The organism is Rathayibacter sp. CAU 1779, from assembly GCF_054551755.1.
In genome coordinates, this window is record NZ_JBTOLK010000001.1 from 1,869,871 (window position 1) to 1,985,213 (window position 115,343).

Here is a 115,343-nt window from a genome sequence, read left to right on the forward strand (position 1 = left end):
TCTTCCAACACCGCGATCGGATGCGCTCGCTCGGCCGTCTCGCGCGTGTAGCCGTCCTGCATCAGGTACGGCAGCACGGTGTCGACCTTGCCGTAGCCGAGACCGAATCGCAGCTCGTCGTCGAGACCGTCGCCGTCGACATCCTTGTGCAGGTCACCGCTCCCCGCGATGGGAGGCAGCGGATCGGTCGGTCCGAGATCGCCTGACGGCATCGTGATCTCGTCGAGGACCACCCGGGCTGTTGTGCTCATGGTCGCCCATGCTGTCAGAGCCGCGCGCACGCGCCGAAGTCCGCGCACGGATCTTGCGCGAACGCGCATCGAAATGCACGGATCGAGACCTATGCGTTTCCATCGAGTAACGATCCGGTGAGCGATCCCGACCCTTACGGCGGATGTCGATTCGTCGTGTGTTAGGACATAAGAACCCCTGAATACGCATCGTGATCTGTGCGTGTTCGAAGGGATGATCCACTTTCAACGGTCAGTAGAGAGGCCTTCACCGAATGAAATCGGCATCTAATCGCCGCGCCCGCGTCCTGCTGGGCGTCTCGGCGCTCGCCGTATCCGCCCTCGCACTCACCGGATGCTCCGGCTCCGGCGGCTCGAGTGCCGGCGGTTCCATCACGATCGGCACGACCGACAAGACGACCAGCCTCGACCCGGCCGGCTCGTACGACAACGGATCGTTCGCCGTGATGAACCAGGTGTACCCGTTCCTGATGAACACGCCCTACGGCAGCCCGGACGTCAAGCCGGACATCGCGAAGTCCGCGTCGTTCACCTCGCCGACGGAGTACACGGTCAAGCTGAAGAGCGGACTGAAGTTCGCGAACGGTCACGATCTCACCTCATCCGACGTGAAGTTCACGTTCGACCGCCAGCTGAAGATCAACGACCCGAACGGTCCAGCCTCGCTGCTCGGCAACCTCGCCAGCGTGTCGACGCCGGACAAGCTGACCGCGGTGTTCCACCTGAAGGTCGCGAACGACCAGACGTTCCCGCAGGTGCTCTCGAGCCCGGCAGGTCCGATCGTCGACGAGCAGGTCTTCTCGGCCACCAAGGTCACCCCGGACACCACGATCGTCAAGGGCGACGCGTTCGCGGGTCAGTACTACATCAAGTCGTTCAAGGTGAACAGCCTGATCCAGTTCAAGGCGTTCGACGGCTACGACGGCCTGCTCGGCAAGCCGAAGACCGACACGGTCAACATGAAGTACTACACGAGCGCGCCGAACATGAAGCTCGACATCCAACAGGGCGGCATCGACGTCGCCTACCGCCAGCTTTCGGCGACCGACATCGCGAGCCTGCGCTCCGACAAGAAGGTCAAGATCGTCGACGGCCCCGGCGGCGAGATCCGCTACATCGTGTTCAACTTCAACTCGATGCCGTACGGTGCCAAGACCGCGGAGGCCGACCCGGCCAAGGCGCTCGCCGTTCGCCAGGCTGCCGCGGACCTCATCGACCGCAAGGCCATCGCGAGCCAGGTGTTCAAGGACACCTACACCCCGCTGTACTCCTACGTTCCGCAGGGCCTCACCGGCGCCACCGAGTCGCTCAAGTCGCTCTACGGCGACGGCAGCGGCGGCATCTCGCTCGACAAGGCGAAGAAGACGCTGCAGGATGCCGGCGTCAGCACGCCCATTGCGCTCAGCCTGCAGTACACGCCTGAGCACTACGGCCCGTCGTCCTCTGACGAGTACGCCCTGATCAAGGACCAGCTCGAGACCGGCGGCCTGTTCAAGGTCAACCTGCAGTCCACCGAGTACGTGCAGTACTCGAAGGATCGCGTCGCCGACGTCTACCCGGCCTACCAGCTCGGCTGGTTCCCGGATTACTCGGACGCGGACAACTACCTCACCCCGTTCTTCTCGAAGGACAACTTCCTGGCCAACCACTACGACAACCCCGACGTGCAGAAGCTGATCACGCAGCAGGTCGGCACGACGGACAAGGCGGAGCGCACGAAGCTCATCGAGCAGATCCAGGACAAGGTGGCGCAGGATCTCTCCACGCTGCCGATGCTCCAGGGCTCCCAGGTGGCGGTCGTCGGCTCGGACGTCGAGGGGCTCACGCTCGACGCGTCGTTCAAGCTGCGTATCGCGTCGATCTACAAGAAGTAAGTAAGGTTCGAGAGCGGGCGGCAGTCACGTGACGCCGCCCGCTCTCGAAGCGTTCCATCCTCGCCGGTGCCGGTGCGCGACGAAGTCGCGGTCCGGATCGGTGGGCCCGTCGTCACGACGGGCTTCAAACCGAAGAAGCCTATGACAGCCCTTCTCGACGAGCCGGATCCGGTTCTGCCGGCCGCGCCGCAAACATCCGCTCGAACGGGTCGCCGTGGTGGCGGCCTGCTGCGGTACATCATCATCCGCTTCCTGCTGATCATCCCGACGGTGTTCATCCTGGTGACCGTCGTGTTCTTCCTGATGCGCTCGACCGGAGACCCGATCACCGCCGCGCAGGGAGGCCGCCTCCCGCCTGACGAGCTGGCCAGGCGCATCCACGAGGCCGGCTACGACCGGCCGCTGATCATTCAGTACTTCGAGTACCTCGGGCAGATCTTCACCGGGAACTTCGGCACGACCTTCAGCGACCATCAGCCCGTCACGACCGTGCTCGTCACGTACGGCGCCGCGACACTCGAGCTCGCGTTCTACGCGCTGATCGTCGCCTTCATCGTCGGCATCCCGCTCGGCATGCTCGCCGCGTACTTCCGCGACAAGGGCTGGGATGCGGCCCTGCGCATCTTCGCCATCCTCTGCTACGCGACGCCCGTCTTCTTCGCGGGCCTGCTGCTCAAGCTGGTCTTCTCCGTGTGGCTCGGATGGCTGCCCGTCTCCGGACGCGCCACCACCGGCGACGAACTCACACTGCAGTCGCTCGACCATCCCACCGGCATCTACCTGATCGACGCGTTCCAGACCGGGGATCCGGCCATCATCGGTGATGTTCTCGCGCACGCGGTGCTGCCGGGCATCGCGCTTGGATTCCTCACCGCAGGCGTCTTCCTGCGGCTCGTGCGCACCAACGTGATCAGCACGCTGTCGACGGACTACGTGGCATCCGGTCGTTCGCGCGGCGTCAGCGAGTTCCGGCTCGTGCGCAAGCACGCGTACCGGCCGGCGCTCATCCCGATCATCACCGTGATGGGGCTGCAGATCGCGCTGCTGCTCGGCGGAGCTGTGCTCACCGAGACCACCTTCGAATGGAAGGGACTCGGATTCCAGCTCGCGCAATATCTGCAGGCGCGCGATTACGTGGCTGTGCAGGGCATCGTCGCCATGCTCGCCGTCATCGTCGCCATCACGAACTTCGTGGTCGACGTGATCGCCGCGCTCATCGACCCGAGAGTGAGGTACTGACATGGCGAACACAGCCACCGTGCCCACCGTTCGAGCGCCGAAGCGCAGCATCTGGTCGCGCCTGCCCGTCGTGCACCAGCTGCGGCAGTCGGTCGGCGTGCAGCGGGGGATGCTCGTCACGGGCCTTGTCATCACCGCGGTGTTCATCCTGGTGGCGCTGTTCGCGCCACTGATCGCGCCCTACGGATTCGCTCAGTTGCATGGCTCCAACGGCGAGGACTTCGGGTCACAGCAGGCGCCGAGCGCCGCTCACATCTGGGGCACCACCGTCGGCGGTTACGACGTGTTCTCCCGCGTGCTCTGGGGTGCGCAGACGGCAGCCCTCGTGATCATCGTCGCCGTCGTGCTGTCGATCTTCATCGGCGTGCTGCTCGGACTGGTCTCCGGATACCTGGGCGGATGGATCGACCGCGTGCTGGTCGTCGTCTGCGATGCCATCTACGCGTTCCCGACCCTGCTGCTCGCCATCGTGATGTCGATCGTCATCTCCGGCGGCCAGTCCGGTCTGTGGTCGGGCATCTTCGCCGCGGCCATCTCCATCACCGTCGTCTACATTCCGCAGTACTTCCGTGTCATCCGATCCGAAGTGGTGCGCATCAAGTCCGAGGCGTACGTCGAGTCGGCGAAGGTGATCGGCGCCTCGACCGGACGCATCATGTTCAAGCACGTGTTCCGCAACTCGACGCGCACCCTGCCGTTGATCTTCACGCTGAACGCCTCGGAGGCCATCCTCACGCTCGCCGGACTCGGATTCCTCGGATTCGGCATCGAGCCGACGTCCGCGAGCGAGTGGGGCTACGACCTCAACAAGGCCATCGCCGACGTGACGAGCGGCATCTGGTGGACGGCGCTGTATCCGGGCCTCGCGATCGTGCTGGTCGTGCTCGGCATCACGCTCGTCGGCGAGAGTCTCAACGACCTCGCGGATCCGCGGTTGCGCGGCAGGCGAGCGGTCGCCGCGGCATCCGGTGAGACGGCGGACATCAGCGTCGTACCAGGCGGACCGAACATGGCGCCAGGCGGCCTGGAAGGGCTCGAACCGGGAGCAGGCATCGAGGAACAGGGAATCGAGGTGCGCGAGTGAACGCGACGAACGCGCAGAGCCCGGCACAGGCATCCGGTGCCGCAGCGGACGAGGCCCGGGACGCCGTGCGCATCGACGACCTCACCGTGTCGTTCTCGACCGACGCCGGCGCGGTGAAGGCCGTCGACGGCGTGAGCCTGCACGTCGCCCCTGGCGAGGTGCTCGCCATCGTCGGCGAATCCGGCAGCGGCAAGACCGTGACCGCTCGCACGATCCTGGGGCTCCTGCCTGAGACCGCGACCTCGTCCGGCGCAGTGCTGCTCAGCACGGCGCGCGGCCAGGTGGACGTCGTCACGATGACGAACAAGCAGCTGAGGGCCGTGCGCGGTCCGGCCGTGTCGATGGTGTTCCAGGAACCGTCCACGGCGCTGAATCCCGTCTTCAAGGTGGGCTGGCAGATCGCGGAGGGGCTTCGTGCCCACGGCAGGATCTCCAAGAAGGATGCGCGCGCGCAGGCGATCGACATCCTCCGCAAGGTGGGCATCCCCGATCCGGAACAGCGCGTCGACTACTACCCGCACCAGTTCTCGGGCGGGCAGAAGCAGCGCATCGTCATCGCGATGGCGCTCGTGCTCGGACCGCGCCTGATCGTGGCGGACGAGCCGACAACGGCGCTCGATGTCACGGTGCAGGCCGAGATCCTCGACCTGCTGCGCCGCTGCCGCGTCGAGTTCGGCTCGGCCATCGTGCTCATCACCCACAACATGGGCGTCGTGGCCGACCTCGCCGACCGCGTGGCGGTGATGTACAACGGCAAGCTCGTGGAGGAGGCGGATGTCTCGACCCTCTTCGCCGCGCCGCGTGAGGACTACACGAAGCGGCTGCTGGCCGCGGTCCCGCGCATCGGGGAAGGCACGGTCACCGCCAGGGAGCGCGCGGAGGCTCGTTCCGAGGGCTGGGCGGACGCCGAGCCGGTCGTCAAGGCATCCGGACTGCGGATCCAATACCCAGGGCGCATCGGGCAGCGCGGATTCGTCGCCGTGGACGGCGTCGACTTCGCCATCCGTCCCGGCGAGGTGCTGGGACTCGTTGGCGAGTCCGGATCCGGCAAGACCACCATCGGACGCGCCATCGCCGGCCTCACGAGGGTGACGGGCGGATCGCTCTCCGTGCTCGGACACGAGATGAACGGTGTGCACGAGCGCGCGTTCCGTCCCGTCAGGGACCGGATCGGATTCGTGTTCCAGGATCCCGCGTCGAGCTTCAACCCGTTGCTGACCATCGCCCAGTGCGTCGCCGAGCCCTTCATCGTGCACGGCAAGGCGGAGAAGGCCGCGGATGTCAGGCAACACGTGGACGAGCTCCTCGAGGCCGTGCAGCTGCCCCGGTCCTATGGCGACAGGTATCCGCACGAGCTGTCGGGCGGACAGCGTCAACGCGCCAGCCTGGCCAGGGCCATCGCGCTCAAGCCGCCGCTGCTCATCGCCGACGAGCCGACGAGCGCGCTCGACGTCTCCGTGCAGCAGCGCGTGCTCGAGGTGTTCGCCGACCTCCAGAGGAACTTCGGCTTCGCGTGCCTGTTCATCAGCCACGACCTCGCGGTCGTCGACCTCGTGGCCGACCGGATCGCCGTCATGCACCACGGCCGGCTGGTCGAGGAGGGCACAGGCGAACAGGTGCTGGGAGCGCCGCAGGATCCCTACACGCGCCGGCTGCTGGCATCCCTCCCGGTGCCCGACCCGGCGGAGCAGGCGAAGCGGCGCGCGGCGCTGCAGGAGCTCGTGACCGGGGTCTAGGACCTCGCGCGCACCGCCGGTTGAGCCTGTCGTAACCACACCAGCGGCCGCCGGCTTCGACAAGCTCAACCGGCGGTTCCGGTTCAATCCGCGGTGACGGCGGCTCAACCGGCGATGGCGACCCGACAGCAGCGGCTGTTGCTCAGTACTCGCCCTTGATGACGAAGAAGGAGCCGCGGATGGTGCCCGCCAACCGCGACTTCTGACGTGCGAACTTGAAGGATGACAGCTCGTCGGGCACTGGCATGCCCTCGGAGAGCTTGAATCCGACGGCGCGTTTGCCGGCATCCGCGATCGTGTACATCACGTTGATGGACAGGCCGGATTCGTAGAACACGTACGCCATCCGAATGCCGCCCGCCTCGAAGGATGTGGCCTCCAACGCAGGCGAGGAGATCACGATGCCCCGCTCGTCGTGCAGGATGCGACTGACCCAGTCGATCGCGGATGCGGCGTCGGCAGCGTGGTCGACGCTGAACACGTGGTCGAACTTGTTACGCACGAAGCGCGCCTCGTTCGCGCGCAGCCCCGCGAGGGCCTCCGCGACGGGCGATGATTCGAGTCCCGCCGTAGACACGTTCTCGAAATCGACGATCTGTGACATTGCTTACCCCCGGTGCGGTCTCGGGGCCAACGGTAGCAGTCGCCTCCGTGCAGTCCGGACGAAACGGACGCACCGGCGCCTCCTGCCGTGCCGTTCGGACTCGATCGGCCGAGGAGTCGGGCCGCCGCGGCGCGACGTCGCGGGATGACAACACGTGACGAACCGTCACGGCGAGTGTCGTCTCGTGACGCGGGAGGCTGTGGACGCTCGGATGCGCGCCTATCGTCGTGACAGCATCCGTTGGCCCCGCCATCGAGGATGCGGCGGTCGCAACATCGGCCGTCCCGTCACCGAGAGGACAGACCGTCATGACCGAGAAGCTCCGCGTCGTCGCCGTCTCCGGCAGCCTGCACGATCCGTCGAAGACCGGCGTGCTGATCGACGAGATCCTGCATCGGCTCGGCGACGTGCTCGACGTCGAATCGCACGTCATCCGCATCACCGATGTCGGCCCGCAGTTCGCCGGCGTGCTGAACCGCTCGGAGCTGCCGCGCTCCGTCGAGGACGAGCTGCGCCGCGTCGAGACCGCTGACCTGCTCGTTGTGGCGTCACCGGTGTACCGTGCCTCGTTCACCGGACTCTTCAAGCACTTCTTCGACTTCGTCGACCAGTACGCGCTCGTGGACACCCCGGTCCTGCTCGCGGCGACCGGTGGCAGCGAGCGTCACTCGCTGATCGTCGAGCACCAGTTGCGTCCGTTGTTCGGCTTCTTCCAGGCGCTGACGCTCCCGGTCGGCGTGTACGCCCACGAGTCCGACTTCGACGGATACACCATCGACTCACCGCTGCTGGTCGAGCGGATCAAGACGTCCATCGGGCGCGGCCTGCCGCTCATCACCTCCAGTGTGCGGGAGAAGGCACGCATCAGGCAGACGCTCGACGAGGGCGAGCAGCTGGACACGACCGTGGCCCCGCGGGATCCGCAGAAGCCGGTGCGGCTGTTCAGCTGACCCGGTAGACGGTGAAGAGCCCCCGCCCCGGGCCACGACGAATTCCTGGCTCTTGTTGTCAGTTGGGTGATCCGAAGCGACAACACGTGCCAGGCATTCAACGTTGTCGTCGCGATTTTCCGCGACGACAACGAAATCTTCGCGAAATGTACACAACGTAGCCTTTCCGCGAGGCGCTCGAGACTGGATCGTCACTGCCCCGGCTCCAGGAGTACGTAGACTTTCGTCTCAGTCAGTCGTCTCCTATGGCGATCCCGTCGACGTGGACACAGCAGCACGTCGCGCCTCAATGACGAGGAAAGGTATACCCACATGCGAATTCGATATGCGCTCCCGGTGGTCGCCGTTGCGGCGGCACTCCTGCTCACCGGATGCGTGGACAACTCGGGCGGATCCGGATCCGGTGCCACGAGCGGTGCGTCCAATCCGTACGGCGTGAAAAAGGATGACACGCTCGCCAAGACGCTTCCGTCCTCGGTCTCGAAGGCCGGCCAGCTCACCGTCGGCGTGGACGCGACATACGCGCCGAACGAGTACAAGGACTCCAACGGCAAGCCGATCGGGTGGGACATCGATCTGGCCAACGCCATCGGCGCCAAGCTCGGCGTGAAGATGAACTACACGATCGCCAAGTTCGACAACATCATCCCGTCGATCACCGGCGGTCGCTACGACCTCGGCGTCTCGTCGTTCACCGACACCACAGAGCGCGAGAAGCAGGTCGACTTCGTCAACTACTACAACGCGGGCATCCTGTGGGCGTCCGCGGTGGGCAAGACCGTCGACCCGGACAACGCCTGCGGCCTCAAGGTCGCGGTCGAGGCCGGCACCTACGAGGACACCGACGAGGTGCCCGCCAAGTCGAAGGCGTGCACGGACGCCGGCAAGGCCGCCATCCAGGTGCTCAAGTTCGACGGCCAGGATCAGGCGACGAACGCCCTTGTGCTCGGACAGGTCGACGCGATGAGTGCCGATTCGCCCATCACCGAGTACGCGATCAGCAAGCAGAAGGACAAGATCCAGGCAGCAGGCAAGACCTTCGACGTCGCGCCGTACGGCATCGCCGTCGACAAGGGCTCCAAGCTCACCGACGTGGTCAAGAACGCCCTGCAGTCCCTCATCGACGACGGCACATACACGAAGATCCTCACCAAGTGGGGTGTCGAGGACGGCGCCGTCGAGACGGCCGGCGTGAACCTGGCGTCCAAGCAGTAGCGATGAGCGATCCAGAACGACCAGACGGGGCTGACACGCGTTCGTCAGCCCCGTCGGGCGCCGCGCCCGCCATTCCCGTCGAGCGGGCCGAAGCGATCAAGGCGGTCAAGCTGCGGCATCCGTGGCGCATCGTCATCGCCGTGGTGCTCGCCGTGCTGCTCGTGCTGTTCGTGCTCGATGCCGCTCAGCGCAAGGCCTTCGGATGGGCGGATGTCGGCAAGTACCTCTTCGACGTCCGCATCAGCCAGGCGGCGCTCATCACCCTCGAGCTGACCGTGTACTCGATGGTCATCGGCATCATCCTCGGGCTGGTGCTGGCCGTCATGCGGCTGTCGCCAAATCCGGTGCTCAAAGCCGTCGCGTGGCTGTACCTCTGGATCTTCCGCGGAACCCCGGTCTACGTGCAGTTGGTGTTCTGGGGTCTGATCACGCTCATCTACAACACGATCGTGATCGGCATCCCCTTCGTGCACACGTGGGCGACCATCCCGATCACCTGGGTGCCTCCGCTGTTCTTCATCTCCGTCGTCGGGCTCTCGCTCAACGAGGCGGCATACATGGCGGAGATCGTGCGCGCCGGCCTTCTCTCGGTCGACCCCGGTCAGGAGGAGGCGGCGAAGGCCCTCGGCATGTCCTGGTGGCAGACGATGCTGCGCATCGTCATTCCGCAGTCCATGCGCGTGATCATCCCGCCGACTGGCAACGAGGTCATCTCCATGCTGAAGACCACGACCCTTGTTGCGGCGGTGCCGTTCACGCTCGATCTCTTCGGCCGGGCGCGCGACATCTCCGCCGAGACGTTCACGCCCATCCCGCTGCTCATCGTGGCGTCGCTCTGGTACCTGTTCTTCACGTCGATCCTGATGGTCGGGCAGTACTTCCTGGAGAAGCGGTTCTCTCGCGGAACCGACCGCGGGCGGCCCGCCGTCGACGTCGCTGCGGCACCCGGTGTGATGGGTGCGACGGGAGGAGTGCGATGAGCGGGCTCGACTCGACGACCGGTGCGCGAGCATCCGTGCCGATGGTGGACGCCGTCGCCGTGTCGAAGAGCTTCGGCAGCAACGAGGTGCTGAAGTCGATCTCGCTGCAGGTTCAGCGCGGCGAGGTGATGTGCGTCATCGGACCCAGCGGATCGGGCAAGTCCACGTTCCTGCGGTGCATCAACCACCTGGAGAACATCGACGCCGGACGCCTCTACGTCGACGGCAAGCTGGTGGGCTACCAGCAGAAGGGCGACAAGCTCTTCGAGCTGAAGCCGAGCGAGGCCGCCAGACAGCGTCGTGACATCGGAATGGTGTTCCAGCACTTCAACCTGTTCCCGCACATGACGGCACTCGAGAACGTGATCGAGGCGCCGATCCGGGTGAACGGCATGTCGAAGGCGGATGCCGTGGCCCGCGGCAAAGAACTCCTCACGCGGGTGGGCCTCGCCGGCCACATCGGCCACTATCCGTCCCAGCTGTCCGGCGGTCAGCAGCAGCGCGTCGCGATCGCCAGGGCGCTCGCCATGGATCCGAAGCTGATGCTGTTCGACGAGCCGACCAGCGCGCTGGATCCGGAGCTTGTCGGCGAGGTGCTCGACGTCATGCGCGAGCTCGCGAAGAGCGGGATGACGATGGTGGTGGTCACGCACGAGATGGGCTTCGCCCGCGAGGTCGGCGACTCCCTCGTCTTCATGGACGGCGGTGTCATCGTCGAGGCAGGGGATCCCCGGGAAGTGCTGTCGGATCCGCAGCACGAGCGCACGAAAGCCTTCCTGTCCAAGGTCTTGTAGTAGCCCGTGCTCCCGAGGCGACGACCCACCCCCTTAATGTCGAGCCCACCCCGTATTCACGTGAATCGGGGGGTGGCTCGACACTAAGAGGGTGGGTCGAAGCGGCGGTAGAGGCGGCGCCTACGCCTTCGTCACCTCGACCTCGACGACTGCCCAGGACAGCGCGGGGAGCGTCACATGGAGTGCGCCGGCCTCCGCCGTCACGTCGTTCAGCGGGGTGAGGCCGACGCGGTTCTGGTGCCGCTCGTTGTTGGTGGTGAAGCGGTCGGCGCCCTCCGGGATCTGCAGCACCTCGGCGCGCGTCACGCGTCCCGTGTTGAATCCGCGCAGGGCGACGGTGACGTCCGCGGCCTCCTCGAGGCCTCGGTTGGCGAGGAACAGCGCGACGCGTCCGGTCTCCTCATCCCACGTGGCACTCGCGTCGACCACGTCGGCGTCGCCGTACTTGGCGGTGTCGAAGCGGTCGCTGGTGGTGGCCAGCCGGAGAATCTGGCCCCGCGCGAGCTCGGACATCCGCGCGAACGGCCAGAAGATGGACTGCCGCCACGCCGAACCGTTCTCCTCGCTGCGGATCGGCGCGATCACGTTCACCAGCTGGGCCTGGTTGGCGATCGAGACGCGGTCGCCGTGACGCAGCAGGGAGTTGAGCAGGGTGCCGACGACGACGGCATCCGTCACGTTGTACTCGTCCTCGATGATGCGCGGATGCACGTGCCACTCGCCCCTGGCCTCGATGTTCTCAGGCAGGTCGTCGCCCTCGCGTGCGGTCGCATACCAGACGTTCCACTCGTCGAACGAGAGGTTCAGGTACTTGGAGTGCTTGCCGCTCGCCCGAACCGCGTCGGCCGTCGCGATGACGCCGTCGATGAAGAGATCCATGTCGACGCCGGATGCCAGGAAGCTGGCGACGTCGCCGTCCTTCTCCTCGTAGTAGGCGTGCAGCGACACGTAGTCGACCACGTCGTACGTGTGGCGGAGCACGGTCTGCTCCCAGGTGCCGAACGTCGGCATGCCGCGGTTGGAGCTGCCGCTGGCCACCAGCTCGATCGACGGATCGACGAGCCGCATCGCCTTGCCGGCCTCCTGGGCGAGACGGCCGTACTCGTCGGCCGTCTTGTGGCCGATCTGCCACGGGCCGTCCATCTCGTTGCCGAGGCACCAGAGCTTGATGTCGAACGGATCGGCGGCGCCGTTCTTCTTGCGAAGATCGCTGAGGTAGGTGCCGCCAGGGTGGTTCGCGTACTCGACGAGCTGGCGCGCGGCGTCAACACCGCGAGTGCCGAGGTTCACGGCCTCCATGATCTCGACGTTCGCCTTCTTCGCCCAGCCGGCGAACTCGTGCAGGCCGAACGCGTTCGTCTCCACCGTGTGCCAGGCGCCGTCGAGGCGGCGCGGGCGGGATTCGACGGGCCCGACGCCGTCTTCCCAGTTGTAGCCAGACACGAAGTTGCCGCCGGGGTATCGCACGACACTGACGCCGAGCTCCTTCACGAGGTCGAGCACGTCACGGCGGTATCCGTTCTCATCGGCCTCCGGATGCCCGGGTTCGTAGATGCCGGTGTACACGCAGCGACCCATGTGCTCGACGAAGTTGCCGAAGATGCGCCTCGGGACTTCTCCGACGGTGAAGTCGCGGTCGATCGTGATGCTGGCGCGTGACATGGGTCTCCTTCGTCGTGTCGTTGCCCCCGTCGGACTGGCGCGAGAACGCTGCCTTCGATCCGACCCCGACAGTATTACATCGTTGGATCCGAAGCGAAAGCGGAGTGAAAGCGGAGTGAAAGCCGGGCGATGGGCCGAGCGAGGCACCCGTTTCGAGCGGGACGAAACGGTGGCGGGCGCGACCCGAAGAAGCGGTTCCGACCTTCGCGATCAGTTCTCGATTGCCCCTTGACCCGTCCGCGGCGGATGGTTACCTTTACCACGTTGGAATGAGCGGCCGCCCTCGGCTGTTCTCGGCCCGGTACGCCCTCGACGTGGAGATCGCACATGCCTGACGAAGACTGCCGGAACCACGGATGCCACCACCTCAGGCGTCCGCACGGCGCGTGCTGCAGACACGGCGACGAACCTCGCCGACGTCCGAAGGACCGCTGACGCCGCACCCCACCGCCGCCGACGGCGGCACCACGACAAGGAGGTCGTCATCGACATGGCACGAAGCAGCACGGGCCTGAGCCGCCGCGCATTCCTCGCGGCCGGGCTGGGCGCCGCGACGGTCCCGCTCCTCGCCGGATGCTCGAGCAACATCGGCCAGACGGTGGCCGCCGGCCTGTTCGGCACGAGGCTGCCCACCTCGACGCTCGTCTACTGGAACCTGTTCGGCGGCGGCGACGGCACTCGCATGCAGGCCATGGAATCCGGCTACATGAAGAAGTACGGCCAGGACTCCCTGCAGTCCACCACGTTCGCGTGGGGCAATCCGTACTACACGAAGGTGACGCTCGCGACGGTCGGCAACAAGCCGCCGGACGTGGCGGTGTCGCACCTCACCAGGGCGAAGCCGCTCTGGGACGGCGGGCTCCTCGAGCCGATCACGGATGACGACCTGGCATCCGTCGGATTGAGCGCCGCGGACTTCAGCAAGCGGCCGTGGGATGCCCAGCGCACGGACGGCCACAACATCGCGGTGCCACTGGACACGCATCCGCTCGTCATGTTCTACAACCAGGACGTCATCAAGAAGGCGGGCCTGCTGGACTCGGACGGCGTGATGAAGAAGCTGAACGACATGGACTCGTTCGAGTCGGCGCTGGCGGCGATCAGCAAGGTCACCAAGGGCGCTGCGATGACGATCCCCAACGTGGCGGGCGAGACGGCGACCCCGTGGCGCGTGTTCTGGACGTTCTACAACCAGCACTCCGCGGCCACGCCGTTCCTGTCCGACAACGGGTCGAAGCTGACCGTGAACGAAGACGTGTACAACGACGTGACGAGCCGACTCCAGTCGTGGGTGAAGAAGGGCTGGGTGAACCAGGCCCTCGACTACGCCACGGCCGAGTCGTACATGTTCACCGGCAAGTCGGGGCTGTACCTCGAGGGCGAATGGGAGATCACCACCGCGCAGTCGGTGAAGGGCCTCAAGTTCGGCATCGTGCCCGTGCCGACACTGTGGGACCGGGCGGCAACGCAGGCCGACTCGCACACGTTCGTGCTGCCCCGCAAGGACCGCACGCCTGAGCAGCGCAAGCAGGCGATGCTGTTCATCCGTTCGATGCTCGATCAGAGCCTCACGTGGGCGAAGGGCGGGCACATTCCGGCGTTCCAGAGGGTGGCGCAGAGTTCGGCCTACCGGGCGCTCACCCCGCAGTCGGACTACGCCTCTGTCGCCTCCAGCGCCGTGTACGACGATCCGGCGTGGTACGGAGGATCCGGATCCACGTTCGAGGGCATCGTCGGTGCCCAGCTCGGACTCGTGCAGCAGCTCTCGCTGACTCCCCAGCAGGCCATGCAGGCCATGAAGGACCAGCTCCGGGTGTTCCTCAACACTCCCAGCCCGCTTTGAAACGCACTCTTCACTCGGAGGTACCAACGCCGTGACCACCGCAACAGCCGCCCGACCTCGGCCAAGGGCCGCGAGCACGGGCCTGACCCACTCGCCGATGCAGCGTAAGGACGGCCGCAAAGCCTGGCTCTTCCTCGCACCGTTCGGCATCTTCTACCTGGCGTTCCTGCTCGGTCCCACCATCTACATGATCGTGATGAGCTTCTTCAACACGTCGATGGTGCGCACCGGGCTCGGCTCGTTCGCCGGGCTCGCCAACTACGCGGAGATGCTGTCGCGGCCCGACTTCTGGAGCTCGCTGTGGCACACGCTGCAGTTCACGCTCTACACGACGCCGCCGCTGGTCATCCTGGCGTTCATCTTCGCCGTGCTGACCAACCGGATGAACCGTGGCCAGTGGTTCTACCGGCTCGCGTTCTTCCTGCCGTTCATCCTCCCGTCGGCGACGATCTCCCTCATCTGGGTCTTCGTCTTCACGCCGGGCACCGGACTGTGGGCCCTGGTGGAGACGTGGTTCGGCATCGATCCAGGATCCGGCGTGCTCTCCAGCCCGAGCACCGCGATGATCGGCGTGGCGATCGCCACGGTGTGGTGGACGCTCGGCTTCAACTACGTGCTGTACCTGGCCGGCCTTCAGGACATCCCGCGCGAGCTGTACGAGGCGGCTGCGGTGGACGGGGCGTCGACGTGGTCGCAGATCCGCTACATCACGATCCCGATGCTGAGCCGCACCACGACCCTGGTGATCCTGCTGCAGATCATCGCGAGCCTGAAGATCTTCGACCAGGTGTACCTGATGACGGGAGGCGGTCCAGGCATCTCGACGCAGGTCTCGCTGCAGCTCATCACGAACACCGGATTCACGGACAACCGGCTGGGTGCGGCCGCCGCAGCCAGTGTGCTGCTGTTCATCGTGATCATCGTGATCGCGATCATCCGCCAGCTCACCGATCGCTCAGCGGCCAAGAAGGAGGCCTGACATGTCGGCTACGACCGCACATCCCCGCATGAAGTCTCCGGTCTCCGCCGCGGCACCGGCGCGCACGACTCCGTCCACGCGCGTGAGCGGACGCACCTTCAACATCGTCGCGCTCATCGTGCTGATCGTCTTCGCGATCATCTGGCTGATCCCGAGCCTGTTCGCACTGAAGACCTCGCTCACCGACAACGGCACGGCGGCTCTCGGGGCGTCGGCCATCCTCGGCGACTGGAACCCGACGATCGCCTCCTATGCGTCGTACTTCCAAGCCGGCGACATCTGGAACTGGTACATCGCCAGCGCGATCACGTCGGTGTTCACTGCAGTGCTCACCGTGTTCTTCGCCTCGATGGCCGCATTCGCGCTGTCCCGGCTGCGATTCCGGTTCTCGAACGTCGTGCTGCTGCTGATCGTGCTCGGCATCATGATCCCGAGCCAGGTGCTCATCGTGCCGATCTTCCAGGAGCTCAACGCGATGAACCTGCTGAACACGTACTGGTCGGTGATCTTCCCGCAGGTTCCCGCCGTGATCGCAGTGTTCATCTTCAAGCAGTTCTTCGACGGTATCCCTCGGGAGCTCGAGGAGGCGGCGCGGATCGACGGCGCCGGCCTCTGGAAGATCTACTGGTCCGTCGTGCTGCCGCTGTCGCGTCCGGTGCTCGCGGCGGTGACCATCCTGACGTTCGTCGGGGTGTGGAACAACCTGCTGCTGCCCCTGTTCGTGCTCTCCAACCCGAACCTGATGACCATCCCGGTCGGGCTCGCCACCGTGCAGGGCAGCTTCGGGCAGCGGTACGCCGACATCCAGGCGGGGGCGATCCTCGCGGCGCTGCCGCTGATCATCCTGTACCTGATCTTCCAGCGTCAGATCGTGGAGGGCGTCACGGGCAGCGGCCTCAAGGGCTGACGTTCCGGTCCGCCGAGCGGGCCAGGTTGCAATGCCGGGGAGGGGGACCGGATGCCTGGGTGCAGGCATCCGGTCCCTTGTTCGTCTCACTCCTAGGGCCGTGCCGACCCCTGAGCGCCACCCCCGAAGCCTCTTCGTGCCGTTCCGGAAGGCCGGAGCGCCGTTCCCCGGTGCCCAATTCAGGATGAGACGACTTTTGCGTGCGAAAAACGGCCCAGAAAGCGCTTCGATCCTGAATAAGGCACAGGACGTGGGACGGCCTTGGCCTGCGTCGAGGGTCGGGATGCACTCCGCAGTCGGGCCGCGCGGTCCGTAGTCGGGACTCGGTCCGCGGTCAGGATCCCGTCAGCTGGCGGTCGTGCTCTCGCGCTCGATGATCCGGTGCGGAACAGTCGTGACGGATGCCGCACGCGCCCTGTCTGAGATGCGGTCGGCGAGACGGTCGAGCGCCACATCCGCGAAGGCCCGCTTGTCGAACGACACGGTCGTGAGCGGCGGGCTGGCGAACTCGCCGTGCGCCACGTCGTCGAATCCGGCGACGGAGACGTTCTGCGGTACGGAGATCCCGCGCCGCCACAGCTCGCTGAGTGCGCCGATGGCGAGGGAATCCGTGAAGCAGAAGAGCGCGTCGGGCAGCGGGTTGCGTTCGAGGAAGGCGGCGAGAGTCGCAGCACCTCCGCGCGGTGACCAGTCGTCGCAGCCGAGCTCCAGTGTCGGGTCGTGACGGATGCCGGCATCCGCCAGTGCATCCCGATAGCCGACGGTGCGGAGCCGGGCGGTGAACGTGGCCGACGTCACGGGCGAGCCGAGCACGGCGATGCGTCGATGCCCGGAACGGACGAGCAGCGTCGTCATGTCGTAGGCCGCTCGCACGGGATCCACGCGTACCTGGTCGAGCCCTCTCTGCTCGACCTCGCCGATCACCACGGCAGCGGGCACGCGAGACGGATCGTCCGGCAGCGCGAACTCGTCGGAGACCACGGGATTGAGCACGAGGCCGTCGACAAGGTGCGCCCTGGCGCGCGACAGGAGCTGCTCCTCACGATCGGGGCGGCCGCCCGTCTCCTCGAGCTGCACGGCCCAGCCGCGATCGTGTGCGGCCTCCACGAAGTGGTGGGCCATCTCCGCCGAATAGGCGGTGGCAAGGTCGGGGAGGGCGAGGGCGATGACGCCGGTGCGTCCGTTGCGCAGCCCGCGTGCGCTCAGATTAGGCACGTAGTCGAGCTCGGTGAGCGCCTTCTCGACCCGTTCCCTGGTCTCCGGACGCACGAAGACGATGCCGTTGATCACATTCGAGACGGTCTTCGGGGACACTCCCGCCAGGGCGGCGACATCCTTCACCGTTGCGCGCACGCAGACCTCCGCCCGAGACAGGATGTCTCTCCGAGAGCCTACCGTCGCGGAAGTCTTGAATGACCGTCGCCCGAGCCGGGGCCCGCTGGAGCTGGGAGCGGAGCCCTTTCCGGACTCCGCCGCGGCGCCCTTCATGCTGAGGAGGAGTTCGTGACAAGTCAGTGTCTCCGGGGCGCGACACGCTCCACGAGGCGGCGGCGTGTACGCCGCCGAACGCGGCCGTGCAGGGTGCCGACTGCGGCGCGGCGCGCGGGGAGTGGCGCGCAAGACAACACAGTTCAGGCCGTGTTCTGCAGGCCGGCCGCGACCCCATTGACGCTGAGCAGGAGCAGGCGACGCAGCTCGTCTTGCTGCGTCTCGTCGATGGTCGAGGCATCCGCGTCGGAGCGCAGCGCTCGCAGCGCGCGCAGCTGCAGCAGCGACAGGGCGTCCACGTACGGGCTGCGCAGGCGAACCGCGCGGCTCAGCACGGGGCGGCTGGCCACGAGTTCGGATGCACCACTCGTCTTGAGCGCCCATTCGCGCGTCAGCGCCATCTCGTCGAGCACCAGCTGGGCCAGCTCGTCGCGATCGCCGAGCGCGAGATAGCGGCGGGCGAGACGCTCGTCGGTCTTCGCGAGCGACATCTCGACGTTCTCGATCATGGTGCGGAAGAGCGGCCACCGGTCGTAGGCATCCCGCAGGAGATTCTCGTCGCCGACGGCGGCGAGCGCGGATCCGAGGCCGAACCATCCGGTGAGGTTGATGCGGGCCTGCGTCCAGGCGAAGACCCAGGGGATGGCACGGAGGTCTTCGAGGGACTCGAGGGAGAGGCCGCGGCGTGCCGGACGGGATCCGAGGGCAAGCAGGCCGATCTCCTCCTGCGGCGTGACGCGGCCGAACCAGGGTGCGAAGCCGTCGGCGCGCACCAGCTCGTAGAAGCGCTCGCGGCTCACCTTGTCGAGCTGGGCGGCGAGCGGTGCGAACTCGTGGGCGGCGTTCGCGTTCCGCTCTCCGATGGAGGGGACGGATGCCATCAGCGTGGCAGCCGCGATCTGCTCCAGGTGGCGAACGGCGATGACCGGGTCTCCGTACTGGGCGAAGATGACCTCGCCCTGCTCGGTGAGCTTGAACCGGCCGTCGACGGATCCCGGCGGCTGCGCGAGGACAGCCTCGTTGGCGGGTCCGCCTCCACGTCCGAGTGCGCCTCCGCGTCCGTGGAAGAGCGTGAGCACGATGTCGTTGCGCTGCGCCCACTGCGCGATGCGGGCCTGTGCGTCGTAGAGCGCGAGCGTCGCGGAGACGGGGCCGACATCCTTCGAGGAGTCGGAGTAGCCGAGCATCACCTCGAGGCGACGGCCGGTCTGCGCCAGCCGCTTCTGCACCTCGGGCAGGGTGATCATCAGATCGAGGATCTCGGTCGAGTTGTTCAGGTCGTCGAACGTCTCGAACAGCGGGATGACGTCGAGCACTGGAGCCGCCTCGGCGGATCCGAGCGCGTGCTCTGCCAGCCGGAACACGTTCGCGATGTCGTCGGCGGACTGCGTGAACGAGATGATGTAGCGCCGGGCGGCATCCACTCCGTATCGGCTCTGCAGGTGCGCGATGACGCGGAACACGTCGAGGACCTCGGCGCTCATCTCGTCCAGGTCGTCGTCGCCGTGAGCTCCGGCGGCGATGGCCTCGAGCGTCTGGCGGTGCACCTTCGAGTGCTGGCGCACCTCGAGCTCGGCGAGGTGGAATCCGAATGTCTCGACCTGCCAGATGAGGTGCTGCACCTCGCCGTACGCGTTGCGCAGGTCACCGGCCTCGGCGAGCGAGCGCTGCACGATCCTCAGGTCGTCGAGGAGGGCATCCGGGTTCTCGTAGGCGAGATCGGCGTTGCGACGCCGCGTGGCCTGGATACGTTCGGCGGCGACCAGCAGCACGCGTCGGTGTGGCTCGTTGGGGGAGCGGGTGGCGACGTCGGCCGTGAGATCCTCCGCGAGGGCGCGCTGACGGCGCCACAGATCCTGCAGCTCCTGGCTGGGCGGGGTGTCGCCTGCATCGAGGGTGAGGGTGCGGCCGATCCGATCCGTGGCGCGCTCCAGGCCCAGCAGCACGTGTTCGGATGCGATCGCCGCGGCCTTGCGCGTCACCTTGGCGGTCACGAAGGGGTTGCCGTCGCGGTCGGCACCGATCCAGGAGCCGAAGCGCACGAACGCGCGGGCTTCTGGGCGGCGGGGGGAGGCATCCGGTCCGGCAAGGCGCTCGTCGATGAGGCGGTAGACCTGCGGTATCACCTGGAACAGCGTCTGGTCGAAGATGTTCATCGCCGTGCGCACCTCGTCGAGCGGGGTGGGACGGGTGGAGCGCAGCGGAGCGGTGCGCCACAGCGTGTCGATCCCGGCGAGCAGCTGGCGCTCGTTCTCCGCCTGAGCGAGAGTGCCGAGGCGAGGATCGTCGTGCTCGGCGACGAGGTCGCTGATGCGGCGGATGCTGTACGCGATCGCGCGACGACGCGCCTCCGTCGGGTGCGCGGTGAGCACGGGCCGGAACTCGAGGTTCTCGACGCGATCTCTTGCCTCCTCGTCGCCCAGCTCTGCGCTGACCGCAGCGAACGCGGCGGCGAAGGACTCGGCGGGACGGTGACCATCGGTCGCCCACGGGTCGCGGGCGAGCAGCACGCGCACGCGGTGTCGCTCCTCGGCGAGGTTCACGAGGTGGAAGTAGCACGTGAACGCACGCGCCACCTGCTCCGCGCGTTGCAGGCTGAAGCTCTCGACGAGGGCTTCGGCATCCTCGATGGATGCTTCGCCCTTGCGTTCGTAGGCGTCGATCGTGAGCGCGCGCAGCTTCTCGACATCGTCGAGCAGGTCCTGCCCGCCGGATTCGATCAGCACACGGCCGAGCAGTTCGCCGAGGAAGCGCACGTCGGAGCGCAACGCTTCCGGCACGTCGCCGCTGCGCAGCGCACGCGCCTGGACGTCGTCAAGCGGGTGATTCGAGGGGGCACCGTTCGTCATCGCTGTCAAGGGTACCCAGCCTGTGGGATACCAGCGAACCGAGCGCCCAAGCGCCCCTCCCGAGGGTGCCCGTTCCTCCCCCCGAAAGTGCGCGTCTCTCTTCCCGAGGGTGCCTATTTCTCCTCGCGAAGGTGCGCGTTCCACCACTCGAGGGTGCCCGTTCCACCTCCCGGGGTGCCCGCTCTCGGAGATACCACTCCTCCGAGAAGAACGTCTCGGCGAGCGCCCCGGAGTACGTCTCGCGCCAGCTCTCCACGTGGACGCGGGCGATGGCTGCGGCATCCGCGGGCTCGGCGTCCCGAATCACCACCCGGTGGTCACCCTCCACGTGGCTCGAGCCGCCGTCGTCATGAGATCGGGGTCGTCGTCACCCATGAGCGGAGCATTCACCTTGTTCGAGGATCGAACCTCGTTGTGCATGAAGCGAGGAGAGGGTGCGGCAGCCCGCCCCGGCAGAATGGCGGGATGATCCTCGACGACGCCCTCGCGCGGCTTGGCGCGGCCCCTCCGACAGAAACCAGGGACGCCTTCGTCGACTTCGCGTCGGCGCGCGGCGACGCAGCGCTCAGCCGAGACGGAGGACCGGAGCACCTCACGGCATCCTGCTTCGTGTTCTCACCCGACCGGACCCGCACACTGCTGTGCTTCCACCGCAAGGGTGGCTTCTGGGTGCAGTTCGGCGGCCACCTCGAAGCGGATGACGCAACCATCGCATCAGCGGCGCAACGGGAAGCACGCGAGGAGTCGGGCATCGACGACCTGGTGCTCGCATCGGAACGGATCGTGGATCTCGAGCGCCACGAACTCCACGGCGGATTCGCGTGTGCCGCTCACTGGGACGTCGGCTTCGCCGCAATCGTCGACCCCGAGACCTCGATCTCGGTCAGCGACGAGAGTCTGGATGTGCGTTGGTTCGCGATCGATCAGCTGCCGGCAGACGCGGCTCCCGGGCTGGGCATCAGACTGGGGCGGGCCAGAGACGCCGTCGCGCCACGGTGACCGCGCTGTCATGCGGAGAAAGAACCGAGAGGTCTCGCGAGCGGAGTAAGGGGCACCGTCGGGAGGTGGAAGGGGCACCGTCGGGAGGTGGAACGGGCACCGTCGGGAGGTGGAAGGGGCACAGTCGGGCGGTGGAACGGGCACCTTCGGGAGGTGGAAGGGGCACCGTCGGGAGGAGGAACGGGCACCGTCGGGAGGAGGAACGGGCACGCTCGGGGGAGTGGTCAGGCGGCGAGCACCTTCTGGATGCGCTGCAGCGAGACCGTCTCCGCCGTGCCCAGGTGCTGGGCGAAGAGGCCGACGCGGAGCTCCTCGATCATCCAGCGGGCGTGTACCAGCGAGGCCTTCGCGTGCGGAGGGAGCGGGATGCTGCCGCCGGCATCCGTGAAGCGCGTCAGCGCCGTCTGCACCTCGGTCATCCACACGCGATCGCGTCCCGGGTTGTCGGGGAGCCGCTGGATGCGCCACGTCAGCGCCTGCAGATAGCGCGGAAGGTGCCGCAGCTGCACGAGACCGGTGCGGGAGACGAATCCGGGGAACACGAGCCCGGCGAGCTGCGTCTTGGCATCCGTGAGGGCGCCGAGGAGCGCCATCGACGACGTCGCCGAGATGGCTTTCTCCGCGGCGCGGTGCTCCGTGAGGATGCGCGCGACGAGGGAGACGGTGTCGAAGAGCGCATCCATCACGGTGGCCGACACACGGTCCCGGATGCCTTCGAACTGCGCCCGCGTGAACACGAGTCCGCCGGGTGCGGTATCGAACAGCGTGGCGTCGACCACGGCCGCGAGGCAATCGTCGAAGAGCGCCTTCGTCGACGGATACGGGCTCGCCGCCAGCGCCAGCTTCTCGGCGCCGGTGAGGTGCCCCTGCACGTATCCGGTGGGCGAGGGGATGTCGTTCAGCAGCAGAGCTCGCACTCCGTCGGGCAGCGACCGCTCTTGCTCCTGCTGCGTGCCGACGACCCGGATCGCGACGCCGTCCTTCTCCGCGACGAGCGTGGGGTATCCGCGGATGACGCTGCGTGGCATCCCCGTTCCGCGTCCGCCCTGCTCGGTGTCGACGAAGCGCGGCAGCTCGTCGAAGTCCCAGGTGGTGAGGCCGGTGCGCTCAATCGGATCCCGTCGCCGCACTGATGCCTTGGCCACCGACTCCCGCACCTTCGGCGCCAGCTTGCGCTGAAGCTCCGCGACGTCCTTGCCCGCCGCGACGACCTTGGAGCGCTCATCGACGACGCGGAACGTCACACGGAGGTGCGGTGGAACGCGTTCGACGTCGAAGTCGGTCGGATCAACGGGCGTCCCGGTGAGCCGGCGGATGGTGCGCGACAGGATCGCGGTGAACGGCTCAGGCTCCGCGGAAGGCTTCGCCGTGCCCGCTGTGCCGCGTGTGGTGTCGGATGCTCCGCTCGAGCCCGCGCCTGATCCGATGCCGTCCGGCAGCTCCGTCGCGATCCGTGCGGCCCAGTCGGCCGCCGGGACGACGGATCGGCGCAGCGCCTTCGGCAGCGTGCGGATCAGCGCCGTGATGAGCTCCGTGCGAAGCCCTGGCACCTGGGCGTCGAATCCGACGGGGCTGAGGCGAGGGAGCAACGCGAGCGGCACCTGCACGGTCACGCCGTCGTCGGCCTCGCCCGGCTCGAACCGGTAGCTGAGTGCGAGGCGCTGGTCTCCCTGTTGCCAGACGGGAGGGAAGGCGTCCTCGTCGACCTTCGCCTCCTCGACGTCGTCGACGAGGTCTTCGCGGCGCATGGTCAGCAGGCGAGAGTTCGTGCGGCGCTCCTGCCGCCACCACGCCTCGAACGAGCGCGTGTCCGTGACGTCTGCGGGTATCCGTCGCTCGAAGAACGACACCATCGCCTCATCGTCGAGCAGGATGTCGCGTCGTCTCGTGCGCTCCTCCACCCTCTCGAGCTCGGTGCGCAGCTTGGCGTTCGCACGCTGGAAGTCGAAGGCGTGGTCCCGGCCGCGTGCGGCGGCATCCGTCGGCCAGTCGCCCTCCACCAAGGCGTGTCGGATGAACAGCTCACGGGCGAGCGGCGCGTCGATGCGGCTGAGCTGCGCTCGCCGCCGAGGCACGATCGGCACGCCGAACAGTGTGACCTTCTCGTAGACCACGGCGGACCCCTGGCGCTTCTCCCAGTGCGGCTCGCTGTAGCTGCGCCGCACGAGGTCACCGGCAAGCGGCTCCGCCCACGCCGGGTCGATGGCCGCGTTCATGCGCGCGAACAGCCGGCTCGTCTCCACGAGCTCCGCGCTCATCACGGCCTGCGGCTGCTTCTTTGCGAGCACGGATCCCGGAAAGACCAGAAAGCGCTGGTTGCGGGCGCCGACGTAGTCCTTCTTCTGCGCGTCGCGGAGCCCGATGTGGGAGAGCAGTCCGGACAGCAGCGACCTGTGGATGGCGTCCCCGTCGACCTTCGCGTCGCCGGGAATCAGCGCGAGAGGCTTGGCCGTGCGGCGCAGCTGCCGGTACAGGTCCTGCCACTCGCGGATGCGCAGGTAGTTGAGGTACTCGGCCTTGCAGAGGCGGCGGAACGCGCTGGATCCGAGCTCCTTCTGCTTCTGCTCGAGATGGTTCCAGAGGTTGAGCAGCGTGAGGAAGTCGCTCGTGGGGTCCGTGAAGCGGGCGTGCTGCTGATCCGCCTGCGCGCGGCGCTCGAGCGGGCGCTCCCGCGGATCCTGGATGGTCAGCCCCGCGACGATGACCATCACCTCGCGCACCACGCCCTGGCGGCCGGCCTCGACGAGCATCCGTCCGAAGCGCGGATCGATGGGCAGCCTGGCCAGCGTGCGGCCGGTCTTCGTCAACCTGATGCTCGCCGTCGAGTCGCCGGCGCCGAGCGAGCTGTGCTCGCTCGGTTCGGTCCGAAGAGCGCCCAGTTCGGCCAGCAGGTCGAGGCCGTCTTTGACGCCTCGCGAGTCCGGCGGGGTGAGGAACGGAAACGCCTCGATGTCGCCGAGCCCGAGCGAGATCATCTGGAGGATGACGGCGGCCAGGTTCGTGCGGAGGATCTCCGGCTCCGTGAACTCCGGCCGCTTCTCGAAGTCGTCCTCGGAGTACAGCCGGATCGCGATGCCGTCGCTCGTGCGCCCGGAACGTCCTGAACGCTGCTTCGCGGATGCCTGCGAAATGGCCTCGATCGGCAGCCGCTGCACCTTCGCCCGCGTGGAGTACCGAGAGATGCGCGCCGTTCCCGCGTCGATCACATAGCGGATGCCCGGCACCGTCAGGCTCGTCTCCGCCACGTTCGTGGAGAGCACGATCCGACGACGGATGCCGGCGGGCACCGGCCCGAAGACTCGATGCTGATCGGCGGATGACAGGCGTCCGTACAGCGGGAGAACCTGGGTGTGCGCAGCCTCGCCACGACGCGTGAGGTGCCCGCGGATGGCGTCTTCGGCATCCCGGATCTCCGTCTCGCCGGAGAGGAACACGAGCACGTCGCCAGCCTTTTCGCGGGCGAGCTCGTCGAGAGCCTCCGTGATGCCGGTCAGATAGTCCCTATCAACCGACGGCGAGGCATCCACATCGTCGCCGCCCTCGTCTTCGGCGACGAGCGGGCGGTACCGCACCTCGACCGGGTAGGTGCGTCCGGAGACCTCGACCACCGGGGCGGGGTTGCCTGCGGCATCCGCGAAGTGCTTCGCGAAGCTCTCCGGGTCGATGGTCGCACTCGTGACGATGACCTTGAGGTCGGGGCGCCTCGGCAGCAGCCGTTTGAGGTAGCCGAGCAGGAAGTCGATGGTGAGGCTGCGCTCGTGTGCCTCGTCGATGATGATCGTGTCGTACGCGTTGAGGTCGCGGTCGCGGTGGATCTCGTTGAGCAGGATGCCATCGGTCATCACCTTGATGCGCGTCGCCTTCGACACCTCGTCGGTGAACCGCACCTTGTAGCCGACGAGGCCACCGACCTCATCGCCCAGCTCCTCGGCGACGCGCTCGGCGATGGCCCGCGCTGCGATGCGGCGAGGCTGCGTGTGTCCGATCGACTCCCGCCCGAGCTGCAGGCAGATCTTCGGCAGCTGGGTCGTCTTGCCGGATCCGGTCTCACCGGCGACGATCACGACCTGGTTCGCCTCGATGGCGCGCGCGATCTCCTCCCGACGCTCGCTGACGGGCAGCTCGGGCGGGAAGTGGATGGCGGGGATGCCTGCAACAGCAGTCGCAAACGATTCGGCAGGCGGCACGGAAGACATGAGCCCTCCATTCTATTCGTGCGCCGATCGCCGTGCCGGCCTCGCCGGTTCGACGGCTGGTGCGCCAGGTGCGCACTGCAGCGCCACCGAGGACGGCGTACGAGTGTGCACCTGGCGCGGTTGCGGCGACGGGTGGGGAACGGACAGCGGTATGGCGCTCTGCCTGCGCGGCCACCGCAGCCGTGTGCGCTGGCAGACTGTCGGCGTGAAACTCTGGCACTCTCCTGCGGCGCGCACCGGAGCATCCGTGGCCATCGCGACAGGACTGTACGGCGTCTCGTTCGGTGCTCTGGGAGTGGCATCCGGCCTCGACTTCTGGCAGACCCAGGTGCTCAGCCTGCTGCTGTTCTCCGGCGGCTCGCAGTTCGCGTTCATCGGTGTCCTGGCCGGCGGCGGGAGCGGAGGCGCCGCGCTCGGGTCGGCCGCGCTGCTCGGCATCCGCAATGCCGTCTACGGCATGCAGCTGAACGCGCTGCTGCAGCCCAAGGGGTGGCTGCGCCTCGGTGCCGCCCAGGTCACCATCGATGAATCGATGGCCACGGCCAGTGCGCAGACGGAGCCGGCAGAGCAGAAGCGAGCGTTCTGGGTCACCGGAATCGGCATATTCCTGTTGTGGAATGTGTTCACCGCCGTCGGTTCCCTCCTCGGCAATGCCATCGGCGACCCGAAGGCGTGGGGCCTCGACGGTGCAGCGGTCGCGGCCTTCCTCGGCCTGCTCTGGCCGCGGCTCAAGGCGCGCGAGCCCGTCGCCATCGCTGTCGCGTGCGCCGTGGTGACGGTGGTCGTCATCCCGTTCGTGCCGCCGGGAATCCCCGTGCTCGTTGCTGCGGTGGTCGCCGCAGTGTGGGGCTTCGTCGGCGTCGGCTCGGCCGATGAGGGGCTCGAGCCCGACTTCGTGGACCCCGCAGAGGAAGGACGGATGCCGTGACCACCTGGCTCTACATCCTCGCCGCGGGCGTGGTCGCGTTCCTCACCAAGCTCGTCGGCTACCTCGTGCCGGCGAAGTGGCTGAAGAACAAGCGGATGACGCGCATCGCCGGCACGCTGACGATCGGTCTGCTGGCATCCCTCACGGTGATCAACACGCTCGCGTCCGGACAGCAGCTGGTCTTCGACTCGAGGATCGGATCGCTCGTCGCCGCGTTGATCGCGCTGCTCTTCAAGGCGCCGTTCCTCGTCGTGGTGATCGTCGGTGCGGCGGCCGCCGCGCTGTTGCGCCTCGCCGGGCTGCCGTGAACCGAACTCCACCGGGACTGGGGGCGTGCGAACAGCGGGACAGAGTGTAGGTTTCTTGCAACCCCGCTGACCTGGGCGGGCGACCCACTTTTCCATGTCAATGACGACAAGGAGCACGCCATGACTGACGTCCTGAACGCCGAACCCGTTTCCGCTCCCGACGGACGGGGCTCCCAGCCCACCGGATTCGCGACCATCTCGGTCGCTTCGATCCTTGCCGAGGCGGCCCGTCAGAATCCCGACCGGATCGCCGTGATCTTCGGCGACCAGGAGATCACCTACGCCCAGTTGTGGTGGGAGACGCGACGCTACGCCGGCGCGCTGGGGGCCCGCGGGGTCGGCCGCGGAACCCCTGTTGCGGTGCTCATCCCGAACGTGCCGGACTTTCCGCGCGTGTACTTCGCGATCCTCGCGCTCGGCGGCGTCGTCGTCCCCGTGCACGCGCTCCTCAAGGCGGACGAGATCGCGTATGTGCTCAAGGACTCGGGTGCGACCGCGCTGATCTGCGCCGCTCCGCTGCTTGGCGAAGGGGCCAAGGGTGCGGCACAGGCCGGCGTCGACGTGCTCAGCGTGCTCGTGCCCGACGAGATGAAGGCGTCGCTGCCGTTCCCGCGGCTGGAGGACGAGGCATCCGTCGCCCAGCCCGTCGACGGCTACGAGCCGATGAATCCGTTCGACACGGCGACGATCCTGTACACGAGCGGCACCACAGGCAAGCCGAAGGGTGCGGAGGGATGCCACTTCGCCATCGTCGAGCAGACCAGTTCGCTGCTGACCGACGCCTTCGACCTCTCCGTGGACGACCGTGTGCTGGGATGTCTGCCCCTCTTCCACACCTTCGGCCAGGTGTGTGTCATGAACGTCGGATTCCGCGCCGGCGCCACGGTCGTGCTCGTGCCGAAGTTCGACGGTGCGACGGCACTGGAGCTGCTCAACAAGCACAAGTGCACGATCATGACCGGCGTTCCGACCATGTACATCGCACTGCTGGAGGCGGCGAAGGCGAATCCGGAGCGCCCGCCGCTGAAGTACGGCCTCTCGGGTGGTTCCGCGCTGCCGCTCGCCGTGATCGAGCGCTTCGAGGAGGTGTACGGGGTGAACATCCACGAGGGATACGGCCTCACCGAGACCTCGCCCGTCGCGACGTTCAACGTGGTGGGCAAGCCGACGCGTGCCGGAACCGTCGGCCAGCCGCTCTGGGGGGTCGAGGTCGAGATCGCGGATGCCGACGTCGACGACCGCATCGCCCTGCTCCCGCGGGGCGAGCTCGGCGAGATCGTGGTGCGAGGACACAACCTCATGAAGGGATACCTGCACCTGCCGGAGGCGACGGCAGAAGCGGTCGTCGACGGATGGTTCCGCACCGGCGACCTCGGCACCAAGAGCGACGACGACTACGTCACGATCGTTGACCGCAAGAAGGACATGATCGTGCGCAACGGCTACAACGTCTACCCGCGCGAGGTGGAGGAGGTGCTGGCCGCGCATCCCGCCGTCTCGATGGTGGCGGTGTTCGGTGTCTCGCACGAGACCCACGGTCAGGAGATCATGGCGGCAGTGACGCTCATGCCGGGTGCGACGGCGACGCCGGAGGAGCTCATCGAGCACGCCAAGGAGCGGGTCGCCGCCTACAAGTTCCCGCGGCGTCTGGAGATCGTGGAGACCCTCCCGCTCGGCCCGAGCGGCAAGGTGCTCAAGCGCGAACTCATCCGCGTCTACGACGTGTGACGGCCCTCACTGGTTGAGCCGGTCTTAACCCGATACGGGCTGGTTTCGAGTGGCTCAACCAGCGGTGGCGCTCAAGCAGCGGAAGGGACGATGGCGTCCGCCTCCCACGTGTCAGGACGTCCGATGCGCCGCACGGAACGCGCGGCTCCGAGGGCGACCGTGCTGGCCAGCAGCAGCCCGCCGAAGGCGCACAGTGTGAACGGCACGCCGAGCGTCGGCAACGCCCAGCCCGCGATCACCGGAGCGATCGGTGCGACGGCGAGCGAGGAGATCATGACGACCGAGCTCATCCGCGCCTGGAGCGACTGCGGCGTGATCGCCGCGGCGTAGCCGAGGAGGCCCGCGTTGACGGTGGGGATGAGGGCGGACATCACGCACGACCACACGATGAAGCCGGTGTAGCTGTCGGTCATGGCCATGCCGACCGCCCCGAGACCGGAGGGGAGCAGGCACGCCACGGTGAGCCATCCGGTGCGGAATCGCTTCACGAGCGTCGGCGCCAGCACGGATCCGACGAGCATCGTGATGCCAACGGCCACGTCGACCATCGCGATGGCGAGCGGTGCCGTGTGCGTGGCCACGAGGTGCAGGTTCACGCCGACGACGACGCCGTCGAACGCCAGGTTGATCGCCGCGAAGACTACAACGCCCAGACGGAGGAACGGCACGCCCAGCACGAAGCGGATGCCTTCGGCGATGGATCCCGCCCCGTTCTCGCGCTCAGGCGACGGCGGGTCGTTCAGGGGAGTGCGGACGGCCAGCGCCGTGACGCCCGCCACCAGGTAGCCCAGGATGCCGGCGACGAAGGGCAGCGAGCGGGAGAGGCCGTACAGCAGTCCGCCGAGCGGTGCCGCCGCGAGGGATGCTGCCGCACTGCGGCCCTGCATCGCCGCCATCGCCGATCCCAGCTGCTCGGACGGCACGACGTACCGGATCGATGCGGACTCCGCCGGTCCGTAGAACGCCGTGACGGCGGATGCCGCTCCGAGCGTGATCGCGAGCTGCCATCCGGTGAGCGCGCCTGCGGCATCCGTCATGGCGAGGGATGCCCACAGCGCGGCCCCGATGACGGCACCGATCACGATGAGGCGTTTGCGGTTCACCCGGTCGGCGAGCGCGCCGGCCGGAAGCATCGCGACCAGGAGTCCGATTTCGGCGACGGCGGTGATGAGGCCGGCGAGGAAGACGGACGACGTCACCGCGAACGCGATGAGGGGGACCGCGAACGTCGCGACGCCCGTGCCGATGAGCTGGCCGGTCTTGCCCGTCATCAACAGCAGATAGGGGACGTTGCCCCACAGCGACGTCGTGCGGCGATCGGTTGCTGCACTGGCAGGCACGGCCATCTGGAGCGTGTCGGTCGTCTCGGCGGCAGCCCGACCGGCTGCACTGGCCCCTGTGGTCGTGTCGGTTGCAGTCGGCATCCGTCGGTTTCGGTCGGGCATGGGAGCCACACTAAATGCACAAGCGATAGTGCGCAAGAGATATTGCGCAATGAGAATTGCAGGACGACTAGGCTCGGACGTGTGAGGATCGCACCGTGAGCACATCGGACGAGACCGGGTCGAAGCCCGACACGGAGGACGGCCGGGACGAGATCGGCGCGCTGCAGTCGTTCACCGTCACCGACCCCGTCATGCTGCGGGCGTTGACGCATCCGATGCGACAGCGGATCATGTGGGAGCTGGGAGCGCGCGGTCACGCACGAGCCGCCGACCTTGCGGACATCATCGGCGAACCGGCGAACTCGCTGAGCTTCCACCTTCGTGTACTGGCCAAGGCGGGACTGATCGAGGAATCGCCGGAGCACGCCAGGGACGCCCGAGACAGAGTGTGGCGCCAGACACATCCCGAGGGCCTGTACCTGCCGGGCGAAGCCGGCGGCGACGGTGCCATTGCCGCCGACCCGTTCGCGGCTGAGCGGCTCGACTGGCTGCGCGGGATGCTCGACGAGAGCATCCCGCGGGCGCCGAAAGCGACCCGCGCCCTCTATCTCGGCGCGGCGATGCTCACCAGAGACGAGTCGCGGCGCATGGCGGAGGAGGTGATCGAGGTGCTCGAGCGCTGGCGCCGGCACGGGATCGATCGGCTCTCCGCGCGTCAGGACGACCCCGATCGCGTCTTCCACTTCACGGCCGCCTTCATCGGCAGCCCGCGCCCGACGGATACCGAGCCCTCCGCCGAACACCGTGCATCGGTCGACGAGTCATCCCGCGACGAAGCGTGAACGTTCTCGGCACGCTCGGTAGCGTTGCATCCATGTCGGAGACGAACGTTCCCACCATCACCCTGAACAACGGCACCGCCATCCCGCAGCTCGGGTTCGGCGTGTTCCGCGTGGATCCCGATCACACGGCAGAGATCGCCGGCACCGCGCTCGAAGTCGGCTACCGCCACATCGACACGGCCGCAGGCTACCGAAACGAGGCCGGCGTCGGCGAGGCGGTGCGCGCATCCGGCGTCGACCGCGACGACCTCTGGATCACCACGAAGCTCGCCAACGGCGACCAGGAACACCCGGATGACGCGTTTCAGGCCAGCCTCGATGCGCTCGGCCTCGAGGCCGTGGACCTGTACCTGGTCCACTGGCCGGTGCCGGCCAAGGGCATCTATCCGAGCGTGTGGAAGTCGCTCATCGCGATCGCCGAGAGCGGCCGGGCCCGCTCCATCGGCGTATCGAACTTCCGGATCGAGCACCTCGAACGCATCATCGCCGAGACCGGCGTCACCCCGGCGGTGAATCAGGTGGAGCTGCACGTGGAGTTCCAGCAGCGCGAGCTCAAGGCGTTCCACGCCGAGCACGGCATCGCGACCGAGGCGTGGTATCCGCTCGGGGGTGGCTCGCTGAGCGAGGCTCCCGAACTGCGACGCATCGCGGATGCGCATGGCAAGACGGTCGCGCAGGTCGTGCTGCGCTGGCACATGCAGGACGGGAACATCGCCATCCCCAAGTCGAATCACCGCGAACGGATGGCCGAGAACCTCGACATCTTCGACTTCGAGCTCACGCCGGCCGACCTCGACGCCATCGCCGCACTCGACAAGGCGGAGGAAGGACGTCGCGGAGGTCATCCGCTGCAGGTCGGCTGACGAGGGGGCAGCGAGGCGAAGTGTCCGGTTGCGCGCCGAAACGCGGCGATCGGTCGAGGCAGTGCGAAGCGGACGATTCCGCCGCAACGGTCGCGGGGCCCGACGCGTGGGTCGCCGACCGGATTCGTCGTGCGCCGTAGGCTCGGCGTATGGAGCTCATCGCGCGGGGCCGCAGCGCCGACGTCTACGACCTGGAACGCGGACGGGTGCTTCGCCGTTACCGATCGGACATCGATGCCGGCCTCGAGGCGCGCGTGATGCTGTACCTCGAGGAGCACGGGTTTCCGGTCCCTCACGTGTTCGACGCGGACGGCACCGATCTCGTGATGGAGCGCGTCGACGGCGGAACGCTCTTCGAAGAGCTGCTGCACGAACCCGGCCAATACCGACGCTACGGACGCCTGCTCGGCGAGCTCCACGAGCGGCTGCATCGATTGGTCGCGCCGGCGTGGCTGCGAGACGACCCTGCAGGGCAGGCGGGGACTGTGGAGAGATCCCAGACGGATGCCGCACGCAGGGCCGACGGCGGACTCGAGGCCGAGCACAGAGACCGTCTGGTGATCGTGCATCGGGATCTGCATCCGCAGAACGTCATCCTCAGCGAACGCGGACCCGTCGTCATCGACTGGACTGACGTGGGTGCGGGAACCGCGGCAGTGGACACGGCGATCACCGTGCTCCTCACGCTTGGTGCGGAGCTGGAGGCTCCGGTCGACATCGCGGAGCGGATCGAGCCGTTCCGTGCGCTCTTCGTCGATGCCTTTCTGGAGACCTGCGGTGCGGACCCCCGCGACGGCCTCGACGAGGCGATCGCCTATCGACAGCTCATCCCGAGCAACACCGCGGCAGAGGCCGAATGGCTGCGGGGGTCGGCTCCGCGCTGCCTCGACTCCTACTTCCTCGAGCCGCGCGCGGTCTGAACTCCTACAGTCGAGACATGCCCAACCGTCTCGCCGATGCCGTCAGCCCCTACCTGTTGTCGCACGCCGACAATCCGGTGGACTGGCATCCGTGGGGCGAGGAGGCGTTCGCCGAGGCACGTGAGCGGGACGTTCCGCTCTTCATCTCGATCGGCTACGCGACGTGCCACTGGTGCCACGTCATGGCGCGCGAGACGTTCAGCGACCCGGCCCTCGCACAGCGCCTGAACGCGCAGTTCGTGCCGGTCAAGATCGACCGCGAGGAGCATCCGGACGTCGACGCCGCCTACCTCGCCTCGGCAGCCGCCTTCACGAGGGACCTCGGCTGGCCGCTCAGCGTGTTCGCGACGCCCGACGGTCAGGCGTTCTTCGCCGGCACCTACTTTCCGCCGGAGCCGCGAGCCGGCATGCCGTCGTTCGCGCAGATCCTCGATGCGGTGACGGATGCCTGGACCCACCGCCGCGCGGACGTCGCCGACACCGCATCCCGCGTCGCCTCGGCCGTCGAGGCGCTGCGTGCGGATGACGCGAGCTCCGCTGACGGGTCGGGTGCGGCATCCGTTCCGTCCGTGCGGCAGTTGGAGGCCGCAGCGACCGCGCTGGCCGCGGCGGAGGATCCCGAGTTCGGCGGGTTCGGCAACCCGCCCGACTACTCGGGGCCGAAGTTCCCTGTGGTGCCCGTGCTCGGATTCCTGCTCGGCAGCGGAGTTCCGGTCGGCGACTGGGCGGCCAGGCACACGCTGGAGCGGATGGCCGCCTCAGCCCTGCGGGATCCGATCGACGGCGGGTTCTTCCGCTACGGCACGCGCCGCGACTGGGGAGTGCCGCACTACGAGCGCATGCTGTACGACAACGCAGGCCTGCTGCGGCTGTACGCGGATGCCGCGGTCGACGACACGGAAACGGACGGCGCCACGGCGAGTGCTCCCGGCGGTGGGGATGCCGCCGCGAGCGAAGGCGGCGCAGGCGACCGGCCGGACTTCGCCGCCGTCGCAGACGGCATCGCCGGGTTCCTCCTCGGCACGATGCGTGCAAGCGGCGGATTCGCGTCGGCACAGGACTCGGAGAGCGACGTCGACGGGGTGCGGCGCGAGGGTGCGTACTACCAGCTGGATGCGGACGAACGAGCTGGCCAGCCTCTTCCCGGGCTGGACCGGAAGGTGCTGACCGGCTGGAACGGTCTCGCCATCGGCGCCCTGGCCAACGCCGGAGCGCTGCTCGGCCGTGCAGACTGGATCAGGGCCGCGGCGGAGGTCGCGGACTCGCTGCTGGCAGAACACACCTCGGACGGCGGACGGATGCTCGTGCGCGCGAGTCTGGACGGCCGTCTCTCGCCGGCGAGCGCGGCTCTCGAGGACTACGGTCTGTTCGCGCGCGGCCTGCTCGACGTGTTCCTCGCAACGGGGGAGCCGCGCTTCGCCGTTGCGGCCCGCACCCTGGTCGACGCGACCATGGACGCGTCGCACGGCTCGCAGGAGCGCGCGTTCTCCGTGCCGGGCGGCGGCGATTCCGTGCTGTCGACGCACCGAATCGTGGCGGATGCGGATCCGTCAGAGGGCGCATACCCCGGAGGGGTGTCCTCCCTCGCGGACGCTGCACGGATGCTCTACGCCTTGACGGACGATGCCCGCTACGACGCGGCGGCCCGTTCGGCGGTCGCCGCCGTCGGACGGCGTGCCGTGGCTTCGCCGATCGCGTTCGGCGGGATCCTCCGCGTCGCGACCGCGCTGGGCGACGATCTCCGGCAGCTGGTCGTGATCCTGCCGGTGGACGGTGCCGACCGATCGGCATCCGGCGAGTCCGGGCCGGAAGAGCCGGTTCCGATGGAGTCGGTGCCGTTCGCCGCGCTGCGCACGGCAACGGCACGGAGGACGCAGGCGCTCGGGGTCGATGCCGTGGGTGTCGCCGTGACGGAGGGTGCGGCATCCGTCCTCGCTGCCGAGGGGTTCGGGCTGTTCGAGTCGCGTGCCGCGCTGAACGGCGCGCCAACCGAGTACCTCTGCACGGCGTTCCGGTGCGAACTGCCCCGGGCTTTCGCGATCTGAGGAGTGCCGAACGACAGCGCGGTCAGGCCGCGTTGAGCCGGCCGAGCATGCCCCACACGGCGGGAGTGAGCTCCGGATGGTCGAGCGCGACGCGACGCAGCAGCTGATATTCGAACCGCTCGCGCTCGCTGGCCGGCGACGCCGGATGGTAGGCACGCGAGCGGGCCTCGCCGAGGTCGTGCGCCTCGATCGTCTCTTCGCGGAGGGTCAGCACGACCTGTTCGTCGACGGACGGAAGATCAGGGAGGAAATCCCACGGATCGTCGCCGAGCCGGCACCGGAACTCGATCACGGCGGCGAGCTCGTCCCTGGCCTCCTGGCGCAGCACTTCGAGACTCATCGGATGTCCGCGGTGTGCGTTCATTCCTGGGGCCTCCCCTCGCTACGGCCGGTTCGGACGCCGGGCGGGCGACCGATGTGCGACAAGGGTACGACGGGCACACGACACGTGCGAATCGCCCACGCGATGCGTGTCGCAGGGTGTCGAACGCGTGCGGGCGATGCCTGCCAAGCGTCACGGAAGCGGCGTGCCATGGGTCGCGCCGTGCGACGTGTTGCCGGTTGGACATCCGGTCAGTGTGGAATCACGCCCCGTGGAGGGTCGTGCCGGGAGGGTTGTGCTCGCGGAGAGTCTCGCCTGCATAACGATTCCCTCAGGACTTCACGGGTGGCGCCCTCGAACCGTTCAGCTGACCCTCGATCGCGGCACAATGGTGGAGCCCCCAGCATCCCGTCGAGAAAGGCCCCCATGTTCGCGGTGCTCGACTGGCTGAACCAACCGTTCGTGACACTCGGCTCGGAGGCGATCTCCCTTTCCTCGGTGCTCGGCGCACTGGCCTTCCTCGTGTGCGAGGGCGCGGCGGCGCGCGGCGCGCGCTGGGTGTGGTCCGTCGGAGCGATCGCCGCGCTCGTGCTCGCCGCCCTGGCGCTGACCGATGGACGCTGGGTGGATGCCGGCATCCGCGTCGTGGTCGCCGTGCTCTGCGCATACGGCTGGCGGCATCGTCGCGTGCAGGCGATGATCGTGCGGTTCGCGACCGGCAGGGAGATGGCGTACGGCGTCGTGCTCTTCGCCATCGCGACCGTGGTCGTCGCCTACGCGCTGACCGCACAGACGGAAGACGCCGTGTCGTGGGGCGGAGCGGTCGTCATGGCCGCCCTGTTCGTGCAGCTCGGCGCCCTCGCCCGAGGACTTGTCACCGGCTGGTGGGTCGTGCTCGCCGGTGCCGTCGTCTCGCTCGGGCTGGCCATGTCCAGCGAGTCGTGGGCGGCAGCGGTCGTCTCGGCGGCGGCCGGCGCACTCGCCGGATACGGATGGGCGCAGTGGCGACGCGAGGCGCGGGCATCCGAGGTGCTCGAATTCCCCGTTGCGGCCAACGCCGTTGACGAGGACCTCGTGGCCTGAGTCTTCGCGGGCATTCGAGGAGGATCTCGGACGTTCGACGGACTCGGCGTCGTCGCACGTGACGTTTCCGCGGCGCCGTGCGCCGTCGCCGACTTGACCCGGAGCGCGCTCCGGGGGTCACCATGGTGACATGACGACGATGACTCCCTCGCAGGCCGCCGCGAACTTCGGCGTCTCGGCCGAGACGCTCCGCTATTGGGAGCGCGCCGACATCCTGTCACCCGTCGGCAGGGATGCCAGTGGTCGCCGCGCCTATTCCGACGACGATCTCGAGTCGATCGACGTCATCAAGTGCCTGCGTCAGACAGCCATGCCGATCCGCGCCATCCGCGAATTCGTCGAGCTCGCGAGGGAGGGCGACGGAACAGCCCGTGCTCGCCTTGAGATGCTCTGCGCTCACCGTGAGCGCGTGATCGAGGACCTGCGCCGGCAGCAGGAGGCGCTGCACTACATCGAACGCAAGATCAGCTTCTACGAGGGGATCACGCGATGACCGCATTCCCCACCCGACGTTTGGGGCGCTCCGGCCTCGAGGTGAGCGCCATGGGCCTTGGCACGTGGCCGCTCGGCGGCGACATGGCCGCGGGCGACCTCAAGCTGGGCTACTCGGGCATCGACGAGCGCGAGACCGTCCAGGCGCTCGAGCGCGGACTCGACGCCGGCGTGACGCTGGTCGACACGGCGGACGCCTACGGCGCCGGACACGCCGAGCGTGCGCTCCGCCCGGTGCTCGCGGCCCATCCCGACGTGCTGATCGCCACCAAGTTCGGGAACGTCATCGACGAGTCGACGCGCCAGCTGACGGGCGTGGACGTGTCGCCTGAGCACGTGCGCTCGGCCGCAGAAGCGTCGTTGTCGCGGCTCGGTCGCGACAGGATCGACCTCTTCCAGCTGCACACCCCGGACGTCACCCCTGCACAGGCGGACGACGTGCTGGCCGTTCTCGAGACGCTCGTGCACGACGGCAGCATCGCCTGGTACGGCGTCAGCACCGACGATCCCGCACTCGCCAGGCCGTTTCTGGCAGGAGAGCACTGCACGGCCATGCAGATCGAGCTCAACGTGCTCGATGACAACCCCGCGATGGTCGAGTTGTGCGAGAGCGCCGATCTCGGCATTCTCTGCCGTTCACCTCTCGCGATGGGGCTGCTCGGCGGCCGGTACTCGGCGAACCGACCGGTCGCGGGCGCCGACGACGTGCGCACCCACCAGCCGGAATGGATGAAGTGGTTCGTGAAGGGCACCCCGAGCGCCGAGTACCTCGCGGCACTGGAATCCGTGCGCACCGAGCTCACCTCGGACGGCCGGTCACTGGTGCAGGGCGCACTCGCGTGGATCTGGGCCCGGTCGGACCGGGCCGTGCCGATCCCAGGATTCCGCAACACGAGCCAGGTGGACGACCTGGTCGGCGCTGCGGGCTTCGGCTCACTGGCACCCGACGTGTTCGACCGCATCGAGCGAACCTTGCGCGGCGTCGAAGCGGCGTGAGCGACATCCGAAATCCCGTATCAAGGAGGAACATGCAGTACCGCACACTCGGAAGCAGCGGAACCGCCGTCTCGGCGCTCACGCTGGGCGCCATGACCTTCGGCCACGAGGCCGACGAACAGGCATCGCACGCCATCATCGACGCGTTCGTCGCGGCCGGCGGCACGTTCATCGACACCGCGGATGTCTACACCCACGGCGTCTCGGAAGAAATCGTCGGCAGGTGGCTCGCCGCGCATCCCACCGAGGCCGACCAGGTCGTCATCGCGACCAAGGGCCGATTCCCGATGGGCGAGGGGCCGAACGACCTTGGACTGTCCAGGAGGCACCTGTCCCGAGCGCTCGACGCATCGCTGCAGCGGCTCGGCGTCGAGACGATCGACCTGTACCAGATGCACGCGTGGGATGCCCTCACTCCGATCGAGGAGACCGTTCGTTTCCTGAACGATGCAATCTCCGCGGGGAAGATCCTGTATTACGGCTTCTCCAACTTCACCGGATGGCAGCTCACCAAGGCCGTGCACGTCGCGCGGGCGCACGGCTGGGCCGAGCCTGTCACGCTGCAGCCGCAGTACAACCTCATCGTGCGCGGCATCGAGCACGAGATCGTGCCTGCGGCGCTGGATGCGGGCGTCGGCCTGCTGCCCTGGTCGCCGTTGGGCGGCGGCTGGCTGAGCGGCAAGTACCAGCGCGATGTCGCGCCGTCGGGCGCGACGCGTCTGGGCGAGGATCCGGAGCGCGGCATGGAGGCCTGGCGGGCGCGGAACGATGACCCGCGCACGTGGCGCATCCTCGACACGGTGCAGGAGATCGCCGGCGTGTACGACGCTTCGGCGTCGCAGGTGGCTTTGGCGTGGCTGCTCTCGCGTCCCGCGGTGACGAGCGTGATTCTCGGTGCTCGCACCGTCGACCAGTTGCGGGACAACCTCGGTGCGGTGGACCTCGAACTGACCGAGGCACAGCTTGTTGCGCTCGATGAGGCGAGTGCACCGCGTGTCGAGCCGTATCCGTACGGTGAGCCGGGCGTGCGGCAGCGGCACCGTCGGATCGACGGAGGGCGCTGAACCCGCTCGACTCCCCGGGTGCCTCCCTTCCTCCCGAGGGGAGGCACCCGCCTGTGTTCCCACAATCCAGGTCCAGCGGTCGGCACTGATCGTCTGCCACCGCCAGCCTGGTGGCATGACGATGATCTCCGCCGCCGAAGCGGCCACGATTCCCCTGTCCGATGACGCCGCGGTTCTCGAACGCGTCGGGTCGCTGGTCGGCCGCGCGCTGGGGCGCCGGCTGTGGTTCCTCTTCCTCGATGCGGCGGACCTCCAACTGCCGATGGTGATGCCGATCGACGACTATCCGACCGAGCCCGGCGACGAGGCGCCCATGGTCGCGGAGGTCGTCTCCGACGTGATGCAGGCGCGCGGCGCCTCGGGCGTCATCGTGGTCTGGGAGCGGCCGCTCGGGGAGGAGGCCAACGCGGCCGACCGGGCGTGGGCATCCGCTCTCGCCGTGGCGTTCGCCCGCGCGGACCTCGCACTCCGCGGCCAGCTCATCAGCCATCGGGCCGGCGTTCGGTGGTTCGCTCCGGACGACTACCTGTGAGCGTGAGGTCCGGGCGTCGGAGGTCGGCGCTAGCGTGAGGCCATGTTCCTGCTGTCCGACGGCACGATCGTGCTGAGCCCCAGCGACCTGACCACGGCGTCGACGTGTGAGTTCGACTTCCTGCGTCGACTCGACGGTCGACTGGGCTGGGGGCCGGAGGTGGCTCGCCCGACGGATGCCATGCTCGAGCGCACCTCCCGGCTCGGCGACGACCACGAGCTGCGTGTCCTGCAGCGTTACGTCGACCGCTTCGGCGAGGGGGTGGCCCGGTTCGAGCGGCCGGAGCATCCGGATGCCGAAGGACTCGCGGCGGCGGCTGCGGCGACCGCTGCGGCGTTCCGTGCTGGAGCGCCCGTCGTGTACCAGGGTGTGTTCTTCGATCCGGTCCACGAGCCCGAGCAGGTGCCCGGCGCCGATTCCGGGGCGGGCGGCGCCGAATCCGGACCACCCGTCGCGTTCGTCGGGTACGCCGACTTCATCGTCCGAGAACCCGACGGCCGCTACACCGTTGAGGACACGAAGCTCGCCCGCCGGGCAAAGGTGACGGCGCTGCTGCAGGTGGCCGCGTACGCGCTGCAGCTCGAACGGATCGGTATCGAACCCTCGCCGGAAGTGCGACTGCTGCTCGGGGACGGCAGCGTCAGCACGCATCGACTCGCCGACATCCTGCCGGTGTACCGCAAGCGCATCGCGCGACTGCACGCCATCGTCCGGGAACATCTCGAGGACGGCACCGCCGTGGAGTGGGGCGACGAGCGCTTCGTGGCGGATGGCCGCTGCGACACGTGCGCCGCCGAGGTGGAGGCCAACCGGGACGTGCTGCTCGTGGCCGGGTTGAGGGTGACGCAGCGTCCCCGCTTCGTCGCCGCCGGCATCCGCACCATCGAGGACGTGGCAGCGATGCCCGACGACGTCGAGGTGGACGGTGTGGCTGCGACGACGCTCACGGCGCTCCGCCAGCAGGCGAAGCTTCAGCTCGCGGCGCAGGCGGGCCAGGCACCGCCGGTCGTCGTCTACAACGCCGCAGCCCTCGCAGCGCTGCCGGATCCCGATCCAGGCGACATCTTCTTCGACTTCGAGGGGGATCCGCTCTACACAGAGGGCGACGACGGGCAATGGGGTCTCGACTACCTGTTCGGGCTCGTTCAGACCGACCTGCAGTTCATGCCGTTCTGGGCGCACACGTTCGCCGAGGAGCGACAGGCGCTGATCGACTTCCTGCGCGATGTCGAACGTCGCAGGGCCGAGCATCCCGGAATGCACATCTACCACTACGCGTCGTATGAGCGAACGCACCTGCTGACCCTCGCGGCACGGCATGGGGTGGGGGAAGACGAGGTGGACGATCTGCTGCGCGACGATGTGCTCGTCGACCTGTACCCGCTCGTCCGCAAGTCGCTGCGCGTCGGCTCGCGCTCCTACTCGATCAAGAAGCTCGAGCCTCTCTACATGGGTGATGAGCTGCGCTCCGGTGAGGTGCAGGATGCCGGCACGTCGATCGAGGAGTACGCCGTCGCACGCAGGCTGATGCTGTCCGGCGAGGTCGAGGAGGGCCGGCGGCGCCTGGATGAGATCGCCGCCTACAACCGCTACGACTGCGTGTCCACGCTGCGTCTGCGCGACTGGCTGCTGGATCGGGCTGCAGAGGCGGGTATCCCGATCGGTCTGCCGAAGCCCGAGCGTCCGACGCCGGAGCTCGCGCCGTCGACGCTGCGAGACGACCTGCTCGCACTGGCCGGGGAACAGGATGTGCCGCACGCCTCTGGCGCGGACGCGACCCGCGGACGCACCGACGACGAAACGGCCGCCGCGTTCGCGGCAGCGGCGCTCGACTATCACCGGCGGGAGCAGAAGAGCTTCTGGTGGGGTCACTTCGCGCGCCTTGGCGATCCCGTCGAGGCATGGGGGAATTCACGTGACGTCTTCCTCGTGGAGAGCGGAGTCGTGCAGCGCGACTGGCACCGGGAAGAGAACCAGCGGAAGGACCGCAGGCTCGTGCGCCTGCACGGCGTCTTCGCGCCGGGCAGCAAGGAGCTGAAGCCGGGATCCAAGGTCTTCGAGCTGTACGAGTTCCCCGGTCCCTTCCGCTCCAGCAGCGGGCCGGGAACGCGCAGTGCTCGCCTGGTCGAGGTCGTCGAGTCCGGAGACGACTGGATCGAGATCGAGGAGACGATCGACGACGACGTCCACCCGTACGGGGTGCTGCCCAGCGCAATCACGCCGGGGCCGCCGCCGAACGCAGGCCGCCAGGTCGACGCGATCACGTCCTGGTGCCAGTCCGTTGTCGACGCGCAGCCTGGGTGGCCGCACGATCCCGTCAGCGACCTGTTGCGCAGGGTGCCGCCACGTACGACAGGCATGAGTGTCGCGGAGCGGGCGGCGCGGGCCTCCGACGCCACACGCATCGACGAGGTGACACAGGCGGTCGCCGAGCTGGATGCCTCGTACCTCGCCGTCCAGGGGCCTCCTGGTACGGGCAAGACGTATCTCGGAGCGCATGTGATCGCCGCGCTCGTGCGCGACCGGCGCTACAAGATCGGTGTCGTCGGTCAATCCCACAGCGTCGTCGAGAACCTGCTCGGCTCGGTCGTCACGACTGCCGGGCTCGATGCCACGCTCGTCGGAAAGGTGCCGCAGGCCGGCACGGATCCCGACGGCGACGAGCCGTATACCGTGCTGCCGAAAGACGGCCAGCTCGACTTCGCGCTCGATCACCTGGACAGCGGATTCGTCATCGGGGGCACGGCCTGGGACTTCAGCCATCCGGCGCGTGTTCCCGCCAAGAGCCTCGACCTTCTCGTGATCGACGAGGCCGGGCAGTTCTCCCTCGCGTCGACGGCCGCGGCCGCCGTGTCGGCGCGCGGCCTGCTGCTGCTCGGAGATCCGCAGCAGCTTCCGCAGGTGAGCCAGGGACTGCATCCCGAACCGGTGGACCAGTCGGCGCTCGGCTGGATCAGCGCCGGCCACGACGTGCTGCCTGCGGAGCTGGGCTTCTTCCTGCCGGAGACCCGGCGCATGCATCCTGCCCTCGCAGAACCTGTCTCGGTGCTCTCCTACGAAGGCCGCCTCCGCTCGCACGCGGATGCTGCCGCCCGGCACCTCGACGGCGTCGCGCCCGGTCTGCATCCCGACCCTGTCACACACGATGGCGACTCGACCGAGTCGCCGGCGGAGGCGGCCCGCGTCGTGGAGCTGGTGGATCGCGCGCTCGGCTGGACCTGGTCGGAGAAGGCGACGGTTCGGCCGCTCACCGAGGCCGACGTGATCGTCGTGACGCCGTACAACGCGCAACTCACGCTCGTGCGAGCAGCGCTGGACGCGGCCGGACATCCCGGGGTTCGTGTGGGCACCGTCGACAAATTCCAGGGCAGCGAAGCGGTCATCGCGATCGTCTCCCTCGCCGCGTCGTCGGCCAGATACGCCCCGCGCGGCATGGGATTCCTCATCATGAAGAACCGGCTCAACGTGGCGGTCTCCCGTGCCAAGTGGGCCGCGTTCATCGTCTACTCACCGGAGATCACGGAGCACCTGCCGCACCGGCCGGAGGGGGTCGCCGAGCTGAGCGCGTTCATCACCCTCGTCGAGGGTCAGCGGTAGTGCTCCGGCGTCGCGGGTCGGCCGCAGGGACCGAGCGGCCAGGGCCGGTGACGGATTCCGAAGGGCGAGTGCCGGTTCCCATTGTCGCGCCGGTCCCGAGTGCGTCCCGGATGAAAGACGAGGAGCCGATCGCATTCGATTGGAGGGCGCTGCCGCCCGGCGCCGTGAAGGATGCCGTCGTGGCTCCGAGCGGAGAGCTCGCACGAGTGAGTGTCGGCCCCGTCGACGGCGTCCGCATCGTGCTCGCTCCAGGGGTCACGGGGTCGAAGGAGGACTTCAACCGCATGGCCCCTCTGCTGGCGGATGCCGGCTATCGCGTCGAGTCCTATGACCTGGCCGGGCAGTACGAGTCGCACGGTGCCGGTCCGGAGAACCTCGATCCGCCCGGCCGGCACTACACGCTCGACCTCTTCGTGGATGATCTGCTCGCGATGATCGGCACCGGTTCGACTCCCGTGCATCTGGTGGGCTACTCGTTCGCAGGCACGGTGGCGGCGATGGTGACGGCGCGCCATGCCGACCTGGTCTCGAGCCTGGCGCTGTTGTCGTCGCCACCGCTCGCGGGCCAGTCGTTCCGCGGCTTCAAGGTGATCGGGCTGTTCAGCGGACCGATGTCCGGGCACCTCGGGGCCGGCCTGATGATCTGGGGTACGCGCACCAACCTCAACCGTTCGCCCAGCGAGCGGATCTCCTTCGTGCGCGAACGCTTCGCGCTGACCAGGCGATCGAGTGTCGACGACATCATCGCGTTGATGAAGGAGGTGCCCGACCTCGACGACGAGCTGCGGGCATCCGGCGTCCCGCTGTTGGTGGCCGTCGGCACGCGAGACGTGTGGTCGGTGCGGATGCATCGTGCCTATGCCGAGCGGATCGGCGCGAGGCTCGCGGTGCTCGAGACGGGGCACACGCCGAACGAGACGGCGCCCCATCAGCTCACAGACGCGATTCTGGCGAACATTCGCCGGTGAAGCGTCTGGCCCGGTGGCGCACGGCACGGACGCGCGCACTCTGCAGCACTCGCTGCGGCCAGCTCACCTCCGACCAGTTGACCCCCACGCCGTGGAATGCCCACTCGGCCTTGCGCAGGAACGCCCTGGCTGAGAGGAACAGCCGAGCAGAGACACCGACCCTGAGGTGGCGATCGAACTCGACGCCGGCGTTGGGATCGAGCGTGAAGCTGAGGTCGAGGTCGTCGTGCGCGTGCGGATCGTTCAGGTGGAGACGGTCGCGCGCAGCGAGCCATGCGTCTCGCCGGATCGCGAAGTTCGAGCCGAAGAGCGGAGTGTGACCGACGAGCGCACCGATGAACACGAAGTATCCGCCGAGAAACACGTACTTGCCGACAGCACGCCACATCGGCCCGCACCCGTAGAAGGTGCCGGTGCCGGTCAGCGCGCTCAGCGTCGGATCGGCACCGAACCGCTCGTGGATGTGCTCGACCCAGTCCGGTGCAGGGCGCGAATCGGCGTCCAGCCGTCCGATGATCTCGCTCGCTGCCGCGTCGAACCCGGCTGCGGTGGCGTGCAGCACCCCCCGGGTCGGCTCGTGGACGACCGTCGCACCGGCGGCGGCTGCCACGGCGGACGTGTCATCCGTCGACCCGTTGTCGACGACGATGATCTCGTCGGGCCGCACGGTCTGCACAGCGAGATCCGCCAGGCATTGCCGCAGCATGCGCGCGTCGTTCAGGGACGGGATGACGACGCTGACGGTAGGCATGTACGCGTCAGCATAGCGAGCGGCGAGGGGCCGAACGCTTCCGCTTACCGCGGGTCGTCCCGCATCCCGAACCGGGCCGGCCGGGCGCAGCGAGCCGTGGGCTTCACGCGTCCTTCAGCGTCAGCCGCGCCGCGCATCGCGCGCGAAACGCGACCTCACGCCCGCCGATCCACGCCCTCGGCGGCCTTGCGCTTGGCGGCGCGGCGCTTGCCGATCCAGGCGCCGATCATGATGGCGCCGATCGCGGCGAGCACGAATCCGGATGTCTGCATCCAGCCGATCCCGGCCGTGGGGAGACCTGTCGTCACGGCCACCAGCACCTGGTGTGCGAAGCCCGCGGCGATGCCGAGCACGACGAGGACGATACCGATCGGGAGGAGCGCTTTCACGGAAGAAGCCTATGCGTCGTGCGGGAGCGCATCCTCGATCGCGGCGATCACCTCGGGGTCGTCCGGCACGGTGCGCGGACGGAAGCGGTGCACCTCGCCGTCGGGCGTGACGAGGAACTTCTCGAAGTTCCACTGCACGCGACCGGCTTTGCCCTCGGCATCCGCCGTCTTCTTCAGCTCCTGGTAGAGCGGATGCGCGGACTTGCCGTTCACCCTGATGCGCTCGAACATCGGGAACGTCACGCCCCACGTCGTTGAGCAGTACTCCTTGATGGCGTCCTCGCTGCCGAGCTCCTGCAGGAACTGATTGCTCGGGAAGCCGAGCACGGTGAAGCCGCGCTCGCCGTACGTCTCCTGCAGCTTCTCGAGCGCCTCGTACTGCGGGGAGAGCCCGCAGCGGGAGGCGACGTTGACGATGAGGAGGGCTTTGTCGTCGAAAGCATGGAGCGAGGTCTCGGCGCCGTCGATGGTGGTGAGGGGTAGGTCGCGCGCCTCGGAGGAGAGGGAGGTCATGGTGTGAGAGTAGTTCGGCGGTCCCGGACTGGCGTGCCGGAAAGCGGATGGATCTGCGGAATCGCCCAGGACTCGGTCGTCGTGCTGCGGACGGCGTTCACTCGGGTCGGGTGAAGAGGTTGACGAGATTTCCGTCGGGGTCGCGGAACAGCGTGGAGCGATTGCCCCACGGCATGGTCGTCGGGGGGAGGACGACGACTTCCGGGTCCAGACTCAGCCGTGCGAACTGGTCGTCGACGTCGTCGACGAGGAACTCGATGATGAGGCCGGAGACCTGGCCGGGAACGGGAGCGGCATCCGCGAGCATGCCGACAGTGGCGGTGTCTCCGATGGCGAGCGTGGCGCGGTCGGTGCGGATCTCGGCGAACACCGGCGCCGGCCTGCTGGCGGCACTCTGCGTCACGCGTTCGTAGAAGGCGGTGAGCCGTTCGACGTCATGGGTGATGATGCGGATGGATGCGAGTTCCATGGGTGCCTTTCGTGAAGCGGGATACACGTTCAACGTTGGCCGTCCCTCGCGACACCGTCATGTCGGTGTTTCCCGATCTCGGATGCGTCACTCGAGGCTGAGCGGGCGCAAGCGCCCGTACGGGATCTGCAGGTCCTCTGCCCGGATCGCCCGCGCCGGCGGGCGCTCGCCGGTGGGTTCGGCTGCGATGACGCGGTCGCCGCGGAAGACTCGTACACCGCCACGCAATCGGCACCAGGCGACCAGGTACCAGTCCTGACCCTTGCCGATGTAGCCGAGGGGCTCGACCTCGCGCGTCGTCTCCGCGCCGCCCGCGTCGCCGTAGCGGATGCGCAGCACCCGTCCGCTCCGCAGCGCGCTCGCAAGGTGCCGAGGCGCGCCGACGCGACGGTCGTCCTCCAGCAGGTGGACGCGATCCGTCAGCGCCGTGATGCGGCGCACATCCTCATCGCTCAGGACGGCGCGGATCTTCTGGGATGCGCTGCGCGCGGCATCCTGAAACGGACTCGTCGCCAACTGCCCCAGCCCGATCATCACCGCGAACGCCTCATCGAGGTTGAGGCCGAGCGGCGGCAGGCTGGGGCGAGCATCGATGGTGTAGCCGCCGGCGCGACCGGCGTCCGCCCAGATCGGCACGCCAGACGCCTGAAGGGAGCCGATGTCGCGCTCGATCGTGCGCACGCTCACCTCGAACCGCTTCGCGAGCCAGCTCGCGCTGCGTCGGCCCGGCGCCACCGCACGGAGCTCCTCGACGAGCGCGTACAGCCGATCGGTTCGAGTCACCGCAGAACTCTAGACGGCGAGACCTGCTCGGCCGGAACCGGGTGCGGCGAGTGTTCCCGTATCTCTCGGGCAGCACGGCTGCCTCGGCGCTGCAGTCGGCCCTTGTCTCTGTGCCGCCGAGACAGCGCGGCTTCCGTGGCGCTGGGGTCGCGAGTGGAGGTCTGCCTGTTCCTACCGAGGCAGCACAGCTGCCTCGGCGCTGGGGTCGCGGCGAAGGCCCACCGGGCCTTCGCTCCTAGCTCCAGCGCGCGCGCATGGCAACATGAGGCCATGGCATCCGAGTACCTCGACGACTTCGCTGCGTTCATCCAGGCTTCGCCTTCCTCCTATCACGCGGCAGCCGAGGTGGCTCGTCGGCTTCAGGAGTCGGGTTTCGCGAGGATCGACGAGACGGATGCCTGGCCCGCTCCGGGGACGGACCTCCCGCAGCGCGGCGTGCTGGTACGCGACGGCGCCGTCGTCGCCTGGGTCGCGCCGCCGGAAGCCGGAGCGACGACACCCTTCCGCATCGTCGGCGCGCACACGGATTCCCCCGGATTCAAGCTCAAGCCGAAGCCGACGACGGGCACCGCCGGATGGCTGCAGGCCGGCGTCGAGGTGTACGGCGGGCCGCTGCTGAACTCGTGGCTGGACCGCGAGCTGGAGCTGGCCGGACGGATCGTCACCACCGACGGGACGGAGCACCTGGTGCGCTCCGGCGCCCTGCTGCGCATCCCGCAGCTGGCGGTGCACCTCGACCGGGGCGTGAACAACGAGGGTCTGGTGCTCGACAAGCAGCGGCACACGCAGCCGATCTGGGGCGTCGGCGATGTCGAGGCCGCGGATCTGCTCGAGCGGGTGGTCGAGGGAAGCGGGGTCGAGGCATCCGCGATCGCCGGATACGACCTCGTCACCGTCGACACCCAGGAACCGCACGTGTTCGGACTCGGCGGATCCCTCTTCGCGAGCAAGCGGCTCGACAACCTCAGCTCGGTGTACGCCGGTCTGCACGCGTTGATCGCGGCGGGAGCGGGCGGAGCGGCACCGGCATCCGACCACATCAGCGTGCTCGTGGCGTTCGACCACGAGGAGCTCGGATCGGAGTCGCGGTCGGGCGCGAACGGGCCGATCCTGCACGACGTGCTGACCAGGATCGCCGGCTCGTACGGTGCGGACGACGACCAGCTGCATCGCGCGTACGCGGCGTCGTGGTGCGTCTCGGCGGATGCCGGGCACGCCGTGCACCCGAACTATCCGGAGCGGCACGATCCGGCGAACCGTCCGATCGCGGGCGGCGGCGCGCTGTTGAAGATCAACGCGAATCAGCGGTATGCGACGGATGCGCACGGCGCAGCACTCTGGTCACGACTCTGTGCGGCCGCCGGCGTGCCGTACCAGGAGTTCGTGTCGAACAACTCCGTGCCGTGCGGCACCACCATCGGACCGCTGACGGCGACGCGTCTCGGGATCCGCACGGTCGACGTCGGCGTTCCGCTGCTGTCGATGCACTCGGCGCGCGAGCTGTGCCACGTCGACGACCCGGAGTTCCTCGCCGGCGCGCTCACCGCGTTCTACGCCGGGGCGTGAGCGCGGGGCGGGACGTCAGCGGATCCGGAAGCCGCTGAGGCCCTCGACCGGCTCTTCTGACGTGTCGACGCTGGAGACCGCGGCGTAGGCCGATCCGTGGGCGCACCACGCGACGGCCGCCGCGACGGTGTCGCGGGATCCCTCGAAGACCGCTTCCACGGTGCCGTCCGGGCGGTTGCGCACCCACCCGGAGACGGCCGACCGCTCTGCCATGTCGGCGCAGGAGTAGCGGAATCCGACACCCTGCACCCGGCCGTGGACGACAGCGCGCACGCGGACGGCGGGTTCGTCGTTCATCCGTCGCCTCCTGCGCTCATCCTGGGTGCCTGGCCGCAGTGCCGATCGTGCGGTGCTGCGGTCTCATCGTGCGGTGCTGTTGTGCCCATCCTGCCGAAGTCTTCGTGCGGTGGGCATCCCGCGGTGGCGATCCTGCACATCTCATCGCGCGAGGCTCCAGACGGGGCTCGGGCAGGTGACTGAGGTACCGACTTCGGCGTCTGAGGTAGGCGGGATTCCGTGCTGCGAAAGATAAGGCATCCGCCCGATCCGACGCGCCTACCTTAGTCACGAACATCGTCTGTAGAACGAATGAGAAGAAGGAACAGACGATGTACAACGAGGCTCTGGTGAACGCACTCAACGCCGACCGTCAGCGTGACTACGACGATCTCGAGCGGCTGCGCAGGCAGCGCGAGATCACCGCACAGCGGGTTGCCGAGGCCTGCGGAACGGATGCTGCCCCCACTCGCCGTGCGCACCGTCGGCACGGTCTCGGCGCACTCGCCCACCTCGGCGCTCGGTGATCCGAGCGGCCGATCGGACACTCGACGGCAGGGCGCTTCCGCCGCTTCTCGCTCGGATGGGATCGGGGCCGTCGATGTCGGTGGCAGGTGGCAGCATTGACCGCGTGAGATCTCCTGTCAGCAGCCCGCAGATGATCGGTCGGGAGGCCGATCTGGCGGCGCTGCGCGATGAGTTCGCGCGCAGCGCCGAGGAGCCGCGTGCGGTGGCCATCGGCGGCGAGGCGGGAATCGGCAAGACCCGGCTGGTCTCGGAGTTCACGCACGAGATCGACGACCGTGCCATGGTGCTGCTCGGCAAGTGCGTCGACATCGGAACGGAGAGCGCGCCGTATGCGCCGTTCACGGCGATCGTCCGCGAGCTGGCAGCGGTCCTCGGAACGGATGCGCTGCTCGAGCTCGCGGGACCTGCCGCCTCGGCGCTGCCGTACGTTCTGCCGGAACTGGCCACGGCGCAGGAAGGCAGGCCGAAGGCCAGCTCGGACCGCTTCTACGAGTTGATCGCGGTGCTGTTCGAGAACGTCGCACGCCAGCGGCGGCTGGTGCTGGTGATCGAGGACATCCACTGGGCGGACCGATCGACGGTCGAGCTGCTGCGGTTCCTGGTGAGCATGCTGACCGGCGGTGGGATCCTCATCATCGTCACGTACCGCAGTGACGAGATCGTGCGCGGGCATCCGCTGCGTCCCGTGCTTCCCGAGCTGGAACGCTCGCGCCGTCTGGTGCGCTGGGAGCTCATCCGCCTGACGCGTGAGCAGGTCGCGGCCCAGGTGCAGTCCATTGCAGGGGTCTCCGTCGCGGAAGGTGAGGGCGCCGACGCCGCGACCGTCGACACCGCGATGATCGACGACGTCTTCGAGCGCAGCGAGGGCGTGCCGTTCTTCGTCGAGGAGCTGGCCGGGGCGGAACGGGGCGTGCGCGAGTCCGGTGTGGCCGCGCCACTTCCCGAGACCCTGCGTGAGCTGCTGCTCGCGCGCTATGAGCGCGTGGGGGAGAGCACCCAGCACCTGCTGCGACTCATCGCCGTCGGCGGCGCCTGCGTTCGGCACGACCTGCTCGACCTGGTCTATGCGGGATCATCCGCCGAGCTGGAGGCGGAGGTGAGGGTCGCCGTCGACGGCGGCCTCCTCGTCGTCGACGACGTCTGCTACGACTTCCGCCACGCTCTGGTGCGTGCCGCGGTGCTCGGCGAGGTGCTGCCTGGGGAGCGGGTCAGGTACCACACGGCCTATGCGGATGCCCTCGAGTCGCTGGCTCGCGCGGGTCGTCCGGTCGCGCACGAGGTCGCACTCCACCGCATGGAAGCCCACGACGCCGTGCGCGCGTTTCCCGCCACGATCGTGGCGATGCGCGAGGCCGGCGACAGCTACGCGTTCTCCAGAGCGGCACGGATGGGCGAACGCGCCCTCGAGCTGTGGGAACAGATCGCCGAGCCGGAGTCCGGCGCAGGGATGAGCCACATCGACCTCCTGCAGCGAACCGCAGATGCGTGGCGCGACGCGGGAGACAGCGATCGTGCGCTTTCGGTGATCGATGTGGCGCTGGCGGAGTGCGATCCGGCGGATGTCGACCAGCACGCCGGACTGCTCGTGGACAAGGCCCGATACCTCGCCTCGCTGTCGCGTCCGGGTTCGACGGCGCTGCTCGAGGAGGCGCTCGCGGAGGTGGGCCCGGACGCCTGCTCGGACACGGCATCCGCCATTCTCGGCGACCTCGCCGGCCGGCTCATGCTCGAGGCACGGTACGACGAAGGCGTGGAGGTGGCCACGAAGGCACTCGCCCAGGCGGAGAAGGCCGGGTCCCTGTCGAGGCAGTCCGTCGCCCACAACATCCGCGGCGTCTCGTACGTCGGCCTCGGGCGGGTCGACGAAGGACTCGTCGATCTCCAGCGCGCGAAAGAGCTCGCTGCGACACGCGACGGCGCCATGCTGCGGTACCACGTGAACACGTCCGACGTGATGCACCTGATCGGCAGGTTCACCGAGGCGGTCGAAATCGGCAACGCCGGCGTCGAGCGCGCTCGCGAGCTCGGTGTCGAGCGCACAAGCGGAATCATGCTGGCGTCGAACACCGTCGAGCCGTTGATCGCGCTCGGCAGATGGGACGAGGCAGACGCGCTCCTCGAACCCGCCATGGCGCTCAACCCGCCACCCGGATTCCGCGTGCACCTGCAACGCATGAAGCTGCTGTTGCTGACGTGGAAGGGCGAACTCGAGGCTGCCGACGATCTCTGGCGTTCCTGGGCGCCGATGATGCACGTGCAGGCCGACATCGAGATGCAGTCGCTGCTCGGCATCGCGCGCGTGGAGGCGGAGTTGGCGCTCGCTCTCGGCGACGTGGAGCGCGCTTGGCGTGCGGTGGGCGTGCTGCTGCGCGATCACCGCAGGATGATCGCCTACGACCTTCCCTTGCTCGTCGATGCGGCGCGAACCCTGGCTCTGCTCCGGGCGGGTGGAAGGGGAGCGGATGCCGACGGCTCGCCATCGACCGGAGGGCGCGGTCTGGATGCTTCGCACACACGAGGCTCCGACTCGGTGGAGCACATCGACCTCCGGACCGCGGAGTCGGGTCTGCGGCAGGTGCTCTCATCCGTGCGGAACTGGCCGACCGCATCCGTCTGGGTTCCGCTGTTCGAAGCCGAACTCGCCGAGAACGGAGCGGATGCCGATGTCTGGAAGCAGGCCGTCGATGCGTCGAGCGCATCCATCGCGCCGGCACATCTGCAGCCCTACGCGCGCTTCCGGCACTCCCAGGCGCTCGTCGGCGCAGGCAAGCGGACCGAGGCCCAGGAGGAGGTCGCGGAATCGCGGCGACTCGCCGGCGAACTCGGCGCGGGTCTCATCCTCGGCTGGCTGGACGACTTCGAGCGCCGCGCAGGACTCGAGGCGTCGTCGGCCCGCGACGGTGCCGAGAGTCGCGGCCGGGTGGCCGGATCAGCCGAGCTCACCGAACGCGAACGCCAGGTGCTCGAGCTCATCGCCCAGGGGCTCAGCAACAAGCAGATCGGCGAGCGGCTCTACATCAGCACGAAGACCGCGAGCGTGCACGTGTCGGCCATCCTCCGCAAGCTCGGGGCGACGAGTCGCACCGAGGCGGTCTACGTCGCCGGGCTGGATCGGGCGACGGCCTGATCTTCGTGGTCTGTACTTCGCGGGTTGATCTTCGCGGTCTGGACTTCGCGCCTGATGCTCGCGGGTTGATCTTCGCGGTCTGGACTTCGCGCCTGATGCTCGCGGGTTGATCTTCGCGGTCTGGACTTCGTGCCTGATCCTCATGGTTTGAGGTTTGCGGTCTGGACTTCGCGCCTGACCCCCACGGTCTGAGGTTTGCGGTCTGAACTCCGTGGCCTGAGCGCCACGCCCGATCTTCGTGGCACGATCTCCGTCACCCGAGGGACCGCCTCGTGGCGACTCAGCGTCAGGACGAGCGACCGTTGAGCTTGTCTGCCCGCTGCTGCTTGACGCGTGCATTCTCGGCACGGACGGCGGCCTGGGTCGCGCGTTCGCGCACGAGCCACTCGGGCGGTGCGGCGAGGAGCTGACGGATCTGCTCCGTCGTGAGCGCCTCTTTCACGTCCGCGCGGGCCAGCCCGCTCGTGGAGACCCCGAGCTTGCGGGCGACGACATCGCGCGGATGCGGTCCGTCGCGCCGCAGATCCACGAGCCACTGCGGCGGTTCCGACTGCAGTGCCGCGAACGCCTCACGCGTGATCGCGGAGGAGCGGAACTCCTCCGGTGTCGCCGGCAGGTAGACGCCCAGCTTCTTCGCGGCCGTCTCCGGCTTCATCGCGCCAGGCCCTGGCTGCACGGTTTCGCTCATGCCTCAAGCGTACGAGGTCCCGGCGCGCGTCGACGCCTCGACGCCGCCGTCGATCGTGCGGCAGCGTGCGGCGACGTCGCCTCGAGACGCCGAGCCGTCCCTGCGGCGGCAGTCCTGTCCGCACGCCCGCTGTTCTGTTCGTGCATCGACGAGCCGTTCGCGCGGCGAGCCGGTCCCTGCGGCGGCACTTCTGTCCGAAGATCCGCTGTTCTGTTCGTGCAGTACCGGGCCGCTCCGTGCATCGGCCGTTCTGCACGAACATCCGGGGTCTCGTCCGAACCTCGGCGGGCACCAGGGGCTGCCGGGTAGCGTTGACCGTCGGGACACGTCGAGGGGAGGCATTCGTGGCGGGATCGCGTCGGGCGGCACGGGGGTCATCCGGTCGTCGCTCGGGCGCACCCTCTGGCCGCACGTCGAAGTCCGTGAACCGTGGCGCGCGCCAGCCGGCGAAGCGCGACACTCGCGGGTCCCGGGACCGCGAGGCACCTCGATCGTCGAGCAGCGAACCGGCCGGGTCATCGGAGCGCACTCCGGCCACGCCGTTCCGTCTCGCGTATGTGCAGGGCGTGACGCCGGCGAAGTGGGCGCGCATCTGGGCGGAGCGGATGCGCCGCATCCCGCTCGAGCTCACGCGAATCGACCAGCCGCAACAGGCATCCGTGCTGCACGACCGCACGGCAGACGTGGCGCTCGTGCGGCTCCCGATCGACCGGGACGGGCTGCACGTCATCCCGCTGTACGAGGAGCAGCCGGTGGTCGTCGTGCCGAAGGACCACGCGATCGCTGCGGCCGACGGCGTGAGCCTCGCCGAGGTGGCGGAGCTGGGTGCGCCGCAGCATCCGTTCGGTCCCGAGATCGAGGACACCCTGGCGCTCGTCGCCGCCGGCGTGGGGAGCGTGATCGTGCCGCAATCCGTGGCGCGCCTGCACTCGCGACGCGACCTGGTGGCGCGTCCGGTGACGGATGCCGCCCCCACCGGCATTGCGCTGGCCTGGCTGAGCGATCCCCGGCCGCCTCGCACCGACGCCGAGCAGCAGCGCATCGACACGTTCATCGGCATCGTGCGCGGACGCACCGAGAACACCTCCCGCAGCTGAGCGCCCGGCCGAGTCCGCCTCGGCGCTCGGGCCGTCGTGCAACCCGCGCCTTCCCGTCGAGCCACCCTGCAACCCGCGCCTTCCCGTCGAGCCACTCCGCAACCCTCGCCTTCCCGACGAGCCACCCCTTTATCGTCGAGCCACCCTCGAGTTCGCGCGAAAAGAGGGGTGGATCGGCGACAAGGGGGTGGCTCGTCGGTAGTGGGCCGTGACGGCGGGGCCGGGCGACTGGGGGTAGGTGCCCATGTGTCGGCGCCTCGCGACCGGGACGCGCGGCGCGGCGCGGAGACGGCGTCTGTAGCCTTGACGGGTGAGCCCGGCAGACAGCATCCGAACGGACGAGCCGGCAGAGCGGAGCGAGCGCGTCAGGCTCGACAGGCGTGTGATCGGGCTCGACTCCCCGGACGACGTGTTCGACGTGTTCGCGGAGTGGGTCGATGACGGCGGCATCCGCCTGTATCCGGCTCAGGAGGAGTCGCTGATCGGCATCGTCTCCGGCGCGAACGTCATCGTCTCGACACCGACCGGCACAGGCAAGTCGCTCATCGCCGTCGGCGCCCACGCCGCGGCGCTCGCCGAGGGCAAGCGCACGTTCTACACGGCGCCGATCAAGGCGCTCGTCTCGGAGAAGTTCTTCGCCCTCGCCGACACGTTCGGTGCCGAGAACGTCGGCATGATGACCGGCGACTCACAGGTGAACGCGGACGCGCCGATCATCTGCTGCACGGCGGAGATCCTCGCGAACCTGGCGCTGCGGCTCGGTCCCGACGCGCCCGTCGACCAGGTCGTGATGGACGAGTTCCACTTCTATGCGGATCCGGATCGCGGCTGGGCCTGGCAGGTTCCGCTGCTGCTCCTGGAACGTGCGCAGTTCATCCTGATGAGCGCCACGCTCGGCGATGTGAGCGGCATCGCCGACGACCTCTCACGTCGCACGCACCGGGAGACCGTCGCCGTCACGGGGGTGGAGCGTCCGGTTCCCCTTGACTACGACTACGCGCTGACCCCGGTACACGAGACGATCGCCGAGCTGCTGGATGCCGGCAAAGCACCCGTCTACGTCGTGCACTTCTCGCAGAAGGATGCGCTGGAGCGCGCACAGGCGCTGGCCGGGGCATCCGTGGCGAGCCGTGAACAGCGGGATGCGATAGCGGATGCCATCGGTGCGTTCCGCTTCGCGACGGGCTTCGGGCAGACCCTCTCGCGTCTGCTGCGCCTGGGCATCGGCGTGCACCACGCCGGGATGCTCCCCAAGTACCGCAGGCTCGTCGAGCAGCTCGCTCAGCGCGGATTGCTGCGCGTGGTCTGCGGGACGGACACGCTCGGCGTGGGCATCAACGTGCCGATCCGCAGCGTGCTGTTGACCGCGCTGACGAAGTTCGACGGCACGAAGATGCGACAGCTGACCGCGCGTGAATTCCACCAGATCGCCGGTCGCGCCGGCCGGGCGGGCTACGACACAGCGGGAACCGTCGTCGCGCAGGCGCCGGAGCACGACATCGAGAACGCACGGGCCGTGGCGAAGGCGGGTGACGACCCGAAGAAGAAGCGCAAGATCGTGCGCAAGAGGGCGCCGGAGGGATTCGTCTCCTGGGGCGAGCCGTCGTTCAAGCGTCTGATCGACGCGGAGCCGGAAACGCTGACGCCGCACATGCAGATCACGAGCGCGATGATCGTGAATGTCATCGGCCGCGGTGGGGACGTCTTCGACAACGTCCGTACGCTCGTGTTCGACAACCATGAGCCGTGGAAACGACAGTTGGAGCTGGCACGGCGGGCACTCGGCATCTATCGCACGCTCGTCACGGCGGGCGTCGTCGAGAGGGGACCGGACGGCATCCCGCGGCTCACGGTGGATCTGCAGCCGAACTTCGCGCTGAACCAGCCACTGTCGCCGTTCGCGCTCGCTGTCTTCGAGCTGTTCTCGGCGGAGCACGACCAGCATCGATCGGTCGTCACGGGTGAGCGCAGCGCGTCCGACGGTGTCGGTTCCGGCGACTACGCGCTCGACGTCGTCTCGGTGGTCGAGGCCACGCTCGACGACCCGCGTCCCGTGCTGCTTGCACAGCAGCACCTCGCTCGCGGGGAGGCCGTCGCCGCCATGAAGGCCGAGGGCATCGAGTACGAGGAGCGCATGGAGCTGCTCGAGGAGGTGACGTGGCCGAAGCCGCTGGAGGGCATCCTGCGGCAGTCGTTCGAGACGTACAGCGCAAGCCAGCCCTGGGTGCGCGACTTCGAGCTCAGTCCCAAGTCGGTCGTGCGCGACCTGTTCGAACGTGCGATGACGTTCGCCGAGTTCGTGTCCTTCTACAACCTCGCCCGCAGCGAGGGCGTGGTGCTGCGGTATCTCTCCGACGCGTTCCGGGCACTGCGGCAGACGGTGCCCGACGAGGCCAAGAACGACGAGCTGCGCGACGTGATCGAGTGGCTCGGCGAGCTCGTGCGTCAGGTGGACTCCAGCCTGCTCGACGAGTGGGAGGAGTTAGTGCATCCGGATGCCGCCAGGCACGCCGAAGAGACGGCGATCGTGCCGCCGACGCCCCGCACGATCACCACGAACCACAGGGCCTTCCTCGTCATGGTACGCAACGAGCTGTTCCGCCGAGTGCAGTGGGCGGCACTCGATCGTGCCGACAAGCTGGGCGAGCTCGATCCGGAATTCGGAGAGGATGCCTGGGGCAGCGCCCTCGACGCGTACTACGCGGACCACGACACGATCGGCACCGACGCCGAAGCCCGCAGCGCAGCGATGCTCATCGTGGACGAGACGGATGCCGCTGGCGGCGAGAGCACGGGCCGCAGGTGGCGCGTGCGGCAGATCCTCGCGGATCCGGAGGGCGACCACGACTGGGGCATCGCCGCCGAGGTGGATCTGGCGGCGTCGGACGAGGCGGGATCCGCGGTGCTGCGGGTCACCGCCGTCGACCGGTTGTGACGGTGCACCCCCTTCGCACGGAGGCTGCGCATCCGAGTCCGCCCGAAGGGTGGCGCGCTCGAGGCACCGGGGCCACCATGGTTCGGGTGACCAAGGACCTGACGAACGGCATCCCTGCACCGGACGGCACCGACGGCGACCCGAACGAGGGCGTGCGGAACATCGACGCGGCGCTGGCGACGTTCTCCGAGCCGTGGCATCCGCACCGGCTCGTGAGCATCAACGACTACGACGTGAAGGTCGTGAAGTTCCACGGCGAGTTCATCTGGCACACGCATCCGGAGACCGACGAGCTCTTCGTCGTGCGATCGGGTGAGCTGACCATCCAGCTCCGTGCCGGTGACGTGGTGTTGCGCCCGGGTGACGTGTACGTCGTGCCGGCGGGTGTCGAGCACTGTCCGAAGGCGGACGAGGAGACGGCCGTGCTGCTCTTCGAGCCCCAGGGCACGACCAACACCGGCGACCAGGGCGGGGAGCGCACGGAGCGACTGCGCGAGTTGTGATTCGATCGTCGCCGCAGTGCCGGGCAATGCCTGTTGCTCAGTCCGCGGCGAGGACGACGAGCGGCCGCGAGGCGTCCGCCGCCCACTCGTTGAGGGACTCGTCGTAGACGCTCACGTCGTCGCGACCGAGCAGGGTGAGCGCGAGTGCATCGGCGGATGCGGCGATTCCGCCAGCACAGTACGTCACGATCGGATCGGGCGAGCCGACGGCATCCGCCAGCAGAGCGCGCAGCGCCTCATCCGTCAGGAATGCGTTCGTCTCGCGATCCACCAGGCGTGACGCCGGTGCGCTGTGGCTGCCCGGAATGTGGCCGAGGCGAGGGCGGTGGCCGGTCTCGCCCGTGAACTCCCGCGGCGGAAGGCCGCACACGAGAGTTGCCGGTTCGGCGCCGGAGAGCGCGCGATCGATGCGGTGCTTGTCCGCCCAGAAGCCATCAACTGCCGACGCTGCGAAGGCGGCGGATGCCTGCGGCTGCACGTGCCCGACCTCGAGCTGCCGCTCTTCCGCTGCCCACTTGCGAAGGCCGCCGTCCAGTACGGACACGTCGGTGTGGCCGAACGAGCGGAACAACCACCACAGCCGCGAGGCCCATTGCCCGAACGAGTCGTCGTAGACGACGACGGACGTGTCTGCGTCCACGCCGAGAGCCTGTGCCGCCGCGGCGAACTTTTCAGCGGTCGGGCGTGAGAACGGATACGGCGCCTCAGTGTCACTGAACTCGTCGAGCAGATCCGCGAACACGGCACCCGGAATATGCCCGTTGATCAGGTATTGCTCGTGCCCGGTGACGTAGGACGGATGCCCGTCGAACCCCGCCACCTGCAGCACCGTCGCGTCGAGCACGAGCGTGCGTCGCGCGCCCGAGGTGCCGTCGGCAGCCGCGAGCAGCAGCGCGAGCTCGTGCGTGCTCACGAGGTGACGGCGGGCCGTGGCGGGCGTCGCAGATGACACGGAGGGTGCAGCGGGTGCAGAGCTCTCGGCGGGGATGCTGGTCACGCCTACACGGTAGGGCGGCGGTGCTCGGGCTCCGGAAGCGTCGCGCAACAATCGGTAACGGTAGGGCCGGTCGCTCGAGGAGGCGCCGCTACAGGTCCAGCAGCATGCGCTTCGCCGCCGCGAACTCCTCGTCGGTCAGCGCACCGCGTGCGTGCAGAGCAGCGAGCTCGGTCAGGGAGACCGGATGCTGATGTCGCATCCGCTCGGCGCGAGTCGCCTCGATATCGAACCATGACCGGGGGCCAGGGCGGTGGTCGCCGGAGACCGCGAACGCGATGCAGACGGCGACGACGGTCGCCGTGCCGACGACGATGGCGGCGACGCCGATCCACTGCCAGACCGAGGCGGTGATCAGTCCGCCGTCGTCGGCATAGCCCTTCGACGACAGGATGCGGGTGAACCAGTACAGGCTCTGCTCCCTGTCGACAGCGCCCTTGGCCACGGCCCAGACCACGATTCCGGCCACAGCCAGTGTGAGTCCCAGGATGCCCAGCACTCGCCACGTCGTTCGTCTTCCGTTCACGGTGGCAGCGTACGGGCGTGGGGGCGCGCTGTCTGCGGGAAGCGGGGGAATGTAGCCGATCGATGGGCGGGGCCTCCACCGATCGGTGGAACGGTGCGGGCGGACACTCAACGGGTGGCAAGCTGGTGACGTGGTGAAGGGTCCCGAGCTCTCGACTGCGGCTCGCGACGCGATCGCGAGCGTCGCTCGGAGGGCGAAGGGCGGTGCAGTCGTTCCGGACTCCGCACGGGTCGTGCTGCATTTCCACCCCGACAACGACATCCTGGGCGGTGCGGTGCTCCGAGGCATCCTCGAGCATGGTCGTTACGTTTCGCAGTTCGTCACGCGCACGAGCAACGGCGGGCTGACCGCGCATCCATCTGGGGATCGCTGGCGATGGGAGAGCCGCATCTTCTCCGGTGCGTACGACGACGCATCCGACGAGCTGCGCCCTGTGTACGGGGCGCTTCGCGTCGATGCGGATGAGTACGGTGCGGCACCCCGGTTCGGGTCGGCGTATCTACGGCTTCGGCCCGAGACGCTGGCGCGAACCACGTTCGCCTATCCGGACAGCTTCTTCCAGCCGGCGCTCTTCGGCGTGCAGGATCGGCTCGGCCTGATCGAGTACTTCGCCGCGGCATCGGTCGACGACCCGCTCGATCACTACATCGAGGCGCACGTGCACGGTGGCGTGCGTGTGCCCGACGACGCGGAGGCCGTCGTGGTCGACCCGTCATTCGATGATGACGCGGCCCTGAGACTGGCGGAACAGTGCGGGTTGACGGTGGAGCGGCACACCGGCTACCTCGCCACGGCGGAACAGATAGGTGAGCATCCCGCGTACCGCGGTCGCGATGTCGCGGAGCTTGCCTCCGCTGTCGCCGACGGCGGCGTCCTGACGCCGGCGATGATCGGGCGGGCGCGAGTCCGCGAGGACCTCGACCAGCAGCGGCTCAAGCGGCTCTGGCACTGCCTGGCGCGCTACGGCCGCAGCTGGCCCAGCGACGTGCACTGACGTGAGGCGGGCACGTCGACCGCATAAGCAACCGTGGTTGCCTAGCTGAGTGCAACCTGAGAGGTAAGCAACTTGAGTTGACTGTCGCGGGACAGCAACCTAAGTTGCTTAATCATGAACCCCGTACGCATACCGTCACCGATCGGGGGCGCAGCCGACGAGCTGGCGGCGGTGGTCGCGCTCCGCGACCTCGCCGATCGGCTCGAGGACGCCGCGGTCGAGCACGCTCTCCGCGACGGCTGGAGCTGGGGCCTGGTTGCCGAGGCGCTCGGCGTCACCCGCCAGGCCGTGCACAAGAAGCATCTGAAGCGCCTCGCCGACGCCGACATCGAACTGAGGAGGCGTCGTGCCTGACGACCTGTCCCGGGTACGCGAAGACCGCATGCCGCAACCGATTCGCGACATCCTGATCGCCGCAGTCGAGGAGACGCAGCGGCGTGGCGACCCCGCTGTCGCCCCGGAGCATCTGATGCTGGCGATCGCTGCCGAATCGGACTCGCGTGCTTCTGCCGTGCTGGCGGATTTCGGGTTGGATCACGATGCCCTCGACCGCGCGCTTGACGTCGAGGTCGCCCGTTCGCTAGCCGTGATCGGGATCGATGAGCTCGATCCCGCGCTCTTGACGGCGACGAACCTGGCGGCGACCAGACCGAGTTGGGGGTCGACCACGCGGGAGGTGTTCCGGCGGGCGCAAGTGGCCGGCGGACGACGACGTGGGCGCAGCGCCGAGCTGGACGTGCTCTACGGCATCGTCACGGCGAACGTCGGCACGGTGCCCCGGGCGCTGGAATACGCGGGCGTCGACCGCGATGCGCTCATCGGGCGCGTCGAGCGGGAGCGGCTGGTGGCAGACGACGATCCGCAGCGCGGCGCTCAGGGACTCTCCGCACAGGAGCGTCAGGCCATGCGCCGCGATGCACAGAGACGCATGCAGGACGCCCGCCGTCAGGCCCAGCGCGACGCTCAGGCGAGACGCCGCGAAACGCAGCGCACCGCGCGAGCTCCGCAGCGGGAGTCGCCTGCGGCCGACTCGGGCCGCGGCTCCGAACCGGATGCTGACTCCGGACCCACCTCCGACTAGACCGATACATCCAGACCCCACATCGAACGGTGGTCGAGTGCGCTCGACGATCGTTGTGGTCACGTGCGCCCTCGGACGTCACGATCACCGGCTCGTGAGCACGTGCTGTCACCTGCAAACAGCGGCTGTAAGAGCCGCGACAGAGCCGCGACAGTGCGCACCGTCATCCTCGATACAGGCCACATGAGACCACGGCTCGCGAGGCAAGCCGCCGTCTCGAACGCGCAACACGCTCAACAAGGCGGCGGCCCTGACGGCGCCGTTCGCAACCACGTATCAAGCCAACAGCGGTGCGCCGGGGGGACCGGCGCACAAAACAACACAGAAAGGAACGCCATGAACGCACAGCGAAACAGCGGTGCCGACTGGGCCATCGAGGCTCACGGGCTCGTGAAGACGTTCGGCGACAACCGGGCGGTCGACGGTGTCGACCTGCTCGTGCGGCCCGGCACCGTCTACGGCGTGCTCGGCCCGAACGGCGCCGGCAAGACCACGACGATCAACATGCTCGCCACTCTGTTGAGGGCGGACGCGGGCACCGCGGCCATCTTCGGCCACGACGTCGCGAAGGAGGCGCAGATCGTGCGCCAGCTGATCGGCGTGACCGGGCAGTTCGCCTCGGTCGATGAGACCCTCTCGGCCACCGAGAACCTCGTCATCTTCTCTCGGCTGCTCGGTCTCGGACGCGCCGAGTCCAAGGCGAAGGCCGCGGACCTGCTCGAGCGCTTCGGACTCACGGATGCCGCCAAGCGGCCCCTCAAGAAGTTCTCCGGCGGCATGCGTCGCCGGCTCGACCTCGCGGCGTCGCTCATCGCGCAGCCGCCGCTCATCTTCCTCGACGAGCCGACGACGGGTCTCGACCCTCGCACTCGCGGTCAGATGTGGGACACGATCCGCGAGCTCGTCGCCAGCGGATCCACCATCCTCCTGACCACCCAGTACCTCGACGAGGCCGACCAGCTGGCCGACCGCATCGCGGTGATCGACCGTGGACGCGTGGTGGCAGAGGGCACCGCGGACGAGCTGAAGGCATCCGTCGGCACCTCGGCACTGCAGCTGCGCATCGAGGACCCAGCAGACACGGATGACGCACTGCGGGCGATCGAGCAGGTGCTCGGCGTGCGCGGAACGCTCTCGCCAGAGGCGGCGCGCATCACGGCGCCCATGGCAGACCCCGACCGTGTGACCGATCTGCTCGTCACGCTGCGCGAGGCCGGCATCCACCTCACCGAGATGAGCGTGCAGAAGCCGAGCCTCGACGAGGTCTTCCTCACCATCACCGGCCACGACGCGGCCGACCAGAACGAGACGACGCCGGGACCGGACGAGAACGGCGCCGAGAAGGAGAAGGTGAACGCATGAGCACCATCACCCAGGCACCGAGAACGTCGGCTTCGGGTCGCATCACCCCGCCGTCGGAGCGCAAGCTCAAGAACCACACCGGGTTCAACCAGACCGTGCGCAACACGTTCACGATGGCGTATCGCGGACTCGTCAAGATCCGTCGCACGCCTGAGCAGCTGGTCGACGTGACGGTGCAGCCGATCATCTTCACCCTGATGTTCGCCTACCTGTTCGGCGGCGCCATCGCGGGCAACGTGCAGAACTATCTGCCGCTGCTCATCCCCGGCATCCTGGTGCAGACGGTCATCACGACCTCGGTCGTCACGGGCGTTCAACTCCGTGAGGACATGGACAAGGGCGTGTTCGACCGGTTCAGGTCGCTTCCGATCGCACGGATCGCGCCGCTCTCCGGCGCCCTGCTCGCCGACACGGTGCGCTACGCCATCGCCACGACGATCACGTTCGTGGTCGGCTACATCATCGGATATCACCCGGCCGGAGGGTTCGGACCTGTCGTGCTCGCAGGCCTGCTGGTCATCGCCTGCTCCTGGGCGATCAGCTGGATCTTCGCCTTCTTCGGCGTGATCGCGCGCACGGCATCCAGCGTGCAGGGCATCTCGATGCTCGTGCTGTTCCCGCTGACGTTCCTCTCCAACGCCTACGTCCCGGTGAAGAGCCTGCCTCAGGTGCTGCAGTGGTTCGTCAATGTGAACCCGATCTCGCATCTCGTCACCGCCGTTCGCGACCTGGCGAACAACGGAACCGTCGGCGTCGATCTGTGGATCTCGCTGCTCGGCGCTGCGATCATCGTGATCGTCTTCGCACCCCTCACGGTGCGCGCGTACATGCGCAAGGCGTAGATCGGGATTGCGATTCGAAGCCGGTTCGCGTGTCCGCGGCCAGATGATGTGGTTGCGGACCCGCGAACAGGCCGCGTTCGTCGTTCCGAGAACTTCGAGGAAAGGACATAGGCATGACCGCTCACTCGCAACCGCCCGCCGAGACGGCGGTCGGCGCTGGGCCCCACGAGCCGGTTCCGGGCGGCGTTGTTCCGCCGTCCGGCCGAGCAAGAGGGAGCGTCGCGGCGAAGGCCAGAAGTGGCCTTCGCTCCCAGCTCCAGCGCGCAGATGCGACGGGCCGCATCGCGCTCCTCGTCCGCGAGCCGAACGGACGTCCCAGCACCAGAGCCGTCCCGTTCTGGACCTGGAACGCGATCGTCGGCTGGGTCGTCTTCGCGTGCCTCCAGCTCGTCTGGATGCTGATCGCGGATGCCTGGACCAACCCCCTGCACCTCGCCGGCCTCGCGCTCACCGTGCTGGTGGCGATCGTGCACGTGTCGATCATGCCGAGGTGGCGCTACCGCGTGCACCGCTGGGAGATCACGGATGACGCGGTCTTCGTTCGGTCCGGATGGCTGACCCAGGAGACCCGCGTCGCCCCGATCGCCCGGCTGCAGACCGTGGACTCGCGGCGCGGGTTCCTGCACCGCATCTACGGGCTCACCACGGTGACCGTGACGACGGCGTCGTCAGCGGGCGCGCTGAGCATTCATGCGCTCGACGACGCCGTTGCCCGGGAGGTCGTCGCGCGTCTCGCAGCTGTCGCCCAGCAGACCAAGGGCGACGCGACATGACTTCCCCATTCCCCGATCGCGTCGAGCTCCCCGAGCACGCGGAGCGCCGTTCGACTGGCTCAGGGTCCGTCGAAGGGTCGACCACTCAGGCCATCGTCGGCGCTGCCGCTTCCGAGGTTCCCGACGCCGCGGCCGCCGACGAGCCCTACACCGCGGCCGCCGACATCCCCGGCACCGGCGCGGACGACCCCACCCCGTGGCGCCGACTCGACCCGCGGATGCTGCTCGTGCACCCCGTGCGCGAGCTCATCAAGTACCTCCCTGTGCTGCTGATCGCGGTCGTCGCCGGATCCGTCGGCGGCGAGCCGTGGTGGACGTACGTGTTGTCCGGCATCGGTGTGCTGGCCGGTCTCGCCCGCTGGTTCACGACGAGCTATCGCATCACGCCCACCCACGTTGAGGTGCGCAGAGGACTCCTGAACCGACGGATGCTCTCGGTGCCGCGGGAGCGCATCCGCTCGGTCGACGTCGACGCCACCCTGTTGCACCGGCTGGTGCGCCTCGCCGTGGTGAAGGTCGGCACGAGCGCCTCGCACGGCCAGGACGGCCTCGACTTCGACGGCGTCTCGATCACCGAGGTGCCCGCCTTGCGCGCCGAGCTGCTCCAGGGAGTGGCAGGCCAGGACGGCCGATCGAGATCGTCGAGTGCACCGGTGGACGCCGGCCCGAGCCGCCGGCAGGGCGTGGCAGGACCAGCCGATGGGAACGCTGGTTTCGACAGGTTCAATCTGCCGGGGGCCGAGCTCGAGCACCCGGCGGCCGGCCCCGACGAGCGAGAGTCCGAGAACTTCAGCGGATGGCGCTGGTCATGGGCGCGCTTCGCGCCGTTCACGCTGACGGGTGTCGGCTCGCTGTTCGTCGCCGCCTTCTTCGCCCTGCAGCTGCAGTTCTTCGACGGCGGACTGCTGCTGAAGCTGCCGATCGTGCGCGCGTCGATCGACACCGCCGCACGTATCCCCACCGTGGAGCTGGTGTCCGGCATCATCGTCGCGCTCCTCGTGATCGCGTCCGTCGTCGCGCTCGTGCGCTATGTGCTCGCGTACAGCGGATTCACCATCTGGCGGTCGGATGCCGCCACCCTGCACGTGCGCCACGGTCTGCTCCGCACCCGTCAGGTGACGCTGGACGAGCGGCGGCTGCGTGGCGTCCAGCTCGGCGAAGCGCTGTCGCTGCGGATGGTCGGCGCATCGTCGGCGCACGCGATCATGACGGGGATCGGACGGGAACGCGGCGGCCTCATGGTCATCGAGCCCGCCGGCCCGCGTGCCGACGCGCTCCGCGTGGCGGAGGCGGTTCTGGGCGACGCGGATCCGCTGGTCTGCGAACTGACCCCGCACGGACCTCGCGCGCATCGCCGCCGCTACACGCGCGCCGCCACGGGCGTGGCGATCATCGCACTCGCCGTGCTCGTAGCGATTCTGCTCGGATACCTCAGCGCCTGGGCCTGGACGGCGTTCGCGGTCATCGTGCCCGCCGCCGCGCTCCTCGCCGAAGATCGCTGGCGCTCGCTCGGGCACGCACTCCTCGGAACGCCGGGCGATGACGGCGTGCTCGTCGCCCGATCCGGGTCGCTCGCCCGCACGCGCGTGGTGCTGCGAACGGCCGGCATCATCGGGTTCACGGTGCGGCGTTCGTTCTTCCAGCGTCGCGCGGGACTTGCCACCCTCATCGCCACCACGGCCGCGGGACGGCACCGCTACAGCATTCCGGACCTGCCGGTCGAGGAAGCGTGGCGCATCACCGAGGTCGTGCTCGTCGGCTCGCGCACGACCGCGCGCGTCTGAGAAGCGTTCACTCCGCGAGGAACAGCGGGCGCAGCGAGCGGATCACCTCGAGGATGCGGGCCGAGCGCGCGGTGAGCGGCAGCGGCTCCACGGCGGCCCATGCCGCGTCCGCATCGAGTTCCGGATGCTCACGGCGCACGACCTCCATCGCGCGGTCCCAGGCCAGCGACGGGAAGTCCTGCCTGGCGTGCACGCCGCGCCCGAGCACGATCAGTTCGAGTCCTGCCGCGCGCTGGGCGGCGTCCGATCGTTCCCGGTCGGGTGCGAGGAGCCACACGCCGAGGCCGAGGGCGGCGAGACCCGTGATGGGCAGGTCGACTCCGTCTGCGCGCACGCGGAAGTCGCGCAGAAGCCGGCTGCGCATGCGCCCCGCCGTGCGCGTCACGCGCGGCTCGTTCACGTGTCCTGCGCGCACGGATGCGACGAGGAGCCCAGCGCCCGCGCCGTAGTACCACGGCGCGAACCCGGCAGGCGGATCCCCCCACACCCGCTCGGCCAGCGCGTACTGGCGCTCGGCTTCGGCGAGGTCCCCCTGCGCGGTGGCGATCTCGGCCAGCCCGGCGAGTCCGATCGCCTTCAGGTCGCGCCAGTCGAAGCTCTGCGTGTCGCCCTCCAGCTCGGACAACCGCGTGAAGGTGGGGCGGGCCGCCTCCGGATCCCCGAGCGTGATGTCGGTGATCGCGCACATCCAGTCGAGCTGCTGCAGGTCCTCACCGGCGTTCAACAGCTCGAGGTTACGGCGCGCGCGATCCGCCCAGGGCAGCACCTCGGCGGCATCGCCGCGCTGGCTGTGCAGCGACGCAAGCGAGTGTGCGGCCATGCCGACGGTCCAGACGTCGCGAGCCTGTTCCGCCTTCTCGAACGCCCGAGTCGCGAACACGAGCGACGCATCGATCTCGCCGGCGTTCTCGGCCAGCTGGGCACTGATGAGACTGCCCATGGAGGCCATCGCCGTGTCATCGCTGGAACGCAGATCCTCCACGATCGCCATCATCCGTGGCACGTTCGGCAGGGCGAGCACCAGCCTGATCATGGCCGCCAGTTGCGGGCTGGTCGGCGCCCCCTCCTTGTACACGCGCTTGGCCCGCACCAGTGACCGGAGGCCGTTCCGCGCGTCGCCGAACATCGAGGTCGCGCCGATGAGGCTGAAGGACACGAGCGCGGCGTCGCGGTGCGTGGCATCCGGCGAGTACCTGCGCAGTGCCTCGACCAGCGGACCGGCGAAACCGAGCACCTCGGCGTGGGCGCCGCGCAGGGTCCAGTGCATGGCGAGCGCTGCGAACACGGACGACGCGGCATCCGGATCCGGCACCGCGATGGCATCGCGCAACGCGGCCACGAGGTTGTCCTGCTCGTCCTCGACGAGCCGGAACGTGTCGATCTGCTCCGGTCCGTACGTCGTCTCGAGTGCGGCGAGGGCGAACGCGTCTGCCCAGCGACGGATGCCTGCCGACACCTCCTCGCGTTCGCCCGCCTCCCCGAGCCGCTGGTCGCCGAACTCGCGAACGGTTTCCAGCATCCGGTAGCGCAGCCGTCCCGTGAGCGGACTCTCCGCGGCGGTGAGCAGGGACTGGTTCACCAGGCCTTCGAGGTCGGCCTCGACGTCGTCGCGCGGATCGCAGACGGCGAGCGCGGCATCCGCGTCGAAGCCGTCGACGAACGCGGAGAGCCGTCGCAGCGAGCGCTGCTCCGAAGCGCGCAAGAGGTTCCAGCTCCAGTCGATCACGGAGAGGAGCGTGCGATGCCGCTCGGGAGCCGAGCGGTCGCCGCCGCGCAGCAGGGCGAACCGGTTGTCGATCCGCCGCTCGATCTCCTCGACCGACATCGAGCGCACTCGGGCCGCTGCGAGCTCGATGGCCAGCGGCAGGCCGTCGAGCTTGACGCACAGACGCTCGATGACGTCCTCGGGCAGCACGACGGACGGCCTGGCCGCCCGCGCCCGATCCATGAACAGGGCGACGGCCGGTCCGTGCGCGCCGTGCTCGGTCGACGCCGCGGCCAGCGGCTGCAACTGGTACACCTGCTCGGCCGCGATCATCAGTGGCGCCCTGCTCGTGGCGAGCACGCGCACGTCGCGCGTGGAGGCCAGGATGTCGTCGATCCACTCCGCGGCCGCGTCGATGAGGTGCTCGCAGTTGTCCATGACGAGCAGCGTCGGCCGCTCGGCGAGAGTGGAGAGGATGCGACCCCGCACGTCCACGCGCGCGGCGGGGTCTGCGAGCGTGAGGCGTGTGCCGGTGTACTCGCGGATGCCGAGCGTGGACGCCAGCGCGAGCGGAACGTCGTCGCCCGAGCGCACGCTGGCGAGTTCGACGACCACGACGGCAGGCATCCTCTCGGCGGCACGTCCGGCGAGTTCCTGGGCGAGACGCGTCTTGCCGAGACCGCCTGCACCGAGGATGGTGGTCAGCCGCGACGTGCGCAGCAGCTCCTCCAGCGCGGCGACATCGTCGTCACGGCCCACGAGCGGATTCGGTGGCACGCGGATGCCGACGCGCACGGTTCGCGGCGCGGCATCCGGTTCCGGTTCGCGCAGCAGCTCCGTGTGGAAGGCCACGAGGTCGGCGGACGGCGTCGTGCCCAGCTCGTCGCGCATCCGCTCGCGGAACTCGCCGAACTCGCGGATCGCCTCGTTGCGGCGTCCGATGGCGGCGAACGCGCGCAGGCGTCTCAGCTCGATGTCCTCGTCGAGGGGTGCGGCTTCGGAGTACGGGTCGAGGTCGGCGAGGGCGCCGAGGCCGTCGCCCGTGACGATCCGCGCATCCGCTCGCAGCAGTACAAGGCTCCTTCGCACGTCGGCTGCTGCGATTGCGAGCCGTCTGGCGAGGTCCCCGTCCGGCAGGTCGGTTCCCGGTTCGCCGCGCCAGAGCGCCAGCCCAGCGGATGCCTCGGCATCCGCTGCCTGCGCGTCGCCGCGTTCGGAGGCGGCGCGTGCTGCGTCGCGGTGCGCTGTCGCGGCCCCGAGGTCGCTGTCCTGCCCGTCGACGCCAAGGGCGTATCCGCCGGGAGTCGAGACGATCAGGCCGTCGGATGCGACGGCGCGCACGCGGGACACGAGCGTCTGCAGCGCGGCCTTCTCGTTGCGCGGCGGCTCGTCTTCCCAGAGGTCCTCGCCGATGCCCCGCACCGACAGCGGATTCCTCGCCAGCAGGAGCGACACGACGAGGCTCTTCGCGGTGGCTCCGCCCGGTTCGGCGGCGGTTCCGTCCTGGCCCTCGACGAGCACCGGACCCAGCACCGCAACCCGATGCACTCGGACGCGTGCGGTCGCCTGGCTCACCGGCCACAGTCTACCCAGGGCGGCTGCCCGGGCCTCATTGCTGCCGAGCCACCCTTGTGCTGCCCAGCCACCCTTCTGCTGCCGAGCCACCCTTCTGCTGCCGAGCCACCCTTGTGCTGCCGAGCCACCCTTCGATTCGCGTGAGCAACGGGGTGGCTGGGCAGCAGAAGGGTGGCTCGGCGGGGAGAAGGGGGTCCGCCAGCCGGCACGGTAGCGTCGTGGGATGCCCGTTCCCGCAGACTGGATCGAACACCGCAGGGGCGACCGCGAGCTGCTCGGCTGGGTCCGCCCGGAGGCGGAAGGCTTCGTCGTCGTCGACCTGCTCGGTCGTGAGAGGACGGATGCCGTCGATTGGCTGACCGCGGAGGAAACCCTCGACGCGCTCGGGATCGGTTATCTCGCCGACCCGTACGAGTTGCTGCTCGATGACGGCCGATGGCTACGGGTGCGCATCACCGAGGTGTCGACCGACGTGATCCGCGTGAAACGGGACGACTGGGGTGCGATCGACATCCCCTTGATCGAGTACACGGTGCCCTTCCCGATGCCCGGCACATTGCGCACCGTGGATCCACATCAGCCGGTCGAGCCCAACTGGCTCTGACGAGACGGGGCATCGGGGGCAGGCGAGTCAGAGCACTCCGGAGCCGAAGAGGATCCCGAAGACGACGCCCAGCACCACCACGATGCCGCCGAAGATGATCCCGAGGAGCGCTCCGAGGCCGATTCCCCGCTTCCGGCGGGTCCATCCGACGGAGGCAGCGGCAGCCTCGATGCGCGAGGAGTCGGTCAGGGTGTCGTATTCGAACCGCTGCGAGCCGATGCCTCCCGCCAGATCCGTTCCTTGCAGCTTCGCGCTGATCTTCATGCTGTCCATGCGCTGCACGATCATGACCGACGACTCGCTGGCGCCGGGAAGCTGCCAGCCAACGCCGAATGTCGTCACCTTGAGCCGGTAGGTCGAGGTCGCCGGATCGGCGATCACCCGGAACCGGAAGCTGCGACGCAGGCCGGAGGTGAGCGGCGGGTTTCCGGCGAGCGCGCTCGGCTCGACCGCCACCGTGAATCCGTCGGCGGTACGTTCGAACCCGTATACGGAGCCGCGGTACACGGTCTCGATGGCGTCCTGCAGTGCTACGAGCGACGCCGAGGTCTGCCCGGTGGTGTTCGTCATCGAGGCACCGTCAGTGCACGGTCCTGCCGACCCGAGGCAGGCATCAGCGCACCGTCTTGCGGGACGAGATCACTCCCGTGTCGAAGCCGAGGAGATGCAGGCCGCCATGGAAGCGGGCGTGCTCGATCTTGATACAGCGGTCCATGACAACGGTGAGGCCCTTCTCCTCGCCGTAGTAGGCGGCATCCTGGTTCCAGATGCCCAGCTGAACCCAGATGGTGGGAGCGCCGACCGCGACGACCTCGTCGATGACCTGCGGGATATCGCTGCCGCGGCGGAACACGTCGACGATGTCCGGCACCTCAGGCAGGTCCGCGAGCGACTTGTACGCGGGCTGGCCGAGGATGGTGTCCGCGTTCGGATTCACGAAGTACACCCGGTAGTCGCTTGACTGCTGCAGGTACGTGCCCACGAAGTAGCTGGAGCGCGACGGATTCGAGGATGCCCCGACGATCGCGACCGACTTCGCGCCGCGCAGCAGCTTGAGGCGCTGCTTGGCATCCGGTCCCGCCCACGTGCGCTGCGACTTCAGCAGCTTCGCCAGCGGGGAGTCCGCCGGCAGCTCGCAGCTCAGGCCGTTCGCCAGCTGGACCAGGGTCTCGTCGTGTGCCGCCGGCGCGGTATCCGTCACACTCATCGGTCCTCCTCGGATCGTGCTGTCGCGTCTGGACGCAAGGTTGCCATCATGCCCCCGTGGCCGCGGCGAGCGCCTGGTCGAGGTCGTAGATGATGTCGTCGGCGTCTTCGATGCCGACGGAGAGGCGCACGGAACCGGGCAGCACGCCTGCGTCGATGAGCTGCTGCTCGGTGAGCTGGGCGTGCGTGGTGGACGCCGGGTGGATGATCAGCGTCTTGGCGTCGCCGATGTTCGCGAGGTGGCTGGCCAGGTTCACCGACTCGATGAGCTTCTGGCCGACGGCACGGCCGCCTGCGACTTCGAAAGTGAAGACCGAGCTCGGTCCCTTGGGCAGGTACTTCTTGGCACGCTCGAAGTGCGGATGCGACTCCAGGCCCGCCCAGTGCACCGCCTCGATGCGCGGATCCGCCTCGAGCCACTGTGCAACGGTACGAGCGTTGTCGACGTGTGCCTGCATGCGGAACGGCAGCGTCTCGACGCCCTGGGCGAGGAGGAACGCGGAGTGCGGCGCCAGCGACGGCCCGATGTCGCGCAGCTGCTCGGCGCGCAGCCGGGTGAGGAACGCGTACTCGCCGAAGTTGCCGGACCATTGCAGTCCGCCGTAGCTCGGCACCGGCTGCCCGAAGAGCGGGAAGCGGTCGGAGTGCCAGTCGAAGCGGCCCGATTCCACGACCACGCCGCCGAGCGTCGTGCCGTGTCCGCCGAGGAACTTCGTCGCGGAGTGCACGACGACGTCGGCACCCCACTCGATCGGACGGTTCAGGTAGGGCGTGGCGATCGTCGAGTCGATGATGAGCGGGATGCCCGCAGCGTGTGCGACCTCCGCCAGGCCCTCGATGTCGGCGATCTCCCCCGACGGGTTGGCGATGGTCTCCGCGAAGATCAGCTTGGTCTTGTCGGTGATCGCTGCCGCGTAATCGGCCGGATCCGAGCTCTGGATGAACGTGGTCTCCACCCCGAAGCGCCGCAACGTGACGTCGAGCTGGGTGATCGATCCGCCGTACAGGTTCGCGGATGCCACGATGTGGTCGCCGGCACCGGCGAGCGACGCGAACGTGATGTACTGCGCCGACAGACCGGATGCCGTTGCCACGGCTCCGAGGCCGCCCTCCAGGCTCGCCACGCGCTCCTCGAAGCTCGCGACGGTCGGGTTGGCCAGGCGGGAGTAGATGTTGCCGTACTTCTGCAGGGCGAACCGGGCAGCGGCATCCGCCGTGTCGTCGAACACGAAAGCGCTCGACTGATAGATCGGGAGTGCCCGGGATCCGGTCACGGGGTCGGGGATATTGCCGGCATGGATCGCACGCGTGCGAAAGCCGAATTCGCGGTCTGCCACCCGGCTACCGTAGCGGAGCGTCACACTCCGTTCCGGCCGACGGCGTAACAGTCGGACATTGCGATGCATCGGGTCCGGGCATCGCGGCGTGTCGGACCCGGACATCGCGGTGCATCGGATCGCCGCGTGGGGGCGGATCGTGGATCGGGCTTTGCAAGTTAGGTAAGCCTTAGCTAATCTCTTGCCACGTGACCTCAGAACGCAACGCGCCGGGCTCGGACCGCGGACGCCGCTCTTCCGCCCTGGACGCGCTCGGCCTGACCATCGGATACGACAAGACGGTCGTCGTGCACGACGCCGACCTCTACCTCGCGCCCGGCCAGGTCACCGCGCTGATCGGGCCGAACGGAAGCGGCAAGTCGACCCTCCTGCGCGCCATCGCGCGGTTGCACGCGGCGAGTTCGGGCTCCGTCTCGCTCGTCGAGGGCGAGCGGCGGGACGACGCGCTCGCGCTCAGCCGCACCGAGTTCGCCAGACGGATCACGCTGCTCACCCAGAGCCGTCCGACGCCGTCCGGTGTCAGCGTGCGCGATGTCGTCGGCTTCGGCCGTCATCCCTATCGCAGGCGCTTCCGGTCCTCGGATCCGGAAGGTGCGGCGGCGATCGAGCACGCGATGCGGGTCACGGGGATCGAATCCGTCGCCGAGCGCGGCGTCGAGCAGCTCTCCGGGGGTCAGCTGCAGAGGGTGTGGCTCGCCAGCTGCATCGCGCAGGACACCGGCATCCTGCTGCTCGACGAACCGACGACCTACCTCGACCTCCGCTACCAGGTGGAGATCCTCGACCTGGTGCGCGAGCTTGCCGACATCCACGGCGTGACGGTCGGCCTCGTTCTCCACGACCTGGACCAGGCCGCCGCCATCGCGGACAGAGTCGTGCTGCTCGATGGCGGTCGCGTCGTGGCACACGGCGAGCCGCGAGACGTCTACGACGCCACCCTGCTCAGCACGACATACGGCATCCGCATCGAGATCGATGAGGATGCCGCGACCGGCACCCTGCGCACCCGTGCAGTCGGTGCTCACCATCTCCGACAGCGACACAGCAATGAAAGGCTCCTCCCCACCTCATGAAGCTCTCCAGAAGCAAGGTCGCGGTGGCCGCCGCGCTCGCCGTGGCGACCAGCATCGCCCTCTCCGCCTGCGGCACGACCCGCGCTGCCGTCGACGACAGCGTTGCGGCCAAGGGGTCGCTCTCGGTCACCGACGCACGGGGCACGACGGTGAAGCTGGACGGACCGGCGAAGCGCGTCGTGGCCACGGAGTGGGACGCCGTCGAGACGCTCGTGTCCGTCGGCGTGCAGCCCGTCGGCGTTGCCGACCCCAAGGGATATGCCGAATGGGACACGTCGGAGCCGCTCGAGGCGGGCGTGAAGGACATCGGCCAGCGCGGCGAGCCGAGTGTCGACACCGTCGCGGCCCTCGATCCCGATCTGGTCGTTGCGACCAGTGATCTGAGCGATTCCGCGATCGCGCAGCTGTCGAAGGTGGCGCCGGTCATCGTCGTGCGCTCGGCCAACGCCTCTCGTCAGGTCGACCAGATGCTCGACAATGTGAAACTCATCGCCACGGCGACGGGCACCCTGGAACAGGCCACCAAGAACATCGCGGCGTTCGAGAAGACCGTTGCCGACGGCAAGAAGAAGCTCGCGGCTGCGGGCCTCGGCGGGACGAAGTTCGCGTTCGCCGACGGTTGGCAGGAGGGCGATCAGGTCTCGATCCGTCCCTACGCGTCGGGATCGCTCATCGGCGACGTATCCGAGGAGCTCGGCCTGGTGAACGCCTGGACCATGAAGGGTGACAAGGACTACGGGCTCGCCTCGACCGACGTGGAGGGCCTCACCACGCTGGGCGACGTGAGATTCGCCTACATCAGCAACACAGCGGACGGGGGAGACCCGTTCGCCGACGGCCTCAAGGGCAACGCGGTCTGGAACGGTCTGCCGATGGTGCAGGACCACCACGTCTACAAGCTGCCGGACGGCATCTGGATGTTCGGCACCACCTCGGCGATGAGCGCCTACGTCGGCGCACTCGTCGACGCGTTGACCTCGAAGTAGCGAACATGGTCGACACGCAGACGCGCGCGGCGGTGGGCGTCACGACGTCCGCGCCGCCGCGCCGTCCGCCGGCGCGTCTGGTCGCTGCGGCTGTGGTGGCGGTGCTGGTGATCGCGGTTCTCGCGGCGATCGAGATCAGCCAGGGGACGGCATCCGTCTCGGTCGCGCAACTGTGGAATGCGGTCATCGGTCAGGGAACGGATGCCGCCACCGCCGTGCTCACCTCGTCACGGTTGCCGAGACTCGTCGCCGCGCTTCTGGTGGGTGTCACGCTCGGCACCGCTGGCGCTGCGCTGCAGTCCGTGTCGCGGAACGTGCTCGCCTCGCCGGACACGCTCGCGGTCAACGCCGGTGCCTACCTCGCCGTCGTGGCCGTCGCCGCGTTCGGGGTGGCGCTTCCCGTGCTTCCCACGGGGGCCGTGGCCTTCGCCGGCGGTCTGCTCGCTGCTGCGGTGGTGCTTGGCCTGTCGCGCGGCGGCTCTGGGCCCATCCGGCTCGTCCTCGCGGGATCCGCCCTCGAGCTGGCCCTTTCGGGACTGAGCGGCATGCTGCTCCTGCTGTACGCGCAACAGACCACCGGGCTGTTCGCCTGGGGGAACGGGACGCTGCTGCTGACGGCGATGAACGGCATCCTGCAGATGCTGCCCGTCGCGGTGGTCGGCGTTGTCGGCCTTCTCGTCATGGGACGCCGGCTGGACATCCTGTCCCTCGGAGACGACAGTGCGCGGATCGTCGGCGTGGCACCGGGGACGACACGGGCATGGGCCGTCGTGTTCGCCGTGCTGCTGTCGGCCGTCGCGGTCACCGTCGCCGGTCCGATCGGATTCGTCGGGCTGTGCGCTCCGGCCCTCGCGCGGCTGATCGCCCCGCGCGTTCCCGGCCTCGCCCGGCATCGGGCGTTCATTCCGTTCTCCGCGCTCGCCGGCGTCATCATCGTGCTCACCGCCGATGTGCTGCTCCGCGCGCTGTTCGGGGGTCAGGCGGGCACCGTCGTCCCGACCGGCGTGGTCACCACCGTCTTCGGAGCGATCGTGCTCGTCATCCTGGCCTACCGGGTGCGCGATGCGGGATCGACCCGCGACGACGCGGGACTGGCACGACTCCGCTCGCGTCGGGCGTTCGTCGTCACCATCGTCGTGGTCGCCGTCGCGATCCTGGGATCCCTTGTCGCGGCGGTGCTGCTCGGCGACGCGAAGCTCCTGATGGGCGATGTGGTCAACTGGCTGACCGGACACGCGGACCGCCTCATCAGCTTCGTCCTCGACACCCGCGTTCCGCGCGTCGTCGCTGCGCTGCTCGCCGGTGCCGCACTCGCCGTGGCCGGAACCGTCGTTCAGGCCGTCTCACGCAATCCGCTCGCCGAACCGGGCATCCTCGGCGTCTCCGGTGGAGCCGGCGTCGGAGCGATAGCGCTCATCACTGCCGTCCCTTTGGCGAGCTTCTGGCTGGTTGGCGCCGCGGCACTCGCGGGTGCCGCGATCGCGGCGGCCATCGTGTTCGGCCTCGCGGCCCGTCGTGGGCTCGAGCAGAACCGTCTCGTGCTGATCGGCATCGGCGTGTCGGCCGGTGCGTCGGCGCTGGTCTCGCTCCTGATCGTGCTGACGGATCCGTACAACGCGACCAAGGCTCTGACCTGGTTGTCCGGCTCCACGTACGGGCGAACGTTCCCGCAGCTGGTCCCGGTGCTCATCGCGCTCGCCATCGCGCTGCCGGTCCTGGCGTCGATGCGACGCGAGCTCGATCTCATCGGACTCGACGCGGACACCCCTTCGCTTCTCGGCATCGACCTGGTGCGAACACGCCTGGCGCTGCTGTGCGTCGCGGTGCTGCTGACGGCGGCCTCGGTGTCCGCCGTCGGCGTGATCGGTTTCGTCGGCCTCGTGGCGCCGCACGCGGCGCGCGGTCTCGTCGGTCGCAGCCACGCCAGGGTGGTGCCGGTCGCCGCGATGCTCGGTGCGTTGCTGGTGTGTGTCGCCGACACGGTCGGGCGCACCGTCATCGCGCCGGGCCAGATCCCGGTCGGTCTCGTCACGGCGGTGATCGGCGCGCCCTACCTCGTATGGCTGCTGTGGCGCTCGCGCTCGGAGGAGTGAGCACGGTGCGCTGCGCGTTCGGATCAGGATGCGGCGGCACCGCGCAGCGCTGCGACCAGAGCGTCCCCGTCGGGCACGCCGAGTCCCGTGCAGGCGTCCCATCCTGAGCGGGCCGCGTACGCGCCGTTGTTCCCGGTCACGATGTCGCGGAATCCCGGTGCGGTCGCCGTGGCCGTGGCATCCGGGTACAGCCGCATCGGCAGCAGGCCGACGCGGGATCCGGTGGCCTCCACCAGCCGCGCGACGAGTGCAGCCCAGAGCGGTGCGACGGCGCTGGTGCCGCCGATGACGGTGTCGGTGCCGTCGACGCGCACCTTGTAGCCGGTCTGCGGATCCGCGTCGCCCGCCACATCGGGCACGCCTCGGCCGGCGAACCCTGCGCTCGTCTTCGGCACACCGACGGCACCTTGCCACGACGGCACGCCGAACGAGTCGCTGACACCGCCGCCCGTCGCGCCGCGTCCGGATCCGTTGTTCCACACCACCTCGGAGGTGACACGGCCGGTCGCGGCGTCCGCGTTGAGACTCGTGCCGCCGCAGGCCAGGATGTGCGGGCTCGAGGCCGGGAAGTCGACGTGCGCCTTGCCGTCGCTCACGCGATCCGAGCTGCCGTCGTCGCCGGCCGCTGCCGTGACCGTGACGCCGAGTCCCGCGGCATCCACGAGAGCGTCGTCGAACGCCTGCCGTGCCTGGGCCGTCCACGCGTCCTCGCTCTCGCCCCAGCTGATGCTGATGGAATCCGGAGTGGGGTCGGCATGCGCTGCGCGGGTGACGGCATCCACGAATCCGGCGTCGGTGTTGGGCGCGAAGTACACCAGGATGTTCGCGGCGGGTGCGAGCGCGCCGATCACCTCGATGTCGAGGAGCACCTCGCCATCCGCTCCGTTCGGGTCACCGCCAGGAGCGTTCGCCGCGCCGTCGACCCCCACCGCTGTGACGCTGGGCGTCGGGATGCCGAGCTCGGAGAAGTACGCGTCGAGGTCGGCCTGGCCGAATCCTCCGCCGAGCTCGATGATCGAGATCGTGCGGCCGGTTCCGTCGGTGCCCTGCGGGAACTTGTACACGGAGCCGATCTGCGGAGGCGTGTAGCTGACGGCGGCCGCGGCCGACGCGATCGAGACGAAATGGGCCGTCGCCTGCGGACGATCGTCCAGCCCGAGCACCGCGACCACCCGTCCCTGCATGCCCTCGGGGAGTGCAAGCGTGCCGGTGCGCTGCCGGAAGCGCACCGTGCCGCCGGTGCCGCCGCCGCGCGGTTCGTGCTCCGCGGTCTCCAACGTGGCCCCGAACAGTTCGCGCACCACGCTGACCTTCGCCCGGATGCGGATGCGCCGCTCGCCCGCATCGACGCTGAGCACCTCTGCGCCGGCCGACTCCGCCTCGGCGACCACGGCATCGACATCGTCGGGGTCCGCACCGAACCGTCGCACGAACTCGTCGCGCGGGATCGGATTCGCCAGCACCTCGTCTGGCACCGGCTCGCGGCGCCGCAGCACGATGGTCGCCTCGATCGTCTCGTCGTCGGGGACCCGTCCGATGGTGGTGGCGGAGCCGAGCGCTGCCCGCTCGCTGCCCGGGAGTTCGTTGGTCGGCCGCGCCGGGCTGCCTGGCTGAGTCCCGCTGGTTCCGTGACCGCTGTTTGTGTGCTGTTCCTCGTTCGTCGAGTTCTCGTCGGGCGTCATGACTCCTGAGTACCACCAGGGCACGACAACGCCGCAAGGGCTTGCCACCGCGAGAACGTGGGAATCACGACGCGGGCTAGATCCAGCCGATGGTGCCGATGCCCGTCGGGAAGTTCTGCAGCCACATGTGCATCTGCCAGTACCAGAACGGAATCTGCATGCCTGTCCAGATCGGGTAGAAGAACACCGAGACCGCCGTGATCACGATGACGAACACGACGAGCAGGTTGATCCCCGTCGTTCGCCGGTAGCTGTCATCCGTGGGTTTGCCGATGATGAGCACGAACACCGCCGCGAGTGCGAGGTAGAGATACGGAGCGAACGCGATCGAGTAGAAGGTGAAGATCGTGCGGCCGGCGTACAGCATCCAGGGCAGGTATCCCGCGGCCAGGCCCATCAGGATGAACCCGTGCCGCCAGTCGCGGAAGCGGATCAGCCGGTACACCAGGTACAGCACGGCGGCGGTGCCGAGCCACCAGATGATCGGGTTGCCGAGGTCGGTGATCGCCGCGGAGCATCCGCCCCGAGAGGTGCAGCCGTCGACGCCGTACTTCGTGCCGACGTAGTACATGCTGGTCGGACGCAGCTGCAGCAGCCACGTGAGCGGATTCGACTGGTACGGGTGCGGTGTGTGCAGGTTGATCGAGTAGCCGTACATCTCGGCCTGGTAGTGCCACAGGTTCTGCGCCCAGTTCGGCACCCACGACAGCGGACCCGTCCAGGCGGCACCCGGTGTGGCCTGCACCCAGTCCCGGTAGTAGCCGCCCCTGGTGAAGATCCAGCCGGACCAGGTGGCCACATAGGTGACGAACGCGAGCGGCACCATGAGCACGAACGCGACGACCCCGCCCTTGAGGATCCCCGCCTCCGGCCAGAACGGCAGGCCGGCACGGCGCCTGGCGAGCAGATCGGTGATCAGCACGTACACGGCGAAGAACGCCAGGAAATAGAATCCGGTCCACTTCACTCCGGCGTCGAGCCCGAGCAGCAGCCCCGCGACGAGCAGCCAGGGGCGCCACCACAACCACGGACCCCAGCCGAGCGGATGCCCGGCCTCTTCACGCGCCGCGATCCACGCCGTCAGCCGCTTCTCGTGCCAGGAACGGTCGAGCAGGAGGCATCCGAAGGCGAGAAGGGCGAGGAACATCACCGAGTTGTCGAGGATCGCGACCCTGCTCATCACGATCGCGTTGCCGTCGATCGCCATGATGAATCCGGCGAGCGATGCGATCAGCGTGGAGCGGAACATTCGCTTCGCGATGAGCATCAACACCACGACCGCGAGGATGCCGACCACGGCGGTGGAGACGCGCCAGCCGACACTGTTCTCGGCGCCGAACACCGCGAGGCCCATCGCGATCATCCACTTGCCGAAGGGCGGATGCGCCACGAACTCCGGGTCGTCCGTGTACGAGTTCACGTCGCCGTCCGCGAACGCCTGATCGATGTTCGGCGGCCAGGCAGCCTCCCACCCCTTGTGCAGCAGGGTCCAGGCGTCCTTCACGTAGAAGGTCTCGTCGAACACGAGGGCGTGCGGATCCCCGAGCGCCCACAGCCGGGTCACCGCGGCGATGAGCGTGACGAGTGCCGGCAGCCCCCAGCCGTACCAGCGCAGCTTCGCCGGGGTGTTCACGAACCGTGCGAACCAGCGATCGAGCCACGATCCGGCGGCACCCAGCGCTGTCCGATGGTGGGCGACGCCTTCGGTCCCCGAGGCCGCGTGTTCTGCGTGGTCGGGCACCGCCGATCGAGAGGGCGCGGGGGCGTCAGTCACGACGGCAATGCTATGGGCGATTGAGGTGAGAGCGGTGCGAGCTTGCTCGGATCGCCGAGCCGATCGAGCCTGTGAGCGGCGCAGCCGCGATATGACTGGACACGTGATCATCCTCGCGGCGACTCCTATCGGCAATCTGGGCGATGCCTCCCGTCGGCTGGTGGAGGCGCTCGAGACGGCCACCGTCGTGGCAGCCGAAGACACGAGGGTCGCGCAGCGCCTGATGCAGGCGCTGGGCGTCGAGAACCGTCCGCGTCTGATGGCGCTGCACGACCACAACGAACGCGAGAAGTCGGCCGACCTCGTCGAGCTCGCGCGCGACGCCGACCTGCTCGTGCTGTCGGATGCCGGCATGCCGACGGTCTCCGACCCCGGTTTCCACCTGGTGTCGGCGGCCATCGCTGCTGGCGTGACGGTCACCGCGATCCCAGGGCCGAGCGCGGTGCTCACGGCGCTCGCCGTCTCCGGCCTGCCGACGGACCGGTTCACCTTCGAGGGGTTCCTGCCGCGCAAGGCGGGGGAGCGCGCATCCGCTCTGGGATCCCTGGCCGACGAGCGCCGCACCATGGTGTTCTTCGAGTCGCCGAACCGGCTCGCGGACTCACTCCGGGCCATGGCGCACGCGTTCGGTGCGTCACGTCGCATCGTCGTCTGCCGTGAGTTGACGAAGCTGCACGAGGAGGTGCGCCACGGCACGGCCGAGGAGCTCGCATCCTGGGCGGATGAGGGTGTGCGCGGCGAGATCGTCGTCGTGGTCGCCGGCGCGGTGCCGCGCGCGGTCGACCTGGACACGGCCGTTCAACAGGTGCTGCTGCTCACTGCCACGGAGAGTCTGAAGGATGCCTCGGCCTCCGTCGCCGCAGCCACCGGCCTGTCCCGTCGCACCCTGTACGAGGCGGCGCTGCGCGCCCGCACGCGCTAGCCGCGCGCCGACCCCGCTCCCGCAGCGCGCCGACCCCGCTTCCCGCTGACCCTCTCCGGTTCTGCGCGGAAGCGTTCCGAAAACCGGAGTGATCGCGCTCTCGTTGCGAATACCGAAGGAAAGCTCCGGTACTGGACGCCGGCTCCGGTTTTCGGTACGTGGGGATCGGTGTGCAGAGCATCGGTGTGCAGAGCATCTGCGGTGCAGACGGATCGGTGACGGAGCGGGATCGGCGCAGAGAGAACGGGTCTGCGCCGTGCAGCCGACGCACCATTTACATCCCGGAAACTCAAAGGCGACAGCCGGAAACATCGCGCCAATACGGTCGACTCAACGCCGGCGCGTCACCCATACGAGGGCCAGATCCCGAGGATCAGCTCCCGACCTGCGGATGACGAGGACCGGCCGCGACTCGAACGAGAAAGGCGGAACTCCGTGACCGATGAAACGATCCAGCAACCCCTCTCCAGCACCTCGCGGCGGCGCTTCCTGCAGGCTGTCGGTGCCGGGTCAAGCGCCGGCGTGCTCTTCGCAACGATGGGAGCAATGGGCCTTGCGCCGGCACAGGCATCCCAGCCGTCCGCCGGCTCGTGGACGCCTCCGAAGGGCAGCGACTTCACGCTGACCGGCCGCGGGAGGAAGAAGGTCGTGATCGTCGGCGCAGGTCCCGCGGGTCTCACATCCGCATACGAGTTGCAGAAGGCCGGCTATTCGGTCACGGTGCTGGAGGCCAGGCACCGTCCAGGTGGTCGCACCCTCACGATGCGCGGCGGCGACTCGGAGACCGACATCAACGGGGTGACCCAGACGGCACGTTTCGGCGACGGCATCTACATGAACTGCGGTGCAGGTCGCATCGCGCAGTGGATGACCACGCTCGACTACATCCGCGAGCTCGGCGTGCCCTACGAGGTGTTCACCAACGCGAACGCGGATGCCTACATCTACAACGAGAACAGCGGAGCGACTCCGGGGCACCCGGTGCGCTATCGCACGGCCAAGGCGGATGTCTTCGGCTACACCTCCGAGATGCTGAACTACGCGACCGACCAGGGCGCGCTCGACCAGCAGCTCACCGCGGAGGACAAGGCCAACCTCAAATCGTTCCTGCGCAGCTGGGGCGCGCTCGACTCCACCGGGGCGTACACCGGCTCCGACAACCGGGGATTCTCGACGTATCCGACGGCGTGGAACGCCGAGTCGGCGCAGCTGCCGGGCTTCGACAGCGCCTCGGCAGCACTGGCTTCGAAGGTCGGCAATTACTTCTCGTTCGAGACGAGCTGGGAGCAGGCGATGCTCATGTTCCAGCCCAAAGGCGGCATGGACACCACCTGGCGGTACATGGTGAAGGCGATCGGCCAGGAGAAGGTCAAGTTCAACTCGCCGGTCACGGGTGTGCAAAACACCCCGAACGGAGTGACGGTCACCTACACGGCCGGCGGTCGCTCCCACCAGATCGACGCCGACTATGCGATCGTCGCAGCCCCGGCCCAGCTCATGCGCGGCTGGAAGAACAACTGGGGGACGGCGATCGATGCGGCCCTCGGCGAGTTCGCGATCGGCGGTGCGGTGGGGAAGATCGGCCTGGAGTACAAGTCCCGCTGGTGGGAGGACGACCACCGCATCTTCGGCGGCATCACCGAGACCGACATGGACCTCGACCACATCTGGTATCCGTCGTACGGATACGGCGAGAAGACGGGCCTGGTGATCGGCTACTACAACACGGGCAGCCACGCGAAGACCTACAGTGCACTCTCCCCGAAGGATCGGGAGACCAGAGCTGTCGCGCAGGGCGTGAAGATCCACGGCGACAAGTACCGCACCGAGCTGAAGTCGTCGTTCTCGATCTCGTGGGACAAGGTGCCGTACATCCAGGGTGCATGGGCGTATCCGAACCTCGAGTCGAACGGTTTCAAGCTCCTGCAGAAGGGCGCGGGCAACACGTTCTTCGCCGGAGACTGGATGTCCGAGGTGTCGGCCTGGCAGCACGGCGCCATCTGGTCGGCGCGCTACGCGGTGCAGGCGTTGCACGCGAAGGCGCTCGCCGTGTAGCGGTCCGCCTCCGGGACTCTGCGCATCCGAGTGGATGCCAGGGGCCACGTTCCGAAAACCGGAGTGATCGCGCTCTCGGTGCGAATACCGAAGGAAAGCTCCGGTATCGGGGGCCGGCTCCGGTTTTCGGAACGCCCGTGAGCAGCGAGCTCGCGAGCAGCATCGGCCCGTGAGCAGCGCGGCGGCCGGGCAGAATGGAGGGGTGAAACAACCCAAGGGCGCGCTGCTTGTCGGCAGTGTCAACTACGACGACGCGGAGACGACCATGCGGCAGGCAGCCGGGATCCTCGGCGACCGTCTCAAGCGGATCCCGGACGGCGAGCCCGGCAAGCGGTTCCACTGGATCATGTTCCAGCCGGATGTGCTGGGTCAGGCCGACGGGATCGAGCGGGTGGGCGAGCATCCGGTTCCGCTTCGCATGCTGGATGCCCGTCCGTTGCGCATCGCCGACGGCGTCGACCCCGCCGATCTGACGCTGCCGCCGCTCGGCTATGCCGAGGCCGCCGAGGAGTCGTACGCGATCTTCCGTCGTCTGCGCGACGAGGGCGTGATCCCTGCCGGCACCCGGTTCCAGGTGTCGTTGCCGACGCCGCTCGCCGTGGTCGGCGCCTTCTTCCCGCCCGAGCAGCGGGCGCGCTTCGAGCCGGTGTACCGCGAGGCGATGTACCGGGAGCTCGACGCGATCCTGGATGCCATCCCGCACGACGACCTCGCGATCCAGTGGGACAACGCTGTCGAGTTCGGCATCATCGAGGACATCGTGCACCGGGGCGGATACGGAGCCGAATCGTGGTGGGGCGACGACGTCTGGGCGGGGCTCACCGAGCGATCCGCCGACCAGGCGTCCCGCGTGCCCGCCGATGTCGAGGTGGGCTTCCACCTCTGTTACGGCGACGTCGCCGAGAAGCACTTCATCGAGCCGACCGACGCCGGCAATCTGGTGCGCTTCGCGAACATGCTGACGGATGCCGTCACCCGCCCGATCACGTGGATCCACCTTCCGGTGCCGATCGAGCGCGACGACGACGCCTACTTCGCCCCACTGGACGACCTCCGCCTGCACGCGGACACGGAGCTCCACCTCGGGCTCATCCACCGCGAGGACGGGGACGAGGGCGCACGGCGTCGGATCGCCGCCGCGCTGCCTCACGCGTCCGTCTTCGGTGTGGCGACGGAGTGCGGCATCGGACGCGCGCCGGAGGGCTCGACCGAGGGGATCCTGCGAACGCACGCCGACGTCTCAACGGCCTGGTAGTACCGCCTCGTAGTGCTGTCTGGTCGCGGCACGTCGTGGCCCTTTCTGCCGGACGGATGCCGCATCCGTCTCCAGGACCAGGGGACGTGCCATCGCCCCGATCGGTCCTTGGAGGGCTGTCGTCCTGAATGAGGCCGGCGTCACCGGCGATGGAACCGCACCCAGGCATCCGCCGGAACGTCGGGCCGGCCGGGGACGGCGATGTGCTCGAGGACGAAGTGCGGATCCAGCCGTGCGGCCACCCGTGGCCAGAACACGGACGCCGCCGTGTTCGCGTCCTGGAACGCGACGGCCCACGGTCCTGGATGCTGTGCCGTGATCGTCTCGACGGCAGCCGTCCCATGGCCGCCACGGCGGGCAGGGTTCACCAGGAAGAAGCTGTTGATGACGCGTTCCTCGGCGTCGAGGCCGCGGACGAGCGCGAATCCAGCTGGCGCCTCTTCGATGCGGAAGAGATATCCGATCCATCCGGATTCCGACGGGTCGAGCGCTGCGTCGAGACGCTCCTGCCGGTAGCGGCCGGAGGCGCCGGGGAACGCGCCGCTGTACGCGGACATCTCGTGACGGAACAGCTGCCACAGGCGTTCGAGCACGCCCAGATCGCCGCTGTCCGCGGTCGAGATGACGAGGGGTGCGGGGACGGACGATGTGGTCAAGCGGTCGGGAGTCTGTGAAGCGCTCATACACGAAAGCCTCCACCGGATCCGGCGGAGGCTGATGTCGTCATCATATCGGTCGGATCGCCCAGCCGTCGAGGCGGGATCGCCTGAGCTGTCATCGACGTCGCCGCGCGAGCACTTCGTCGGAGGGCGTGTTTCGCTCGGCGTGGCCCCTCGAACGCAACGCGCTACCTCTACCGATTTCCATGGCGACAGGTTACATTAACCTATTATGGCGTATCCGGAAATCCTGATCCTGCGACACCTGTCCCGGCGTCCGGCCCATGGCTACGAGCTGCGCAAGCGCATCGAGGAGACGACCGGTGTCGTCATCAACAACAACTCGCTCTATCCGGCGCTGCGACGGTTCGTCGAGGCGGGGGCCGTGAGTATGACGGTCGAGCAGCAGGAATCCCGGCCTCCTCGCCACATCTACGAGCTGACGGATGTCGGCCGCGAGCTCCTGCACGACCTCATCGCCGAACTGCCGGCCGCCCAGGCAGGGGACGACCTGGAGTTCCTCACGCGCCTCGGCCAGTTCTCCTTCCTCGACCCGGAGGAGCGGATGGCCATCCTGGATGTGCGGATCGCCGCCCTCACGACACTCGCCGGCCGCCTGGAGCGACTCTCCGGCAAGACGTCGGGGGAGTACTGGAGCTCTGCCGTCGTCGAACGCTCGCGCGAGGCGACGGATCACGAGTTGCAGTGGCTCGCCTCGTTGAGGGTGAAGGCGGCTGAGCCGTGACCACCGCTCCGGCACGCCGGCTCGGCGTCGTCAGCCAGTACGCCCTGCTCGCCGGTCCGCTCCTGTCGATGCTGGACTCGAGCATCGTCAACGTGGCGATCGCGCCCATCGCCGCCCAGTTGCACTCTGGACTCGCGACGGTGCAGCGGGTGTCCAGCGGCTATCTTCTGTCGCTCGGCACGGGACTCGCCCTCACCTCGACGCTCGCTCGTCGTTTCGGAACGCTGCGCGTCTATTCGATCGGCGTGATCGCGTTCACCCTGACCTCGCTGCTCTGCGCGCTGGCGCCGACCATCGAGATGCTGATCGCGGCTCGCGTGCTGCAGGGCCTGTCCGGCGCAACGTTGGTGCCCCTTGCCATGGGCATGCTGATGGGATCCAGCGGCATGTCTCGCCGCATCTCACCGCTCGCGGGGATGCTGCTCTTCCTGGGACCGGCACTCGGTCCGAGCCTCGGCGGCCTGCTGATCGGCGCGTTCGGCTGGCGCTCGATCTTCCTCATCAACGTGCCCATCGGCATCCTGGCCGTTCTCGCCATGCGAGTCGTGCCGAAGGAACTCGCACCGCCCGCCAGCCCTGACGAGCGCTTCGACGTGCTCGGAACGCTCTTGCTCGCCCCTGGCCTCTTCGGCGTGCTGTTCGGCCTCGACCGCGGCGCGAGCGCCGGCTGGAGTGGAGCGGATGTCTGGCTCCCGGTCATCCTCGGGGCCGCGCTTCTCGCCGCCTACGGTCTGCATCTGCGCCGCACGGATCACCCGGCACTGGATCTGCGCATCCTGAAGGATCGCGACGCCGCACTCTCCTTCGCGCTGTGCGCAGCCGCCTCCGTCGCCGCGCGGTCGATCGTGTTCCTGCTTCCCGTCTTCCTCCAGGCCGTTCAGGGACACTCCGCGGTCGCGACCGGGCTCGCGCTGCTGCCGCAGGGCATCCTCACCGGCCTGGGCACCGTCCTCGGGCAGCGCGCCGCCGAGCGTTTCGGTGTGCGGATGGTCGTCCTGAGCGGATTCGTCGTGCTCGTGGTCGCCAGTCTCGGCCTCCTCGCCGTGAACGCCACGACTCCGCTCTGGGTCACCTCGCTCGTGCTCGCTGCACGGTCCGCCGCCATCGGACTGGTCGTGACTCCGTTGCTCACACTGGTCAACCTCCGCCTTCCGCAGAACGAGCAGGCCGACGCGAACACCGCCTTCAACGTGGTGCAGCGGATCGCCGGGTCCCTCGGCATCGGCCTGATCGCGAACCTGTTCACCACGCAGAGCCTGGCCGTCGGGCCGGTCCCCGCGCTGCACCAGGTGGCGGTCATCGTCGCTGCGCTGGCCGGGGCGGCAGCCGTCGCCTCGCTCTTCCTGCCGTCGCTGCACGGTCCGGCCGGCACCGCGGCGAAAGCCGCCTGAACCTGTCGCGGGAAGGCGCCGTCGGGGGCGCTGTGTCCCGGCACGCTCCGTCGCGGGGAGCGCGCTGTCGCATGTCTCGCGATGCCTCCGCCTGGGAGGCGCGCCGAACAGCTGCCGCGCGCGTCCGTCGCGGGCTAGGCTGGCGGCGGCCACGGGTGCCGGCCCTCTCCCTCGGCGCAGCCGAGACGGTGAAACCCTGATCGACACGGAATCGTCCGCGACGCTGCAGTCGGCGATCCCGGGCAACGGAGAGACCCCGCTCACGCTTCGCCGACGGAAAGCACGACGCATGGACACCGAATCCGATCCTGGGGCCAACCGTCCGAACCTCGTCGGCCAACGGGCCGACGGTCCGAAGACCGCGGCTCACACGCGCGCCACGACGCCCGAAGCGGCGAAAGCGATGGCGCGCAGGCTCCGCGCGCGGATGGATGCCGACGGCATCCCGATCACTCATTCGCACGCCCTCGAACTGGTCGCCGCCGCCCTCGGCCACCGCGACTGGAACACCGCGGCGGCCGCGCTCGCTGATGACACCCGGACTCCGTCGACCGACTCGGACGGGGCAGGAGAAGCGGATGCCGCGCCATCCGCCTCCGACCCGGTGACGGTCCCGATCCTGCGCACGTTCCCCGGCGAGGAGGCCGAGCGCTTCTACGTCGGATACCTCGGATTCCGGGTCGACTGGGAGCATCGTTTCGGCGACGGGATGCCGCTGTACCGCCAGGTCTCACGTGAGGGCTGCGTGCTCCACCTCAGCGAGCATCACGGTGACGCGACGCCGGGATCCGCCGTGCGCATCCGCGTTGCGGACGTGCACGCGCTGCAGCGCAGGCTCGAGGCGGATCCGCTGTACCCGCTGCGCATCGGGGTGACGGTCGAGGAGTGGGGCGCCGACCTCGTGGTGCCTGATCCGTTCGGCAATCGCCTGGTCTTCCACACGCCCTGATCGTCGCCGGTCGACTCGACGTCACTCGGGCAGGATGGTCAGTGACCAGCTCCACTCGTAGACGCCGGGCCGCACGATGAACGGCTCGAGCGCATCCGGTCCGACCGAGGCGGTGCCGAGGCCGCGGTGGGCGATGTCGGCGCGCACGTAGGTCTCGTCGTGTCGCGGCAGCTCCCACACATGACCGGTGCGCTCGAGGTCGTCCACACTCTGGTGCGATGCCTGGAACAGCACGGGTGAGCCGAACCGCAGCGTCACGGTGCGGGCGCCGTCGCTCAGTGCGGCGCTCATCACGCCGGTGCGTCCGCCGTTCTCCTGCGGGCGCACATACGGGGTCTGCAGCTCGTCCACCGTCGACGTCCAGCGGCCGAGCAGTCCGGACGACCTGCGGTCCGGATACGTCTCGTGGGGTCCGTCGCCCAACCAGGACACGTCCTCGAAGCCGGGAACGAGCGCGAACTGGACGCCGATCCGCGGCACCGGTCCGATGCCGTCCGGCACGGTCACGCGCTCCGTGAAGACGAGCTCGTCTGCGGATGCTGCGACCCGCTGCGTGTGCTCGATGACGTGCCCGGAGGCGGTCGTGTACGTCGCCAGCACGATCGTCGTGTCGCCGTCCTGCTCCACTGCCTCGACCCGACGCTCCGGGCCGCGCAGCCCCGTCGCCTCGAGCCGTTGCTGCAGCGGGATGGACTTGTCGTTGTCCGTCAACGCCCGCCAGAACAGCAGCCGGGGACCGGATGCGAACACGGGATGCTGCACGATGCCGTCGGTGTCGAGGGCGACGGCGGAGCCATCCGCTGGGTGAGGGTGTCCTCCACCCTCCGCAGGTTGAGCTTGTCGAAACCCGTCCTGGGTGGTGCTGGTTTCACTCCCCGGCGGCACGGCCATCACGTCGCTGGGCGACGCGCCGGAACCGGCTGCCGGGGGCCAAGGCTCAACGAGCGGTTGCATGCGCACCTCGAGCACGGCGAGTTCGGTGCCCGCCGGCGCCCACACGTGGTCGGCGGAGGTCCGCACCGTGACCCGCAGCGCGAGTGCGTCACCCTCCGCCAGCCGCTGCACGAGGTCGGCGGGCAGCGTGACCTCGGCGATTTCGCTGGCGTCGGCAGAAGCATCCACCTTCACGGGCTCGGTCAGTGTTCCGTCCGCACGGGCCACGGCGGCGTCGAGGACGAGACCCTCCAACGACGCGAACGTCTGCCGATTGAGCAGTCGCAGCGTGCCAGCGCGGGCGGCCGCGGCATCCGAGACGATCTCGACGGGGGAGAAGACGCGTCGCACCTCGTAGATCGCCGGATGCGGGCTCCCGTCCGGGAACAGCAGCCCGTCGATGCAGAAGTTGCCGTCGTTGAGCGTGGCGTCGCCGCCCGCGAAATCGCCGCCGTAGCGGTAGTGTCCGTCGCCGTCAGGATCGAGCCCGTGGTCCTTCAGCTCCCAGATGAAGCCGCCCTGCAGTCCAGGCGTGGAGCGGATCGCGGCCCAGTAGTCGTCGAACGACCCGTTCGAGTTCCCCATGGCGTGGCTGTACTCGCACATGATGAGCGGACGGTCGGCTCGCGCATCCCGCGCGTACGACACGATCGCGTCGATCGGCGGATACATCGGATTCACGACGTCGGTCTGCCGCTGCCCGCCGAACCAGTCGCGGGCGATCGCGCCCTCGTAGTGCACTGGACGGGTCGGATCGTATCCGCGCACCCAGCCGGCGGCGGCATCCTGGTTGGTGCCGGATCCCGCCTCATTGCCCAGCGACCACATGATGACGCTCGCGTGGTTCTTGTCGCGCAGCACCATGCGGGACACCCGGTCGACGAACTGGTTCAGGTAGCGCGCATCGTCGCACAGCGTCCACGCCCAGTCGTGTGTCTCCAGGTCGGCCTCGTCGACCACGTAGAAGCCGTACTCGTCCGCGAGGTCGTAGAACGCCGGATCGTTCGGGTAGTGCGACGTGCGGATGGCGTTGAAGCCCCAGCGCTTCAGGTTCGCCAGCTCGGCGGCGATCTGGTGCCGAGCGAGGGTGCGTCCGGTGCGCGGATCGAACTCGTGGCGGTTCACGCCCTGCACCATGATGCGCCGGCCGTTGACGAGCAGGTCCCTGCCGACGATCTCGACCCGCCGGAAGCCGACACGCAGCCGGGCCGTGTCGAGCACGGTGCCCTCGGCGTCGACGAGTTCGACGGTCAGCGGGTGCAGCGCAGGCGTCTCGGCGCTCCACGGCGAGACGTGCGGCACGGACAGGCTCGTGCTCGCCCTTCCGTGCGGCTCGGGAAGGATGGCGGAGGTCGCGATCGCGGCGAGTGTGCGCAGTGGCTCCTCCAGCTGCACGCCGGCCGCGTTCCTGCCGTGCAGCTCGAAGAGGCTCTGGTCGGCGGGGATCTGCGCGAGCAGCTCCTGCGACTCCGCCTCGTCGGGATCCGCTTCGACGCGGGTCGAGACGGATGCCGATTCCTCCGTGGCGCCGAGCCGCACGCGCACGCTGAGCCCGGCGGGAGTCACGTCGTCCGGTGACCCGACGACGACGTCCACGTCGAGCCGTCCGGATCCGGATGCCGCGTCGAAGTCCGCGACGGCCCGCACGTCCCGCAGGAAGACCGGGTTCGTGGCGTACAGCCGCACGCCGCGGGTGATCCCGCCGTGCCACCACTGGTCCTGGTCCTCGATGAAGCTCGCATCCGACCACTTCACAACGGTCAGCTCGAGCTCGTTCTCGCCGACCGTGACGAGGTCGGTCACGTCGAACTCGGCGGCGATCCTGCTGCCCTTGCTCACTCCGGCCTGCACGCCGTTGACGCTCGCGAGGAGCACGCTCTCGGCTGCGCCGACGTTCAGGATGATCCGGCGGCTCACCCACACCTCAGGCACCTCGAACGTTCGGCGGTAGACGCCCGTCGGGTTCTCGTCGGGCACGGTCGGCGGGGAGGCGGGAAACGGCATCCGGATGTTGAGGTACTGCGGCAAGTCGCCGGTGCCCTGCATGGTCCAGGCGCCTGGCACGCGGATGTCACGCCATCCGTCACCGAGTTCGGCCTCCGGCCGGGGGAGCAGCTGGAATCGCCACGTGCCGTCCAGATCGATCACGTCAGCGGGAACGCCGCCGTCGAACCACGCGGTCCGCGCGACGGCGTGCTGGGGCTCGCGGCCCAGGGAGGTGACCTCCGGATGCCGCCACACCGCGCCCAGGGATGCTTCACGTGACGACGGCATTCGAGCTCCTTCGATCGGCAGGGAAATCCGTGTGCGAATTTATGCGATTTCGTGCCCCGACGCACATCGTGGTGTTCGGGACTTCGCAGTCGGCTCACGCGATGAATGTCGCTGTCCGTGCGGAAAACGCTCTCCACTGACGGATTCGGCATCGCTCGTCCGGTCATGTCTGATTCGCTATTCCCTCGCGGACGATGCGTGAATATGATCGACTATGTGCGTTTTTGCACACCCCTTGCACGTTACAAAGGAGTCAACATGCATGAGCTCAACGGTGGCACCCCCATCGGTCGCCGCACTCTTCTGAAGGGTGTCGGCGTCGGGGCGCTGGGCCTGGGTGCCGTCCCGCTGCTGGCGGCCTGCACCGGAACCACCTCGGGCGGCGGTTCGTCGTCCGGTGGCAAGTCCCTCACCTTCGGATCCAACGCATCCGACCCGGTCCCGAAGAAGGCCTATGCGGCCTTCGTCTCGGCGTTCGAGAAGAAGTCGGGCGACAAGGTCACCGTCAACACGGTCGACCACAACGGATTCCAGAACAAGATCAACAACTACCTTCAGGGCAGCCCCGACGACGCGTTCACGTGGTTCGCCGGCTACCGGATGCAGTACTACGCGAAGAAGGGTCTGGTCGCGGACGTCGACGATGTCTGGGACAAGATCGGCAGCAACTTCACCGAGGGCCTGACCAAGGCCTCGACGGGCGAGGACGGCAAGAAGTACTTCGTGCCGAACTACAACTATCCGTGGGGCTTCTTCTACCGCAAGTCGTTCTGGCAGTCGAAGGGATACCAGATCCCGAAGACCATGGACGACCTCGAGGCGTTGTGCAAGCAGATGCAGGCCGACGGGATCATTCCGATCCAGTTCGCCGACAAGGACGCGTGGCCCGCGTGCGGCACGTTCGACTACCTGAACATGCGCACGAACGGCTACCAGTTCCACATGGACCTGTGCGCGCACAAGGAGTCCTGGAACCAGAAGAAGGTGCAGGACGTCTTCGACACCTGGAAGATCATGCTGCCCTACCAGGACCCCGATGCGCTCGGTCTCACCTGGCAGGATGCCGCGCAGAAGCTCGCGCAGAACAAGTCCGGCATGATGCTGCTCGGCTCGTTCATCACACAGCAGTTCACCGATCCGACAGTGCTGGCCGACATCGACTTCTTCCCGTTCCCCGAAGTCGCGGTCGAGGGTCAGGACGCGGTCGAGGCTCCCATCGACGGCCTCATGCTGTCGAAGAAGGGCGGACAGAACCAGGCGGCAAAGGACATGCTCCAGTTCATGGGCACGGGAGCCGGCCAGGAAGCGTACTACTCGATCGACAAGTCCAACATCATGACGGCGAAGGATGCCGACACCTCCGGCTACAGCGCCTTCACGAAGAAGCTCGCCGGTGTCATCGCCGACGCCAAGTCGATCAGCCAGTTCTTCGACCGCGACGCGCTGCCCGCGATGGCATCCAACGTGCTCGAGCCTGCGATGCAGACGTTCATCAAGAACGGCAGCGTCGACCTGAGCAACATCGAAGCGCAGGCGAAGACGCTGTACGCCGCCGAGTAGCGGGAGCGAAGCATCCCTCATGGCGGTCACGTCTGCAGACACGCAGAAGGCGACCGCTTCCGGGCGGGGGGCCACCCCCGCCCGGAAGCGTCGTCGGCTGCGCCAATTCACACGCCGCGACGTCGTCGTGCTGTCGATCATGGTGGGCATCCCCACCCTGATCCAGCTCGTCCTCGTCTGGTTGCCCACCCTGTTCTCGATCGGCCTGTCGTTCGTGCAGTGGAACGGTCTCGACTTCAGCGACATGAAGTGGGCCGGATGGGGCAACTACCAGTACGTCTTCCAGGACTACACACCGTTCTGGCCCGCCGTGCTCCACAACGTCGTCTGGCTGCTGTTCCTCGGCGTCATCGGCACTCCGCTGGGACTCCTGCTGGCGGTGCTGCTCGATCAGGCACTCAAGGGCAGCCGCATCTACCAGAGCATCTTCTTCGCGCCGGTGATGCTGTCGCTGGCACTGATCGGCATCATCTGGCAGTTGTTCTACTCGCAGGACAACGGACTGCTGAATTTCCTGCTGGGCACGGCGGGCAAGCCGAACGCCGTCGATTGGCTCGGCACACCGGGAGTGAACCTGTGGGCCGCCATGGTCGCAGCGACGTGGCGGCACGCCGGCTACGTGATGATCCTGTACCTGGCCGGCCTGAAGAGCGTCGATCCGAGCCTCAAGGAGGCGGCATCCCTCGACGGGGCCGGCGCATGGAAGTCGTTCTTCCAGGTGGTGTTCCCCGCCATGAAGCCGACCAACATCATCATCGTCGTCATCACGATCATCGAGTCCTTGCGCGCCTTCGACATCGTGTGGGTGATCAACAGAGGCACGAACGGCCTCGAACTCCTCAGCGCACTGGTCATCCAGAACCTCATCGGTGAGGGCCAGGTGATCGGCGTCGGATCCGCACTGGCGGTGGTGCTGCTGATCATCTCTCTCGTACCCATCGTCTGGTATCTGGCGAGGACATTCCGAAAGGAGACGGAATGAGCGCCACCACGACGACATCCGTCCGCGTGCCGCCGCACGCGCCGACTCCGCCCAGGCGGCACAAGAAGCGTCTCTGGGGGACTGCGATCTTCATCACCGTGATGGCGATCATCTGGTTGCTGCCCCTGGTATGGGCGCTGTACACATCGCTGCGACCGAAGGCCGACACCGACAAGTACGGATACTTCTCGATCGCCGGACACTTCAACTTCCAGAACTTCATCGACGCGTGGACGCAGGGCGGGTTCCCGACCTACTTCGGCAACTCGGTGATCATCACCGTGCCTGCCGTGCTGCTGACCCTGTTCTTCGCCTCCATGATGGCGTTCGCCGTGTCGCGGTACAGCTGGCGGTTCAACGTGACACTGCTGATCATGTTCACGGCGGGCAACCTGCTGCCGCCGCAGGTGCTCGCGGCCCCGCTCTTCGAGATGTTCAAGCACACGACGCTGCCGTACTGGATGAGCGACTCCGGAACGCTGCTGAACACGTACGTGAGCGTCATCGCGGCGAACACCGCGTTCCAGATCGGCTTCTGCACGTTCGTGCTCTCGAACTTCATGAAGGCGATCCCGAACGAACTGACCGAAGCGGCGCGGGTCGACGGTGCGAGCATCTGGCGCCAGTACTGGAACGTCATCCTTCCGCTGACCAGACCGGCGCTCGCTGCGCTCGGCACGCTCGAGGTGATCTTCATCTACAACGACTACTTCTGGCCGTTGATCTTCATCCAATCCGGCAACCGGCTGCCGGTGACCACCGCCATCAACAACCTGCAGGGGCAGTTCCTGTCGAACTACAACCTGCTGGCGGCGGGCGCCATCATCACTGTCATCCCGACGCTGATCATCTATCTCGTGCTCCAGCGGCAGTTCGTCGCCGGTCTGACGCTCGGCGCCAGCAAGGGATAATCGCATGATGCTTGCAGCTGCGCGTCAGAGCGCCATCGTCGCTCGGGCCCGTGAACGCGGCACCGTGCGTGTCACCGAACTGGCCGCGCAGTTCGCGGTGAGCGAGATGACCGTGCGGCGTGACATCGACGTGCTCGTGACCGGCGGACTGCTGGAGCGCGTGCACGGCGGTGCCACGCTGCCCGGTGGCGGGCTGCGCACCGACGAACCGGGGTTCGAGTCGAAGATCGTGCTTCAGGAGCGGGAGAAGCTGGCGATCGCGCGGGAGGCGGCATCCTTCGTGCGTCCGGGCAGCGCGATCGGTATCAGCGCGGGAACCACCACCTGGCGGCTCGCGTCGATCCTCGCGAACGCGCCACTGGACTGCACCATCGTCACCAACTCGGTGCAGGTGGCGAGCGCGCTGTTCCCCAAGGCCTCCAGCGGGCAGGGGCACGTCATCCTCACCGGTGGCGAGCGCACGCCGTCGGATGCCCTGGTCGGCCCGATCGCCATCTCCGCTCTCCGGCAGCTCCACCTCGACTACCTGTTCCTCGGCGTGCACGGCATGGACGAGCACGAGGGATTCACGACGCCCAACCTGCTCGAGGCGGAAGCGGACAGGGCACTCGTGGCCGCAGCCCGTCGGGTCGTCGTGCTGGCGGACCACACCAAGTGGGGCACCGTCGGCATGTCCACCATCGCCGAGCTGGACGAGGCGGCCGTCGTGATCAGCGACGACGGTCTCGGCGCTCACGCAAGGGAAGTGCTGTCCACCCGTGCGGGCGAGCTGCGCATCGTCAGCACGCCCGAGTATCGAACCCCTTCGGAGGCCCCTTCATGATCGACCGGTTGTACCTGCGCGCGGCAGGCGTCAGCGTCCTCCTCGACCTGCGCGACGCGGATGCGCGCGTCGCGCACTGGGGAGCCGACCTCGGCGAGCAGGTGCCGGACGTCGCCCTCTTCACCGGGGGCGCCACCTCCTCCGCGTTCGATACACCGTTGAAGGCGTCCCTGATCCCGCAGGCGTCGCGCGGCTGGCGCGGCACGCCGGGCATCGGGGGCAGCCGCGACGGCCACGCGTTCTCACCGCGCCTGGTGCTGCAGGATGCCCGTGCCGACGACGCGGAGCCGGCCGGCTCCCAGCGCGCGGTCCTCGTGTTCACGGACGACGCATCCGCTCTTCGCGTGGACGCCGTGCTCACGCTGGACGCCACCGGTCTGCTGAGGATCGAGCAGACCCTCACCAACACGGGCGACGCTCCGTACACCCTCGAGGCGCTGGACGCGACGCTGCCCGTGCCCGGACAGGCGACGGAGTCGCTCGACCTCACAGGGCGCTGGACACGGGAGAAGCATCCGCAGCGCCGCAGCATCGACCAGGGCACGTGGAGCCGCACGGGACGCCACGGGCGAACGGGTCACGATTCGACGCTCGTGATCGCTGCCGGAACTCCGGCCTTCGGCTGGCGTTCCGGCGAGGTGTGGGCGCTGCACCTTGGCTGGAGCGGCGACCACACGAGCCGCGTGGAGCGCGCCGGCGACGGGCAGACCGTGCTCGCCGTCGGCGAGCTGCTGCGCTCGGGCGAGGTCGCCCTCGCGGCCGGCGAATCGTACGTCGCGCCGACCGTCTACGCGTCGTACTCCGGTGAGGGTCTCGACGGCATGAGCGCCCGCTTCCACGACTTCGTGCGCGCCAGGGCCGGGCATCCGTCGACGCCGCGTCCCGTCGTGCTGAACACGTGGGAGGCCGTGTACTTCAACCACGACCTCGGCGTGCTCTCGGAACTCGCGGATGCCGCGGCCGATCTCGGCGTCGAGCGCTTCGTGCTCGACGACGGATGGTTCCTCGGCCGTCGCGACGACACGAAGGGCCTCGGCGACTGGTTCGTGGATCCCGATGTCTGGCCGAACGGGCTGACGCCGCTCGTCGAGCACGTGCGCGGCAAGGGCATGCAGTTCGGCCTCTGGGTCGAGCCCGAGATGATCAGCGAGGACTCGCGGGTGGCGCGCGAGCATCCGGACTGGATCGCCCGTCCGGACGGCGCCCGTGGCCGTCTGTCCCTGCCGTGGCGTCACCAGCAGGTGATCGACCTGGTGAATCCGGATGCCTGGGCCTACGTCTACGAGCGTCTGGACGCCCTGCTCAGCGAGTATCCGATCGACTTCCTGAAGTGGGATCAGAACCGCGACCAGCTCGAGCTCGGCCACGACGGCCGACCGTCGACGCACGCGCAGACGCTCGCCGTGTACCGGCTGCTCGACGAGCTGAGGGCGGCGCATCCGGGCGTCGAGATCGAGAGCTGCTCGTCCGGAGGCGGACGCGTGGACCTCGGCATCCTGGAGCGCACGGACCGGGTGTGGGCATCCGACACGAACGACGCGCTGGAGCGGCAGGCGATCCAGCGCGGCACGGGTCTCGTGCTGCCGCCGGAGCTGATTGGATCCCACGTCGGGCCCGGCACCTCGCACACCACGGGTCGCACGCACGCGCTGTCGTTCCGTGCCATCACGTCGCTCTTCGCCCACTTCGGCATGGAGTGGGACGTGCGCACGCTGACGGATGCCGAGCGCGCCGAACTGAGCACCGCCATCGCCTTCTACAAGACGCACCGCGATCTCCTCCACACCGGTCGTTCCGTGCACGTCGATCGTCCTGGCACGGAGGATGCCGCGTACGGCGTCGTCTCGCACGACAGGTCGCGCGCCGTCTTCGCGTACGTGTCATTGGCCACCTCGCCCAACGAATCGCCGGCGCGGCTGCGCTTCCCCGGCCTCGACGCCGATCGCAGCTACCGGATCACGACGGGCCTTCAGCTGGATCGGCACGCCGTCGCCCACATCTCGCTGCCCGAATGGCTGCGCACTGCAGTCGAGTCCGGTGAGGGCGTCATCGTCTCCGGTCGCGTGCTCGCCGAGGCGGGCCTGCCGCTGCCCGGGCTCCACCCCGAGCACGCGATGGTGCTGGAGCTCGTCGCCGTCTGATCGCCACCGCCGGTTGAATCAGGCGCGGTGGCGGCGCGCGATGACGACCCGCGCCGCGGTGGTGCGGCGATCCGGGTGTCCCGGCAAGAATGGGGGCGGACTGCGAGGAGGCACGATGACGCACGACGCACCCGAGACGGATCCGGCCGGCCGAGCGGATTCGGCGGTCGGTCACGAGTCCGCGGATCGTTACGAGGAGTCCATCGTCACGGACTTCGCGCGGCGCATGAGCTACTCGTCGTACCTCGACCTCGATCGCCTGCTGTCTGCACAGCATCCGGTGAGTCGCCCGGAGCACCACGACGAGTTGCTGTTCATCGTGCAGCACCAGACGACCGAGCTGTGGCTCAAGCTCGTGCTGCACGAGCTGACGGATGCCTGCGCCCTGCTCCGCGACGACCTCCTGCAACCCGCCCTGAAGCGGATCGCCAGGGTGAAGCACATCCAGCGCACCCTCACGGAGCAGTGGTCGGTGCTCGCCACGCTCACCCCGACGGAGTACGCGCAGTTCCGCGGATTCCTGGGCAACTCATCCGGATTCCAGTCCTGGCAGTACCGGGCGGTCGAGTTCACGCTGGGCAACAAGGATGCGCGCATGCTGCGGGTGTTCGAGAGCGACGCCGGTGCGCACGAGCTGCTGGAGGGCATCCTGAAGGCCCCGACGCTGTACGACGAGTTCCTGCGATACCTGGCGCGGCACGGATTCGCCGTTCCCGCAGCCGTCATCGATCGTGACGTGACGCAGGCGTACCGCATGTCGGAGGCGCTCGTCCCGGTCATCGCGGAGATCTACGAGAACGCCGACGAGCACTGGTCGGAGTACGAGGCGTGCGAGGAGCTCGTCGACCTGGAGGACAACTTCCAGCTGTGGCGGTTCCGGCACCTGAAGACCGTGCAGCGCACCATCGGCATGAAGACCGGGACGGGCGGATCCAGCGGCGTGCCATTCCTGCAGAAAGCGCTGGACATCACGTTCTTCCCCGAGCTGTACGCGGTGCGTACGCAGATCGGAGCGTCGTGATCGAGGAGCGCCCGTGATCGAGGAGGGGCAGACCGTCGCGTTTCAGGACTGGTGGACGGGCGCATTCCGCGGCCGCAGCGTCTTCGCGCTGCGCAGCGGACTCCTGCATCCCGTCGACGCCGATGTCCGTGCCGACCTCTCCGTACCAGGCACCCTGTTCCCACGCCTCACGGATCACCACGTGCACCTGGGGCTCATCGACGCGGAGCCGCTGCTCGCCGGCGGCGTGACGAGCGTCGTCGACCTGGGCGGGGATCCTGCGGTGACCGGACGGATCCGCACGCAGGCCGCGTTCCCCGGGTCGATGCTGCCGCAGGTGCACATCGCTGGCGCGTTCGTCACGTGCGTCGGCGGGTATCCGTCGATGCGCGACTGGGCGCCGGAGGCGGCCGTCGTGCAGGTGGCGCAACCGGACCACGCGGAGACGGCGGTGCGGGCGCAGGCCGCGGCAGGGGCATCCGTCATCAAGGTCACGCTGAACGCGACGGCCGGACCGGTGCCGTCGCCGGAGCTGCTCGAGGCGATCGTCACGGCAGCGCGCGCGGAGGGCGTGCCCGTTGCGGCGCATGTGGAGGGCGAGGGGATGACACGCAGGGCGCTCGACGCCGGCGTCAATGTGCTTGCGCACACACCGTTCACCGAGGTGCTGGATGCGGGACTCGTGTCGCGCATCTCGCGCGCCGGCACGGCGGTCGTGTCCACGCTCGACATCCACGGATACGGCGAACGCACGCGCGAGTCCGACATCGCGGCGGACAACCTGCGTCACCTCGTCGCGGCCGGTGCCCGCGTGCTGTACGGGACGGACCTCGGAAACGGCCCGCTGCCGCTCGGCATCAACGCCAGAGAACTGACCGCGCTCGCCGCGACGGGACTGGACAGGGATGCGCTGGTCGCCTCGATCGCCGGCACCGCGCATCCGGACGCCATCGGCCCACGGCTGGCCTGGGTGCCCGGAACGCCGCCCGCCACAGCGGAGGCTGCTGCGGCATGGCTCGTCGGAGCGCGCGGCACGACCATCGACTACCTGGAGGAGACCCTGGAATGACGACGCAGCACGACGGCCGCACGGGTGCGCCGGATCCGTTCCACTCGTTCGCCCGCAGGGCGGACCGCAGTGACGGGTTGGCGCACTTCCGCGCGCGGTTCGTGCCATCGGACGGTCTCGTCGCCTACTTCGACGGCAACTCGCTGGGGCGGCCGACGGTGCAGAGCGTTGAGCGCATCCAGAAGTTCCTCACCGAGGCGTGGGCCGGGCGGCTGATCCGTGGCTGGGACGAGGAGTGGATGGAGTTGCCGTTCACGATCGGGGACCGGCTGGGGCGCGCGGTGCTGGGGGCGGCATCCGGTCAGACCGTCATCGGCGACTCGACGACGGTGCTGCTCTACAAGCTGGCGAGGGCGGCGGTGGACGCTCCGCGCGGCTCTGGCAAGCGAACGGAGATCGTGCTCGACACCGACAACTTCCCGACCGATCGGTACGTGCTCGACGGCATCGCGGCGGAGCGCGGTCTGACGCTGCGCTGGATCGAGGCGGATCCGGCCTCGGGCGTGACGCCGGCGCAGGTCGCGGCCGTCGTCGGCGAGCGGACGGCGCTCGTGGTGGTCAGCCATGTGGCCTACCGGTCCGGATTCCTCGCGGATGCGCCGGCCATCACGCGCCTGGCGCACGACGCGGGCGCGCTCGTGCTCTGGGATCTCTGCCACTCGGCGGGATCCGTCCCCGTCGAACTGGACCGCTGGGGCGTCGACCTGGCCGTCGGATGCACCTACAAGTACCTGAACGGCGGCCCGGGATCGCCGGCCTTCGCCTACGTGCGCTCCGACCTGCAGGAGGTGCTGCGGCAGCCGATCCAGGGCTGGATGGGATCGTCGGATGTCTTCGCCATGGGCCCCGAATACCGGCCGGCGGAGGGCATGCGCCGCTTCATCAGCGGCACCCCGCCGATCATCGGAATGCTGGCGATGCAGGACACGCTGGAGATGATCGAGGACCGCGGCATCGAGGCCGTGCGCGCCAAGTCGCTGGAGCTGACCGAGTTCGCCATCGCTCTCTTCGACGAGTGGCTCACGCCCCTGGGGGCGAAGCTGGCCTCCCCGCGGGATCCGGCTCGTCGCGGCGGTCACATCACGGTGTCGCATCGCTCCATGCGCACGGTCACCGCCACGTTGTGGGACCGCGGCGTCATCCCTGACTACCGCGACCCGGACGGCTTGCGCATCGGACTCTCGCCGCTGTCGACGTCGTTCGAGGAGACCTATGACGGCATGGCAGCCGTGCGGGATGCCCTTCGAGCGGAACTGCTCAAGGCCACGGGGCTCGGCTGACGTGACACGCGTGACCTCACGATGAGCGCCGACATGACAGATCCCGCTCTCCCGCCGGAAACAGGCCGTTCTGGCATGTTCTCGAACGGAAGTCCTGTCGAGCTGGTGTTGATGGGCAGCGTGTTCCTCCCCGCGGAGGCTCTGCAGCCGTTCGCGGATGCCCTTGCCGCGCGTGGACACGTGGTGGCAGTGGTCGCACCGACGGACACGAGATCGGCGGATGCCGTGCTCGAGGCGTGCGCGGAGGTCGCGCGACGCCACCCAGGGTGCGCGCTGATCGCGCACTCCAATGCGGGCAACGTCGTGCCGGGCGTCATCGCGCGGGCGTCCGTCGGCGCCGCCGTGTTCATGGATGCGGTGCTTCCGCCATTCGACGGCGGCACCTGGCCCGTGGTGCCGGCTGGAGCGGCTGCCACCCTTAAGGATCGTGTCGAGGCCGGGCTGCTCCCGCCCTGGACCCGGTGGTTCCCCTCGGACGACGTCGAGCCGCTGTTCCCGTCATCCGCATCCTTCGGCGCCGTCGACGCGGTGGCGCCGAGGGTGCGATTCAGCTACCTGGGGGAGACGCTGAGTGCGGCATCCGGTTGGAGCGATGCGGTGCCCTGCGGATACCTGATGCTCAGCGAGGCGTACGGATCCGAGCGGCAGCGTGCGGGCGCGGCAGGATGGCCCACGCGCGACCTCCGCCTCGGGCACCTCGGCATGCTGAGGGATCCGGAGGCCGTCGCCGAGGCGACGGACGACCTGCTGAGCGAGCTCGCCCGCCCGGATTCCGACCGGGCCGGTCATGACACACCGAGGCACGACGCACCCAATCCCGACTAAGCGGCTCCGGCGCGAGAGCGGGAGTGCACCGCCGCACCGATGAGTCCAACGCCCGCGATCACCACGTACAGCGCGCCGGAGAGGCCGAATCCCGCCTGCGGGCTCACGGCATCCGCCACCGCTCCTGCGAGCAGGCCGGTGAACGGGTTCATGCCGGGCAGGGCCATGTTCCAGATGCTCATCACCTGACCGCGGATGGGCGCCGGCGCGGCGAGCTGCACATACGCGTTGGCGCGGGCGATGAACCAGATCGACCCCGCGCCGGCCAGCCCGAGTCCGATGCCGAACAGCCACACGCTCGGAGCGAGCGCGGTCAGGATCACGACGAGGCCCGTGACCAGTGCAAGGGATGCGGTCGCGCGGAAGGCCGGAGATGCGCCCTGCATGGTCGCGCGCAGCGCGCCGATCAGCGCACCCACGCCGAACACGGCGGTCAACGTGCCGTAGACACCGCCGTCGAGCGCGAACGTCTTGGTGGTGATGAGCGGCAGCGTCACCGTGAGGTTGAAGAGCATCCCCGAGGTGCTGGCGAGCATCAGGGTGACGACGACGGCCGGGTTGTGCGCGATCCAGCGGATGCCGTCCAGCAGCCCTGCGCGGCGCTCGGCATGCGCCTCCCGGTGGCTGACCACATGACGGTTGAGGATCAGAGCGATGAGCGCCGGAACGAACGACACCGCGTTGAACACGAAGCACGGCACGATTCCGGCGGTGGCCAGCAGGATGCCCGCGAGCGCCGGGCCCAGCACCCGCGCACTGTTCATCACGACTTCGTACAGTCCGATCGCGGACGGCAGCAGGCGATGGTCCAGCACGTCCATCAGGTACACCTGGCGTGCCGGAGCATCGACGGAGTTCACCAGGCCGGTCGCGATCCCTATCGCGTAGATGAACGGAAGGCTCTCGTATCCGAGCGCGGTCACCACGGTCAGGATCGTGCCGAGCGCGATGAACGCCACCTGCGTCCACACGAGCAGCCGCCGGCGGTCGAACCGGTCGACGAGCACGCCCGCGAACGGACCGAGCACCAGAACCGGCAGGTAGATCGCGAACGTGATGCCTGCCAGGGCGATCCCGCTGCCTGTGGCCTGCGTCACCAGCCACGCCATGCCGATCAGCTGGGTGGACGTGCCGGAGGCGGAGAAGATCTGCGACGCGAACCAGCGGCGATAGGGGCGAACGGCCAACGCTGCACGGGGGCCGGTCTTCAGTTCGGACACAGGACGATGGTGTCAGAACCCACCGGCCGGCTCGACATGACTGTTCGCGCTCACCCGCCGAGAACATGCCGGTCTGGCATGTTCCGGGCCTGTTGTCCTGTTGACGCCGCACGCCGGGTGTCGGCTATGGTGTCCTCATGCGTTCGACCTTCCTCACCTGGTGGCCCGCCTGATCGGCGGACCGACGAACGCGCACCCACGCACACGACGACCGCCTCTCGGCGGTCGTTTCCCGTATCGGGGGAGTGATCTTCGGCAGGCGGCAGACAGGACCCGCCATGACCGACACCGATCCGCATCCGCTCCTCACCGAACTCCTCGCCCGGTCGCTCGCCGCCGAATCGGACAGCACTGAGGAGTGCCCGCCGTTCGCGCTGCTGCGACGGGAGGGCGACGACCACCTCGATGTGTTCAGCGGCGACGTCGTCGATGTCGACTCGTTGGCCGACATCCCGCTGACGGACGTGCCGGTGCTCGCGGTGGTGCCGTATCGGCAGATCCTCGAGCGCGGCTTCGTCGCCCACGACGACCGTGCTCCGCTGCGCTGCCTGAGGGCGTCCCGTCGCGAACGCATTCGACTCGCGGATGCCGTCTCCCTGCTCCCCGCGCACGCCCCTGCCACCACGTTCCACGGTCCGGACAGCACCGACGAGGAGTACGAGCGCATCGTGCGGCGCGTGATCGACACGGAGATCGGCCGTGGCGAGGGCGCGAACTTCGTCATCGCGCGGCGCTTCGAGGCGACACTGCACGACGCGCCGGCATCCGCGCTGCTCGCGTGGATGCGGGCGCTCCTCACCGGCGAGAACGGCGCCTACTGGACGTTCGCGGTGCACCTCCCCGCGCCTCAGCGCGTCGCGAACTCCGAGCGAACGGATGAAGCCGCCGAGCCGGTCATGCTCGTCGGCGCGACCCCGGAGCGACACCTCACCCTGAAGCGGGGCCGTGCCGTGATGAACCCGATCAGCGGCACCTACCGGCACGGCAGCGACGGACCGACGCGCGAAGCGCTGCTCGACTTCCTCGTGGATCCCAAGGAGACCGACGAGCTCTTCATGGTGGTCGACGAGGAGCTGAAGCTGATGAGCTCGCTCTGCCCGACGGGCGGTCGGATGTCGGGCCCCTTCCTCAAGCGGATGTCCCGGCTCACCCACACCGAGTACCTGCTCGACGGTCGCTCGTCGCTGGATCCGCGCGAGGCACTCCGTCGCACCATGTTCGCGCCCACCGTCACCGGATCCCCGATGGAGAACGCCTGCCGCGTCATCGCGCGCCACGAGACGCAGCCCCGCGGCTACTACTCCGGCGTGATCGCACTGTTCGAGCCCCAGGACGACGGATGGTCGCTCGACGCTCCCATCCTGATCCGCACCGCGAGGGTCACCGCCGACGGGCGACTCACCGTGACCGCGGGCGCCACCCTCGTGCGGCACTCCGACCCGGCAGCCGAGGCGGCGGAGACCAGGGCGAAGGCCGCAGGCATCCTCACGGCGCTCGGGCTGCAGGATGCCGCGCCCCGCCGGCCCACGTCAGTGCCGTCGGTCGAGACCGGCTTTGCGCCGTCTGCCCCGGGAGCTGCCGTCTCGTCTCGTCCGGTGCCGCCCAGGCCCGTGCGCACGCCGTTCACCGAGACGGATCCCGAGATCGAGGCCGCCCTTGTGCGCCGCAACAGCGCGCTGGCCTCGTTCTGGATGCGTGAGCAAACGACGACCTCGTTGCCCTTCGCAGGCGCGAACGTGCTGGTCGTCGACAACGAGGACGGCTTCACCGAGATGCTCGCCCACCAGTTGCGGCACTCCGGAATGGTCGTGCGTGTGCGGCCGTGCGCCGACGTCGATGACGTGCTGGCGGACGACCTCGTCGTGTTCGGTCCGGGGCCCGGCGATCCGCGGCGCCCACAGCCGCGGATCAACAGGCTCCGCGCGCTGATGGTGGAGCGGATCCGCAGCGGCAGGCCGCTGCTCGCCGTCTGCCTCAGCCACCAGGTGCTCGGGATGCTCGCCGGCCACGACGTCGCGCCGCTCGCGGAACCCCGGCAGGGCATCCAGCTTGCGGTCGACGTGTTCGGTGCGCCGGCACGCGTCGGCTTCTACAACACGTTCGGGGTGCGCGAGCGTGCGGAGACCGCGGACGACCGACGCGAGCTGGCGCTCGAGCCGTCCATCGACGCGAACGGAATCGTGACAGCGTTCCGTGCGCCGGGCATCGCCTCCGTCCAAGCCCACCTGGAGTCCGTGCTCTCACCCGACGGAGAGCGGATGCTGTCCGCCCTCATCGGGCACGCGCTGACCACGGCTCGCACGCCTTCGGCAGTGGGTTGAGCTCACGCGCAGCGTGTTCGCCTCCCGTCGACGTGACGGATCGCGCTCTCCGGCCGAATACATGCCCGATCGGCATGTATTCAGCCGGATGTCATGTCGGCCTCACAGCCATCGCCGGGCTCGCCTCAGCCCACGACCTCCTGGGTGCCGAGCACGATCGCGAGCGCGAGCTTGTCCGCGTCCTCGGTGCCGGGCTCCGCGGTGTACACGGTGATCAGGAGGTCGTCGCGGGCGACCGTGAGGTTGTCGCAGTCCAGCGTGATGCGGCCGGCAGCTGGGTGATCGATGACCTTCTGCCGCGTGCGGTCTGCGCTGTCCACGATCTCGGCCGTGTCCCAGAGCTCGCGGAACCGGGGGCTGGCGGCGGCGAGCTCCCCGATCAGCTTCGCGAGCGCCGGATCCGCCGGGTACCGGCTTGCGGTCAGTCTCAACTCGGCGACGAGCCCGCGCTCGAACGCATCCCGTTCCTCCGGATCGTGCACAGCTCGGGTGCCGGGCCCGACGAGGTTGCGCCACACGCCGTTACGCTCGTTGCCCGTCCAGGCGGACGTGTCTCCCATCAGCGCGTCGTACGGAGCGTTGGCCGTGACGAAGTTGAACGCGGCATCCTGCACGATCACCGGCGTGTGATCCAGGCGGTCGAGGAGCCGTTGCACGCTGGGTGCGATCCGCGTGGGCACCATGCCGGGACCCGGCGCGGCGAGACCGGCGAGCTGGAAGAGCACGTCGCGTTCGGCATCCGACAGTCGTAGCGCCCTGGCGAGAGCCTCGACGACCTGCATCGAAGGAGCGGATGCCCGCCCCTGCTCGAGCCGCGTCAGATAGTCGACGGAGATGCCGGCGAGGCCGGCGAGTTCCTCGCGACGAAGCCCTGCCGCTCGCCGCCGCTGCCCGACGGGCAGCCCGACGGTCTCTGGGGTGGCGCGGTCCCGCCACCGACGAACGGCGCCGCCGAAGTCCCACACATCCACGCGTTCCAGTCTGCGCCGGATCCGACGCCGCGTCCTGGCCTCGGCATTCCTACGATAAGCGGACGACTGCCAAGGCTCACCGCCGCGGCGCAGGCTGATGAACATGACAACGACACTCATCACCGGGGCTAACAAGGGCCTCGGAAAGGCAACAGCCCGCCAGCTCGTCGCAGCGGGGCACACGGTCTACCTCGGCGCTCGCGACGAGGGACGGGGCCGCGCGGCCGCCGACGAGATCGGCGCACGCTTCGTGCAGCTCGACGTGACCGACGACGCCTCCGTCGCGGCGGCGCTGAAGACGATCGAGGCGGACGGCGGGCTCGACGTTCTCATCAACAACGCAGGGGTCGCCAAGCGGCAGGGCGGCGGCGAAGCACTCGACGGACCGAGTGTGCTCGGGGTGTTCGACACGAACGCGGTGGGCGTCATCCGCGTCACGGAAGCGGCGCTGCCTCTCCTGCGCAGGTCGACGAACCCCGTGGTCGTCAACGTGTCGAGCGCGCTCGGGTCGTTCTGGGCGACACACGAGCCGACGCGTCCGGCGTTCTCGTTCCCGTCGATCGTGTACGGGTCGAGCAAGGCCGCCGTCTCCATGATCACGGTGCAGTACGCGAAGGCCGTGCCCGAGGTGAAGTTCAACGCCGTCGAGCCGGGTATCACGGCGACGGAGCTCGGCGGAGGAGACCCCGGCAGCCACCCGGGACGTCCCGCTGAGGAGAGCGCTGAGGTCGTCGTACGCATGGCGACCATCGGGCTCGACGGCCCGAGCGGCACGTTCCAGGAGGATGCCGGCGAGCTCGGCTGGTAGCTCACTCCCCGCACCCCGCCTCGTCAATAGCGCCACCTATTCATGTTCGCGCCACAAATCGTGGCGCTGAAGCGAAAAGCTGGCGCGGTGGCGCTGTTCGCGCGGAGTCGGCGGCCTCGTAACGCGGCCGAGCCGGGCACCTCGCTCCATTTAGGATGGAACGCATGTCCGACGGCTCCTCGTTCTACATCACCACGCCCATTTTCTACGTGAATGATGTTCCGCACATCGGGCACGCCTACACGGAGGTCGCCGCGGATGTGCTGTCCCGCTGGCACCGCCAGTCCGGCGACGACACCTGGCTGCTGACGGGTACAGACGAGCACGGCCAGAAGATCCTGCGTACCGCGACGGCGAACGGACTGGAGCCGCGCGAGTGGGCCGACCGGCTCGTGGCATCCGCCTGGAAGCCGCTGCTGGACACCGTCGACATCGCGAACGACGACTTCATCCGCACCACCGACGAGCGCCACGAGGTGGCCGTCACGCGCTTCCTGCAGAAGCTGCACGACGACGGGCACATCTACGCGGGCGAGTACGAGGGCTACTACTGCGTGGGCTGCGAGGAGTACAAGCAGCGCGACGAGCTGGACGAGCCGCTCAGCGGCGAATACCAGGGGCAGCTGGTGTGCAAGATCCACTCGCGCCCCGTCGAGATCCTCAAGGAGAAGAACTACTTCTTCCGCATGAGCGCGTTCGAGAAGCAGCTTCTCGACCTGTACGAGTCGCGTCCCGACTTCGTGCAGCCGGAGAGCGTGCGCAACGAGATAGTGCAGTTCGTGCGCCAGGGCCTCTCCGACCTGTCCATCTCGCGGTCGAGCTTCGACTGGGGCATCAAAGTGCCGTGGGATCCGTCCCACGTCGTCTACGTCTGGTTCGACGCCCTGCTCAACTACACGACCGCCGTCGGATACGGCACGGATGACGAGCTCTTCGCCCGGCGCTGGCCGGCGTACCACCTGGTGGGCAAGGACATCGCCCGCTTCCACGCCGTCATCTGGCCGGCCATGCTCCTGGCCGCCGGCCTCGAGGTGCCGCACAAGGTGTTCGGGCACGGCTGGCTGCTCGTGGGCGGCGAGAAGATGAGCAAGTCGAAGCTCACCGGCATCGCGCCGTCGCAGATCACCGACACGTTCGGCTCCGACGCGTTCCGCTACTACTTCATGAGGGCCATCAGCTTCGGCCAGGACGGCTCCTTCAGCTGGGAAGACCTGTCGGCCAGGTACCAGGCGGAGCTCGCGAACGGCTTCGGCAACCTGGCCTCGCGGGTGATCGCCATGCTGCAGCGGTACTTCGACGGAGAGGTGCCGACAACCGGCACGCCGTCCGAGGCCGACGCCGGCATCCGGAAGACGGTCGCGGATGCCGCGGCGAACGCCGACGCCGCCATCGAGCGTTTCGCGATCCACGAGGGCATCGCGGCGATCTGGACCGTCGTCGACGAGCTCAACGGGTACATCACGGATCAGGAGCCGTGGACGCTCGCCAAGGACGACGCGAACCGCGAGCGCCTGCAGACCGTCCTCTACACGGCGGCCGAGGGCCTTCGCGCGCTCGCTGTGCTGCTGTCCCCGGTCATCCCGAAGGCGACCCAGAAGCTGTGGACCGCGCTCGGGGTGGAGGATGCGCTCGGCGAGCTGGCCGCACAGCCGTTGCGGGATGCTGGGCGATGGGGGCAGTTGCCCGCCGGCATCCGCGTCGCATCGCTCGAGGCGCTCTTCCCGCGCATCGACCAGGGTTCCGCCGAGTAGCGGGCCGCCGCAGTCGCCATCATGTCCAGCGAGCCTCATGCCTAGCGACCCCACGTATCCGCCCCTGCCGCCACCGCTCACGGTGCCGGTGTACGACAACCACACGCACATCGACCCGTCGGCGCGTCCAGGACGCATCGAAGACGGCCTGGCCCTCAGCTATCACGAGCAACTCGATCGTGCGTCGTCCGTCGGCGTGCGCGGCGTCGTGCAGGTGGGCACCGACGTGGCGTCATCCGTCTGGGCGGCGGAGACCGCCGCGATCGAGCCGCGCATGCTGGCGGCGGTGGCTATCCACCCGAACGACGCGCCCGAACTGGATGCCGAAGGCGCCCTCGACGACGCGCTGGCCGTCATCGACGAGCTCGCCGGTCGTCCGCGCGTGCGTGCCGTCGGCGAGACGGGCCTGGACTTCTTCCGCACGGACGAGGATGGCCGCGCAGCGCAGTTCCGCTCCTTCGAGGCGCACATCGACATGGCGAAGCGGCACGAGCTGGCGCTGCAGATCCACGACCGCGACGCGCACGCTGAGGTCATCGCGACGCTGATGCGCGTCGGAGCGCCGGAACGGGTGGTGTTCCACTGCTTCTCGGGTGGACCGGATCTCGCCGAGATCTGCGCGGACAACGGCTGGTACATGTCATTCGCGGGGACCGTCACGTTCAAGAACGCGCAGAACCTGCGGGACGCGCTTCAGATCGCGCCGCGCTCACTCCTCCTCGTCGAGACGGATGCGCCCTACCTCACGCCCTCGCCGTACCGCGGCCGGCCGAACGCTCCGTACCTCATCCCGCACACGTTGCGCGGGATGGCCGAGGTGATCGGCACCGACGTCTCCGTGCTCGCAGCCCAGATCGTGTCCAACACGGAGCTCGTGTACGGCAAGTGGGATTCCGAGCCCGTTCAGGCCCCGCCGACGACGCCGATCGGCATCATCGCGTGATGATGGCAGGATCGGCCGTGCGAGCCGGAGTCGGGGGCCAAGGATGACCGTGCAACTGCTCGGACCGGCGGAGATCCGTGATCTGGCGGAGCTCCTGGATGTCACGCCCACGAAGAAGCTCGGGCAGAACTTCGTGATCGACGCCAACACCGTGCGCCGCATCGTGCGTGTGGCCGAGGTGGAGCCGGGAGACGTCGTGCTCGAGGTCGGTCCGGGGCTGGGGTCGTTGACCCTTGGCCTGCTGGAGGCGGAGGCATCCGTCGTGGCGGTCGAGATCGACGGACGGCTCGCCGCCCAGCTGCCGATCACCGTGCAGCAGCTGGCGCCGGAGGCTGTCGACCGGCTCACCGTGGTGCACCAGGACGCGCTGACGGTCGAGAAGCTCCCCGCGGATCCGGTGCGACTCGTCGCCAACCTGCCGTACAACGTGTCGGTTCCCGTGCTGCTGCACCTGCTGCAGCGGATACCGACGCTGAGGTCCGGTGTCGTCATGGTGCAGGCGGAGGTGGGGCAGCGGCTCGCCGCCGGACCCGGATCCAAGGTGTACGGATCGCCCAGCGTGAAGGCCGCCTGGTACGGGTCCTGGCGCACAGCGGGCCAGGTGTCCCGCCAGGTGTTCTGGCCGGTGCCGAACGTGGACTCGATCCTCGTCGCGTTTCAGCGCCACGAGCATCCGGGTGGTGGCCAGAACGGTGAATCGCAGAACGGCGATGCCCGGAGCGAAGAGGCGTTGCGTCGCCGGTTGTTCGCCATCGTCGATGCCGCATTCGGCCAGCGCCGCAAGATGCTGCGTCAGTCGCTGTCGGGTGTCTTCGGGGACTCGGCGACGGCATCCGCGGCTCTCGAGACGGTCGGGCTGCTGCCGACGGCTCGAGGTGAGGAGCTCACGATGGAGCAGTTCCTGGCTCTGGCTCGCAACGCGCCCGGTTCGGCGACCCCGTAGGTTGGTACACATGACGTCCGCGAGCCTGGGCCTTCCCGTTCACGCCCGTGCCCCTGGCAAGGTGAACCTGTATCTCGGCGTCGGTTCCGTCGGCGACGACGGTTACCACGACGTCGCCACCGTCTATCAGGCGGTCTCGCTGTACGAGGACGTTCGGGTGTGGCCGGCGTCGCGGGTGACGGTGAGCTTCAGCGGTCCCATCGACTGCAGCGGTCTGCCGACCGATGACAGCAACATCGCGGTGCGAGCGGCGCGGCTCGTCGCCGAGGCGGCCGGCGTCAGCGGCGGTGTGCGCATCGAGATCGAGAAGAACGTTCCGATCGCCGGCGGCATGGGCGGCGGATCGGCGGATGCTGCTGCCACACTCATCGCGTGCGACGCCCTGTGGAGTGCCGGACTCAGCCGAGACCACCTGCACCGCCTAGCGGCGCAGCTCGGTGCCGACGTGCCGTTCGCGCTCGCCGGAGGGACGGCGATCGGCCTGGGACGCGGCGACGAGCTGAGCCCGGTGCTCACGCAGGGACGATTCGAGTGGGTGCTCGTTCTGCCGCACGGCGAGTTGTCCACGCCTGCCGTGTATCGCGAGCTCGACCTGCACCGCGAACGGCACGCGGGGGAGTTGGGCCCGGTGGTCGAGCATCCGTCGGTGAGCACGGAGTTGCTGCAGGCCCTGCGCGCCGGAGAACCAGCGATGCTCGCCGAGAACCTCGCCAACGACCTGCAGGCGCCGGCCATCCACCTCTCGGACGAGCTGGCAGACGTGCTCGAGCTCGGGGAGCGCAGCGGCGCTCTCGCCGGGCTCGTCTCCGGATCCGGTCCGACGATCGCGTTCCTGGCCGAGGATCGCGAGAGCGCGATCGACCTGCAGATCGCGCTCAGCGCGGCCCAGCTGCGGGCCGTGCGGGTGTCGGCGCCCGTGCACGGTGCGAGGGTGATGACGCTCGGTGGGTGACCGCCGGGCATGACCGACGTCGCCGGATGGCGCGGACACGACCGAGGGACGCCGGAGTACCGACGCATCCTGATCGCCCTCGGATTCGCCGGCGTCGCGACGTTCGCTCAGCTGTATTCCCCGCAGGGCATCCTTCCGCTCGTCGCCCGTGACTTGCACGTCACGGCAGCGCAGTCAGCGCTCCTCATCTCTGCTGCGACCATCGGGCTCGCCGTCGGCGTGCTGCCGTGGTCGTGGCTCGCCGGTCGGATCGGATGCCTGCCGGCGATGCGCATCGCACTCCTCGCGGCCATCGTGTTCGGCACGGCTGTCGTGCTGGTGCCGGGTTTCGAGGCGATCCTCGTGCTGCGTGTGCTGGAGGGCCTCGCGCTCGGAGGCGTCCCCGCGCTTGCGATCACATACCTGCACGAGGAGGTGCGGGCATCCCACACCGTGGTCGCGGCAGCGACGTACGTCTCCGGCACGACCGTCGGCGGGCTGATCGGTCGCATCCTCGCCGCACCGTTCGCGGAGCTCGTGGGCTGGCGCGCCGGTGTCGGCATGGTGCTCGGGCTGTGCGCCGTCGCGACCGTGGCGTTCGTCCTGATCACGCCCGTGCCGCGCGGAAGCAGAAGGTCGCCACAGGCGACGCTGCGCTGGGTGGCGAAGGTGTCCGTGGCGAACCTGCGCAGCGTGGGCATGCTCGTGCTGTTCGCCCAGGCGTTCCTGCTCATGGGCGGCTTCGTCACGGTCTACAACTACTTGGCGTTCCGGCTGGAGCTTCCGCCCTTCGAACTGAACCCGTTCCAGGTGTCGCTGTTGTTCCTCGCCTACCTCGCCGGCACGTATTCGTCGCGTCAGGCGGGCGGAGCGGCTCGACGATTCGGGCGCACCCGCGTGCTGCTGGTCTCCATCGCGGTCATGGTCGTCGGCGTGCTGCTCACGCTGCTGGCCTCGCTCGCGTGGGTGATCGTCGGGCTCGTCGTGTTCACGGCGGGGTTCTTCGCCGCGCACGCGATCGCGTCCGGATGGGTGGGATCCCGCGCCGTCGTCGGCCGCGCCCAGGCGGCATCGCTCTACAACCTCTTCTACTACCTGGGATCGAGTGTCATCGGATGGTGCGGCGGACTCGTCTTCGCCGCCGGAGGATGGGGCGCAACCGTGGGGATGGTCGCCTGTCTCGCCGTTCTCGCTGCAGTGTTCGCGGGCGGCTACGCGCTGCGGACGCACTCCGCTCCGAGCGTCCGCTGACCCGCTCCGCTTCGGGGTGCGCACGATCGCGCCACGAACATGGCGCGATCGCGCCAGGAATGCGGGAGTGCGCCAGCATTTCTGGCGCAACCGCAACCGCAACCGCAACCGCGGGCGCCGCGCGCACGCGCGGGCGCGGGTGGACGTGCAGGACGCGGGGCAGGTGGGCTGGGCTCGCCTACCCGATCAGCTCCGTGAGCTCGAACCAGCGCTCCTCGAGAGCGGATGTCTCGAGCTCGAGCGAGCCGATGGCATCCGTCTTCGCGAGAAGCCCCGCGTAGTCGGCCTGGTCGTGCTCGGCGAGCGCGGTGCGCTCGGAGTCGATGCGCTCGGTGAGCTTGGCGATGCGCCGCTCGATGGATGCGACCTCCTTCTGCGCGTCACGCAGCGCAGAACCCTGCAGGCCGCCACCACCGCCGGCTGAGCCTGTCGAAGCCGCAGAGTCGACGTCGCCGGCGGAACTCGAAGCCCCGCCCGATGCGCTCGGCGCCCCAGCCGCATTCCGTTTCTCCTCGAGCGCGCGCAGGCGCAGGTACTCGTCCACTCCGCCAGGCAGGTGTCGCAACCGGTGGTCGAGGATCGCGTACTGCTGGTCGGTGACGCGTTCGATGAAGTACCTGTCGTGCGACACGACGATGAGCGTGCCCGGCCACGAGTCCAGCAGGTCCTCCATCGCGGCGAGCATGTCGGTGTCGAGGTCGTTGGTCGGCTCGTCGAGGATGAGCACGTTCGGCTGGTCGAGCAGTATCAGCAGCAGCTGCAGGCGCCGCTTCTGGCCTCCGGACAGGTCCTTCACCGGGGTGGAGAGCTGGGCGGAGGAGAATCCGAGCCGTTCCAGCATCTGGCCCGGCGTGAGCTCCTGCGCCTTCGACCCGGAGCCGATCGTGTACGTCGTGCGCAGCCGCCCCAGCACCACGCGCACCGGGTCCGCGAGATGCTGCTCGAGCTCGTCGAGGCGCTGCGTGAGCGAGGCGACCTTGACGGTCTTGCCGCGCTTGACGCGTCCGGCGGTCGGCTCGACGGTGCCGGCGATCAGCCCGAGCAGCGTCGACTTCCCCGCGCCGTTGACGCCGAGGATGCCGGTGCGCTCGCCGGGCGCGATCCGCCACTGAACGTCGTGCAGCACCGTCTTCTGCTGGAGGCCGTCCGCAGTGGATCCCTCGAAACCATCGGCGGCCGTCGATGACCCGATCCTTTCCTGAGGACGGAACCGGTTTCCGTCGCCCTCGCGGACCGGATACGACACCGACGCGTCGACAAGGTCGACGACCTCTTTGCCGAGCCGAGACACCGCGAGCGCCTTCAGCGAGACAGAGTCGCGAATGGGCGGCACGTCCTCGATCAGCGTGTTCGCCGCGTCGATGCGGAACTTCGGCTTGGACGTGCGGGCCGGTGCGCCACGGCGCAACCACGCGAGCTCCTTGCGTGCCAGGTTCTGCCGCTTCGCCTCGGATGCTGCTGCCATCCGATCGCGTTCAACGCGCTGGAGGATGTAGGCGGCGTACCCGCCATCGAACGGCTCGACGATACGGTCGTGCACCTCCCACGTCGCGGTGCAGATCTCGTCGAGGAACCACCTGTCGTGCGTCACGACCAGCAGCCCGCCGGCGCTGGCCGACCAACGGCGCTTCAGGTGCGCGGCCAGCCACGTGATGGCCTCGACGTCGAGGTGGTTCGTCGGCTCGTCGAGCGCGAGCACATCCCAGTCGCCGGTGAGCAGGGCGGCGAGCGCGGCGCGACGCCGCTGGCCGCCGCTCAGCGAGCCGATGCGGGCATCCCAGGGGACGTCCGACAGCAGCCCGGCGATCACGTCCCGCACGCGGGCATCGCCGGCCCACTCGTGCTCGGGTGTGTCGCCGACGACCACCTGGCCTACGGTGAGCGAGTCGTCGAGCACGTCATCCTGATCGAGCACGCCGATGCGGATGCCGCCCCGCACCGTCACCCTGCCGGAGTCGGGTTCCCTGCGCCCCGCGAGCATGGCCAGCAGGCTCGACTTGCCGTCGCCGTTGCGGCCGACGATGCCGATGCGATCGCCCTCATTCACCCCGAGCGAGACGGAGTCGAAGACGACCTTGGTGGGGAACTCGAGATGCAGGGCTTCGGCCCCGAGAAGATGCGCCATGTCGGGTTCAAGGGTAGGGGACCCGGCTGGATGCCCGACGCCCCGGTGACCCTGCACCGAACTGCGGCACTTCGGCGCGACACGCCGGACGGCACCCCGAAGTGCCGCAGCTCCGCACACCGCAGCCCGGCCCTCGCTTCGCGTCCACAGGCTCGCATGATGGGGAATCCACCACAGACTGTCCGCCGGGTGACCGAGCCGACGAGCAGCGGGGATACGGTCGCTGACAACGCGCGGGTCACCGGGCAGAATGGGAGGGTGTTCGTGTCGCCGGATGTGATCGGCATGGTGATCGCGTTGTTCGCGTTCGCCATCACAGTGCTGGGCGGAGTGGCGGGCATGCTCGCCAGACAGACGAAGGCGATCGACGCCAGGCTCGACGCCTCTGAGGGACGGGTCAACCAGCGATTCGATCGAGTGGACGACCGATTCGATCGAGTGGACGACCGACTCGATCGAATGGACGACCGCATGACTCGTGTCGAGGGCGAACTCGTCGAGGTCAAGGTCGCGATCGCGCGTATCGAGGGTCCGCGGCCGCGCCTGCAGCAGCTGTGATCTTGAGG

The 115,343-nt window shown here is 68.6% G+C and carries 94 protein-coding genes (1 of these 94 running past the window's edge); 66 read left to right on the plus strand and 28 right to left on the minus strand.

The genetic code is table 11. The features are described from left to right. A protein-coding gene (locus ACX9R5_RS08600) for a DUF5107 domain-containing protein (RefSeq protein WP_459408565.1) crosses the window boundary here: on the minus strand, positions 1-251 show its 5' portion. 1,810 nt of this gene lie to the left of the window's left edge; the window shows 251 of its 2,061 coding nt (coding positions 1-251); the start codon lies at positions 249-251; its stop codon lies off the left edge, out of view. 254 nt (positions 252-505) lie between these two features. Between ACX9R5_RS08600 and ACX9R5_RS08605 the strand changes: the two genes are divergently transcribed. From ACX9R5_RS08605 to ACX9R5_RS08620, 4 genes are all read left to right on the plus strand, one after another. Beyond that, complete coding sequence (locus ACX9R5_RS08605) at positions 506-2,125, plus strand: ABC transporter substrate-binding protein (RefSeq protein ID WP_459408566.1); 1,620 nt, start codon at positions 506-508, stop codon at positions 2,123-2,125. Positions 2,126-2,266: 141 nt separating this feature from the next. Next, complete coding sequence (locus ACX9R5_RS08610; RefSeq protein WP_459408567.1) at positions 2,267-3,364, plus strand: ABC transporter permease; 1,098 nt, start codon at positions 2,267-2,269, stop codon at positions 3,362-3,364. Position 3,365: 1 nt separating this feature from the next. Continuing rightward, positions 3,366-4,448 (plus strand): ABC transporter permease, encoded by a 1,083-nt coding sequence (locus tag ACX9R5_RS08615; protein WP_459408568.1) that lies wholly within the window; start codon positions 3,366-3,368, stop codon positions 4,446-4,448. A 65-nt stretch (positions 4,449-4,513) separates the two neighbouring features. Continuing rightward, positions 4,514-6,184 carry a dipeptide ABC transporter ATP-binding protein gene (locus tag ACX9R5_RS08620; RefSeq protein WP_459409054.1) on the plus strand — a complete coding sequence of 557 codons (1,671 nt, stop codon included), beginning with the start codon at positions 4,514-4,516 and terminating at the stop codon, positions 6,182-6,184. A gap of 142 nt (positions 6,185-6,326) precedes the next feature. On the opposite strand, the gene ACX9R5_RS08625 is transcribed toward ACX9R5_RS08620, so the two are convergent. Beyond that, on the minus strand, positions 6,327-6,788 hold the full coding sequence (locus ACX9R5_RS08625) for a phage tail protein (RefSeq protein WP_459408569.1): 462 nt from the start codon (positions 6,786-6,788) through the stop codon (positions 6,327-6,329). A 308-nt stretch (positions 6,789-7,096) separates the two neighbouring features. On the opposite strand from ACX9R5_RS08625, the gene msuE reads away from it, so the two are divergent. From msuE to ACX9R5_RS08645, 4 genes are all read left to right on the plus strand, one after another. Next, the gene (gene msuE, locus ACX9R5_RS08630; protein WP_459408570.1) at positions 7,097-7,738 is read left to right on the plus strand and encodes an FMN reductase; all 642 of its coding nucleotides are present in this window, start codon (positions 7,097-7,099) and stop codon (positions 7,736-7,738) included. 312 nt (positions 7,739-8,050) lie between these two features. Then, positions 8,051-8,953: an ABC transporter substrate-binding protein gene (locus tag ACX9R5_RS08635; RefSeq protein WP_459408571.1), complete on the plus strand. Its 903-nt coding sequence runs from the start codon at positions 8,051-8,053 to the stop codon at positions 8,951-8,953. A 2-nt stretch (positions 8,954-8,955) separates the two neighbouring features. Continuing rightward, entirely contained in the window at positions 8,956-9,933 is a 978-nt protein-coding gene (locus tag ACX9R5_RS08640) for an amino acid ABC transporter permease (RefSeq protein WP_459408572.1), read from the plus strand. Further along, positions 9,930-10,727: an amino acid ABC transporter ATP-binding protein gene (locus ACX9R5_RS08645; RefSeq protein WP_459408573.1), complete on the plus strand. Its 798-nt coding sequence runs from the start codon at positions 9,930-9,932 to the stop codon at positions 10,725-10,727. The genes ACX9R5_RS08640 and ACX9R5_RS08645 overlap by 4 nt, the downstream gene beginning before the upstream one ends. Before the next feature lie 120 nt (positions 10,728-10,847). Here ACX9R5_RS08645 and arfA read toward each other — a convergent pair whose 3' ends face one another. Then, on the minus strand, positions 10,848-12,389 hold the full coding sequence (gene arfA / locus ACX9R5_RS08650; RefSeq protein ID WP_459408574.1) for an arabinosylfuranosidase ArfA: 1,542 nt from the start codon (positions 12,387-12,389) through the stop codon (positions 10,848-10,850). Positions 12,390-12,879: 490 nt separating this feature from the next. Here arfA and ACX9R5_RS08655 point away from each other — a divergent pair, with 490 nt between their 5' ends. The 3 genes from ACX9R5_RS08655 to ACX9R5_RS08665 are packed head-to-tail and all read left to right on the plus strand — an operon-like array spanning position 12,880 to position 16,118. Beyond that, the gene (locus tag ACX9R5_RS08655; protein ID WP_459408575.1) at positions 12,880-14,232 is read left to right on the plus strand and encodes an extracellular solute-binding protein; all 1,353 of its coding nucleotides are present in this window, start codon (positions 12,880-12,882) and stop codon (positions 14,230-14,232) included. A gap of 31 nt (positions 14,233-14,263) precedes the next feature. Then, on the plus strand, positions 14,264-15,211 hold the full coding sequence (locus ACX9R5_RS08660; RefSeq protein ID WP_459408576.1) for a carbohydrate ABC transporter permease: 948 nt from the start codon (positions 14,264-14,266) through the stop codon (positions 15,209-15,211). Between the two features lies 1 nt (position 15,212). Further along, the gene (locus ACX9R5_RS08665) at positions 15,213-16,118 is read left to right on the plus strand and encodes a carbohydrate ABC transporter permease (RefSeq protein WP_459408577.1); all 906 of its coding nucleotides are present in this window, start codon (positions 15,213-15,215) and stop codon (positions 16,116-16,118) included. 345 nt (positions 16,119-16,463) lie between these two features. Here the strand turns inward: ACX9R5_RS08665 and ACX9R5_RS08670 are convergent, their stop codons facing one another. Next, positions 16,464-17,471, minus strand: coding sequence for a LacI family DNA-binding transcriptional regulator (locus ACX9R5_RS08670; RefSeq protein ID WP_459408578.1), 1,008 nt, complete (start codon positions 17,469-17,471; stop codon positions 16,464-16,466). A 278-nt stretch (positions 17,472-17,749) separates the two neighbouring features. Then, complete coding sequence (locus ACX9R5_RS08675) at positions 17,750-20,386, minus strand: phosphoenolpyruvate carboxylase (protein ID WP_459408579.1); 2,637 nt, start codon at positions 20,384-20,386, stop codon at positions 17,750-17,752. A 534-nt stretch (positions 20,387-20,920) separates the two neighbouring features. On the opposite strand from ACX9R5_RS08675, the gene ACX9R5_RS08680 reads away from it, so the two are divergent. After that, entirely contained in the window at positions 20,921-21,454 is a 534-nt protein-coding gene (locus ACX9R5_RS08680) for an NUDIX hydrolase (protein ID WP_459409055.1), read from the plus strand. Between the two features lie 224 nt (positions 21,455-21,678). On the opposite strand, the gene hrpA is transcribed toward ACX9R5_RS08680, so the two are convergent. Continuing rightward, positions 21,679-25,650: an ATP-dependent RNA helicase HrpA gene (gene hrpA / locus ACX9R5_RS08685; protein ID WP_459408580.1), complete on the minus strand. Its 3,972-nt coding sequence runs from the start codon at positions 25,648-25,650 to the stop codon at positions 21,679-21,681. Between the two features lie 205 nt (positions 25,651-25,855). On the opposite strand from hrpA, the gene ACX9R5_RS08690 reads away from it, so the two are divergent. The 3 genes from ACX9R5_RS08690 to ACX9R5_RS08700 all read left to right on the plus strand — a co-directional run bounded on the left by ACX9R5_RS08690 (position 25,856) and on the right by ACX9R5_RS08700 (position 28,614). Beyond that, positions 25,856-26,578: an AzlC family ABC transporter permease gene (locus tag ACX9R5_RS08690; RefSeq protein WP_459408581.1), complete on the plus strand. Its 723-nt coding sequence runs from the start codon at positions 25,856-25,858 to the stop codon at positions 26,576-26,578. Further along, positions 26,575-26,886 carry an AzlD domain-containing protein gene (locus ACX9R5_RS08695; RefSeq protein ID WP_459408582.1) on the plus strand — a complete coding sequence of 104 codons (312 nt, stop codon included), beginning with the start codon at positions 26,575-26,577 and terminating at the stop codon, positions 26,884-26,886. Before ACX9R5_RS08690 ends, ACX9R5_RS08695 begins: the two co-directional genes overlap by 4 nt. Before the next feature lie 120 nt (positions 26,887-27,006). Further along, entirely contained in the window at positions 27,007-28,614 is a 1,608-nt protein-coding gene (locus ACX9R5_RS08700) for a long-chain-fatty-acid--CoA ligase (RefSeq protein ID WP_459408583.1), read from the plus strand. A gap of 71 nt (positions 28,615-28,685) precedes the next feature. On the opposite strand, the gene ACX9R5_RS08705 is transcribed toward ACX9R5_RS08700, so the two are convergent. Beyond that, on the minus strand, positions 28,686-30,059 hold the full coding sequence (locus ACX9R5_RS08705) for an MFS transporter (protein ID WP_459408584.1): 1,374 nt from the start codon (positions 30,057-30,059) through the stop codon (positions 28,686-28,688). Positions 30,060-30,154: 95 nt separating this feature from the next. On the opposite strand from ACX9R5_RS08705, the gene ACX9R5_RS08710 reads away from it, so the two are divergent. From ACX9R5_RS08710 to ACX9R5_RS08725, 4 genes are all read left to right on the plus strand, one after another. After that, positions 30,155-30,841, plus strand: a complete 687-nt coding sequence (locus ACX9R5_RS08710; protein ID WP_459408585.1) for a winged helix-turn-helix domain-containing protein — start codon at positions 30,155-30,157, stop codon at positions 30,839-30,841. Positions 30,842-30,873: 32 nt separating this feature from the next. Continuing rightward, entirely contained in the window at positions 30,874-31,704 is an 831-nt protein-coding gene (locus ACX9R5_RS08715; protein ID WP_459408586.1) for an aldo/keto reductase, read from the plus strand. Positions 31,705-31,853: 149 nt separating this feature from the next. Then, positions 31,854-32,624 carry a phosphotransferase family protein gene (locus tag ACX9R5_RS08720; RefSeq protein ID WP_459408587.1) on the plus strand — a complete coding sequence of 257 codons (771 nt, stop codon included), beginning with the start codon at positions 31,854-31,856 and terminating at the stop codon, positions 32,622-32,624. A gap of 17 nt (positions 32,625-32,641) precedes the next feature. Beyond that, on the plus strand, positions 32,642-34,669 hold the full coding sequence (locus ACX9R5_RS08725) for a thioredoxin domain-containing protein (RefSeq protein ID WP_459408588.1): 2,028 nt from the start codon (positions 32,642-32,644) through the stop codon (positions 34,667-34,669). A 22-nt stretch (positions 34,670-34,691) separates the two neighbouring features. Here ACX9R5_RS08725 and ACX9R5_RS08730 read toward each other — a convergent pair whose 3' ends face one another. Continuing rightward, entirely contained in the window at positions 34,692-35,009 is a 318-nt protein-coding gene (locus ACX9R5_RS08730; protein WP_459408589.1) for a hypothetical protein, read from the minus strand. A gap of 408 nt (positions 35,010-35,417) precedes the next feature. Here ACX9R5_RS08730 and ACX9R5_RS08735 point away from each other — a divergent pair, with 408 nt between their 5' ends. The 7 genes from ACX9R5_RS08735 to ACX9R5_RS08765 all read left to right on the plus strand — a co-directional run bounded on the left by ACX9R5_RS08735 (position 35,418) and on the right by ACX9R5_RS08765 (position 43,723). Continuing rightward, on the plus strand, positions 35,418-36,074 hold the full coding sequence (locus ACX9R5_RS08735; protein ID WP_459408590.1) for a nicotinamide mononucleotide transporter: 657 nt from the start codon (positions 35,418-35,420) through the stop codon (positions 36,072-36,074). Between the two features lie 130 nt (positions 36,075-36,204). Beyond that, entirely contained in the window at positions 36,205-36,567 is a 363-nt protein-coding gene (locus tag ACX9R5_RS08740) for a MerR family transcriptional regulator (protein WP_459408591.1), read from the plus strand. Continuing rightward, entirely contained in the window at positions 36,564-37,562 is a 999-nt protein-coding gene (locus ACX9R5_RS08745) for an aldo/keto reductase (RefSeq protein WP_459408592.1), read from the plus strand. The genes ACX9R5_RS08740 and ACX9R5_RS08745 overlap by 4 nt, the downstream gene beginning before the upstream one ends. Positions 37,563-37,594: 32 nt before the next feature. Further along, complete coding sequence (locus ACX9R5_RS08750; protein ID WP_459408593.1) at positions 37,595-38,626, plus strand: aldo/keto reductase; 1,032 nt, start codon at positions 37,595-37,597, stop codon at positions 38,624-38,626. A 115-nt stretch (positions 38,627-38,741) separates the two neighbouring features. After that, on the plus strand, positions 38,742-39,158 hold the full coding sequence (locus tag ACX9R5_RS08755; RefSeq protein ID WP_459408594.1) for a hypothetical protein: 417 nt from the start codon (positions 38,742-38,744) through the stop codon (positions 39,156-39,158). Positions 39,159-39,200: 42 nt separating this feature from the next. Continuing rightward, on the plus strand, positions 39,201-42,755 hold the full coding sequence (locus ACX9R5_RS08760) for a TM0106 family RecB-like putative nuclease (RefSeq protein WP_459408595.1): 3,555 nt from the start codon (positions 39,201-39,203) through the stop codon (positions 42,753-42,755). A 110-nt stretch (positions 42,756-42,865) separates the two neighbouring features. After that, positions 42,866-43,723 (plus strand): alpha/beta fold hydrolase, encoded by an 858-nt coding sequence (locus ACX9R5_RS08765; protein WP_459408596.1) that lies wholly within the window; start codon positions 42,866-42,868, stop codon positions 43,721-43,723. Here the strand turns inward: ACX9R5_RS08765 and ACX9R5_RS08770 are convergent. The 5 genes from ACX9R5_RS08770 to ACX9R5_RS08790 all read right to left on the minus strand — a co-directional run bounded on the left by ACX9R5_RS08770 (position 43,689) and on the right by ACX9R5_RS08790 (position 46,628). Then, positions 43,689-44,474: a glycosyltransferase family A protein gene (locus ACX9R5_RS08770; RefSeq protein ID WP_459408597.1), complete on the minus strand. Its 786-nt coding sequence runs from the start codon at positions 44,472-44,474 to the stop codon at positions 43,689-43,691. The genes ACX9R5_RS08765 and ACX9R5_RS08770 overlap by 35 nt on opposite strands. A 155-nt stretch (positions 44,475-44,629) precedes the next feature. After that, positions 44,630-44,863 (minus strand): hypothetical protein, encoded by a 234-nt coding sequence (locus ACX9R5_RS08775; protein ID WP_459408598.1) that lies wholly within the window; start codon positions 44,861-44,863, stop codon positions 44,630-44,632. A gap of 9 nt (positions 44,864-44,872) precedes the next feature. Then, a complete protein-coding gene (locus tag ACX9R5_RS08780; RefSeq protein WP_459408599.1) occupies positions 44,873-45,376 on the minus strand; it encodes a glutathione peroxidase in 504 nt (167 codons plus the stop codon). Positions 45,377-45,473: 97 nt separating this feature from the next. Then, positions 45,474-45,845, minus strand: a complete 372-nt coding sequence (locus ACX9R5_RS08785) for a VOC family protein (protein ID WP_459408600.1) — start codon at positions 45,843-45,845, stop codon at positions 45,474-45,476. Positions 45,846-45,932: 87 nt separating this feature from the next. Further along, the gene (locus tag ACX9R5_RS08790; protein ID WP_459408601.1) at positions 45,933-46,628 is read right to left on the minus strand and encodes a helix-turn-helix transcriptional regulator; all 696 of its coding nucleotides are present in this window, start codon (positions 46,626-46,628) and stop codon (positions 45,933-45,935) included. 270 nt (positions 46,629-46,898) lie between these two features. On the opposite strand from ACX9R5_RS08790, the gene ACX9R5_RS08795 reads away from it, so the two are divergent. Continuing rightward, on the plus strand, positions 46,899-48,194 hold the full coding sequence (locus ACX9R5_RS08795) for a M18 family aminopeptidase (RefSeq protein ID WP_459408602.1): 1,296 nt from the start codon (positions 46,899-46,901) through the stop codon (positions 48,192-48,194). 15 nt (positions 48,195-48,209) lie between these two features. Here the strand turns inward: ACX9R5_RS08795 and ACX9R5_RS08800 are convergent, their stop codons facing one another. Continuing rightward, the gene (locus tag ACX9R5_RS08800) at positions 48,210-48,491 is read right to left on the minus strand and encodes an acylphosphatase (protein ID WP_459408603.1); all 282 of its coding nucleotides are present in this window, start codon (positions 48,489-48,491) and stop codon (positions 48,210-48,212) included. 311 nt (positions 48,492-48,802) lie between these two features. Here ACX9R5_RS08800 and ACX9R5_RS08805 point away from each other — a divergent pair, with 311 nt between their 5' ends. Together ACX9R5_RS08805 and ACX9R5_RS08810 are read left to right on the plus strand one after the other, a co-directional pair. Further along, positions 48,803-48,997 (plus strand): hypothetical protein, encoded by a 195-nt coding sequence (locus ACX9R5_RS08805; protein WP_459408604.1) that lies wholly within the window; start codon positions 48,803-48,805, stop codon positions 48,995-48,997. A gap of 104 nt (positions 48,998-49,101) precedes the next feature. Next, entirely contained in the window at positions 49,102-52,125 is a 3,024-nt protein-coding gene (locus ACX9R5_RS08810) for a helix-turn-helix transcriptional regulator (RefSeq protein WP_459408605.1), read from the plus strand. 286 nt (positions 52,126-52,411) lie between these two features. On the opposite strand, the gene ACX9R5_RS08815 is transcribed toward ACX9R5_RS08810, so the two are convergent. After that, a complete protein-coding gene (locus ACX9R5_RS08815; RefSeq protein WP_459409056.1) occupies positions 52,412-52,780 on the minus strand; it encodes a DUF5997 family protein in 369 nt (122 codons plus the stop codon). Between the two features lie 599 nt (positions 52,781-53,379). On the opposite strand from ACX9R5_RS08815, the gene ACX9R5_RS08820 reads away from it, so the two are divergent. From ACX9R5_RS08820 to ACX9R5_RS08830, 3 genes are all read left to right on the plus strand, one after another. Beyond that, positions 53,380-53,910 (plus strand): LysR substrate-binding domain-containing protein, encoded by a 531-nt coding sequence (locus ACX9R5_RS08820; protein WP_459408606.1) that lies wholly within the window; start codon positions 53,380-53,382, stop codon positions 53,908-53,910. Between the two features lie 382 nt (positions 53,911-54,292). Further along, positions 54,293-56,845, plus strand: coding sequence for a DEAD/DEAH box helicase (locus tag ACX9R5_RS08825; protein ID WP_459409057.1), 2,553 nt, complete (start codon positions 54,293-54,295; stop codon positions 56,843-56,845). 86 nt (positions 56,846-56,931) lie between these two features. Next, entirely contained in the window at positions 56,932-57,348 is a 417-nt protein-coding gene (locus ACX9R5_RS08830) for a cupin domain-containing protein (protein WP_459408607.1), read from the plus strand. A 37-nt stretch (positions 57,349-57,385) separates the two neighbouring features. On the opposite strand, the gene ACX9R5_RS08835 is transcribed toward ACX9R5_RS08830, so the two are convergent. Continuing rightward, positions 57,386-58,345 carry a sulfurtransferase gene (locus ACX9R5_RS08835; RefSeq protein ID WP_459408608.1) on the minus strand — a complete coding sequence of 320 codons (960 nt, stop codon included), beginning with the start codon at positions 58,343-58,345 and terminating at the stop codon, positions 57,386-57,388. An 88-nt stretch (positions 58,346-58,433) separates the two neighbouring features. Next, a complete protein-coding gene (locus ACX9R5_RS08840) occupies positions 58,434-58,868 on the minus strand; it encodes an SHOCT domain-containing protein (RefSeq protein ID WP_459408609.1) in 435 nt (144 codons plus the stop codon). A 130-nt stretch (positions 58,869-58,998) separates the two neighbouring features. On the opposite strand from ACX9R5_RS08840, the gene ACX9R5_RS08845 reads away from it, so the two are divergent. From ACX9R5_RS08845 to ACX9R5_RS08875, 7 genes are all read left to right on the plus strand, one after another. Continuing rightward, the gene (locus ACX9R5_RS08845; protein ID WP_459408610.1) at positions 58,999-59,862 is read left to right on the plus strand and encodes a DUF3626 domain-containing protein; all 864 of its coding nucleotides are present in this window, start codon (positions 58,999-59,001) and stop codon (positions 59,860-59,862) included. A 114-nt stretch (positions 59,863-59,976) separates the two neighbouring features. Next, on the plus strand, positions 59,977-60,216 hold the full coding sequence (locus ACX9R5_RS08850; protein ID WP_459408611.1) for a hypothetical protein: 240 nt from the start codon (positions 59,977-59,979) through the stop codon (positions 60,214-60,216). Further along, complete coding sequence (locus ACX9R5_RS08855) at positions 60,209-60,943, plus strand: Clp protease N-terminal domain-containing protein (protein WP_459408612.1); 735 nt, start codon at positions 60,209-60,211, stop codon at positions 60,941-60,943. The genes ACX9R5_RS08850 and ACX9R5_RS08855 overlap by 8 nt, the downstream gene beginning before the upstream one ends. A 336-nt stretch (positions 60,944-61,279) precedes the next feature. Beyond that, positions 61,280-62,305, plus strand: a complete 1,026-nt coding sequence (locus ACX9R5_RS08860; RefSeq protein ID WP_459408613.1) for an ATP-binding cassette domain-containing protein — start codon at positions 61,280-61,282, stop codon at positions 62,303-62,305. Beyond that, the gene (locus ACX9R5_RS08865; RefSeq protein ID WP_459408614.1) at positions 62,302-63,147 is read left to right on the plus strand and encodes an ABC transporter permease; all 846 of its coding nucleotides are present in this window, start codon (positions 62,302-62,304) and stop codon (positions 63,145-63,147) included. The genes ACX9R5_RS08860 and ACX9R5_RS08865 overlap by 4 nt, the downstream gene beginning before the upstream one ends. A 113-nt stretch (positions 63,148-63,260) precedes the next feature. Next, positions 63,261-63,920 (plus strand): PH domain-containing protein, encoded by a 660-nt coding sequence (locus ACX9R5_RS08870; RefSeq protein ID WP_459408615.1) that lies wholly within the window; start codon positions 63,261-63,263, stop codon positions 63,918-63,920. Next, positions 63,917-65,704: a PH domain-containing protein gene (locus ACX9R5_RS08875; RefSeq protein WP_459408616.1), complete on the plus strand. Its 1,788-nt coding sequence runs from the start codon at positions 63,917-63,919 to the stop codon at positions 65,702-65,704. The genes ACX9R5_RS08870 and ACX9R5_RS08875 overlap by 4 nt, the downstream gene beginning before the upstream one ends. Before the next feature lie 7 nt (positions 65,705-65,711). Here the strand turns inward: ACX9R5_RS08875 and ACX9R5_RS08880 are convergent, their stop codons facing one another. After that, positions 65,712-68,984: an ATP-binding protein gene (locus ACX9R5_RS08880; RefSeq protein ID WP_459408617.1), complete on the minus strand. Its 3,273-nt coding sequence runs from the start codon at positions 68,982-68,984 to the stop codon at positions 65,712-65,714. A gap of 223 nt (positions 68,985-69,207) precedes the next feature. Between ACX9R5_RS08880 and ACX9R5_RS08885 the strand changes: the two genes are divergently transcribed. After that, a complete protein-coding gene (locus ACX9R5_RS08885; protein ID WP_459408618.1) occupies positions 69,208-69,588 on the plus strand; it encodes a hypothetical protein in 381 nt (126 codons plus the stop codon). Positions 69,589-69,615: 27 nt separating this feature from the next. Here ACX9R5_RS08885 and ACX9R5_RS08890 read toward each other — a convergent pair whose 3' ends face one another. From ACX9R5_RS08890 to ACX9R5_RS08900, 3 genes are read right to left on the minus strand one after another with little or no spacing between them, the layout of a single operon-like run. Next, positions 69,616-70,158, minus strand: coding sequence for a hypothetical protein (locus ACX9R5_RS08890; protein ID WP_459408619.1), 543 nt, complete (start codon positions 70,156-70,158; stop codon positions 69,616-69,618). Positions 70,159-70,201: 43 nt separating this feature from the next. Beyond that, positions 70,202-70,795 carry a CoA-binding protein gene (locus ACX9R5_RS08895; RefSeq protein WP_459408620.1) on the minus strand — a complete coding sequence of 198 codons (594 nt, stop codon included), beginning with the start codon at positions 70,793-70,795 and terminating at the stop codon, positions 70,202-70,204. Between the two features lie 46 nt (positions 70,796-70,841). Then, a complete protein-coding gene (locus ACX9R5_RS08900) occupies positions 70,842-72,131 on the minus strand; it encodes an O-acetylhomoserine aminocarboxypropyltransferase/cysteine synthase family protein (protein WP_459408621.1) in 1,290 nt (429 codons plus the stop codon). 188 nt (positions 72,132-72,319) lie between these two features. Here ACX9R5_RS08900 and ACX9R5_RS08905 point away from each other — a divergent pair, with 188 nt between their 5' ends. From ACX9R5_RS08905 to ACX9R5_RS08915, 3 genes are read left to right on the plus strand one after another with little or no spacing between them, the layout of a single operon-like run. Further along, positions 72,320-73,204: an ABC transporter ATP-binding protein gene (locus ACX9R5_RS08905; protein ID WP_459408622.1), complete on the plus strand. Its 885-nt coding sequence runs from the start codon at positions 72,320-72,322 to the stop codon at positions 73,202-73,204. Then, positions 73,201-74,190, plus strand: coding sequence for an ABC transporter substrate-binding protein (locus ACX9R5_RS08910; RefSeq protein ID WP_459408623.1), 990 nt, complete (start codon positions 73,201-73,203; stop codon positions 74,188-74,190). Before ACX9R5_RS08905 ends, ACX9R5_RS08910 begins: the two co-directional genes overlap by 4 nt. A 5-nt stretch (positions 74,191-74,195) precedes the next feature. Beyond that, the gene (locus ACX9R5_RS08915; protein WP_459408624.1) at positions 74,196-76,283 is read left to right on the plus strand and encodes an iron ABC transporter permease; all 2,088 of its coding nucleotides are present in this window, start codon (positions 74,196-74,198) and stop codon (positions 76,281-76,283) included. A 23-nt stretch (positions 76,284-76,306) separates the two neighbouring features. Here ACX9R5_RS08915 and ACX9R5_RS08920 read toward each other — a convergent pair whose 3' ends face one another. Both ACX9R5_RS08920 and ACX9R5_RS08925 read right to left on the minus strand, forming a co-directional pair. Continuing rightward, positions 76,307-77,965, minus strand: a complete 1,659-nt coding sequence (locus ACX9R5_RS08920; RefSeq protein WP_459408625.1) for a S53 family peptidase — start codon at positions 77,963-77,965, stop codon at positions 76,307-76,309. Between the two features lie 76 nt (positions 77,966-78,041). Then, positions 78,042-79,739: a dolichyl-phosphate-mannose--protein mannosyltransferase gene (locus ACX9R5_RS08925; protein ID WP_459408626.1), complete on the minus strand. Its 1,698-nt coding sequence runs from the start codon at positions 79,737-79,739 to the stop codon at positions 78,042-78,044. Positions 79,740-79,842: 103 nt separating this feature from the next. Here ACX9R5_RS08925 and rsmI point away from each other — a divergent pair, with 103 nt between their 5' ends. From rsmI to ACX9R5_RS08940, 3 genes are all read left to right on the plus strand, one after another. Further along, positions 79,843-80,661, plus strand: coding sequence for a 16S rRNA (cytidine(1402)-2'-O)-methyltransferase (rsmI, locus tag ACX9R5_RS08930; RefSeq protein ID WP_459408627.1), 819 nt, complete (start codon positions 79,843-79,845; stop codon positions 80,659-80,661). Positions 80,662-81,096: 435 nt separating this feature from the next. Then, positions 81,097-82,716 (plus strand): flavin monoamine oxidase family protein, encoded by a 1,620-nt coding sequence (locus tag ACX9R5_RS08935; protein ID WP_459408628.1) that lies wholly within the window; start codon positions 81,097-81,099, stop codon positions 82,714-82,716. Positions 82,717-82,918: 202 nt separating this feature from the next. Continuing rightward, entirely contained in the window at positions 82,919-83,971 is a 1,053-nt protein-coding gene (locus tag ACX9R5_RS08940; RefSeq protein WP_459408629.1) for a hypothetical protein, read from the plus strand. A 140-nt stretch (positions 83,972-84,111) separates the two neighbouring features. On the opposite strand, the gene ACX9R5_RS08945 is transcribed toward ACX9R5_RS08940, so the two are convergent. Continuing rightward, positions 84,112-84,627 carry a GNAT family N-acetyltransferase gene (locus ACX9R5_RS08945; RefSeq protein WP_459408630.1) on the minus strand — a complete coding sequence of 172 codons (516 nt, stop codon included), beginning with the start codon at positions 84,625-84,627 and terminating at the stop codon, positions 84,112-84,114. A gap of 235 nt (positions 84,628-84,862) precedes the next feature. On the opposite strand from ACX9R5_RS08945, the gene ACX9R5_RS08950 reads away from it, so the two are divergent. The 3 genes from ACX9R5_RS08950 to ACX9R5_RS08960 all read left to right on the plus strand — a co-directional run bounded on the left by ACX9R5_RS08950 (position 84,863) and on the right by ACX9R5_RS08960 (position 87,715). Beyond that, entirely contained in the window at positions 84,863-85,375 is a 513-nt protein-coding gene (locus ACX9R5_RS08950) for a PadR family transcriptional regulator (protein WP_459408631.1), read from the plus strand. Further along, positions 85,372-86,766, plus strand: a complete 1,395-nt coding sequence (locus tag ACX9R5_RS08955; protein WP_459408632.1) for a DHA2 family efflux MFS transporter permease subunit — start codon at positions 85,372-85,374, stop codon at positions 86,764-86,766. The genes ACX9R5_RS08950 and ACX9R5_RS08955 overlap by 4 nt, the downstream gene beginning before the upstream one ends. Before the next feature lie 289 nt (positions 86,767-87,055). Continuing rightward, on the plus strand, positions 87,056-87,715 hold the full coding sequence (locus tag ACX9R5_RS08960; protein ID WP_459408633.1) for a glyoxalase superfamily protein: 660 nt from the start codon (positions 87,056-87,058) through the stop codon (positions 87,713-87,715). Between the two features lie 21 nt (positions 87,716-87,736). Here ACX9R5_RS08960 and ACX9R5_RS08965 read toward each other — a convergent pair whose 3' ends face one another. Beyond that, the gene (locus ACX9R5_RS08965) at positions 87,737-90,922 is read right to left on the minus strand and encodes a glycoside hydrolase family 2 TIM barrel-domain containing protein (protein ID WP_459408634.1); all 3,186 of its coding nucleotides are present in this window, start codon (positions 90,920-90,922) and stop codon (positions 87,737-87,739) included. A 258-nt stretch (positions 90,923-91,180) separates the two neighbouring features. On the opposite strand from ACX9R5_RS08965, the gene ACX9R5_RS08970 reads away from it, so the two are divergent. From ACX9R5_RS08970 to ACX9R5_RS09010, 9 genes are all read left to right on the plus strand, one after another. Continuing rightward, the gene (locus ACX9R5_RS08970; RefSeq protein ID WP_459408635.1) at positions 91,181-92,482 is read left to right on the plus strand and encodes an ABC transporter substrate-binding protein; all 1,302 of its coding nucleotides are present in this window, start codon (positions 91,181-91,183) and stop codon (positions 92,480-92,482) included. Positions 92,483-92,501: 19 nt separating this feature from the next. Then, complete coding sequence (locus tag ACX9R5_RS08975; RefSeq protein ID WP_459408636.1) at positions 92,502-93,464, plus strand: carbohydrate ABC transporter permease; 963 nt, start codon at positions 92,502-92,504, stop codon at positions 93,462-93,464. Further along, a complete protein-coding gene (locus ACX9R5_RS08980; RefSeq protein WP_459408637.1) occupies positions 93,461-94,375 on the plus strand; it encodes a carbohydrate ABC transporter permease in 915 nt (304 codons plus the stop codon). The genes ACX9R5_RS08975 and ACX9R5_RS08980 overlap by 4 nt, the downstream gene beginning before the upstream one ends. Before the next feature lie 7 nt (positions 94,376-94,382). Next, positions 94,383-95,198 carry a DeoR/GlpR family DNA-binding transcription regulator gene (locus ACX9R5_RS08985; RefSeq protein WP_459409058.1) on the plus strand — a complete coding sequence of 272 codons (816 nt, stop codon included), beginning with the start codon at positions 94,383-94,385 and terminating at the stop codon, positions 95,196-95,198. After that, on the plus strand, positions 95,195-97,339 hold the full coding sequence (locus tag ACX9R5_RS08990) for an alpha-galactosidase (protein WP_459408638.1): 2,145 nt from the start codon (positions 95,195-95,197) through the stop codon (positions 97,337-97,339). The genes ACX9R5_RS08985 and ACX9R5_RS08990 overlap by 4 nt, the downstream gene beginning before the upstream one ends. A 115-nt stretch (positions 97,340-97,454) precedes the next feature. Then, positions 97,455-98,360, plus strand: coding sequence for a tryptophan 2,3-dioxygenase (gene kynA / locus ACX9R5_RS08995; protein ID WP_459408639.1), 906 nt, complete (start codon positions 97,455-97,457; stop codon positions 98,358-98,360). Between the two features lie 13 nt (positions 98,361-98,373). Further along, positions 98,374-99,408, plus strand: a complete 1,035-nt coding sequence (locus ACX9R5_RS09000; RefSeq protein WP_459408640.1) for an amidohydrolase family protein — start codon at positions 98,374-98,376, stop codon at positions 99,406-99,408. Then, positions 99,405-100,688, plus strand: coding sequence for a kynureninase (locus tag ACX9R5_RS09005; RefSeq protein ID WP_459408641.1), 1,284 nt, complete (start codon positions 99,405-99,407; stop codon positions 100,686-100,688). The genes ACX9R5_RS09000 and ACX9R5_RS09005 overlap by 4 nt, the downstream gene beginning before the upstream one ends. A gap of 33 nt (positions 100,689-100,721) precedes the next feature. Next, on the plus strand, positions 100,722-101,513 hold the full coding sequence (locus ACX9R5_RS09010; protein ID WP_459408642.1) for a hypothetical protein: 792 nt from the start codon (positions 100,722-100,724) through the stop codon (positions 101,511-101,513). On the opposite strand, the gene ACX9R5_RS09015 is transcribed toward ACX9R5_RS09010, so the two are convergent. Then, positions 101,510-102,733 (minus strand): MFS transporter, encoded by a 1,224-nt coding sequence (locus ACX9R5_RS09015; protein ID WP_459408643.1) that lies wholly within the window; start codon positions 102,731-102,733, stop codon positions 101,510-101,512. The two genes, ACX9R5_RS09010 and ACX9R5_RS09015, sit on opposite strands and share 4 nt — an antisense overlap. 278 nt (positions 102,734-103,011) lie before the next feature. Here ACX9R5_RS09015 and ACX9R5_RS09020 point away from each other — a divergent pair, with 278 nt between their 5' ends. Next, positions 103,012-105,054 (plus strand): anthranilate synthase family protein, encoded by a 2,043-nt coding sequence (locus tag ACX9R5_RS09020; RefSeq protein WP_459408644.1) that lies wholly within the window; start codon positions 103,012-103,014, stop codon positions 105,052-105,054. A 125-nt stretch (positions 105,055-105,179) separates the two neighbouring features. Here ACX9R5_RS09020 and ACX9R5_RS09025 read toward each other — a convergent pair whose 3' ends face one another. Then, on the minus strand, positions 105,180-106,025 hold the full coding sequence (locus ACX9R5_RS09025; RefSeq protein ID WP_459408645.1) for a helix-turn-helix transcriptional regulator: 846 nt from the start codon (positions 106,023-106,025) through the stop codon (positions 105,180-105,182). 103 nt (positions 106,026-106,128) lie between these two features. On the opposite strand from ACX9R5_RS09025, the gene ACX9R5_RS09030 reads away from it, so the two are divergent. The 6 genes from ACX9R5_RS09030 (at position 106,129) to ACX9R5_RS09055 (ending at position 112,652) form a co-directional block, all read left to right on the plus strand. Continuing rightward, a complete protein-coding gene (locus ACX9R5_RS09030; RefSeq protein WP_459408646.1) occupies positions 106,129-106,833 on the plus strand; it encodes an SDR family NAD(P)-dependent oxidoreductase in 705 nt (234 codons plus the stop codon). Between the two features lie 164 nt (positions 106,834-106,997). Beyond that, entirely contained in the window at positions 106,998-108,584 is a 1,587-nt protein-coding gene (gene metG, locus ACX9R5_RS09035) for a methionine--tRNA ligase (protein WP_459408647.1), read from the plus strand. A 37-nt stretch (positions 108,585-108,621) separates the two neighbouring features. Then, positions 108,622-109,527: a TatD family hydrolase gene (locus ACX9R5_RS09040; RefSeq protein WP_459408648.1), complete on the plus strand. Its 906-nt coding sequence runs from the start codon at positions 108,622-108,624 to the stop codon at positions 109,525-109,527. Between the two features lie 43 nt (positions 109,528-109,570). Further along, on the plus strand, positions 109,571-110,470 hold the full coding sequence (gene rsmA, locus ACX9R5_RS09045; protein ID WP_459408649.1) for a 16S rRNA (adenine(1518)-N(6)/adenine(1519)-N(6))-dimethyltransferase RsmA: 900 nt from the start codon (positions 109,571-109,573) through the stop codon (positions 110,468-110,470). A 10-nt stretch (positions 110,471-110,480) separates the two neighbouring features. After that, complete coding sequence (locus tag ACX9R5_RS09050) at positions 110,481-111,422, plus strand: 4-(cytidine 5'-diphospho)-2-C-methyl-D-erythritol kinase (RefSeq protein WP_459408650.1); 942 nt, start codon at positions 110,481-110,483, stop codon at positions 111,420-111,422. Positions 111,423-111,431: 9 nt separating this feature from the next. Next, the gene (locus ACX9R5_RS09055) at positions 111,432-112,652 is read left to right on the plus strand and encodes an MFS transporter (protein ID WP_459408651.1); all 1,221 of its coding nucleotides are present in this window, start codon (positions 111,432-111,434) and stop codon (positions 112,650-112,652) included. Positions 112,653-112,830: 178 nt separating this feature from the next. Here ACX9R5_RS09055 and ACX9R5_RS09060 read toward each other — a convergent pair whose 3' ends face one another. Then, the gene (locus ACX9R5_RS09060) at positions 112,831-114,777 is read right to left on the minus strand and encodes an ABC-F family ATP-binding cassette domain-containing protein (RefSeq protein ID WP_459408652.1); all 1,947 of its coding nucleotides are present in this window, start codon (positions 114,775-114,777) and stop codon (positions 112,831-112,833) included. A 189-nt stretch (positions 114,778-114,966) separates the two neighbouring features. Between ACX9R5_RS09060 and ACX9R5_RS09065 the strand changes: the two genes are divergently transcribed. Further along, positions 114,967-115,335 carry a response regulator gene (locus tag ACX9R5_RS09065; protein ID WP_459408653.1) on the plus strand — a complete coding sequence of 123 codons (369 nt, stop codon included), beginning with the start codon at positions 114,967-114,969 and terminating at the stop codon, positions 115,333-115,335. The last annotated feature ends 8 nt before the right edge of the window (positions 115,336-115,343 follow it).

Excerpts from the sequence above, each read along its gene's own strand:
- ACX9R5_RS09010 (WP_459408642.1), top strand. The coding sequence starts at position 100,722 with ATGACAGATCCCGCTCTCCCGCCGGAAACAGGCCGTTCTGGCATGTTC.
- ACX9R5_RS08860 (WP_459408613.1), top strand. The coding sequence starts at position 61,280 with ATGAACGCACAGCGAAACAGCGGTGCCGACTGGGCCATCGAGGCTCAC.
- rsmA (WP_459408649.1), top strand. The coding sequence starts at position 109,571 with ATGACCGTGCAACTGCTCGGACCGGCGGAGATCCGTGATCTGGCGGAG.
- ACX9R5_RS08680 (WP_459409055.1), top strand. The coding sequence starts at position 20,921 with ATGATCCTCGACGACGCCCTCGCGCGGCTTGGCGCGGCCCCTCCGACA.
- ACX9R5_RS08885 (WP_459408618.1), top strand. The coding sequence starts at position 69,208 with ATGCCCGTTCCCGCAGACTGGATCGAACACCGCAGGGGCGACCGCGAG.
- ACX9R5_RS08795 (WP_459408602.1), top strand. The coding sequence starts at position 46,899 with ATGGCATCCGAGTACCTCGACGACTTCGCTGCGTTCATCCAGGCTTCG.
- hrpA (WP_459408580.1), bottom strand. The coding sequence starts at position 25,650 with ATGTCTTCCGTGCCGCCTGCCGAATCGTTTGCGACTGCTGTTGCAGGC.
- ACX9R5_RS08755 (WP_459408594.1), top strand. The coding sequence starts at position 38,742 with ATGACGATGATCTCCGCCGCCGAAGCGGCCACGATTCCCCTGTCCGAT.
- ACX9R5_RS08980 (WP_459408637.1), top strand. The coding sequence starts at position 93,461 with ATGAGCGCCACCACGACGACATCCGTCCGCGTGCCGCCGCACGCGCCG.
- ACX9R5_RS08610 (WP_459408567.1), top strand. The coding sequence starts at position 2,267 with ATGACAGCCCTTCTCGACGAGCCGGATCCGGTTCTGCCGGCCGCGCCG.
- ACX9R5_RS08985 (WP_459409058.1), top strand. The coding sequence starts at position 94,383 with ATGCTTGCAGCTGCGCGTCAGAGCGCCATCGTCGCTCGGGCCCGTGAA.
- ACX9R5_RS08765 (WP_459408596.1), top strand. The coding sequence starts at position 42,866 with ATGAAAGACGAGGAGCCGATCGCATTCGATTGGAGGGCGCTGCCGCCC.
- arfA (WP_459408574.1), bottom strand. The coding sequence starts at position 12,389 with ATGTCACGCGCCAGCATCACGATCGACCGCGACTTCACCGTCGGAGAA.
- ACX9R5_RS08615 (WP_459408568.1), top strand. The coding sequence starts at position 3,366 with ATGGCGAACACAGCCACCGTGCCCACCGTTCGAGCGCCGAAGCGCAGC.
- ACX9R5_RS08770 (WP_459408597.1), bottom strand. The coding sequence starts at position 44,474 with ATGCCTACCGTCAGCGTCGTCATCCCGTCCCTGAACGACGCGCGCATG.
- msuE (WP_459408570.1), top strand. The coding sequence starts at position 7,097 with ATGACCGAGAAGCTCCGCGTCGTCGCCGTCTCCGGCAGCCTGCACGAT.
- ACX9R5_RS08760 (WP_459408595.1), top strand. The coding sequence starts at position 39,201 with ATGTTCCTGCTGTCCGACGGCACGATCGTGCTGAGCCCCAGCGACCTG.
- ACX9R5_RS09020 (WP_459408644.1), top strand. The coding sequence starts at position 103,012 with ATGACCGACACCGATCCGCATCCGCTCCTCACCGAACTCCTCGCCCGG.
- ACX9R5_RS08990 (WP_459408638.1), top strand. The coding sequence starts at position 95,195 with ATGATCGACCGGTTGTACCTGCGCGCGGCAGGCGTCAGCGTCCTCCTC.
- ACX9R5_RS08750 (WP_459408593.1), top strand. The coding sequence starts at position 37,595 with ATGCAGTACCGCACACTCGGAAGCAGCGGAACCGCCGTCTCGGCGCTC.
- ACX9R5_RS08975 (WP_459408636.1), top strand. The coding sequence starts at position 92,502 with ATGGCGGTCACGTCTGCAGACACGCAGAAGGCGACCGCTTCCGGGCGG.
- ACX9R5_RS08950 (WP_459408631.1), top strand. The coding sequence starts at position 84,863 with ATGGCGTATCCGGAAATCCTGATCCTGCGACACCTGTCCCGGCGTCCG.
- ACX9R5_RS08705 (WP_459408584.1), bottom strand. The coding sequence starts at position 30,059 with ATGCCCGACCGAAACCGACGGATGCCGACTGCAACCGACACGACCACA.
- ACX9R5_RS09040 (WP_459408648.1), top strand. The coding sequence starts at position 108,622 with ATGCCTAGCGACCCCACGTATCCGCCCCTGCCGCCACCGCTCACGGTG.
- ACX9R5_RS08745 (WP_459408592.1), top strand. The coding sequence starts at position 36,564 with ATGACCGCATTCCCCACCCGACGTTTGGGGCGCTCCGGCCTCGAGGTG.
- ACX9R5_RS08805 (WP_459408604.1), top strand. The coding sequence starts at position 48,803 with ATGTACAACGAGGCTCTGGTGAACGCACTCAACGCCGACCGTCAGCGT.
- ACX9R5_RS08920 (WP_459408625.1), bottom strand. The coding sequence starts at position 77,965 with ATGACGCCCGACGAGAACTCGACGAACGAGGAACAGCACACAAACAGC.
- ACX9R5_RS08605 (WP_459408566.1), top strand. The coding sequence starts at position 506 with ATGAAATCGGCATCTAATCGCCGCGCCCGCGTCCTGCTGGGCGTCTCG.
- ACX9R5_RS08870 (WP_459408615.1), top strand. The coding sequence starts at position 63,261 with ATGACCGCTCACTCGCAACCGCCCGCCGAGACGGCGGTCGGCGCTGGG.
- ACX9R5_RS08850 (WP_459408611.1), top strand. The coding sequence starts at position 59,977 with ATGAACCCCGTACGCATACCGTCACCGATCGGGGGCGCAGCCGACGAG.
- ACX9R5_RS08965 (WP_459408634.1), bottom strand. The coding sequence starts at position 90,922 with ATGCCGTCGTCACGTGAAGCATCCCTGGGCGCGGTGTGGCGGCATCCG.
- ACX9R5_RS09005 (WP_459408641.1), top strand. The coding sequence starts at position 99,405 with ATGACGACGCAGCACGACGGCCGCACGGGTGCGCCGGATCCGTTCCAC.
- ACX9R5_RS08640 (WP_459408572.1), top strand. The coding sequence starts at position 8,956 with ATGAGCGATCCAGAACGACCAGACGGGGCTGACACGCGTTCGTCAGCC.
- ACX9R5_RS08725 (WP_459408588.1), top strand. The coding sequence starts at position 32,642 with ATGCCCAACCGTCTCGCCGATGCCGTCAGCCCCTACCTGTTGTCGCAC.
- ACX9R5_RS09055 (WP_459408651.1), top strand. The coding sequence starts at position 111,432 with ATGACCGACGTCGCCGGATGGCGCGGACACGACCGAGGGACGCCGGAG.
- ACX9R5_RS08780 (WP_459408599.1), bottom strand. The coding sequence starts at position 45,376 with ATGACCTCCCTCTCCTCCGAGGCGCGCGACCTACCCCTCACCACCATC.
- ACX9R5_RS08655 (WP_459408575.1), top strand. The coding sequence starts at position 12,880 with ATGGCACGAAGCAGCACGGGCCTGAGCCGCCGCGCATTCCTCGCGGCC.
- metG (WP_459408647.1), top strand. The coding sequence starts at position 106,998 with ATGTCCGACGGCTCCTCGTTCTACATCACCACGCCCATTTTCTACGTG.
- ACX9R5_RS08915 (WP_459408624.1), top strand. The coding sequence starts at position 74,196 with ATGGTCGACACGCAGACGCGCGCGGCGGTGGGCGTCACGACGTCCGCG.
- ACX9R5_RS08730 (WP_459408589.1), bottom strand. The coding sequence starts at position 35,009 with ATGAGTCTCGAAGTGCTGCGCCAGGAGGCCAGGGACGAGCTCGCCGCC.
- ACX9R5_RS08720 (WP_459408587.1), top strand. The coding sequence starts at position 31,854 with ATGGAGCTCATCGCGCGGGGCCGCAGCGCCGACGTCTACGACCTGGAA.
- ACX9R5_RS08665 (WP_459408577.1), top strand. The coding sequence starts at position 15,213 with ATGTCGGCTACGACCGCACATCCCCGCATGAAGTCTCCGGTCTCCGCC.
- ACX9R5_RS08890 (WP_459408619.1), bottom strand. The coding sequence starts at position 70,158 with ATGACGAACACCACCGGGCAGACCTCGGCGTCGCTCGTAGCACTGCAG.
- ACX9R5_RS09030 (WP_459408646.1), top strand. The coding sequence starts at position 106,129 with ATGACAACGACACTCATCACCGGGGCTAACAAGGGCCTCGGAAAGGCA.
- ACX9R5_RS08815 (WP_459409056.1), bottom strand. The coding sequence starts at position 52,780 with ATGAAGCCGGAGACGGCCGCGAAGAAGCTGGGCGTCTACCTGCCGGCG.
- ACX9R5_RS08910 (WP_459408623.1), top strand. The coding sequence starts at position 73,201 with ATGAAGCTCTCCAGAAGCAAGGTCGCGGTGGCCGCCGCGCTCGCCGTG.
- ACX9R5_RS08895 (WP_459408620.1), bottom strand. The coding sequence starts at position 70,795 with ATGAGTGTGACGGATACCGCGCCGGCGGCACACGACGAGACCCTGGTC.
- ACX9R5_RS08785 (WP_459408600.1), bottom strand. The coding sequence starts at position 45,845 with ATGGAACTCGCATCCATCCGCATCATCACCCATGACGTCGAACGGCTC.
- ACX9R5_RS08740 (WP_459408591.1), top strand. The coding sequence starts at position 36,205 with ATGACGACGATGACTCCCTCGCAGGCCGCCGCGAACTTCGGCGTCTCG.
- ACX9R5_RS08960 (WP_459408633.1), top strand. The coding sequence starts at position 87,056 with ATGGACACCGAATCCGATCCTGGGGCCAACCGTCCGAACCTCGTCGGC.
- ACX9R5_RS08800 (WP_459408603.1), bottom strand. The coding sequence starts at position 48,491 with ATGAACGACGAACCCGCCGTCCGCGTGCGCGCTGTCGTCCACGGCCGG.
- ACX9R5_RS08645 (WP_459408573.1), top strand. The coding sequence starts at position 9,930 with ATGAGCGGGCTCGACTCGACGACCGGTGCGCGAGCATCCGTGCCGATG.
- ACX9R5_RS08715 (WP_459408586.1), top strand. The coding sequence starts at position 30,874 with ATGTCGGAGACGAACGTTCCCACCATCACCCTGAACAACGGCACCGCC.
- ACX9R5_RS08970 (WP_459408635.1), top strand. The coding sequence starts at position 91,181 with ATGCATGAGCTCAACGGTGGCACCCCCATCGGTCGCCGCACTCTTCTG.
- ACX9R5_RS08625 (WP_459408569.1), bottom strand. The coding sequence starts at position 6,788 with ATGTCACAGATCGTCGATTTCGAGAACGTGTCTACGGCGGGACTCGAA.
- ACX9R5_RS09060 (WP_459408652.1), bottom strand. The coding sequence starts at position 114,777 with ATGGCGCATCTTCTCGGGGCCGAAGCCCTGCATCTCGAGTTCCCCACC.
- ACX9R5_RS08735 (WP_459408590.1), top strand. The coding sequence starts at position 35,418 with ATGTTCGCGGTGCTCGACTGGCTGAACCAACCGTTCGTGACACTCGGC.
- ACX9R5_RS08865 (WP_459408614.1), top strand. The coding sequence starts at position 62,302 with ATGAGCACCATCACCCAGGCACCGAGAACGTCGGCTTCGGGTCGCATC.
- ACX9R5_RS08875 (WP_459408616.1), top strand. The coding sequence starts at position 63,917 with ATGACTTCCCCATTCCCCGATCGCGTCGAGCTCCCCGAGCACGCGGAG.
- ACX9R5_RS08635 (WP_459408571.1), top strand. The coding sequence starts at position 8,051 with ATGCGAATTCGATATGCGCTCCCGGTGGTCGCCGTTGCGGCGGCACTC.
- kynA (WP_459408639.1), top strand. The coding sequence starts at position 97,455 with ATGACGCACGACGCACCCGAGACGGATCCGGCCGGCCGAGCGGATTCG.
- ACX9R5_RS08700 (WP_459408583.1), top strand. The coding sequence starts at position 27,007 with ATGACTGACGTCCTGAACGCCGAACCCGTTTCCGCTCCCGACGGACGG.
- ACX9R5_RS09050 (WP_459408650.1), top strand. The coding sequence starts at position 110,481 with ATGACGTCCGCGAGCCTGGGCCTTCCCGTTCACGCCCGTGCCCCTGGC.